Here is a 115,343-nt window from a genome sequence, read left to right as displayed (position 1 = left end):
GTTTCTGTTTCAGCAATTTTGTTTGCCATACGAACTACTCTGTTTATATGGTCCATTCCATGACCACTTTTATCTTTTGACGCTATGGATTGCGCATATGTCTTAATTGTTTCTATTTGTTGATTACTCATCTGATTCCTCCAAATTAGTTAAGAATGAACTAAAAAGGATCAGCTCTTAGAAATAATAAGAACTTTTTTAGGCTTTCCTTCTATATTCATCTTTCCTTTTGTTAACTATTCTTTATTACTAAGCCACCAATCACATCAACCACTGATTCACTGGCATTCAGCAATTCTTCCAATTGATCATAAACATTTTTCCATTTAATAACTTCGATTGGATTTTGTTCATTGGTGAATAACTCTTTAAGAGAATCACTATATAATTTATCTGCTTTGCCTTCGATCTCACTAACTTCATCGATCATTGCATGAAGGGTTTTTGAATTCTTAAATTTAGCAAACTCTTTCGTAGCAGTTAACACTCCCGCTGTGGCTTCTACTGCATACGTGATAAATACTAAAGCATTGTCCTTCAAATCCTCCACAACTAAACTGCTTAACAAATATGAGATACTATTGATCGTGTCTAATACATCATCTAAACGTTCAGTTATTTCAACAATGTCTTCCCGATCAATCGGTGTGATAAACGAAATATATAATTCACTTAAGATTTTTTTTACGATTTGATCGCCTTCACGTTCTAATACATGGATTTTCTCCGCTTCATTTTCTAATTTTTCCAATGAATAGTCAATTGCGATCATATCTAAAAGTTCTGCTGCTTGATGGGCATTTTTTGCTAAATGTTCCATTTCACCAAAATAATCAAATTGTTTTTTTCTAGCCATTTTATTCTCTCCTTAAAATAGTGCTATAAATATTTTTGCCATAATAAAGGCAATGATTCCACAGCCAGGAAACGTCAATATCCAAGCAATCATCATTTCCTTTACGATTCGCCAATCAACGCTAGAAACACGTTTTGAAGCACCGACACCCATGATTGCAGTGGTCTTTGTATGTGTTGTAGAAACTGGAATACCAAAAAGTGAGGCTAAAAATAAACAAAATGCCGTACTCAAATCAGCGGCAAAACCTTGATATCGTTCTAATTTTACCATGTCCATGCCGACAGATTTTATAATCCTCATACCTCCCACTGAAGTTCCCAAACCCATGGTTACAGAACAAAGAACCATGACCCAGATTGGAATGATAAATCCTGATCCAGATTTTTCAGCCAAATTATTATAGTAAAGCCCTAACATAAAAACACCCATAAATTTTTGACCATCTTGTGCGCCGTGTAAAAAAGCATTCGCAGCAGCACCAAATGCTTGTCCATAGGTGAAAACTTTATTCGCGGTTCTTCTAGCCACTCCTTTGAAAAGGATTACAATTAGCTTTGTAACAAGAAAGCCACCGCCAAATCCCATGACTGTGGAGACAACTAGACCAACTAGGACTTTGGCCCATTCAGCGCCATTAACTGCACCAAGTCCACCTAGAGCCATTGCAGAGCCGGTCAAACCAGCAATCAGAGCATGACTTTCACTTGTCGGAATACCAAAGTACCACGCAGCTACAGACCATACTACAATCGAAAATAACGCTGCTGCTAAGGCTACTTGAGAGGCGTTTCCTTGTGCATCAAAACTTACGATGTTACTGATTGTTTCAGCTACTTGAGCATTGAACAACGTCATAACTAATGCACCAAAAAAATTCATTATAACGGCCATCCAAATCGCGACATTTGGTTTTAACACGCGAGTCGAGACAGCGGTTGCAATTGCGTTCGGCGCATCTGTCCAACCATTAACAAAAACAACCCCCATTACCAGAGTAACAGTTACAATTAAAGCAATATTCACATTGACACCACCATTTCATTTTTCCCCTGTTATGATAGCATATTTTTTATAAAAAGTATTGATTTTTTCTATTAATCTCAAATACAAGCCGTTTTTTTACGTGATAAAATCACTAATTTTACTGTTAAGGAAAAAAACTTGTCATCTTTTATTGCAATGCCTGTTTGGATTAGGTATAATGATTAGTGTTGAATTACATATGGAATTTCCTGTGTAAGACCTTAATTTATCGGAGGTGAAAGAAATGCCAAATATTGAATCTGCAATTAAACGTGTACGTACTAACGCTAACAAGAATGCTCAAAATTCATCTCAAAAAAATGCTATGCGTACAGCTATCAAGAAATTTGAAGATGCTGTAGCTGCTGGTGCTGACAATGTGGATGCGTTATATACAGAAGCTGCTAAAGCTGTTGATATGGCTGAAACAAAAGGATTAATCCATAAAAACAAAGCAAGCCGTGACAAATCTCGTCTAAGCAAAAAATTAGCAAAATAATGATTTAATAGAAGCTGACTACGTGTTAGCTTCTTTTTTATTTCTCCAAAAAAATACGGGCTAAACATAAATGTTTAAACCCGCATCCAGTATTGCTTATAAAAATTTCAGTGCAACTCCATACCTAGGTCATCGATCAATTTGACTCTAAATAAGTTTGTATCATGCAACTTGTCCAGATAACTTTAAGATAAACAACTCAAAAAGCAGCTTTTTATCCATCTTACCTGTTTTCATTAGAAAATCATTCTCTACTAATTCATCATAGATAGCCTCTAAACGATCTAGTTCAAATCGACGAACTTGCTGTAGAGCAAGTTTTACACGATAAGGATGTATTTTCAACGTTTCAGCAATATTTGCTTGTTGATAGCCTAGTTTGGCTAAAATTTTTGTTTGTAAAAATAAACGAATTTGATTTAATAAAATCGCATTTAATTTGATAGTCTCTTCCCCTTGGAGCAATAAATCTTCATACAACTGAATTGCTTTTTCCCCATTACCTGACAAAACATCATTGGTTAAATCAAATACATTATGTTCTAAAGATTTAGGTACAAGCTCTTTGACACCACTTAATGTGATAATTTTGCTATCAGAAGCGAATAGAAATAGTTTCTGTAACTCGCCCATCACTTTCGATAGGTTCAAATCAGTCAATTGCAGTAGTAAATCAAAAGCTTCTGGACGAATCTCATATCCTTCACTTTGGATTGTCTGTTCAACGTATTGCCTTACTTCTCGTTCTCCCATTGGATTGACATCAATAATTTCTGCTTGTTTTTTTATCGCTTTTGTCACTTTTTTTCGTTCATCCAACTTTTCGACATTTGCAATAAATACTAAAATAGTTGTAGGTGAAGGTTGTTCTAAGTACTTTAGTAAACTATCAGTATCATGATCTAGTCCATTGGTTTTTCTCTCAGCTGTTAAAAAATACGGATTTTCAATAAAAACTAATCGATAATCACCAAAAAAAGGAATAGTCTCAGCTTCTTCCAACGCTATAGATAACGGTACTTCCTCCATATCAAAGGAAGAGTAATTGAATTGATCATCTTCAGTTTTGATCAATTGACTCATCAATTCTGTTTTAAATAATTCACTCAAATACCCTTCTGTTCCTTGAATTAAATAAACAGAAGCAAAATTCTGTTGTCTTACTTGTTTCAATGCCTCTTGTAGATTCATACTTCCCCTCATTTCTCATGTTCATCCTATCACGTCACTTCAAGAAATGCTAGTCTTCTTCTATTACAAATCTAGCCATCGTCATTTTTGAAAACGGCGTCCATTCATAATAGATCATTCCCCTTTTATCTGTTTGAAAAACAGAGACATTTTCTTGAACTAATGTTGCGAGTGTTTCATCATGAGGATGCTTGAACCTATTATTGCGTCCACATGAAATAACACCATCTATCGGTTTGATTCTTTGAATGAATAAAGGATCTGTCGACGTTTTACTACCGTGATGACCAATTTTTAATACATCCACTTTTAGTGAAGGAAATTTTTGTATTACTTGTTGTTCTCCTTCTTTTTCCAAATCACCCGTAAATAAGAAACGTTTTCCAGCAATTTTCGTATAAACTATCATCGAATCTTTATTTTCCCCTGTTCCTGAAACACTAGGTGCAAGCATTTTAAGCGGGAGTGATTGACTTATGGATGTCTCTGCCAAAATAGGATAACATTTAGTCCCCGCTTTTTTCAAGCGTTCAATCATGCGCCGAAAAACGGTTTTATTTTCTGTGCCAGCTGGATAATAAAGCTTGCGTATTGGAATTTTTTCATTGATCGTCAATAAATCCCCGCAATGGTCTATATCTCCGTGACTGATCAAAACTTTATCTAAGTATTTAACCCCTTTACTTTTTAAATATGGAATCACAGAGTAATCGGCATTTGATGCTTGTTTTTGTTTGACCGACCATTTTTCTTTTTCAAACTCAATTTTTCCACCAGTATCAATTAAAATATTTTCCCGATGAAAAGGAGCTTGAATAAAAATACTGTCTCCTTGCCCAACATCGATGAATGCAATCGTTCCATTCGGAGAAAAATACTTGTTATGCATTAATATAAAGAGACCTGCACCAATTAAATAAGCTTTTTTTGATTGCTTTTTCATCAGGTACAATAATAAAAAAAGCAATAACGTGATTAACAAAAAAAGTAATGGAGAAAAAACACCGGTAACTATTGTAAATGTACTATTCTGACTTAACCATTCAAAAACTAAATGCTGAAGCAAAAAATAACTTTCCAAACCTGTAAATAGCAACTGCCACTTGAAAAAAAATGAGCCTATTAAACTAATGGTCAACATTGGTAAAATAGCTCGTTCAAAAATCGGCAATAATAAGAATGTAAAAATACTACTAGTTAGCTGCCATTCAAAGAAGGATAATCCGATCAATGGAATCATTGTCACATTTAGTAAAAGAGAAAAACAATACATTTGTAAATAGCGATTTTTGATTCTTTGTGTAATTGGGTGAACATATAAAATAAAAAAAGATAACCCATAGCTTAACTGTCCGCCAGCGGAAAATAACAAATATGGTTGGAAAATCAAGCAAATAATTAATGATACGCTCCAGCAATCTAGTCCTGACAACTGCCATTTGAACTCGCGGCTACTCAAAGAGATCATACTTTGCATCAATGCTCGAACAACACTACTTGAAAAACCAGTTAGTCCTGCATAAATAATTGAAAACAGTAGCTGTAGCCAAAATAAACGCTCCACTGTGAGACCCAATCTTAAAAATAGATACCTAAAACTTCCAACAAAAAATGTTACATGCATACCTGACAAACTGAACAAATGCAGAATACCTAAACTAGCCAGCATTCCTTCCTTTTGTGAAAACTCACTTGATTTAAATCCAAAAAGCAACGTTTTTAAATGTAGTGCCGTTTCATTTGAAAATGTCTCGTCACAATAATCGATCGCTCTTTTTCTACAATTGCTCAACCAGCTAAAAAGTTCATAAAATTTTGGGCTTTCAGTTTTGATTTTATGTATATTACTGATTGTAAGAGTTTGATATATCCCGTTTTCTTTTAAATATCTTTGATAATCAAACCCATTAAGATTAGTTTGGGGCAAAGGTGTTTCAAATTCACCTGAAAGCTCCATTCTTAACCTAAGATTTAACTTTTGCCACTTCTTTTTTTCTTGCTCTGATGTAAAGCGATAAAAGGCAATTATTTTACTTTCTTCTTTTTTTGTAGTTGAAAATTTTCCTTCCAACTGAAGTCGATCGCCATCTATTTTAAGCTTATCTGGTAATGCAACTAATTGACCTGTCATTTCAGTTGACTCAGGAAATTTGGCTTGCTTTTCTTTGCTTAGTGTTTGCCAGCAAGAAATACTCAGAAGAACAATACAAAAAAAACTAACACCGATCACTGCTTTGTTTCTTGTTAAGAGCACTCGAATAATAAGATAAAACCAAACTATTCCTGCTAATAAGCTTGGTTTTAAAATAACAAGAACTGTTCCTATCATTAATAATACTGGAAAAATCCAGTAGTTATTGATCTGTTTGAGGTGCTTCTTCCACTGAAGCAATCTCATCTTCCCCTAATTGTAATTCAGCAAAATATTTTTTTGATAACGTTACTTGATCGACAGTTGCACCAACTTGCTCGATTAAAGCCATCGCATATTCATCATTGCGATAATCTTTTAAATAGTGAATCTTTTTGATCCCAGCCTGTAAAATCATTTTTGTGCATTGCAAACAAGGAAAATGTGTAACGTAAATTTCAGCGCCTTCTGTTGGTATTCCAAATTTTGCGCACTGTAAAATCGCATTCATCTCAGCATGGATTGTTCGAACACAGTGACCATCAACAACATAGCATCCGTCATCAATGCAATGAACATCTCCGCTGACAGAGCCGTTGTAGCCACCTGCAATAATTCGTTTATCTCTAACAACCGTTGCACCAACTTCTAAGCGTGTACAAGTACTTCTTAATGATAATAATACACTTTGCGCCATAAAATATTGATCCCAAGGTATTCGTTCTAGCGTCATATTCTACTCCTTTTTAGTAACTATTTATTTTTTTAACCTTCTTTTGCTGATTTTATAATATTAGTAGGATATACAAATAGTAAATTATAGAAAAAGTCTCGTCAAGAACCTGCACAAGATATTTGTAAAATCGTTGCTTTTCCTTTTTTTAATTCTAATAAAACGTTATGAAGTGATTGAATCTTTTAATTTCTCAAATGTTTTTTCACCAAATCCTGAAATGTTTTTTAAATCTTCAATTGATTTGAAGCCGCCATTTTCTTCCCGATAACGAATAATTTCTTGGGCTTTCTTTTGCCCAATGCCAGGTAAAGCCTGTAATTCTGTTTCATTTGCTTGGTTTAAATTGATTTTATTTGTCTCTTTGCTTTGACTTCCTTGAGAATCATTGTTTTTTTCAGTTGATTGGATTTCTTCACCGACTTTTGGTACATAGATCACCATTTGATCAATAATTCGCTCAGAAAAATTGACTTGCTTGGTATCAGCTTCCTCGCTTACCCCACCAGCAAGCATCACAGCGTCCCAGACACGCATATCTGCCGACCCTTCATACATTCCTGGTTTTTTCACAGCGCCCTTGATATCGACGTATATTTGCTTAGAGAGTGATTCAGTATCAGTTTGTACAGAAGAGCTGATAGAGGTTTGGATCAATTCTTCTTCCTCAACGCTTTGAGAATTTGATTTACTAAAAAAAAAGAAAATCATACTGCATATCACAACTATCACAATGCATCCACCCATTAAATAATGTTTATATGTCTGTAATACTTCACGATAATTCATCTTTTTCCTCCTTCAAAAGAAAGATACGCATTATTTTTATCTTTTCACGAGAAAAAATCAAACTCACCAGAAAAAGAGTACGGTAGTCGTCAAATTTTTTTCTGACGAATTCCGCACTCTTTTTTATTTTTCTTTTAATGTTTCCAGATAATCCAATGCATCTTGTACATTTTTTACAGGTACGATTTTCATTTTTGTACCGATTTTTTCAGCTGCCGCTTTGGCTTCTTCATAATTTGTTTTGATAGTTGGGTTCGCTTTTTTCATTTCTTTGGTAATTTCATCATCAGGAGCAAAAAAGATCTCTGTGTTATTTTCACTAGCCGTAACGACTTTTTTGTCGATTCCGCCGATCCGTCCCACGATTCCATCACTATTCATTGTTCCTGTACCTGCAATTTTGTGTCCTTTACGGATTCCCTTTTGAGTCAGCTGCTCATAGGTCTCCAGCGTAAACATCAAGCCTGCTGAAGGTCCGCCAATATCTCCTGCATCTATCTCAACTGCAATCGATGATTTTATCTCAGTATGATCTGTCAGCCCAATTCCAATACCAGCTTTTTTATCTGTTGGCAGTTCAATCAATTTACCTGTTGCTTCTTTCGATTTTCCATCTTGCAAATAGCTAACAGTGACTTCTTGACCAACTTTTTGTTTTTTAACATAATCGATAAATTCTTGACTACTTTTAAACGTCTTTCCATCAATACCTGTGACTGTATCGCCAACTGAAATTTTCCCACTAAAACTAGAATTGTCTTCAATAGCTAAAACATACACACCTTTAAATGTCATTTCATAAGGTACTTTAGCCAGTTTCAGTGCTTGCTCAATTGCTGCATTTTTCGAAGAATCCATATAGTATTGCTGAATCCGATTATACTCACTATCAGTGCTTGATCCCATTAAATCTTTTTTACTCACTAATTCTTGAAAATCAGAAAATTGGGCTTTCAAAGCAGACCCTAATGTCGCTTTACGTACACCGACAGTCGTCAGATAAAATGCTCCTGGCTCCGAATCTTTTTTGTTTTCTACAGTAACAAATTCTTTCAAATTTTCTGTAGTACCGGGACCTTCTATATAATATGGTATAGGAAAAATCAGAAGTACGATCAATAAAATAACCGCTGCAAAAGGCAGTATCGACTTGATCGATATTTTTTCTTCATGCTCATTATTCATTTGGCTTCATCTCACGATTCTTTTGATTTAGTACTTCATTAACAGCTTTAGGCAAATATTCAGAGACATCTCCGCCAAATTTTAGCACTTCTTTTAATAAACTTGAACTAATATGTGCATAGGTTTTGTCAGCCAATAAAAATACCGTCTCTACTTTCGGTGCTAAATGTTGGTTCATCATAGCGATATCTTTTTCGTATTCATAATCTTTCACGTTTCTTATACCGCGAATCAGAAAATCAGCGCCCAACTCTGCAGCACTTTCAACAGTCAGCTTGGTTTCTTGAGTGATCACTTCAACATTTTCTAGATGGTTTACAGCAGCTTTTATTGTGGAAAGTTTCTCTTCTAATGTAAAAAGAGCAGTTTTATTTGTATTTACGAAAACACCTACGATTACTTTATCAAAAATCTTTGTGCTACGTTCAATCAAATTTAAATGACCATTTGTCAAAGGATCAAAACTACCAGGAAAAAGAGCAATTTTAGTCATTTTTTCCCTCCTATTTATAAATTGTTATTTGAGTAATTCCATACGTTGTCTCACGAGTTTTCTCTAAGATCCCTATTGTTTCAGGGAGGTTGACCGATTTATCTGTCTCGCAAACAATCACTACATCTTCACTTAACAGATCATTGGTAAGCATTTTTTCGATTTGTTTTTCGATTTCTTGCTTAGCATAAGGAGGATCTAGTAAAACTAAATCAATTTTAGTTTTTTCCTCTTTTAAAAACTCCAACGCTTTATTAGCATCCATTTTTTTTATGAGAAACTTTTCCGGTTCTTTTGTTACTTCAATGTTTTCTTTAATGATTTTGATCGCAGAAAAATTTTTTTCAACACAAATTCCTTGATCCATTCCTCTAGATACAGCTTCAATCGCAAGACCTCCACTGCCAGCATACAGATCTAAAGCAGTCCCGCCATCAAAATATGGACCGATCATATTGAAAATCGACTCCTTGACCTTATCAGTTGTTGGACGTGTGTTATCACCATCTAGTGCTTTTAAACGTCGTCCTCCATATTCTCCAGAAATAACTCGCATCTTTTAACGCTCCTTCACGTAATCAAACAATTTACTTTTATAGTATAACAAATATACAGAAAAAAGATGAAAAATGTTTGATGTTCGTTCACATTTTTCATCTTAATTTTTACACATTTTCAGCTAAACGAATCTGCGTACTTAACTCTTCTACTTCAAATCCTTCTTCTTCCTCATATTGGTAAGCAGCTTTTGTACCAATTTTTTCAGCAAAATTCATTTCTACATCTGGACGATATGATCGTTCTACTTTACGAACAAAATGCAATCCATTGATTTTAACTTCTGAGCTTTCAATATCTTCTTCATTCATGTAAATAACGACATATTTCATCCGGCGAGAAACATAATGGATCAAGCCATATCGTTTCAATGTTTTTAGTTGTTTTAAGCTATATACCCAAACAACTAGGCACCGTCGCTTTTGTATTACAAATTCTTTGTCTTCATTAACTTGCATGACAATTACCTCCACAACCCGAATGTTTTCCTTTTTCAAAGAAAGGATTCCCGGCATCTACTTTAATATCGTCTGATATTGTTTTAGCTACCGCCATGCCAACTAAATCTAAAATTGTTTGAACGCCTGTTTCAGAAAAACGAAATTCAGCTACTTCTTCACTCATATCCAATGCTCGTTTGGCTTGACGAACCGCTCTTTGCTTTGTACGAAAATCTGGTGCATGGTTTCCATATGCTTCGATCCGTTCAAAAGAATCTTTTGCGTCTAAAAAAGCCTTCTGCTTATCTCGAACATCCTTAGATGCATACATCGATTGACGGTTTATTTTATAAGATTCAATGCTCTCACTAGTTAAAATGGCTTGCACAAGCTTTTCTGTCTGATCTTCTATTTCAAAAAGTTTTTCTGTCACTATCATACTTATTCACTTTCCTCTGTTTGAGATATTTCTTTTTCTGTTTCTTGTAATAAGACTAACATACTTTCTTTGGTGAAAGCAACGCCAATGTTTTCGTTTTCCTGATGGGCAAAACGGGAATGATATAATGAATCAGAAAACCATGAAAGTACTGTGAATGTTGGATCATAAACAGGCTCTGTATACATTCCTGTCGCTTTTTTCTTGTCCAATTGTCCAATTTTCAGTAATTTTTGGAACTCATCATTTGTTAAAGTGAAGACTGCGGTAGAAACCGCTTGTTCTTTACTAAACTGCCAAGTTTCTATTCTTTCTAAAGACAGAATATTCTTTTGATTTTTAGTCAACGTTTCAAAAAGTTTTTGAGCATTTTTTTGACTTTCAGTATTAACATGATAAGTCGGCAACTCTTCTTTAAGTTTTAATAGATTAATCGTCCGAATCGTCTGATTACTAATAACGGCATCAAAACCTGTTGTCTGTTCTAACGTTACAATTGGTATCGGTTCCCCTTCAATCAGCTGATAAGGCATTAATGTCAACAATGACTCTTTATCTAAATACGTGACAGCTGCTAACTTTCCATTTCCATGATTAAAGAACAAAATAGCGAATGTTTGATTATCAAATGCAATTAATGGACGATAATTCATGTCTTCTTCCATCAATTCAATATTATATTTGTTTTCTTTATATGTAAACTCAAAATTGGAATAAATAGTCATCAATTCTGAAACATCTGACAATTTCATATCAATGGAAAACGGCGCTACTTCTTTAGAATCATTAAAGGCTTTGATCATCGTAATCTTTTCATTTTGAACATTTACTTCTAGATAATCTGTATCTTTTTCACCATATATCCATAGTTCATAACCCATATAAGATTTCTGTTTTTCGAGGGGTTCACCAAACTCTGTTACAAAATCGGTTGTTTTCTTACCTATGTACGCAGCATAACCTGACGTTGGAATTTCTTCATAAGGTAAAGCAGTGTGGGAGACGCTTTGTCCCCCACTAATTGCTTCTTGCTGCATCTTTTCAGCAGGGAAAAAGACAGGTTGTAAATAGCCAACTATCAGGACTACAAAGAAAACGCCCAAAAATGCTAAAAATTTTCTCATCTTTTTCCCCACTTTTCGATTAATTTTCTTTTACTTCTATCAATAAATCACCAGAGCTGATGGTTTCACCTTCGAGTACATATAAGTGCTCGACGATACCATCAAAGCGTGCTTCAATCGTTGTTTCCATCTTCATTGCCTCTGTAACTAGTAGAGCATCACCTTTTTGAACTTTGTCTCCTTTGTTTACTAAAACTTGGAGAACAGAGCCAGACATCGTTGCGCCAATTTGCTCTTTGTTCGTTGGTTCAGCTTTACGTTTTGCTTGAATAGAAGATTTGATAGATGTATCTTTTATCACTACTTCACGACGCTGACCATTTAAATTGAAGAAAAGTACTCGATTTCCCTCAATATCCGGATCGCCAATTTCATCTAAGCGAATAATCAATGTCTTCCCTTTTTCAATTTGAACTTCTACAGATTCTCCTTGACGAATTCCTTGGAAAAATGTTGGTGTATCCAACAATGTAACATCTCCAAAATTTTGATAAGACGTGCGGTAATCTAAGAATACTTGTGGATACATCAAATAGCTCAGAATCTCTTCAAGTTTAGGCTCGTAACCAATTAATTCAGCCAATTCTGCTTTCACTTTATCAAAGTTTACAGGCGCTGCTAAGCTTCCTGGTCTTTCTGTAAATGCAGGACGGCCTTTCAAAATAATTCTTTGTAAGTCTTTAGGGAATCCACCTACTGGCTGACCTAAGTCCCCTTGGAAAAATGTCACTACTGATTCTGGGAAACTTAATTCTTCACCAGTTGCATAGATATCTGCTTCGGTTAAATTATTTTGAACCATAAATAACGCCATATCTCCTACAACTTTTGAAGAAGGAGTTACTTTAACAATATCACCAAACATCAAATTGACTGTATGATACATTTTTTTAATATCATCCCATTGATGACCTAAGCCAACTGCTTTGGCTTGCTGCTGCAAGTTTGAATATTGTCCACCAGGCATTTCATGCATATAAACTTCTGTCTGTGGCGCATTCAAGCCATTTTCAAACGGTTGATAATACATGCGGACATCTTCCCAATAATGATTGATTTTTTGCGTATTATCAATATTGACATCAGGCGTACGGTCACCATTGACCAAAGCATAATATAAACTGCTCATACTTGGTTGGCTCGTTGCTCCACTCATCGCACTTGTTGCGACATCCACAATATCAACACCCGCCTTAGTTGCAGCTGAATATGTGATAATACCATTTCCGCTTGTATCATGAGTGTGCAAATGAATTGGTAAATCTGTTGTATCTTTCAACTCGCTGATTAAACGATAGGCCGCTTGTGGTTTTAATAGACCAGCCATATCTTTGATTGCAATAATATGTGCACCCATTTTTTCGAGTTCTTTTGCCATATTTTTGTAATATTCAACATTATATTTGGCTCTTGTTGGATCATTGATATCTCCTGTATAACAAATGGCAGCTTCTGCAATTTTTCCTGTATCTCTAACTGCTTGAATACTTTTCTCCATTTGCGGCAACCAATTTAAACTATCAAAAATACGGAAAACATCGATCCCTTGTCGTGCAGACTCTTTTATAAATTCTTCAATAACATTATCTGAATAATTTTGGTAGCCAACCGCATTTGATCCTCTAAATAGCATTTGCAATAATGTGTTTGGCATTAGTTTACGGATTTTACGGAGTCTTTGCCATGGATCTTCATTCAAGAAACGATACGCAACATCAAACGTTGCACCGCCCCACATTTCACTAGAAAACAACTCAGGAAGTCCTTCTCCAGTTAAGCGAGCAATTTCTTTGAAATCTTGCGTTCTTACGCGCGTTGCTAATAGACTTTGATGGGCATCACGGAAAGTTGTATCTGTCAGTAAAACATTTTCTTGTTTTTTGACCCAATCAATCACACCCTGCGCGCCATCTTTATCTAAAATATTTTTGGCAGTCACATAATCACTGCGTAATTCTAAATCAGTTGGAATACGAGGAGCATCAAAATATTTTTTCGTTGACTTTTCAATTCCTGGAAAACCATTGACTGTTACTTCACCAATGTATTTCATTGTTTTATTGCCGCGGTCTCTTAATTTAGGAAATTCAAATAACTGCGGAGTATTGTCGATAAATGTTGTTTTGGCTTCACCAGATTGGAATTCAGGATGAGCAAGCACTTTGTGTAAAAACGGGATATTGGTTTTTACACCACGAATTCTAAATTCTCTTAGGCAACGTTCCATCTTTTGAATCGCTTTTTCAAAAGTTGAACCGTGCGTACAAACTTTTACTAAAAGTGAATCAAAATACGGTGTGACTACAGCTCCAGAATAGGCATTTCCAACATCAAGTCGTACACCAAAACCGCCTGGTGAACGATATGTATCGATTTTACCAGTATCCGGCATAAAATGATTCAATGGGTCTTCTGTTGTGATTCGGCATTGGATCGCTGCACCATTTAAGGTGATTTCTTCTTGGTGAGGAAGTTTCATATCTTTGTGCAAATCAAGACCTTGAGCGATTTGCAACTGAGAGACAACAATATCGATATCTGTAATCATTTCGGTAATCGTATGTTCTACTTGCACACGTGGATTTACTTCAATAAAGTAGAATTGATCCCCTTCAACCAAAAATTCAACCGTTCCAGCATTGATATACTTCACATGTTTCATTAATTGAACTGCTGCATCACAGATTTCTTTCCGTTTTGCTTCACTCATTGACACACAAGGCGCAACTTCTACCACTTTTTGATGGCGGCGTTGAACCGAACAGTCTCGTTCAAATAAATGGATCACATTTCCATGAGCATCCCCTAAAATTTGAACTTCAATGTGTTTGGGATTAGATATATATTTTTCCACGTATACTTCATCAGAACCAAAAGCCGCTTTCGCTTCGCTTTTTGCTCTTGTATAACCTTCTTTTGCCTCTTTTTCATCATGAGCTACCCGCATTCCGCGACCGCCGCCGCCAAGTGCTGCTTTAATCATGATCGGAAAGCCATGTGTTCTACCAAATTCCAACACACCTTCGACCGTATCGACAGGACCATCTGAACCAGGGATTGAAGAAATCCCCGCTGCAACAGCTGCTTCTTTTGCCTTTATTTTATCTCCGAAAATATCTAGATGATGTAATGACGGACCAACAAAAATAAGACCTTCTTCTCTACAACGACGAGCAAATTCTAAGTTTTCAGATAGAAAACCGTATCCTGGATGGATAGCATCGGCTCCAGATTTTTTAGCGATACGAATGATATCTTCCATATCAAGATATGCTTCGATCGGTTTTTTTCCTTTACCAACTAAATAAGCTTCATCTGCTTTAAAACGATGAACTGAATATTCATCTTCTGCTGCATAGATAGCCACTGTCCCAATGTGCATCTCTGTACAGGCTCTAAAAATTCGAATGGCGATTTCTCCACGATTTGCTACTAAAACTTTTTTCATTTTTTCACTCCTACCCGTTTTATTAAGGTTGATACAAGAATGGTTAATTCCAAACAAAAAGAGGAATTACTTTTATATCACCAGTTATTGACCTTCATTTATTTATTAATTACCAAGTACTTGGTATTCTTGGTCCATTTTTTGTTTTTTTTCATCTGCACTGATATTCAGTACAAACGCTACAGCGATTGATATAATCAGCACACTATTCCCTCCATGACTAAGGAACGGGAATGTTATCCCTGTTAATGGAATCACACCTGTAATTCCACCTAGGTTAATAAAAACCTGTAATAATAGCATAGATCCGATACCGACACACATCAATGAATTAAATGGTTTTTTAGATCTTACACCAACTAAGATGATGCGAGCAATCATAAACATTAAAAGTGCTAAAATCAATAATGATACTAATAATCCTAGTTCTTCGATCGTAATAGCAAAAATAAAATCTGAATGCGCTTCAGGTAAGAAACCTTTTTTCTGGATACTATTTCCTAATCCTTTTCCGAACCAGCCGCCATTGTTGATCGCATAATAAGAATTTGCTAACTGATGACCGGCATTACGTTCATCTGTAAATGGATTTAAGAAAATCGCAAAACGCTTATATACATATTGATACTTTTCAGGGATAAACGCGCCTTTGCTTAGAATCAATGCTTGAATCACAGCAATACTACCTAAGATTCCAACTCCACCAACGATATAAGTATACATATAATTAACACCGCAAGCTAAGATCATAACGATTGCAATCAATGTTAAAATCGCTGCATTTCCTAAGTCGGGTTGAATAGCCACTAGAAAAATTAAAAAACCAACTAAAAGCATTGGTCTAAACACAGCTTTTTTAAACTCTCTATCGATATATTTCTGTCTTCTTCCTAGAATATAAGCTAAATACCAAATAATCATGATTTTCAAATACTCCGCAGGCTGCATAGAAAATGAGCCAAGGTATAACCACCCTGAGGCACCATTAATTGTTTTACCCAAAGGAGTAAATTTAACAGCCAAAAGTAATACAGAAATTACTGTTATCGCAAGCATGATAAATCCTTTGTTTTGGAAAACTGCTGTTTTCATCTTATAAATAAAAAACATAGCGACCAAACTTAAAACCCAAAATTGCAATTGAGAAATGACCATACTTGCTGGTGGCAATCCTTTAGACACTTGCAAAGAGGAGGTCGAACTGTAAACCATAATCAATCCTACTGCACTAAGAACTAAGTAGGGAATCAAAATACTATAATCTAACAGATGCCTTTTTTTTATCTTTTTCGGCAAAGTTTAGACCTCCTTGCCAATCTCTTTTTTTTCTTGTGTTTCCTCATAAACGTCACTATATAATTGATTAAGTTCTTTTTCTAAATCACTTAGTAGTTGATGTCCTTGTGTTGAACTTAAAATACCTAGACGAATGGCATAAGTCACTTGTCGAGAAAAACCATACATTTGTGTATCTACGACTTCCTCAAACGCTTTACATTGGGAAATACATAGGCTATTTTTTTGATTGCGGATCAACATCATGATCCTTTGTGCATCATCGTTTAACAGCTGAACGGCAAAATCTTTTGAAATGGATTCCATTTGCACTTAACCTCCCATCTTAATTATGTAATTATAGCATAATTTACCTGATTATTAATAGAATTTTTCTGAAAACCCTCTGTTTAAAAATTTTTTTAATTTTTCACAAACTTGAATGAATGAAATCTCATTTTAATCGAGACTGCCACTAAAATAAAAAGCAAGAAATCCGAAGTTCCATTCTGATCTAGGTTTCCTTATACAAGTATGTTGATTTTTTTTACACTTGTTTTTCTTTTAATTCAATCCATAGATAATTACATAATAAATAACATAAAACCAGCTCAATGCTCCATGAAATATTGCCCAAACTACACTATGCCAATTTACATAAGAAATAACTAACGCTAACGCACAACCAAAGGAAATTCCTGCTTTTGCACTTTCTTTCATGATTCCACCTCCTTAGAAAATAGTATTTCAAAGTTTGGATTAAATACATTCTTTCATATATTGAATATTTCTTTATGCTTTATTGTAAATTCTATTCTTAATCTTAACAGAATCTAATTTAAGATGCTATCAAAGTCCCCAAAAGTATACAGAAAAACCAACCTTTTTACTTTAGATCGAGATTATAACAAAAAGACCCACAATCGTTAGAATTTTAGTCCTACCTTTTATGGGTCATTATTGTTCGATTAATTTATTTCATTTTAAGGAATTTATTTTTTTAAATCTACGACCATTCTACCTTTGATTTTTCCTTGTTCCATTTCTTCAAAGATATCATTAACTTCATGTAGACAACGTGTTTCTACAACTGGTACTACCTTGCCTTCTGCACCAAATTGGAATGCTTCTTCTAAATCTTTACGTGTCCCCACAAGAGAACCTACGATTTGAATACCATCAAGTACTGTTTTTACAATTTCTAAATCCATAGTTTCTGGAGGAAGTCCTACTGCTACAACTTTACCAGCCGCTCGAACTGAATTTACTGCTTGATTGAAGGCAACTTTTGAAACAGCTGTAACAACTGCTGCATGCGCTCCCCCAACGTGCTTTTGAATCCATTCTCCTGCATCACCATCTGTTAATGGATTACATACTAAATCAGCACCTAGTTCTTTAGCAAATGTCAACTTATCATCATTGATATCAATAGCGATTACTTTAGCATTGAAAACATTCTTAGCATATTGAATAGCTAAGTTACCTAGACCGCCGATACCATAAATAGCAACCCATTGTCCAGGTTTTACATCAGAAACTTTGATTGCTTTATAACAAGTCACACCTGCACATGAAATACTACTAGCCTGAGCTGGATCTAATCCTTCTGGAACCTTAACAGCGTAATCAGCCTTAACAATACATTGTTCTGCCATTGCGCCATCTACAGAAAAACCAGCATTTTTTACTTGGCGACAGAAAGTCTCACGTCCTGTGATACAATATTCACAAGTTCCGCATCCTTCAAAGAACCAAGCGATACTCACACGGTCGCCAACTTTTAAGCTTTCAACACCGGGAGCAACTTCTTTTACGATTCCAATACCTTCATGACCAATCACACGTCCTGGTACTTCACCAAAATCCCCGTGCGCCACATGTAAATCAGTATGACAAACACCGCAATATTCTACATCAACTAAAGCTTCACCAGCTTCAAGTGGTCTAAGATCTACTTCTTTGATTTCTACTTTTCCATTATTCTCTTTAGTTACAACAGCTGCTTTCATTCTATCACTCCTGTATTTAATATTATATGGTAACAATTACATTTTACCATGTATGAAATCGTTTTAAAACCCCTTTTGAGAAATTGTTCACAATATATGAAACTTTTGTTCGAAATACCTAAAAAAGAGTGGAAATGAATCATTGTGCACGATTCATTCCACTCTTTCAATTGCTATAATTAATGTTTTAAATTGCTGTTGTTGCACCACGGTATACAATACCACGACGAGGATCAACAGTGATTAATTCGTCATTAGCAATCAAGTTTGTTGCATCAGCTGCGCCAACGATTACTGGAATATCTTTTGCAATCGCAACGACTGCTGCATGAGAAGTTAAGCCACCTTCTTCAACAACTAAAGCAATTGCTTTATCGATTGCAGGCATGTAATCTTTGTCAGTTGTTTTAACAACTAAAACAGAACCTTCTGTTGCATTTGCTACTGCTTCTTCAGCTGTATTTGCAACAACTGCTTTAGCAATAACTGAAGCTTCGCCGATTCCTTGACCTTGAACTAATTTTGAACCGATCATTTGGATCTTCATTAGGTTTGTTGTTCCTCTTTCACCTACTGGTACACCAGCAGTGATGATGATCAAGTCACCTTCGCTTGCAAAACCTTCTTCTTGAGAAATATGTGTTGCTAAGTTGAACATTTCATCAGTGCTTGATGGTTTTTCAGCAACAGTTGCATAAACACCCCAAGATAATGACAAGCTACGTGCTTTTTGTTCTGAGAAAGTAATCGCAACGATATGTGATTTCGGACGGTATTTAGAGATCATACGAGCAGTGTGACCAGATTCTGTTGCAGCAACGATTGTTTGGATGCCCAAATTACGCGCAGTATGACCAACTGATTGCCCAATTGCTTCTGTCATATCTGTTTTGCTGTAAAGTTTTAACGCAAATGAATCTTGGTTGATCAACGCTTCTTCTGTACGGACCGCAATACGAGCCATTGTTTGAACCGCTTCTAATGGGTAATCCCCAGCAGCAGTTTCACCAGAAAGCATTACTGCATCTGTTCCATCGTAAATTGCATTAGCAACGTCATTTGCTTCTGCACGAGTTGGGCGTGGGTTACGTTGCATAGAATCAAGCATTTGTGTTGCAGTGATAACTGGTTTACCCAAAGCATTACATTTTTTGATCAATTCTTTTTGAACAACAGGAACATCTTCAGTTGGAATTTCAACACCCATGTCACCACGAGCAACCATTAAACCATCAGAAACTTTTAGGATTTCGTCAATATTGTCGATACCTTCTTGGTTTTCGATTTTAGGAATGATTTGGATATGTGTTGCATCTTGTTCTTCTAAAATTCTAGTAATTTCTAAAACGTCAGTTGCACGACGAACGAAACTTGCAGCGATAAAGTCAACGCCTTGTTCGATACCAAAACGGATATCAGCAGCATCTTTATCAGTGATTCCAGGAAGGTTTACAGAAACACCTGGTACGTTTACGCCTTTTTTATTTTTTAATACGCCTTCGTTTTTAACTTCAGTAACGATTTCGTTTGCAGCGCGGTCGATATCAGTTACTTCTAAGTCGATTAATCCATCATCTAAAAGAATATGAGAACCAACGTTTACATCGTTAATTAATTCTGGGTAAGTAATTGAGAATTTTTCGTTTGTTCCTAAAACTTCTGTCATAGAAAGACGTACTGAATCACCTGTTCTTAAAGTGATTGCGCCATTTTCCATTTCGTTCGTACGGATTTCTGGACCTTTTGTATCAAGCAAGATCGCTACGCGTTTTCCTGTGATTTTTACAGCTTCACGAATGTTTTTGATGCGGTTGCCGTGTTCTTCAAAATCACCATGTGAGAAGTTTAAGCGACAAACATTCATCCCTGCATTTATTAAGTTTACTAGCATATCAACTGATTCACTAGCTGGTCCGATCGTACATACGATTTTCGTTTTTTTCATTACCAAACGCTCCTATTCCATTTTTGTTTATACTTATGAAGATTATCTATTTTCCTCAAGCGATACTTCAGATAGCTCAGAACTTCGAGCCTTTTTTTAAAAAGAAATCTCTTGATTTAAATCATAAAGTGATAAGTCAGGTTTATGCTTATGGTTTTCCAACGTATCTACGATATCTGCTGAAACTACTTCGTTGTCAAGCATACCGATACATTGTCCACCTTTTCCGGCTTTCAATAATTCAACAGCGTATGAACCAAATTTGCTGGCTAATACACGGTCACGGGCACTTGGAGAACCGCCACGGACAACGTGTCCTAAAATAGATACACGTGTATGGAAATCGCCATGTTCAGAAAGTTTATCAGCAAATTCATTACCACCCATAACGCCTTCTGCCAAAATGATCAAGCAATGTTTCTTCCCGCGATCACGGCCTTCTCTAATACGTTTAGCAACATTATTCATATCAAAGTCATGCTCTGGAATAATGATTTCATCCGCACCACCTGCAACACCTGACCAAAGAGCGATGTCGCCTGCGCCACGTCCCATTACTTCGATTACAAACGTGCGTACATGTGAAGTTGCTGTATCACGAATACGGTCGATCGATTCTAATACTGTATTGATTGCTGTATCAAATCCAATGGTAAAATCTGTTCCTGGAATATCATTATCGATCGTTCCTGGAATACCTACAGCTGGAAATCCGCGTTTCGTCAAAGCCATTGCACCATGGTAAGAACCATCTCCACCAATTACAACTAAACCTTCGATGCCGAATTTTTTCAATTGTTCAATGCCTTTTAACTGTCCTTCTTCTGTTGCAAATTCAGGATAACGAGCAGAATATAAGAATGTTCCACCACGTTGGATTTTGTCACCAACATCAGCAATATCCAATCGACGAATATCACCTGCAACTAAGCCTGCAAAACCATAATTGATTCCATAAACTTCGATTCCGTCAAAAATCCCTTTACGTACCACTGCACGAATTGCAGCGTTCATTCCTGGGGCGTCTCCCCCGCTGGTTAAAATACCGATACGTTTCATTCGTTCTTTCACCTCATATAATATACTTTTAAGCTGTAACAAGTTTTGTCACAGTTATTCATTACTCAAAAATATTACGTCACTCATTTTACCATTAATAGTGCAAAATGTCTTGATTTAAGAAGAAATAATTGAAAAAAGATGAAAACAATTAGTATTTTTTACCGTAAATCATTTGAAAACAACATTTTGACTACCTAATATTGATTCTAATTGTTCTTTTACATTGAGCGTATCAGCGACCCAATTCTCTTCTCCTAGAACTAATTTCTTCCCGTTTTTTTCAAAATAAATAATTACAGGCGTGTTCCCTTTATGCTGTTGAATTACTTCATGAATACTTTGTAAAATGGCTGTTTCATCTTGGGATTCCACGATTTTTAAATAACAAGTCGTTGCACTAATACTGTTTTCGATTTCGCTTGCTTTTTCGATCTGATTCACCAATAGTTGGAGCTCTTGATTATAATTACTTTTTTCTATTTTGCCTTCTACGAAATAAACTTGATTTTTTTCAACATTTTGGCGAAGTGTTCTGAAAACAGTTGGAAAAAGTGTCAAAGATAACGAACCCGTTAAATCATCGCCTTCCACAAAAGCCATCTGTTCGCCTTTTTTCGTTCTGATGACTCGAATATCTTTTACATAAATCAATAAGCGGGCTGTTTGGTTTTCCAGCACATCACTGACTAACATGACTTGTTTTGCCAAACGTGTTTTTTTGAATTCTTCTGTTGGATGCCCAGATAAATAAACACCCAAGTATTGTTCTTCTTGCTCCAATTTTTCTTCTAAAGTATAATCAGGCACTTCGACTTCTTTGAGTTTTAGCGTTTCTCCCAAAAGGTCCATGCTTCCACCGCTGTATATGATATTTTGAATTTCACTATCTAAGCTGACAGCCAATTGGCGGCGATTAGCTTGTAATTCATCAAACGCACCAATAGCGATCAAAGGTTGAATATTTTCAGCCTTCAGCCACTTACGGTCGATACGCAATAGAAATTGGTCAAAAGATTTAAATGGCCCACGTTCTTTACGTTCATCTAAAATATTTTGGATAAAATCTCTTCGTATTCCTTTTAATGAACTAAAACCAAACATAATCTGATCGTCCTTGTTCAAATAAAAACTATATTGACTAGAATTGATTGCTGGTTGCAAAATCGCCATTTTATTTTTACGCGCTTCTCCGATATACTCTTTGATTTTATTAGGATTATGCCTCACAGAGTGAAGAATAGCCGCATAAAAAGCACCTGGAAAATGTACTTTTAAATAAGCCATTTGAAACCCAATAAACGAATAGGCAAATGCGTGAGATCGGTTAAATCCATAGTTAGCGAATCGCTCAATATAATCGTAAATCGTAGTTGCTACTTCTTCGCTGTGCCCTTGTTTCATCGCGCCTTCGACAAAGTGTTTTCGTTCTTCATCCAGCACATCTTTTTTCTTTTTACTGACTGCACGTCTTAAGATATCGGCTTGCCCTAAACTAAATCCTGCCATTGTAGAAGCGACTTGAATAATTTGCTCCTGATACACAATGATGCCATACGTATTTTTTAAAATCGGCTCTAAGATTGGATCTGGATAATCGATTGGTGTTTGGCCTTTCTTTCTGCTAACAAATAAATCGATGTTCTGCATTGGACCAGGACGATAGAGTGCGTTGACCGCAGCAATATCTTCAATACTTGTTGGACCTAACTTTCTTAAAACATTTCTGATGCCGGCTGATTCAAACTGAAAAACACCGCTCGTTTCTCCCCGTCTGAATAAGGATAACGTTTTTTCATCATCTAATGGAATTTGATTTAAAACTATTTCTTTTTTATAAACTCTTTTAATGGCTTTGAGGGTATCATCAATGATCGATAAATTTCTCAATCCTAAGAAATCCATTTTGAGCAAACCGATCTTTTCTACATCATTCATTGTAAACTGTGTGAGAAAAATATCATTGGAACCTGGCTGTAAAGGTACAAGCTCTAGAAGGTTTTGATCACTGATCACTACACCTGCTGCATGGGTTGAAACATGACGGGGAAGTCCTTCTAAGCGAACAGCCGTGTCATATAATAAACGATTTACATCTGATGAATTCACTAATTCTACTAGATTTTTCGAATCTGCATAGGCTGTTTTTAAGGTCATTTTAAGTGCAGTTGGTACAGCATTAGACCAGCGATTGGACTCACTTTGAGATAAACCGAAGACTCTTGCGACATCCCTTAAAACCATTTTTGCTGCCATCGTACCAAAAGTAGCAATTTGCGCCATATGATAGTGACCGTATTTTTCCCGAACATACTGCAGCACTTCTTCTCGGCGATTATCTGGAATGTCCAAATCTATATCAGGCATTGAATGTCTTTCAGGGTTTAAAAAACGTTCAAATAATAAATCATACTTGATTGGATCAACATCCGTTATCGACAAAACATACGAAACTAAAGATCCTGCAGCAGAACCTCGACCAGCTCCGGTAACTATATTTCTTTCGTGAGCAAACGCCATAACGTCCCAGACAATTAAAAAATAATCATCAAAGCCCATTGTGTGAATAATCCTTAACTCTTTAGCCAAACGTTCTTCATACTCAATAGTGACGTTTTCAATACGTTCAGGTAACTTTTGCAAACACAACTCTTTTAAAAAGTCCCCTGCTTCTTTTCCATCAGGTATTGAATAATGAGGCAGTAACCGTTGATGTAAAGGAATCTCTACTGAACATGACTCTGCAAGTTTCTCCGCATTTTGAATTGCTTGCTCATTGATTTTCACACGTAGTTGTTCTGCAGCGTCTGTTTGACTTCGTAGATAAAAAGGTCCTTCGATCTCAGTTTCTTCCGTATTCAAAGTCATCTGTTGCCCTTCATCGATATGAGCCAATACTTTTAGTGCAAAACCATCTGTTCGGTTCAAATAACGAGTTTCTTGTAAGGCAAGCAGCGGTTGTTGTTGTTGTTCGTAAAATAGGAAAAGTTCTGGATTCGTTTCTGGATTACTCGTAAATGAAGCGCCCGCAAAAAAAGAATCTGAATCAAAATATTGCACTAATTGAGCCAAACATGCTGTTGCTTCTTCTTCGCTCCTTTTTAGCGCAAAAGCAACTTCCCCTTTATCAGAAGGTATCACAGCGAATAAATGAGTTAAATGATCTTTGATTTCTTCTAAATAGAAAACTTTTTCACTATTCATCTTTGCAGTAGATATTCGCATCAAGTTTTGATAGCCCTTTATATCTTTTGCATACAGTAATAATTGTGCGGATTGCTCTGATTTTTGAGGTGTATATTCTAAAGTTAAACCGATAATCGGTTTGATTTCTTCTTTTTTACAAGCTTCAAAAAACTCGATCGTCCCATGCAACACGTTGATATCTGTGATTCCTAGGGCTGTATAACCTAATTTTTTAGCTTGCTGTACCAATTCTTGAATACGAATAGTACTGGAAAGTAATGAGTAAGCAGTAATTGTATATAATTGTGGAAAGGGCATAGGACATCTCCTTTTATGTAGGTTAGAAAAAAAGTGCTCAACTTCGGTAAAAAAGATCTCTTCAATTCTTCACGTTTAGCATTTAGAATTGGATAGATTGGTTTGAAGTTCAGCTTACTTGTGATTCCACCATTTATTATGATGATTTAAATTAAAAATGTAACTTTCAAATTCTTTACATTTATAGAAATTGTGCTAAACTAAAGCATGAAAAGAGGTGCAATCCATGCGTTACATTCTTGTATTGTTATGGTCCTTTTTACTAGGACAAGTGGTTGGATACATTGGCGGTGCCTTAAGTAGTGGTACTTATGATTTCATGTTGACAACGATTATATCATTGATTACCGGTGTGGTCATCTTATTGATCGGCCAATTTGCGTTGCCGAAAAAAGAAGCGACTAAACGTATTCAATAACTCAGAATTGCTTATAAAAAAACCAGTTACTACAAACATTGTAACTGGTTTTTTTATGTTTTCAACTGTTTATAGTCTTTTATTTAAAATTTTGCGAAAATTGAACAATGAAAGACAAATGTTTCCTAAGACAAAACAAGCGGTTGCTATAAATACCGAACTGTACCCAAAGCCATGAGCTACAGTTGAACCGATCATCGGACCTAACACTTGCCCAAAGTTACTAAACATCTGGTTATAGCTATAAATCCGACTTACTCCTTCTGAAGGTGTAATTTTGCTGATCAGCGTATTTATTGACGGCATTAAAGCACCCGTTGAAAAGCCTAAAAAGAAACGTAACAACCCTAGTTGAAATGGTGTTTTTACAAAGGCCATAGGAATATAGCAAATCATAGATAAAAACAAGCCTGCCAATAACACCTTATGATTTCCGATCTTATCCCCAAGCTTTCCTAAAATCGGTGAGGAAATTACAGCAGATACACCTGCGACTGAAACAATCAAGCCGCTGACAAATAAAATATTTCCCGTATTGTGGCTTAACGAACGAATATACAATGTTAACACGGGGCTAATACTAGTAACACCAATTTGTAGAATCAATGTTGTAATGAATAAACCAATCAAAATTGAAACATTGTCCATTTTCGAAAAAATCTCTTTTGTGCTTAATAAATCTTTTTTCTCAACAGGTTGGAAATCTTCTTTCACCATAAAAATAGTTAATAATGTAGTGATCAAAAGAACTACTCCAGTAATAATAAATACATTTTCCATTCCAAACCACTGAGCTAACGCACCACCAAAAGATGGTCCAATCAAATTTCCAGCAATTGCACCCGTAGATAGCGTACCTAAAGCCCATCCACTTTTTTCTTTAGGTGCTTGTGATGCAATCATCGCTGTTGCATTAGGAATATACCCTGAAAGAATGCCATTAAAAAAACGCATGATCAATAGCCAATAAACATTTGGGACAAAAGCTAGTGAACCCATCGTGATCGTCATTCCAGCAGCAGCACGAATCATCATCAGCTTCCGGCCTTTCCTATCAGCTAAATTTCCCCAAATAGGCGCTACGATCGCCGCTGCAAATGCCGTAACAGATATTGCAAGTCCTGAAAATAGTCCAACCTGGCTCTTTGGTGTTCCCAATTGTTCCACGTACAAAGGAATAAATGGCATCACCAAACTAATACTTGCACCAGTAAAAAAACAACCCAACCAAGCAACCATCAAATTCTTTTTCCAATCAATTTTCATCGTAATGCACACCTCACAAATTCTTCACTATTAACTATACTCCAAATTTCCTAATCACTCAAAAAATATTTCTGCAAACAAAATAAAAAGTGAGTGGGACATAACTCTTTGAGTCACATCCCACCCACTTAAAATCCTCATAAACGGAGGAAAAGAAGCAACTCCTTCTTATTTCTCGGAGTTAAACACTTCTATTTCAACCCCTTTATAGATAAAGAGTGTACTATAAAATTGCTAAAATAATAAAATTCAAAATAAACAGCGCGTTTACAACCCACAGAATCGGTGAAACTTCATTAAATTTACCTTTTGCGACTTTAACTACTGCGTAAAAAATGAAACCCGCTGCGATTCCGTAAGAAATACTATAACATAATCCCATAAAAATTGATGCAAAAAACGCTGGAACAGCTTCTTCTAAATTAGTCCATTCGATATCTTTAAATGAAGCCAACATCATAACACCCACTAAAATCAATGCTGGTGCCGTTGCTTGAGCTGGAACGATTGCAATTAGCGGAGAAAACAAGCTACTTAAAGCAAATAAAGCTGCCACAACAACCGACGTCAACCCAGTCCGTCCGCCAGCGCCGATTCCTGCTGCACTTTCAACATAAGTCGTTGTATTCGACGTGCCAAAAACAGCACCGATCGACGTAGCGATCGCATCAGCAAATAATGCCTTATCCATTTTTGTAGAAAACCCTTTGCTATCTTCTAAAGCCAATTCATCTTCTTTAGAAAAAATACCTGTTCGACGCCCTGTTCCAATAAATGTCCCGATCGTATCAAAAGTATCTGATAAGCTAAAGGCAATGACAGTCATCAAGACTTGAGGAATCTTTGATGCATCACTAAATAATGATTGCATTCCGTCAGCGCCAAACGCCGCACCAAAAGTCGTACCTAATTCACTAATCGAGTTTCCTAAAGAATTTGCTTGCCAATCAATTGTTGATAAATCTACTACCCCAAGTGGAATTGCAATAAGCGTTGTTGCTACAATTCCTATTAAAATTGCTCCACGAACATTTAAAACCACTAAAATTGTTGTAAGAACTAAACCAATAACTGCTAAAATAATTTCAGGATTATTGAAATTCCCTAACGCCGGAACAATGCTAGCTCCATTAACAACACCTTTAGTAGGTTCTGCTTGTACTGTGAAATCTAATAATTTTGCATTTTTGATTCCCACATAAGCAACAAAAATCCCAATTCCCCCACCAATTGCGTGTTGCATACTTTCTGGAATAGCTTTGATGATCAACTTACGAATTTTCGTTACAGTAATTAAAACATTGATCAATCCGCAGATGAAAACCATCGCTAGAGCTTGTTGCCAAGTATAACCTAAACCAAAAACTACTGTAAAAGTAAAGAACGCATTTAGCCCCATTCCTGGCGCTTGTGCGTAAGGAACATTTGCAAAAATACCCATGATCAATGTACCGATGATCGATGCAATAATCGTTGCTAGAAAGACTGCCTGAAATGGCATTCCTGTTTGAGATAAAATCGACGGATTGACGAATAAAATATAACTCATCGCAAAAAATGTCGTGACCCCTGCTATCATTTCTGTAGAGACTGTTGTTTTATTTTCCTTTAACTTGAAAAACTTTTCCATGAACGTGTTTCTCTCCTTCTTACTCAAAAATTATAAGTGCATATTTTTTCTTGATGAATACTTTTAAAGTATAAGGTAGTAGCTTCTCCATTTCAACGAAATATTAACTTTAATGAATGTTTTTATTTATAATGTTCGTGTTTTTGCGTTTTTATTTTCTTTTATTATAAATATAATAATTAGGCACCCTTAAAAAGCCCTACAGTTGGCTAATACTTCAGCAACTGCAAGGCTTCATTTTTTTATCTGATTAAGCGTTTCTTTTTACTAACACGATCAAGCTTGTATTTATTGTCATCAAACCTATTACGATCGATAAATTTGGTCTTTGTTCACCTGTTTTCGGCAATTCTTTTTTCGTGTTTGTTTCTGGAAGAACTTTTGTATTTGTAGTTGGCAAAATCGCTTCTTCTTTTGGTAAAATCTCTATCGGAAAAACGGCTTTATTTTTCTCTTCATCCAAAACTACAGCAGTCAATTTCTTCTGCCCTTGAAGTTTCATTGATGTAAGGTTGATTTTAATCAGCCCTTGTGAATCAGATTGTCCGACTAAATCTCCTTCAGGAAGTTCTGCCGTTCTTGCTTGGCTTTGAGGGAGCTCTCCAATATAAAGCATGATTGTTGCATTCGGTATAGTGACACCTCTCAATAATTCGTCCTCTTCATAGAAAGGATCAAAAATGGTTGCTTTTTTGATTCTATCTACAGCATCATTTTGCTCAGGTTCCTCGGGATCTATTGGTTCTGTTGCTTCAGCTAATTTTTTACGTCCTTCTACAGAAGCTGAAATTAATTCGCCCGCCGCTTCTTTACTTTCTATATAGCCAATAAAAGTCTCTGTATCTGGTTGAATTGCATTTACCAACTTCGCTCCAGTGAATCCAGAAAAACCATCGCCTCCACCAAATAAGAAATCGTTGATTACTACAAGATATGTTTGGTCCGCTTGAATTGGTGTGCCGTCTTTCTTAAACATCTCATGGACTTTGAACGGTTGCTTTTTATCCTCCGTTTTTATATACGTATATGTTAAACCGGAAATTTGTAAAAAGTAACGCTCTTCTTCATCATATTGCTCATTTAAAACTTGTTCCACTTGCGCCCCAGTCATTTCAACAACCTGTAAAATATTGCCAAATGGTTGCACCGCTTGAGCCGCGCCCCAAGTGATTTCATTATTCGCTTCAACGGCCAAATCACTCCGAATACCGCCATTGTTGGTCATTGCAAAGTCAACGTTAATTTTTTTAGCTTTTGCCATCGCCACTTGCCCGTCAGTGATTAAATTTCCAAGTGGTGATTCTTTTGACTCATTGACTTCTCGCGTGATTGCTCCGCTGTTTTTAGCCGTTCCAATTTTTTTGTTTGTTACTTTTTCTACTCGTGACTGGGCATCTTTTACCGTTGCTTCGACTTTTTCATCTAGTTTCGGCACATTTTTCCCAGCAGGATCAACTGGTAATACTTCTGCTTTAGGGATTTCTACAAAATCATTTGTCTTCGGATCAAGCGTACCTTGTAAATCGATATAGCCTTTTCCTTGCGCTGTCGACTGAACAACTCTGGTTTTATTGACTACGCCATTTGTGTACTGATGATTATGTGCTGCAAAAAATGCATCCACACTGTTATCAGGGTATATTTCGTTCACTTTATTAATAATCTCAGCTGCTTCACCATTAACCTTATCTGCTTTACTAGTCGCAGGGATATGGGCTAAAACAACGATCGCATTCACATCTTGTTTTTTTAATTCACTGGAATAATAAGCAATTGTTTCCGCCTCATCCAAAAAATCGTAAGCTTCATAATGTTCTTTTAGTACTAAATTAGGTATTTCCGCTGTAACAACACCAATAAATCCGACTTTTACTTTATTAGTCCCCGTTCCTACTTCTTTAATAGTATAAGGTTTCCAGTTAAATGGAATTTCCGGATTTTCTGAGGTTCCTTTTTTTACAACATTCCCAATCACAATTTCAGTTTTAGAAGCTACTCTAGGGTAATTTATCAAAATATTATATGGATCTAGTAATGGTTTTTCTCCCATCATAATTCGGTTAAATTCTTCAAGTCCTTCATCGAATTCGTGATTTCCCAAGGTTCCTACAGCAAAATCCATCTGATTCAACACTTTGATCGTTGGTTCATCTTGAAGTAATCCTGAGCTTGCTGGACTTGCCCCAACCATGTCTCCGGCTTGCACACGTAGCGTTTGAGCACCTGCATTCGCTGAAGCAAACCGTTCTTGCGCTTGATTTAGATAGCCTGCAAGTAATGGCGCTGTCCCAGCGTTGATTGTTTTATTGCCAGCATCATCGAAAAAAGAACCAGTTGTATTCAACGCACCATGAAAATCATTGATCCCCAAAATTTGAAATGGAATCACACCGTCATGTGATTGTTCTTTGCTTGTCTGTTGTTGGGCTGACTGATTTTCAGTATTTGATTGATTCCCTGTTTGCCCACTAGCGATATCATTTGCCCCAAACAAAGTACCGCTAATTCCCCCAATGGTTAATACAACAGTTAATAAAGAGCTTTGCCACTTTTTCATCTTTATAAAACTCCTCTTCTTTTATTTCCATAAACACTCATCATCAGAGTAACAATTTCTTCACAGACTGTCAACACAGCTTTTCTTCTTTATTCAGCATATCCGATTTTTTCACACAAATAATAGCTAGTAATAAAAGAAGTTGTAGCCCAGTAAATAACAAAATAAATAACACTTTATTCACTGACCAATTCAAAAAAATGATTGTGATGGTTTTCAAAGGTTTCGTAAATAAATGTATGCTATGTAAACGATCAAATCGTCCAACAAAAATAGCCAGACTTGATAATAAATTTACAATCAAAACAAAGAGCCCTCCTTGCCATTTCTTGTTAAAAATGCTCCTTCGATAACATTCATGAAGTGTAGAAAAAATTGTCGCCATCCCTACAAAACCATAAAAACAAATACCTACTGTCAATAAACTAAAAGAAAGCCAATCTGACAGTGACTGACCGAACAATTGATCCATCCCCTGATAAATAGTTAGAGTTTCTAAATGAAAAAAATCAGTAAATAAATAAGGCGCATTCGGATAAAACAACAACCAAAGTATTCCTAATAACAAAAACCAATTTTTAGTCACCTTCTGAAAATGAAAGCTGATTTCAATTGGCAAATATGCTAAAAATACATTCAGTGCCATAAAATGATAGCTATCAGCGAAAAATATCATATAAGTACAATAGAACAATGTTATTATCCGAATTGCCCAACAATACATTTGTTTCAAAAATCCCACCGCCTTTTTCATTTTAGTGTATCATAAAGTAAATTTTTTCAAAAATTTTCTTGAAAACTTGTCATTCTGTTATTTTATGCTAGACTAAGTTATAGAAAATACTGTGGGAGGAACGATTTTGAAAAAATTAATCGCAATTGATTTAGATGGTACAACATTGAATGCACAGTCACTGATTAGTGAGACCACTGAAAAAGCACTAAAAAAAGCAATGCAACAAGGTCACTATGTCAGCATCGTTACTGGTCGTCCTTATCGCATGAGTGATCAATTCTATCGTCAATTAGGACTATCAACCCCTATGGTCAACTTTAACGGCGCACTCGTTCATATGCCTGAAAAACAATGGGCAGATGAAAAAGAGACTGGGATTCAAAGAGATTTAGTTTTTGATATTTTAGCGCAAAAGAAAGCGTTGAATCTTGATTTTGTCGCTGCAGAAAATAAAGAAACCTTTTTCATTGATAGTTTAGACTTCTTTGACTCAACTTTCTTTGCATCAGAAGCAACCCCCAGCAACCTTTTAACGACTAAAAATTTAGTCACAGATCCGACTTCAATGATGGTGCGTACATCGAAAGATCAAGCCAAATTAGTTTCTGACTCACTAATGAAACAATATGGAGATTACGTTGATGTTCGAACATGGGGCGGACCCACACCTATCTTAGAAATCGTCTCAAAAGGGATTCAAAAAGCTAAAGGCGTGGAACAAGTCGCTAAATATCTGGATATAAAACGAACAGATATCATCGCTTTTGGAGATGAACATAATGATGAAGAAATGCTAGACTACGTTGGTTGGGGTGTTGCTATGAAGAATGCAACCGAGCAAATTAAAGCTGTTGCCAATGACATCACTGCTAAAACCAATGATGAAGATGGCCTTGCTGATTATCTGGAACGTTATTTAGAGTTAAATAAATAATGATTTTTACTTCTAACTTTTTTTGTTCCTTCTTCCTCATTTCAGAAAAAAGCATACTCAGATTAGAGGTTAATCTGAGTATGCTTTTTAGCAACTGTTTACACTATTTTAAGGTGAATCTTCTTAACAATTATTTTATCTGATAAATGTGATTGATTACTTTGTTCTCCAATAACTTCCGCAATAATGTTCGTTCGATCTTCTTTTTTCTGAAACTCGTATTCGATTTTGCCTGTCTCATTCAGCTCATTCATCATTTCGCTGTAATCATCCAACCCAATTTTTCTAGTAATAAATCCTAATAAAGCTAATTGATCATCTAAATTTTTAGTAGATATCAACGAGCCAAAAGCAATTTTTTGACGAATCGCTTGGTTTAATTGCGCAATTTTTATATCTTGACCATGTTCGGCCGACTTTTTATTTATTAAATCCTCATATTGTTCAACACTCAATATTACACCAGCTACTTTTTTTCTGTTGTAAATATAAACACCTGTGTTCTTTTTTTTAGCCGTTTCAAAAATCGTCATAGGAGACTGTTTCAAATCAGTAACTGAAAATGATACGTCTTGTTTTATCTTACCTTTCATTAGTCAACTCCCCTTCCTAAACGATTATATCATAGGTTTTGAAGGTGTGAAGGGCTTTTTAAAATTATAGTCGATTTTATTGCGTATTCCGTTAACTCACAAAAAAAGAAGAGCTTCAACGATTTTCTCGTTTCCATCTCTTCTGATAGCCTATTGTTCATAATTTATAGCAATCATTGCGCCACTGTTTATTTGATTCCTTTAAAGCCAATATCCTTGCGGTAGAACGTTCCTTCTGTATTCACTTTATTTAATACGTCATACACCGATTTTTGAGCATCCTTTAATGTGTCACCGCTAGCTTCAATAAGATAGACTCGACCACCGTTTGAAACAAGTTGATTCCCCTGCGCTTTCACCCCGGCATAATAGACATGCGCTGTATTCAAATCAGAAAAGTCAGGGATTTTATGTTCTTTTTCATAGTTATTAGGATAACCTTCAGCCGCAACCACAACACCAACGCTATAGCCTTCTTGCTTCCATTTTATATCTGGTTTTTTTCCATTAAGTAAGTCGTCAATAATTTGGGCAAAATCACTCTCTAAACGTTGTAACACAACTTGGGTTTCTGGATCACCAAAACGAGCATTGAATTCTATAACTTTAGGACCACTTTCTGTAGCAATCAAACCAGCATATAAAATCCCTGTAAACGCTCGACCTTCTTCCACCATTGCGTGTGCAGTCGGTTTTACGATCGTTTCAATTGCTTCTTTGACCATTTGATCAGGAATTTGTGGAACAGGAGAATAGGCGCCCATACCACCTGTATTGGGACCTTTATCCTGTTCATATGCACGTTTATGATCTTGGGCAATTACCATAGGATAGACTTCTTGATTACGCACAAAAGCTAATAAGGAAAATTCCTCACCACTGAGAAACTCTTCAATCACTACTTTAGCACCGCTTGAACCAAATTTATTATATTCGAGCATATCTTTTAACGCTTCAATTGCCACTTCAACCGTCTGTGCAACAACAACACCTTTGCCGGCAGCTAAACCATCAGCCTTAATAACAATTGGCGCTCCTTTTTCAATAACATATGCTTTTGCTTGTTCAAAATCAAAAAATGTTTGATGCTCTGCTGTTGGTATCTCATACTTATTCATGATTTTTTTTGCAAAGTCTTTTGAGCCTTCAATAAATGCCGCCGCCTTCACTGGACCAAAGGCAGGCAAGCCAGCTGCAGTAAAATCATCAACGATTCCATTTAATAAAGGGATTTCAGGCCCAACGAATACCCAATCAACCTGATTTTCCTTAGAAAATTTAATCAACCCAGAATGATCATCTTCTGCAATATCTACTAATTGAATTCCGTCTCTTGTCATTCCAGCATTTCCTTTAGCACAAAAGACCGTAGATACATTTGGACTTTGAATCAATTTTTGTGCGATAGCATGTTCTCGACCACCGCTTCCAATGACTAAAATCGTTAATCCCATCAAATTCTCCTTTTAATGTCTAAAGTGTCGAATATCTGTAAATACCATAGCAATACCATATTTGTCTGCCATATCGATCGATGCTTGATCTTTGATGCTTCCGCCAGGTTGAACGATTGCTTTGATGCCACGCTTGCCGGCATACTCTACACTATCACCCATCGGGAAAAAGGCATCGCTAGCCAACACTGCTTCGTTGACCTTCGCTCCTGCTTGGTTGATAGCGATTTGGACTGAGCCAACACGGTTCATTTGACCTGCACCAATCCCTAATGTTTGGTGACTATTTGATACAACGATTGCATTACTTTTGACATGTTTGACTGTTTTCCAAGCAAATTCCAGAGCTTTTAGTTCCTCTACCGTCGGCTGTCTTTTCGTTACTACTTGCCAATTCTCTGCTTTTTCATTAACAATATCTTGATTTTGAATCAACAATCCACCTAGAACAGAAACTTTTTCATCTTCTATTGCTTGTTCTTTTTTAGAAAAATCCAGTGTCATCAAACGAAGATTTTTTTTGCTGCTTAAACATTCAAATGCTTCTTCTGAAAAACTTGGAGCAATAATAATTTCAAGGAATAATTCATGCATTTTTTTTGCAGTCTGTACATCGACTTCCCGATTCAAAACAATGATTCCACCGAAAATAGATACTGGATCGGCTTCATAAGCATATTGATACGCCTCTTCAATCGTTTCTCCGATACCAATTCCGCATGGATTCATATGTTTGACCGCAACGACTGCTGGTTGCTCAAATTCTCTCGAAATTCGAATAGCCGCATCTGCATCTTTAATATTATTATAAGATAATTCTTTACCATGAAGCTGTTTAGCACTAGCGATCGAAAATGGTACGGGTAACGCATTTTGATAAAAAGCAGCTTCTTGATGACTATTTTCGCCATATCGCAATGTTTGTTTCAAATCATAGGTCAGAGTTAGAGATTCTGGTTCTTTTTCATGTACTAAATCCGTCAAATAGCCAGCAATCAAAGCATCGTATGCCGCGGTATGTCGGAAAACTTTAGCTGCTAATTTCTGTCTCGTTTCAAAGGTCGTTTCGCCTGTTTGTGAAAGCTCTGCTAAAACTTGTTCATAATCTTTAGGGTCAACAACAACAGTCACAGATTGATGATTCTTCGCAGCACTTCTCAGCATGCTCGGTCCGCCGATATCAATGTTTTCAATTGCTTGCGCTTGTGTTACATCTTCTTTCAAAATCGTTTCTTTAAACGGATAAAGATTTACACAAACAAAATCAATTGGTTGAATATCATAGGTTTCCATAGCCTCTATATGCGTACTCAAATCACGACGACCCAGCAACCCACCATGGATTTTGGGATGTAACGTTTTTACTCGTCCATCCATCATCTCTGGAAAATCGGTTACTTCTTCAATTGAAATAGTTGGTATGCCCGCTTGCTCAAGAGCAGTCTTAGTACCACCTGTGGAAATAATCTCTATCCCTTGATCGACCAAGCCCTTCGCAAAAGTGGCTACACCTGTTTTATCTGACACGCTGATCAATGCTCTTTTTCTTGTCATGAAAGACTCTCTCCCTGCTGATTTTTAATAAGTTTAGCTAAAATTTTTGGATACAATTTATGTTCTACATTATGGATTTTTTCCTCTAGCGAATCAAGTGTGTCAATTGCTTCGATCTGTACTTTCTCCTGAGCGATGATTGGTCCTGTATCTACACCGTCATCCACATAATGAATAGTTACGCCTGTTTCAGATACATTTGCATAAAATGCGTCCCTGATTCCATGTAGACCAGGAAAATGAGGCAATAGTGACGGATGTATATTGATCATTCGATTTGAAAAAACTTCTAATAGTGTTGATCCGATGATTCTCATATATCCTGCTAAAACCACTAAATCAATTTGCTCTTCTTCTAGCAGATGAAGAATTTCTGCTTCATACATTGCTTTTGATTCGAAATCCTTCGGAGAAAACGATATAACTGGAATCAGCATCGATCTTGCCCGTTTTACTACATACGCATCTTTATTATCGCAAAATAACAAAGTAATTTCTGCATCAATCATTCCCTCTGCTACAGCATCAGCAATCGCTTGGAAATTACTGCCGTTTCCTGAGGCAAACACTGCTAGTTTCATTCTTACACCTCTTTAAAAACAATGGCTTGCTTATTTTCCCCGACTACCTTACCAATAACATAACTTGGTTCGTTAAGCTCACTTAAAATCGTTCGAACATCATCGATTTTATCAGGTGAAACAGCTAAAACCATGCCGATTCCCATATTGAAAATCTCATACATTTCCATTGTTGAAATCTGTCCATACTTTTCCAATACTGTAAAAATCGGTAAGATTGGCCAACTTCCTAACTGAATTTCAGCGGTCAATTTCTCTGGCAGCATGCGCGGGATATTTTCTACAAAGCCTCCGCCAGTAATATGAGCAATACCGTTCACTAATTCCTGTTTTATTAGAGGTAGTATCGCTTGCACATAAATTTTTGTAGGAGTCAAAAGCTCCTCGCCAAGTTCTTTTTCATTTAATTCTGGAATGATACTTTTTCCTGTTAGTTGATGTGTTTCAAAAAATATCTTACGCACCAGAGAATAACCGTTTGAGTGGATTCCACTAGATGACAAGCCTAAAAGGACGTCTCCTTCTTTGATTTTATCACCTGTGACCATCTGATTTTTTTCTGCGATCCCAACAGCAAAGCCTGCTAAATCGTAGTCATCATCACTGTACATGCCTGGCATCTCCGCAGTTTCTCCACCAATCAGTGCAGCTCCTGCTTGTATACATCCTTGTGCTACACCAGCAACAACTTTTTCCAAGCGTTCTGGTCTATTTTTTCCTGTAGCAATATAATCTAGAAAATACAATGGCTCCGCTCCTTGTGCCACAATATCATTTACACACATTGCCACACAATCGATTCCAATTGTATCATGTTTATCCTCTTGAATCGCAACCATCAATTTCGTCCCTACCCCGTCTGTTCCAGAAATTAAAACAGGCTCCTTCACTTCCACCGCACTTAGATCAAAACAACCGCCAAAACCACCAAGTGCTCCCATCACACCTATGCGTTTTGTTCGATCAACATGCTTTTTGATTCTTTCTACTACTTCATAACCAGCTTCAACATCTACGCCAGCTTTTGCATAGGCATTTGCCATTAAGGTTCCTCCTAATTAATAATAAACGATCAACAACTTTTCCTTGTCGTACTTTATTTATGCAAAACTAATTTTCTCTTTCAAGGTCGCTTGATAATGCTGTTCATAATCATATAATGGCGTTGGATAATCCCCGTTGAAATAGGCCATGCATAGTCCAGAATAAGGCGCATCATATTTCAAGCCAATAGCATCGATCAAGCCTTGTTCACTTAAAAAACGCAATGAATCTGCCGCAATCAGCTGTTCGATTTCTGATACTGAATGATTGGCAGCAATCAATTCTTTTCTGGTTTGGATATCGATTCCATAAAAACAAGGAAACCTCAGCGGCGGTGATGCAATTCGTACATGTACTTCTTTTGCTCCAGCATCTTTTAGCAGTTGAACAATACGCCGACTTGTAGTTCCACGAACAATCGAATCATCTACCATGATCACTCGTTTTCCTTCAACAACACCACGTACTGCAGAAAGTTTCATTCTAACTCCTTGTTCTCTTAATTCTTGTGTGGGTTGAATAAATGTTCGTGCGATATATTGGCTTTTTACTAAACCCATCTCATAAGGAATACCACTAGCTTCAGCATATCCACTAGCAGCCGAAAGAGAAGAATTAGGTACACCAACTACCATATCAGCTTCGATTGGTGCTTCTTTTGCTAGTAGTTTTCCCATGTTTTTACGAGCTGTGTGTACATTTACTCCAGCAATATTCGAATCTGGTCTAGCAAAATAAATATATTCCATAGAACAAATCGCATATTGGGTGTCTTCTGTGTATTTTTCTACTTTGTAGCCCTTATCGTCAATGATAATCACTTCTCCTGGCCCTACATCGCGAACAAATGCAGCGCCAATAACTTCTAATGCACACGTTTCGCTAGCAATCACATAAGCCCCATTTTTCATCTGCCCAATCGATAATGGTCGAAAAGCATTGGGATCAAGAGCTGCGATCATCGCCGTTTCGGTAAGTAATACGTATGCAAAACCACCTTTTACCGTTCGTAAACTTTCTTTCAATTGTTCAATGAAAGTCGGTTGTTTACTTCTACGAATCAAATGCATCAAAATTTCTGTATCAGAATTTGAGTGAAAAATAGCTCCGTCTTGCTCCAATTTTTTCCGTAGACTTTTTGCATTGGTCAAATTGCCATTATGGGCTAAACCATACGCACCATCATAAAATTTGAACATAAACGGCTGGATATTATCCACACTGCCATTGCCTGCCGTGGCATAGCGGACATGACCAATGGCAGAGTTTCCACTCAACGAAGCTAAAGAACGCTCATCTTTAAATACCTCAGAAAGCAACCCTAGTCCTCGATAACCATTTAATTTACCATCATTATTAGAGACAATTCCCGCACCTTCTTGCCCTCTATGCTGTAGGCTGTGTAAACCAAAATAGGTCACACGAGCTGCATCCGGATGTCCCCAAATACCAAAAACGCCACATTCTTCATTTAGACTTTTCACTTCATAAGACATGGAATCGCTTCCTCCCACAACTCTTTGGCTGTTTGTGTCAAAACTTCTATTTTTTGATCATTCATTTGAATACTAACGAATCCATTATCTGTTACTTTGCCAATCAGATGAGCTTTTCCATTCATTCTCTTTTCGAATTCTGATTGATTTTCTGGTTTGACCGTTAAAACAAACCTTGATTGTGTCTCAGAAAATAGAAAACAAGTCGGCATATCTAATTCAACTTCTAAGCCAAAGTCGTGTTTAAACGAACACTCAGCTAATGCCACACCTAACCCACCTTCAGAACAATCATGAGCACTTTCGATCAAGCCTGATTGAATTGCAGTTAAAACTAGTTGTTGGATTTCTTTTTCAATAGCTAAGTCAAAATCCATTAATTTGCCTTCGATCAAACCTAATGTCATTTTTTGCAGTTCGCTACCATTAAAATCAGCTTTCGTTTCACCTAATACATAGATCAAATCGTCAACGTTCTTAAAATCTTGAGTTGTAACATGTGCTAAATCTGCTATCAACCCCACCATTCCAATAACTGGTGTTGGATAAATCGCCTTCCCATTGGTTTCGTTGTACAATGAAACATTGCCGGAAATCACTGGTGTTTCCAGTACTTCACATGCTTTAGCGATCCCATCTGCCGATGTCCAAAGCTCCCAAAATCCTTCTGGTTTATCTGGCGATCCATAGTTTAAACAATCTGTAATTGCTAAAGGTTGACCGCCACTAGCCACAATATTTCTTGCTGCTTCTGCTACTGCAATTTGACCGCCAATTTCTGGATTTAAATACAAATAGCGCGCATTGCAATCAGTAGTCATCGCTAACGCTTTTTTCGTTCCACGGACACGTAAAACTGCGGCATCACTGCCAGGTAAAACTACGGTATTCGTTTGCACCTGAGAATCATAAGTTTCATAGATCCGTTTTTTAGAAGCAATTGTCGGCTGCTGCAGTATCTGTAACAACGTTTGTGTGCCATCTGTTATTTCTGGTTGAAAATCTGGCATTTTTTTAAATTCTTTAATCCTTGTCGGTTCCTGACGATCTTTATTATAAACGGGAGCATCCTCTGCTAAGGCATCGACCGGCAAATTAGCTACCTCTATCCCTTGATGATTCAAACGATATAAACCATCATCGGTAACTTTCCCAATTGTTACAGCCTCTAATTCATATTTACGAAAAAGCTCGATTACTTCTGCTTCATGGCCCTTTTCAATACAGATCAGCATCCGCTCTTGTGATTCCGATAGCATCATTTCATAAGGCGTCATCCCTGTTTCCCGCTGAGGAACATCATCTAAATCCAAAATCAAACCAGAGCCCGCTTTAGAAGCCATTTCTGCACTAGAAGACACTAAACCAGCTGCTCCCATATCTTGAATTCCCACTAAAATTTCTGAGTGTTCTAAAATCAATTCCAGACAAGCCTCAAGTAATAATTTTTCCATGAATGGATCTCCGACTTGAACAGCTGACCGCTGCTGTTCTTCACCTTCCACAAATTCTTCCGAAGCAAATGTTGCACCATGAATACCGTCGCGTCCTGTTTTCGCTCCGACATACATGATTGCGTTACCTACGCCTTTGGCCTGACCTTTTTGAATATCTTTATGATCGATCAAACCAACACACATCGCATTTACCAAAGGATTCCCTTCATAACAAGGATCAAAAGCGACTTCCCCGCCAACGGTCGGAATTCCAATGCAATTACCATAACCACTGATACCAGAAACAACTTCTTCTAAGAGATATTTTGTCCGATCATTGGTTAGTTCTCCAAAGCGCAACGAATCTAATAGCGCAATCGGTCTGGCACCCATGCTAAATATATCTCGGATGATTCCACCGACACCAGTTGCTGCACCTTCATAAGGTTCAACTGCAGACGGATGATTATGGCTTTCCGCTTTAAAAACAACTGCTTGACCATCTCCAATATCAACGATTCCAGCACCTTCCCCTGGTCCTTGCAACACTCTTGGCCCCGTTGTAGGAAATTTTCTTAGCACTGGTTTTGAGTTTTTGTAGGAACAATGCTCACTCCACATTACAGAAAATAGTCCCGTTTCCGTATAATTTGGCAGGCGTTTTAAAATGTCTTCTTCGATCATTCGATATTCTTCATCGGTTAAGCCCCACTGAGAATAAATTCGTTGATTTTTGATTTCTTGAGGTGTTGGTTCTTTCAATTTCATCATCTCTTTATCCCAACCTTCCCATAGTTTTTAACGATCGATCGGAAAAAACGCAATCCATCATCAGACCCTAGCAAGTGTTCTACTCCGCGTTCTGGATGGGGCATCATTCCTAAAACATTGCCCTTTTCGTTGACGATTCCAGCAATATTTGCCAAACTACCATTCGGGTTTTCACCATTATAAGTAAACACAATTTGATTATTGTCTTTTAATTGCTCAAGTGTTTTTTCATCACAATAATAATTTCCTTCACCGTGAGCCACAGGCAGATGAATAATTTCATCTTTTTGATATTCCGAAGTAAAACTTGTTTGATTATTTTCCACCTTTAAACTGACTGTTTTACAGATAAAGTGCAACGATCTATTCCGAAGTAATACACCAGGTAAAAGCCCTGCTTCTGTAAGGATCTGAAATCCATTACATGTACCAAAAACAGGTTTTCCTTCATTAGCAAAACGGATGATTTCATTGATAATTTTTGAAAAACGGGCGATTGCACCACATCTAAGATAATCACCATAGGAAAAGCCTCCAGGAATCAGAACTCCGTCAAACCCCTCTAAATTTTCTACATCATGCCGTACATATTCAGCTTCTTCACCTAAAACATCTTTAACTGCCCATAATAGATCTCTATCGCAATTTGACCCTGGAAAAACGATCACTGCAAACTTCATCTCAGACTTCCTCCTTGATTTCGTAGCGATACGTCTCCATATTAACGTTGGCTAGCAGCTTATCACAAATGTCTTCAATTGTTGTCTCGATAGGTCGTTCTGCTTTTCTTACTTTGATTTCAAAATATTTTCCAATGCGAATCTCCTCAATTTCGTCAAAACCAAGACGATGAACCGCTCCTTTGACCGCTTCACCTTGAGGGTCTAAAACAGAATCTTTATAAGTAACGTATACTTTTACAACATACATAATTCGCAATTCTCCTTTATTTTTGGTTAAAATTTTTTTCAAGTCGATCCAGTACTTCTTGGTAAACAGGTACGATTTCTCCTAAGTTTTTACGGTACACATCTTTATCTAAATAGTCATTTGATTTTTCATCCCATAAACGGCAGGTATCAGGTGTCACTTCATCTGCTAACAAAATCGTTCCATCAGGTCGTCTGCCAAACTCTATTTTGAAGTCGATCAAACGAATCTCGATCTTGTTAAATAATTCGATCAAGGCTTCATTTACCTTGCGAGCTTCATCTTTTATCATTCTAATCTCTTGCTCCGTTGCGATTTTTAAAAGTTTAATATGATCTTCATTGATAATTGGATCATCCAGACGATCCTCTTTGTAATAAAATTCTAAAATTGGAAATTCAAGTTGTTGCCCTTCTGGTACGGCTAAGCGTTTCGCAAAACTTCCAGCTGAAACATTCCTAACTACCACTTCCAACGGGATAATCTCCAGTGCTTCTACCAATTGTTCGTGTTTTGATAATATTTCGATAAAATGATTTTGAATACCTTCTTGCTTCAACTGTTCGAAAACAATTGCTGTGATCTGATTATTCAACGATGCTTTCCCTTTTATCATATCTTTCCTAACACCATTTAACGCAGTTGCTTGATCCAAATACTCCACTCTTAACTTTCGAGGATCATCTGTTTTAAACAATCTTTTGGCTTTTCCTTCGTATAACAAGTTCTTCTCATTCACTACCCCTGCACATCCTTTACCGTACGATATTGTATAAAATATAATAAATAGTTCGTTTTATCCATCTATAGTTTAACAAGTCGGTTACTCACCGTCAAGAATATATTAACAATACGAGCTATAAATCTAATTAATGTTCGTGTTTAATCACGAGTCACATACCAACTATTAAAAAACACCTGTAAGCATTTACAACTATTAGGAAAAGTGGTATGCTAAATGAAAATAAATCTTTAGAAAATTCACTTTATTTTTTAATTAAGTAGTGATGATTTTTGGGAGGGAACATAAGGATGACTAGCGATTATGACCACTTGGCGCAAGCGTTTTTAGCAGGTTTAATTCCTGCAGAAAGAACAAAATTGTATAATGATTTACTAGCATTAGAAGAAGTCCATAAGCTAAATCAGCACAGTTCTTACTATACATTCAAAAATTTAAAACGAGCAGCACATCGTCACTCTGAACGAAGAAAACGAACGTTCCGTTATATGAATAATCACAATGAAGAATTAGTTATACACCAAATACATGAGCAACACTTTTTTAAAAACACCTATTGTCTTCACGTATATTTTAATTCCGAAGAATGTACTTATCTATTGATAGACCATTTACTTTCTATGTTGAAAGCTCCAGTCTCTTCACCGATTCGAACATTTCAAGAGATTAGTATTTAAATAAAAAAGCACTCCCACAACTGACTGTGAGAGTGCTTTTTTATTTAAATTAAGCCGACACGTTGGAAAATAATATCGACATTTTTCAAATGATAGTTATAATCAAACGCATCATCTAATTCTTCTTTAGATAAAATCGATGTGATTTTTTCATCTGCTTCCAGCAAAGGTCTAAATGCTGTTTGATGATCCCATGCATAAGCTGTTTTTGGTTGTACTAAATCATATGCAGCTTCTCTTGTCATACCATGATCGATCAATTTCAACAATACACGTTGACTATAAATCAAACCGTATGTTGCATCCATGTTTCGATTCATATTTTCTGGAAATACCGTTAGATTTTTTACAATGTTAGAAAAACGGTTTAACATATAATCTAATAAAATCGTTGTATCAGGAATAATGATTCGTTCAGCTGAAGAATGAGAAATATCTCGTTCATGCCATAAAGTTACGTTTTCGTAGGCCGTCACCATATGTCCACGAATCACACGAGCTAATCCAGTCATATTTTCAGAACCGATTGGATTCCGTTTATGAGGCATAGCAGAAGAACCTTTTTGACCTTTCGCAAAGAACTCTTCTACTTCTCGTGTTTCCGATTTTTGTAAACCACGAATTTCTGTCGCAAATTTTTCAATACTTGTCGCAATTAACGCCATTGCTGATAAATATTCCGCATGCAAATCACGAGGCAAGACTTGGGTAGAAATTTCTTGCGCTCGAATGCCTAAATGCTCACAGACATATTCTTCAACAAAGGGTGAGATATTTGCGAAAGTTCCTACCGCTCCACTGATTTTTCCGGCTTCCACACCTTTAGCCGCATGTTCAAAACGCTCTACGTTTCTCTTCATTTCTGAATACCACAAAGCTAACTTCAATCCAAAGGTCGTTGGTTCTGCATGAACACCATGTGTGCGTCCCATCATAACAGTATGTTGATGTTCCTTCGCTTTTTCACCAATGATTGCAGTAAATTTCTTCAAATCTTCCCGCAAAATATCATTCGCTTGTTTTAGCAAATAGCCGTAAGCTGTATCAACAACATCCGTACTTGTTAAACCGTAATGGACCCACTTGCGCTCTTCGCCCAACGTTTCAGATACTGCACGAGTAAAAGCAACCACATCATGTCTAGTTTCAGCTTCGATTTCTAAAATCCGCTCCACATCAAAAGATGCATTGTCACGAATTTTTTGCACATCCTCTTTAGGAATATCTCCTAATTCAGCCCACGCTTCATCAGCTAAAATTTCTACTTCTAACCATGCTTTATAACGGTTCTCATCTGTCCAAATAGCGCCCATTTCTGGTCGAGTATAGCGATCAATCATTCGTTTGTTTTCCCCTTTTTAATCCCAAATATTGGTTTGATATATATCTTCTAATGTTTCAAAGATGTCTTTTGTTAAAATCGTGATATGTCCCATTTTTCTATCTCTTTTCGCTTCTGCTTTACCATAATAATGAAAATTCCAGTCTGGTTTTTCAGAAATCACGTCCATTGTTTCATAGATTTCATTTCCTAAAATATTGACCATTACTGCGTCTGATAGTAGTTCAACTTCTGGTAAAGGCCAACCACAGATTCCACGAATGTGAGCATCAAATTGACTCATAGAACACGCTTCAATTGAATAATGTCCTGAATTATGCGGTCTTGGTGCTAGTTCATTTACATAAATACCGCCATTATTCGTTAAAAACATCTCTACTGCCAAGGTGCCTGCTAAATCAACTGACTGCGCAATAACACGAGCAATACGCTGAGCTTCTTCAACGACTTCTTCGGAAACTCTTGCTGGAGCAATTGTTTCATGCAAAATATTATTTCGATGAATGTTTTCAACCACAGGAAAAACTGTGATTTCACCTTGTCCATTTCCACTGACCAATACTGAAATTTCTTTCTCATACGGAATCCAAGCTTCTAACACACAAGTTCCTTCTCTAAGGATGTTCATTGAAGGCGCAAGATCAGATGCACTATATAAAACATATTGACCCTTTCCGTCGTAGCCGCCTCGTGTTGTTTTTAACACGCAAGGATAGCCGATTCCATCAATAGCGTCTTGAATATCTGTCGGGCTAACAATTGTAGCAAAAGGAGCAATAACAATATTATTTGCTTCTAAGAAAGACTTCTCTAGTAAACGATCTTGGGTAATGGCTAACAAATCTGTCCCTTGCGGAATGCTTACTAAGTCTTGAACCTGCATCAATGCTTCAACATCGACATTCTCAAATTCATAAGTTAAAACCTGCGATCGTTTTGCTAATTCTTCTAATGCTTCTATATCGTCATAATCAGCCAATAAGTGCCAATCTGCTACTTGGGCAGCAGGACAGTCCACGGTCGGATCTAAGACACCAACACGAAAGCCCATCTCCCGTGCACTAAGCGCCATCATTCTACCTAGTTGTCCGCCACCAATAATCCCGATCATTTGTCCTGGCAATAGAGGTTTATTCAAGTTCATCACTACTTTCCATCACAGTTTCTTCAAGAAATTTACGTCGTGCGTCTAATTTCCCTGCTAACTCTACATCATACATGGAAAGCATCTGAACTGCAAGTAGTCCGGCGTTGACAGCTCCTGCTTTTCCGATTGCAGTTGTTGCAACTGGAACACCGCCAGGCATCTGAACAATTGATAATAACGAATCTAATCCATTCAATGCTTTTGATTGAATTGGAACCCCAATCACCGGCAGAGTTGTTTTGGCTGCGATCATTCCTGGTAAATGAGCCGCACCGCCAGCTCCTGCTATAATAACTTTAATTCCACGATCACGTGCCTGTTCTGCATAATTGAACATATAATCAGGCGTTCGATGAGCCGATACCACTTTTTTTTCATATGATATATCAAACTCATCCAAGCAATCACACGCATGTTTCATTGTTGGCCAATCAGATGTACTTCCCATTACCACTGAAACTATGACAGACATAACATTCCCCTTTCCTTCTCTATTCTCTTATATTTTATCAATGGAATTCCTATGTGTCAAAATTAAATCGAATATTATAGTTTTTTTTAATCTTAATGTTCGTATTACACTCATAAAAAAAGAAAAACCGGAAAAACGTCCGGTTTTTTCTATATTAAAATACTTCTGTTTGATCCTCATCTTTGAGTCCATTGAATAATAAATTCAAAATGATTGCTGTTAAACTACTCATAACGATCCCATTTCCAGTAAACATTCTCACCGTTTCCGGCATTTGCTGGAATAATGTTGGAATCATATTAAATCCTAATCCGAAACCGATCGAAACTGCAATGATCAATAAGTTTTTATCATTGTTATAATCAACTTTCGATAGCATACGCATCCCTTGAACAGCTACCATACCAAACATCACAAGCATCCCACCACCTAATACTGGCTCTGGAATTATTTGAGCAACTGCGCCGACTTTTGGCAATAAACCTAAAGCAATTAGGAAAAATGCAGAATAATAAATAGGACGACGCGTCTTGATTCCAGACAACTGAACTAATCCAACATTTTGAGAAAAACCGGTATAAGGAAATGTATTAAAAATCCCACCTAAAATAACGGCTAACCCTTCTGCTCGATATCCTTTTTTCAATTCTTCTTCACCAACACGTTTGCCCGTGATATCACCCAGAGCAAAATAAACACCTGTTGATTCAACCATACTAACAATCGAAATAATGATCATCAATACAATCGAAGAAAGATCAAATGTCGGTGTACCGAAGTAAAATGGTTGCGGAAAATGGAACCATGTTGCTTCACCTACTGGCGCTAAATCAACTTGACCCAGCACAGCCGCTAAAACTGTTCCACCAATCAGACCAACTAATACAGCAATTGATTTTATAAACCCTCTACCCCAAACTTGAATAACAATAATCAAACCTATCGTCACAAAAGCCAGAAGTAAATTGGTTGTATTGCCAAAATCAGGAGCTGCTGCTAATCCGCCACCCATTTTTTCAACCGCTACAGGAATCAATGTCAAACCGATTACTGTAATTACAGTTCCAGTAACCAAAGGCGGAAATAGCTTTTTGATTTTTGAAAAAATACCTGAGACTAAAACAACAAATATTCCAGAAGCAATAATCGAACCATAGATTGCACCCACACCTTTATCGTTACCGATCATAATCAGTGGGGCTACTGCTTGAATCGCACATCCTAACACGACAGGCAAACCAATCCCAAAGAATTTATTAACTGTTAATTGTAATAACGTCGCAACGCCACACATAAATATGTCAATTGAAATCAAATAGGTCATTTGCTCTGAATTAAAGTTCAATCCCGTTCCAATCAATAGTGGAACCGCCACAGCTCCAGCATACATTGCTAATAAGTGCTGTAATCCTAAAACCGCTGCTTTGCCATTTTCAGCTTCCGCTTGATTGATTGATCCTTTTTGCTTTTCTTTGCTTTCCAAGTTTATGCATCCCCCTCAAGAAATTCGACTTCCCCATCTTTTAAAGAAGCAATACGAGCTAACGACACTACACGCATGCCCATTTCTTCTAAAAGCTCTCGTCCATCTTGGAAAGACTTTTCAATTACGATACCAATGCCATCTACTTGTGCTCCAGCTTGTTGGCACAATTCAATCAATCCTTTAGCCGCTTGGCCATTTGCTAGGAAATCATCAATAATCAACACTTTATCTTCACTTGAGAGAAATTTTCTTGAAATAGAGATTTGACATGTTACTTGTTTAGTAAAAGAATAAACAGAAGATGTTAATAGCTCTTCGTCCATCGTTAAACTTTTTGCTTTACGCGCAAAAATCATTGGTACATTTAATTTTTTTGCCGCAAAAAGTGCAGGAGCTATCCCTGAAGCTTCAATTGTAACAACTTTTGTGATACCAGATTTTGCAAATACTTCCGCAAAACGATACCCGATCGCTTCCATTAAATTAGGATCCACTTGATGGGTAACAAAACTATCCACTTTCAAGACACCCTCACCTAAAACACGACCATCTTCTTTGATTCGTTGTACTAATTCTTCCATTTTTCCGACTCCTCCATCACTTTTTTCTATGAAATGTTCCTTTAAAAAACAAAAAGACCTTTTCTGCATAAGCAAAAAAGGGTCTGAGACTCTTTTTCACTTATAGACCAACTTTTACGGTGTTGGGTAGAAACGGTCATCCATATTATGACCATATATAAGCTTGTTGTATTACTATACAATAGTACAAAACTCTGAAAATTTCAATGAAAAAATTATTTTCATTGAAAAATTTTCAGAGTCTCTAATTGAACCTACAGATTATTTTTTTCTTTTAACTGTTTTTAGTCCTAAATTACCATCTCAAAAATATCCTGCCTACTTTAACCATGTTCTGTATGTATTTTAACTATCATTCTCTTTTTCTAAATTCCGGTATTTATCCATTTTGTGGCTAAAAAGCTCACCATTACTTGGTGGCGTGTATGTTATCGCGTTTGCTCCAGCTTCAATTGTTTCTGTTATAGATTCATCAGTTGGTCCACCAGTTGCAATAATCGGCAATTCAGGATATTTATCTCGGAAAAATTTAACGGTCTTAGCGGTGTTTTTACCTGCACTAATATTGATCATTGTTATTCCTGCCGCTATTTTTTCATCAATCGGTGTATGAATAGATGTTACCGTGCTGACAACAGGAATATCCACCACCTCACAAACCATTTCAACCGTTTCAACTGGTGTTGGACCATTTAAAACAACACCAATCGAACCTTGCGCTTCTGCAAATAAACTCATATAAGCAGAACGCTGACCTTGCGTCAAACCGCCCCCAACACCTGAAAAAACAGGAATATCCGCTGCTTCAATAATGCTTTTAGTAATTGCGGGATGGGGAGTGAACGGATACACTGCAATGACCGCATTTGCATCAGTATTTCGAATAATAGCAATATCTGTCGTGAAAATAATTGACTTTATTTTTTTTCCAAAAATTCGGATTCCACTCGCCTGTGCAATAACCTTAGGCACTCGAACAATATCTTGTTTTAGCGGCGTATCAATTTCCGGCACCCATTTTTCATTCATTTAATCCACTCCCTTTTATATGTTACTCAATGATCATATTGATTAAGATCATAGCTTTCAATCACATGAATTACTTTATCCGCGTAAGTCGGATCAGTTGCATACCCAGCATCTTGTAAAGCTTGCGCTGCCTGTTTATAATTTTTTGCCAACAATACATGTTCGTATAAACGAGGATTCCATGTTACACCGTTAACAAATAAACGTGTGTGATCATCCATTGATTCTTCCCACGTGTTGTACACTCTAAAATCGCCTTGAATAACGATCCATTCTTCATTGATATATTCTCTGGTTTCAAGATTGATTTTTTTTTGTTCACCATATGCTTTGATTCCAAACAGATTATTATACTTAGAGGCTAATGTACTTTGCCCCCAGTTCGATTCTAAAATTCCCTGTCCGATAATTATACTTGGTAAAACACCATACGAAGCTTGTAATTCCTTTGCATGAGGGCTAATTCTGTCAATAAAATCTTCTTTTGATACCTGCTCTTTTTGTTGAACTGTCTCTTCTGTTTTTGAGCTGTCTGATAATACATTGATTGAAAAAATGAATGCTACCCCAACAATCAACAAACCAGCAAATAATGCTGGTAAATTGGTTTTTTTTGATTTTTTCTTTTTATACCTTTGACTATTCATACATTCCCTACTTTTTCTTGTATTCGTTCCTTCACTAAAAATATCTAGTTTTGGACAATAGTTGACTGATTATATCAGTTTTTTTTTATACAATCAATCAACAGCCGTTGTAGTCGTGGTCGTTGATGTTTCCGTTTGTATTTCAGACGTAGTTGTAGAAACAGCCAAGCTTGTTTCTTTTACAGATTCGCTTGTATTATTTGTCTTCTCTTTTGTTGACGCATGACCAAAAAAAACAAATATTACGGCACCTAAAACTATGATGACAGATAAAATTCCTAAAATCTGTTTCACAAAAAAACTCCCTTACTTACTTATTCACCAACGTAAGTACCCATCAAATTTTCATTTACCCAATCAAGCAACTCTACTTTTGACCCTTGTAATTGGCCCTGTAATGTAGCTGGTAATCGAAAAGTCACAATATCATCAAAGCCCCATTCTCCATATGAAACCGTTACTTTTAAATCAATAAAAGCTTGTTCTTCTTCATAACTTGCTTTTGAAGGAATCAACTCTGCAATTCCGGCTCCAGATTTCAGCCACTTCTTAGCTATTAGCGTTTTTAGTCGTTTGTATTCAGAAACTGAAATATTTCGTTTTTCTGGAAATAGAATTGTTTGGCGTAGAATCTTTTGAGTCAACATCCACTCATAATCAGAAAATAAGTTTTTGACTTTTTGCATTTCTTCATTTGTCAGGTTGATTCTGCCTTTTTTCCAGTTATCCCAATTTTCTTTTGAGGTTTGGAGATAGTCCGTATAAAATTTTTCTTCTGTTTCAAATTGCTCTATAATTGCATCAATAAGAATATCAATATACATTTGGTGCATGACTTTCGCCTCCTTTCCTTATTTTACTGAAAATATCATAAAATTGCATCTCTTTCAATCGCTTATTTCAGTATTTTTAAGAAACGTTCAGTCTTTTCACATAAATAATAAGACAATTCAACACTTCTGTCCAAAATAATCCACCATTTTAGACTTGTCATGTATAATAAGATCAAGGTTAAAACTGCTTCATCTTTTTTCTTATTAGTTTATTGAGACAAACTGAGCTTGCTGGACTTGTCTATTTTCTAGCTAGCCGTTCATTTTAAGGAGGAATTACCATGAAACAATACCAATGGGGCATCATCGGGCTTGGAGAAATTGCAACTAGTTTTGCTGAAAGTTTTCAACAAGAAAACAGTACTATAGCTGCGGTTGCATCACGAACATTAGAAAAAGCAGAACTATTTGCTAAAGAACATGATATTCCTGTAGCTTATGGCTCTTTTGAAGACTTGTTAGCTGATGAAAAAATAGACATTATCTATGTCTCTGTTCCTAATCGCCAACATATTTCACATATCTTAAAAGCATTGAACGCTGGAAAACATGTTCTTTGCGAAAAAGCTATTACGATGAATAGTGCAGAATTAGCTGAAGCAATGAAATTAGCTGAGGAAAAAGGATTGGTTTTAGCTGAGGCAATGACAATCTTTAATATGCCTTTATATCATGAGTTACGAAGCCAAATTGACTCAAAACGCTTTGGTAAATTAAAAATGATCCAAGCTCCTTTTGGTAGTTATAAAGAACCAGACCCTGAGAATCGTTTTTTCAATCCCGATTTAGCTGGCGGTGCCCTTTTAGATATCGGTACCTATGCTGTATCTTTTGCACGTTGGTTTCTTACTTCTCAGCCTAAAGTCACAGCGTCTGTCATGCAACCATTCTCGACGGGTGTCGATGAACAATCCGCAACCATCTTGCAAAATGAAGCCCAAGAAATGGCAACAGTCTCTTTAAGCTTCCAAGCGAAAATGCCAAAACAAGGGATCGTTGCTTTTGAAGAGGCTTATATTGTTATTAATGAGTACCCTCGGGCAGATGAAGCAAAAATATTTTTCAACGATGGCACCATTGAAACAATTGTTTCTGGCGATAGTAATCAAGCGTTGAATTACGAAATTACCAATATGATTGAAATGATCGAAGGAACTTTACCGAATCGTTCATTGTTTTTAACCAAAGATGTCATTGATCTTTTAGATCAAATGCAGCAAACTTGGAACAAATAAAAGACTACGAATAATCTTCGAACAATGTTGGTGCAAAAGTTTCAGTTTAGAAAAAATTCTAGACAATGAATGCTTTTGTACCATTTTTTTCGCTCCAATCGACTAGATTAGTGCACAAAACAAAAAAGTGACTTAAACAAAACTCATTAAGTTCTGTCTAAGTCACTAATAGTTGAAGCAGCTACTCCACTATCTTCTGATTCTTTTTACATTTCATTTGGCGCATGCAAACCTAGTAAACGTAAATCTTCTTTGATAATCGTTGCCATTGCATAAACTAAAGCTAAACGAGATTCTTTTTGCTCATCATCCGTTAAGATTTTAACATGAGCATAGTACTTATTAAACGCTTGAGCAACTTGAATCGCATGTTTCGCGATTACTGAAGGTTCATATTTTTCAGCTGCTAACATGACAACTTCTGGGAATTTTTGTAATAACTTAACTACTTCCCAACTGTCTTTATCATCTAAAGCATATTCTTTTGTTTCATCGATGGTGAAGTCAGCTTTTCTTAAAATACTCATTGCACGAGCATGAGTATATTGTGCATACGGACCTGTCTCACCTTCAAAACGAACAACTTCCTCTAGAACAAAATCGAAATTATTCATACGATCATTTTTCAAATCATGGAAAATAACTGAACCGATCCCAACTTGTTTCGCAACTTCTTCACGATCCGGTAAATCAGGATTTTTCTCCATAATTTGTTTGTTCGCTAATTCAACTGCTTCATTCAGCACTTCTTCTAGTAAAACGATTTTCCCTTTACGAGTTGATAGTTTTTTACCACCTTGTGTAATCAAACCAAAAGGTATGTGATGCATATCCGCTGACCAGTCAAAATCAAGTTCTTTCAAGACTGCTTTTAATTGTTTGAAGTGATTTGATTGTTCATTTCCTACTACGTAAATAGCTTTTGCAAAGTCATAAGTACGTTTACGGTAGACCGCCGCTGCTAAATCACGCGTGATATAAAGCGTTGCACCATCTGATTTTTTGATTAAAGCAGGATTTAAATCATAGGCAGATAGATCAACGATTTCCGCTCCTTCATTTTCTTGAAGCAGATGTTTTTCTTCCAACATCGTTACGATCTCATCCATTTTATCATTATAGAAAGCTTCTCCGTTGTATGAATCAAAAGAAACTTCAAGCATTGAATAAATCTTATCGAACTCTTTTAATGATTCTGTACGGAACCATTGCCATAATTCAGTTGCCTCAACGTCTCCTTCTTCTAATTTTTTAAACCAAGCACGCGCTTCTTCATCTAATTCAGGTTGTGTTTCTGCTTCTTCGTGAAACTGAACATAAAGTCGTAATAATTCGGTGATCGGAGCTGTTTTGACAGCTTCTTCTGATCCCCATTTTTTGTAAGCAACAATCAACTTACCAAATTGGGTACCCCAGTCACCTAAATGATTGATTCGAATCGGTGTAAAACCAATTTTTTCAAGAATAAACGCAATCGAATTTCCGATCACTGTTGAACGTAAATGTCCCATAGAAATTGGTTTGGCGATATTAGGCGAAGACATATCGATGGGCACATTTCCTTTTCCGCCAATTGAGCTATCTCCATAATGTCCTTTTTCTTTAGCGATTTGACCAATCACTGCTTGACTGACCATTTTTTTATTCATGAAAAAGTTTAGATATGGACCTACGACTTCAATTTTTTCAAAATCAGTTCCTTCAATTTTTTCAGCTAAATCAGCAGCTATTTGTTGAGGGGCTTTACGATAGATTTTAGCTAATGAGAACGCTGGAAAAGCAACATCCCCATGATCGACAGATTTGGGATTTTCTAATAACTGGGTAACATCTTCTAACGTCAAGTCTTCTTTTACCACTTCAAAAATGGCCTTTGCTACGATTTCTTTGTTATTCATTTATACATCCTCCTATTGGTTGATTTTTTACGCTCTTATCTAATGCTAATCATCAATGACTTTAAGTGATTGCTAGTAAAATTGTTGCTTTGTAAACTAGTTTCCATAAAAAAACAAAAAGCCTCTAGTGTTAAAAAACACCAGAGACGAGATTTTCCCGCGGTACCACTCTAATTGTCCACACTTTATAAAAGTCGGACCCACTTAATCTGTTAACGGCAGATAACCGTCTGCTTGTGCAGATTCTCCAAAGTGCGTTTCCTTCATTCGATTATTTTCGGCTTCCACCTTCCCGAAATCGCTTGATTAACCCAGAATAAAGTACTCTCTTTATCATTGAATCAGTATTAAACTCGATTTATTATAGCAAATATTTTCCTTGCTGCCTAGTCTTGACCATTTATTTTCATTTTTTAATAGTCATAAATGTCAAACTAGGATCTGCATTTAAGTTATAATCAGCAACATGTCCTTTTTCAGCTTCAACAAAAGCGGCAGCACCGATCATTGCAGCATTATCGCCACACAATCTAAATGGAGGAACAATGAAAGTCACATCAGGAAGCTCCTTAGCCACTTCTTGACTTAAGTGATCACGTAAGCCTTGATTTGCTGCAACACCACCTGCCATCACTAATTGTTTGACTGGGTATTCTTTACATGCACGAATTGTTTTATCTACCAGTACATCGACCACACTTGCTTGAAAACTTGCAGCTAAATCTTTGACTACTAGTTCTTCTTCTCGTTGTTGAGCGTTATGTACCGTGTTGATAAACGAACTTTTTAATCCACTAAAACTAAAATCATAATTATCTTCTTTCATCATTGCTCGAGGAAAATGGTACGTATCTTCTCCTTGGTGAGCTAGTTCATCGATTTCTTTACCACTAGGATAGGTTAGCCCTAAAACTCTACCAACTTTATCATAAGCTTCCCCAGCAGCATCATCTCTAGTCTCTCCAATGATTTCAAATGAACCCGTTTCTTTCATATAGACCAACTCTGTATGTCCACCACTTACCAATAATGCCATCAAAGGAAATTGCAAAGGTTCTTCAAAATGAGCTGCATAAATATGTCCTGCCATGTGATTAACTGGAATCAGCGGCAAATCATGCGCCCAAGCAAATGCTTTGGCTGCAGAAATACCAATCAATAAAGCCCCTACTAAACCAGGACCATATGTAACAGCTACTCCACTCAATTCACTTGGTTCTACATTAGCCTCAGCCAGTGCATCATCAATACATAAGGTAATTTCTTCTACATGATGCCGACTGGCAACTTCCGGCACAACACCACCAAAACGTTGGTGACTTTTCACTTGAGAAGCAACGATATTCGACAAAATTTTAGCGCCGTCTTCGATAATTGCAACGCTCGTTTCATCACAACTACTTTCAATTGCTAGTATTAATTTTCTTTCCTTATAAAAAAAAGTCATTGACTCACTTCCTTAACTTTTAAACACATAACAATTCCGTCTTCTTTCGGATGATTATAATAGTTTTTCCGACGATTGATTGTTTTGAATCCTTTTTTTTCATATAATTTTTGAGCAGCTGAATTGGACTGTCGAACTTCTAGAAATGCTTGACAGACTTTTTTATCATTAAACTCTTGGATAACTTGATCAAGTAGCAGACTACCATAACCTTGGTGCTGAAAATCTTTATGGATCGCAACATGAGTAAATTCAACTTCATCCAAAATTAAATGATAGCTAACAAAACCAACCCAACGATTTTCTTTGATCAACACAAGATATTCACTCGTTTCCTGAGCCAAATCAGCACTAAATTGCTTTATCGACCATGGTGATCCATGGCTATAAGACTGTTCAGACACATGCCATAGCTGTTCAGCAGCATCTGTTAGTGATTGTTTTTTTATATAATTCATTGATTCACTCTTCTTTTAAATATAAAATCATCTCCAACGCGTCTTCTTTATCTTCTGTATAATATTCGGGTTTGATTGTATTTGAGACAAAGCCAAGTTGCCGATACACACGTTGGGCATTTTTGTTACTTAATCGAACTTCTAAAGAAATCGTTTCACAATTATTCACTTTTGCAAACTGCTGAATTTCTCTAATTAAAAAACTGCCGATTCCATTTCCCTGATGCTTCGTTGAAACAGCAACATTTGTAATATGAGCATCTTTACCAAAAATACGACAGCCTATAAAGCCAATCGTCTGTCCGTCTTTTTGAATAAGCAAGTATAGATGAGGATCTGATGATTGAAGCTCTACCAAAAAAGCTGTTTTAGTCCATGGCAATTCTCCAGCGTAGACCTCCCTTTCAATCGAAAGCAAATCTTTGATGTCATCAAACACGATTGCACGAACAAAATACTCTTGCTCTGAGATTGCTACTATTTTTTCATCGTATGGACGATTCTTAAAAAAAATACCTAGAATGCTATGAAAAAGATTAAATTTTCTCAACATAATTTTCTACCTCAGGTGTATGATCTTTCAGCCAATTTTCTTCTGCCTCTACTCGTTTTAAATAATTAGGCAAAAAGTGATGGACGTCCGACTCTGCTTCTGCAAGCCTACCAAGCTCTGCAAGAGATGCTCCATTTGGAATTTGCCATTGCGGTATTTCATTGATTTTAGCAGTAGGTAATACAGACTCTATTTGTGAACGGAACTTTTCAACATCTTCTCCAACAAAGTAAACCTCTGTATATTTTTTTAACTGTTCTAACCACTCATCCATAGCAATGTGACGATCAGCCATTACAGTTGTCAAAGTACCTTCTGTGTATTCATAAATACCTGTGTAAACATTATTTCTTCTTGCATCAAATATAGGAATGATCGGTCCTTTAATCGTGACACAATTTGCTGCCAAAGCTTTTAGACTAGAAATACCAACTAATTCTTTTTTTAAAGTATAAGCAAGTGTTTTTGCTGTAGTTACTCCTATTCTTAAGCCTGTATAAGAACCTGGTCCTTGAGCTACCACAATTCGATCGATGTCTTTTGGAGCCAATCCAACATCTTTCACTAACTGAGTGATTGCCGGCATCAACGTCAGGCTATGGTTTCTTTTTACCGTGATTGTATATTGTCCTATTATCTTTTTCTCTTCGCAAACAGCAACTGTCAATGTCTGGTTAGAGGTATCTATCGCTAATATCCGCACAAAAAAATTCCTTTCTTTCTTCATGTAGTTGGTTTATTGTAGCATATTTTTATTCCCTCGTAAAAAAAGGGTTCGCTAAATACGGAGCAAAGAAGGACAAAAGCCACACACTGCACTTTTATCCCACTCTTTATTTACTTGATATTCGCCTCTAGATAATCAATCAATGGTTTACTGATATCTGTTGCGGCATCATTTTTTCGTGAATCTTCCACCATAATCATTGCGGAAAACTTATTATTACTTCGATCCATCGCTAAAAGGAAACTATTTTCTTTTCCAACCGTATCTTGTTTGTCTTTGATTTCAGCTGTACCTGTTTTTGCAGCTAACGAAAAGTCGGGATTATACATGTTATGGACATACCCAGTTTCATCTTCCACACTGCCAAGTAAATCTGTCACAATTGTATTTGCTGCATTTGAACTAATCACATTGTCTTTAGTTTTTATTTCTTTGTTTAGCTCAATTTTAGGATAAACAAGTTTACCTTCATTTTGGAATACAGTATACATTGTTGCTTGTTGAATCGGTGTTACTAATAACTGCCCTTGTCCGTAACCTGTATCCGCTAATAAAATTTCTGAATTAAATTTCTTTTCATTTGAAAGTTGTGCTGGATTCATTGGAATTGACAAGTCTAATTTTTCACCGAAAATAAATTTGTCTAAACCTTTTCTAAATGCCTCTTCACCCATACGTAAGGTTTGTTCTGCAAAATAAATATTGTCAGAATTTACTAGCGCCGTACGTAAATTGACTGGACTAGCTTCTTTTACACGAGTTACAAAATAATCTCCCCATGAGGCGTCTTTTTGCCACTTCAATCCATTGATAGCAATTTCTTCGTCAGGTTTCAATGTACCTGCATCTAAACCAATTCCCCCAGTAATCGTTTTAAACGTGGAACCAGGTGCATACCCCGTTGCAAATCTCGCTGTAAATGGTAAATTTTCGTTATTCGCATAGGCATCATAGTCCACTTGTGAAATACCATTTGCCATTTTATTTGGATCAAATGACGGTGAACTAGCTGCTGCTAATAAATCTCCTTGCTGAGGATTCATGATCACTGCACTACCTGGACGATTATTAAAAATATTGTAGGCTTGTGATTGTACATTTTTATCTACCGTTAACTGAATGGTTTCGCCATCTTTTTTATCTACTTTTTGAAGTAAACTTTTTGCGTTCCCCTGTTCATCTGTAATGGTGATATTCCCGCCATCTTGTCCTCGTAATTCTTTATCGTACGCTTGCTCCAAACCAACTTTTCCAATAACGCCGGAACTGCTCAAGGTTGGATCTTTTTCGATATCTTCAGCGGTAATCGTGCCGACATAACCGACTAATTGTGCAGCCGCTTCTTTTAATGGATAGTAACGAACGGTTTTATCTTGAGACGCCGCACCTTGAGGCAAGGTTGTAACTGGATCAAAAGAGACTTTCAATGGAACAAACGAGTCTGGTTTCACCCAAGTTTGTTTGAGCTTTTGTTCAATATCTTCTACGGAAACTTTGAATTGATCACTGAACGCTTTGATGTTATTTGTTTTATCTTGGCCTTCTCCAAGTTTTCCAGGAACGATCCCCACTTGATCAAATGCTTGATTGACCGCTAAGCCTTCATTATTACGATCTACAATTTGACCTCTGACAGCTGCATCTACACCAATCGAAACTTTATCTTGCCCTGACATTCCTGGGAAAATCAAGCTAGGATTCCAATCTATTCTGTAGTTTCCATCATCTTTTTTGATCGTTGTTTTATATGAGAGATCTTTTAAATTCCCCAATGGAGTAGTCATTTCGAGCTTGTATGAGAAGGTAAATGTATTGTTCTCTCCCTCAGTGACTTTCATCTCTTTGCTTTTGATTCCCTGTGCTTGAATACCGGAAAAAATTGTTTGATACTTTTCGACAACTTTTGGCTTGTCATAGCCGCTTTGCTTTATAGATGATTCACTTAGTAATTCAGGAAATTGTTCAAAATCTTGTTTTGAAAGATGCTCTAAAAAAACAGTTGCAGCTTTTTCGACCTTTTTTAACTCCTGATTTTTCTGCCATGAAGCATAGGTAAAATACCCTCCAATACCAGCAGCAATTACTACGATGCCGCTAACAGCTATAATCATTGGTTTTTTCGACTTTTTTCTATCTTTTCTTTCCACTTTCCAATCCCCCAACTCTATAATTCAATGTCTTTTCGTCTATTATACCCTATCCTTCGAAAACTACGTTAGAAAAATGTGGCTTTTATCAAAAATATAAATAATCAGCTTCATAGTAGATATTCCGCTCTTTGTATTTTCGTTTCATAATCAGTCTTTAGTAGTATTTTTCTCACAACTACCTATGGTATACTATTTTTACATACTACTTTTTGGGAGGAATTATAAATGGGAATTATAAAAGCGGCAACAAGTACAATTGGCGGCGGATTAGCTGATCAGTGGCTCGAAGTTATTGAGCCTAATAATATGGGTGACACGACAGTCATGACAAATGGTGTTTTTGTCCGAAAAAATGATAAACGCGGCTCTAATCGTAAAGGTACAGAAGATGTTTTGACAGACGGTTCTGTTATTCACGTTTATCCAAATATGATGATGATTTTAGTCGATGGTGGAAAAATAATTGACTATACTGCGGAAGAAGGCTATTACACAGTTGAAAATGATTCTGCCCCTTCTGCTTTTAATGGTTCACTAAAAGACGCCATTTCAGAAACATTCGACCGCTTTAAATTTGGCGGTGTAACCCCTCAAAAACAACAAGTTTTTTATATTAACTTACAAGAAATCAAAGGCATCAAATTCGGCACATCTTCGCCAATCAATTATTTTGATAATTTTTACAATGCAGAACTGTTTTTACGCGCTCACGGAAACTATTCAATCAAAATCACTGATCCTTTATTATTCTTTTCAAATGCTATTCCTAGGAACAAAACGCAAGTTGATATCAATGACATCAACGAACAATATTTAGCAGAATTCTTAACAGCATTGCAATCTGCAATCAATAAAATGTCAGCAGACGGTGAACGTATTTCTTATGTCCCATCTAAAAGTTTGGAATTAAGTAAATATATGGGCCAAGTGTTAGATAATGAATGGCGTGAGCTACGCGGTATGGAAATCGTTTCTGTAGCTGTAGCCAGCATTTCATATACAGATGACTCTACAAAATTGATCAATATGCGTAACCAAGGCGCTATGCTTAGCGATGCTAGTGTTCGTGAAGGCTATGTCCAAGGTGCAATGGCTCGTGGAATGGAAGCTGCCGGAAGTAATCAAGGTGGCGCTATGAACGGTTTTATGGGCGTTGGTATGGGCATGAATACTAGCGGTAACTATTTTGCTCAAGCCTCTCAGACCAATCAGCAACAGATGCAAGAAAAACAAAACCAACAAAATGCTCAAGGATCAACTGATACTTGGACTTGTCCACAATGCGGAACTGAAAATAACGGTAAATTCTGTTCTAATTGCGGGACACCTAAACCTACAGATGAAAAACCAAAATTAGAAATGAAGTGTAGCGAATGTAGCGAAGTCGTTGATTTATCAAACGGCATTCCAAAATTCTGTCCACATTGTGGTAAACCGTTCCAAGGAATTCCTTTATAAGCAAAGAGATTAGGGCTGGGCGACCGTGTCCTGCCCTTTTTCTATCTAATATCCTATCAATTTCTTAGAGCTAAAGCTTCAAGAATTGAAGACTTAAAACATGAGTCTAATTTTACCGAAGAAAGGAACAATCATGACAGATACATTTACACACAAATGCCCAAACTGCGGCGGTCCTTTATTATTTGATCCCAAAGATCAAAAGTTCCATTGTGAATACTGTTTAAGTGTCTATACAGAAGATGAAGTCACCGCTTATGAAAAAGGTCAAAGAGAAGCACACTTAGAAACTAATTCTACTCAAACACCTGAACCAGAACTGACTTTTACAGCTGAATCACAAGTTGACGAAATGACAAATGAGGAAAAAACTGCATTTAAAGAAGCAACTGGCACTGATGAAATGGCTGAAGATACTTTGGAAGGCGCAATGGAATTATTTAATTGTCCAAGTTGCGGCGCACAAATCGTCACTGAAGCGACTACTGCTGCTACGTATTGTTATTACTGTCACAATCCAGTTGTTTTATCTGGACGTCTAAGCGGCAACTTTCTGCCTGAAAAAGTCCTACCTTTTGCAATAGAAAAAGAAGAAGCGGTTGAAAAGTTTTTAGCTTGGACTAAGAAAAAATGGTTTATTCCAAAAGACTTTTTCAATAAAGAACAGATCGATAAAATGACAGGTGTCTACTTCCCCTATTGGGTTGTCGATGCTGAGGTTGACGGACAAATGAACGGAATGGGGACTGCGATCCGGATCTGGCGTGTCGGTGATGTTGAATATACTGAAACAAAGCAATTCGACATTGAACGTCAAGGAAAAATTTCATTTAAAGAATTGATCAAAAATGCTCTATCTAAAAATGTACAACAAAAAATGGTCGAAACAGTCCAGCCCTTTTTATTAGATAAAGCTGTTTCGTTTAAAAGTCAATATTTAGCAGGATTTCAAGCAGAAAAACGTGATATTGAATATGAAACGATCCAAAAAGCAATACAAGATGAGCTAAAAGATTATTCCGAATCTTTGCTAAGAGACACAGCTTCTGGCTACACTACTCTGACAAAATTACGAACAGATATTTCTTTTGATAGCGAAAAAAATCATTATATGCTACTACCGATTTGGGTAGTGACTTATCGTAGTAACGAGCAATCAAAAAAGGTTTATTACTATGCTATGAATGGACAAACAGGCAAAGTTAGCGGTATTTTACCTATAAGCTATAAACGATTAGGTTTATTCACATTTGGTGTTTTTGCTTCAATTTTAGCTATTTTCCTGATCGGAGGCTGGTTTATATGAGAAAAATCAGTTTTAGTTTGTTTGCCTTTATTTTTCTACTATTTGGCTTTTCTTTAAATGTACGCGCTGCAGAAGATTCAGTTGATGATCAGGCTGCCCTTTTCACCTCAGAGGAAATCTCTCAGCTGAAAAATTCAATCGCACCGATTGAAGCTAAGGCGAAAGCTCGTGTTTTTATCGTGACGAATAACGATAACAATATGGATTCCACTAGATTTGCGGATTATTACATGCTTGATCGTATTGGAAAAAACAACAACGGCATTACCTTTTATCTGGACATGAACCAAAGAAAGTTCATTATTTCCACATCTGGAAATATGATCGATTATCTGACTGATAAAAGAATTGATCAAACGTTAGATGCTATTGAACCTGATATGGTAGCAGGAAATTATTTCCTAGCTGCTCAAAGTTTCCTAGAAAAGACAAGTTATTATTTTGATCAAGGTGTTCCGGGCGGACATTACCGTGTAGATACTGAAACTGGAAAAATAACTCGTTATAAATCTTTAACTACAACAGAAATTATTATTGCTTTTATAGCGGCGAGCATTTTAAGTGGCATTTTCTTTGCTGTTAGTATTTCAAAATACCAGTTAAAATTTGGTACTTATAAGTACCCGTTTAGAGAAAAATCTAGCCTTAATTTAACTCGACGAAATGATATTTTAGTCAATTCGTTCGTTACTACTCGTCGCATCCCAAAAAATAATTCAAGCGGTGGTGGTGGCGGCGGAAGCAGCACTCACTCATCTGGCGGCGGATCATTTGGTGGCGGCGGTCGCAGTTTTTAAACTACACAATAAAATCTCCATTCAAAAGAGTAGCCAGACTCCTCTTTTGAATGGGGATTTTTTTAATTAACTAATGAAAATCTGTTCATGCGTTATACCTTAAGCTAGGATTTCATCATTCAATCGTTTAAATATTCCTAGTTTTTAACTACAGTGTTTTTTTATACCTACCAAAAATAAATAGTAAAATTATATCGAAAGCACTTTCAACCACAATTATTTTGTAAATTAGTCACATTTCAGTAAAAACCATCTTGTTATTTATTAATACACAAGGTAGTATATAATGAAATGCTCTACTAGGTTGAGTAGACCTTTTGTCATGAGATAAATTTATAAAGTGAGGAAATAAGAATGAAAAAAATTCTATGTTTGGGAGTAGCAACATTATGCAGTCTAACCTTGGTTGCTTGTGCGGGAAATAATGGCTCTAAAAAATCTGAAAATATTTCGGATTCTAAAAAAATTCAAGACAGTACCTATTTTAAAAAGGATACCTTAAAAATAAATATGGCTACACTTAAAATATTATCTACTGAGGTTTTACCCGCTGATGAAAATCTGTTTAGAAAAAAACCTCAACTTGCGATCACCTACGAAGTAACAAATAATAGTGATGAACCAATTTCTGCATCGACTATTTGGATCGCTTGTATGGGACTAACTCAGGACACTGAAAATACAACCAACAAATTAACAATTGGCATGACTCCTCAAGATGAAAAATTTATCCCCTACACTGAACATGAATTAGACGATATCAATCCTAAAGGTATAGCGAAAGCAATCATTTCTTATGACTTAGATGATACAGAAACACCTGTCCTTTTAAAAGCCACTCAAGGAATAGCTGGGAAAAAACTTGGAGAAAAAACAATCAACTTAAAATAAAATTTGAAGTTCATGCTTAAACATCTAGGCAGTCGCCATGAATCTGACGACCGCCTAGATGTTTTTATTTATAAAACTCAATTTGCTTGTCACTCACAATTATTTTTAACTTACACAAAATAAAAAAGGCTTCTCAGCCTTGATATAATCATATTTAATTCAGACACATGGCGGCACCTACTTAGTGCTGCTTCCTTCCGGATCTGACACGCTTCGTAAGCCCACCATTGTCCTAGCCTTTCGGCAAGATTTAGTATACCGCATTTTTTGATGCTTGGCTAGTCTTTCTGTTGATTTTTTAAAAGTTTCTTTTTTTCTCGTAGTTTTCTAAAGAAATTTGACAATAATTTCCCGCATTCTTCCTCTAAAATACCTGACTCTACATAAGCAACATGGTTGAATCGTTCATCTTCTAATAAATTCATCAAAGTACCCGCAGTTCCACCTTTTGGATCTTTTGCTCCATAATACACTTCATCGACTCTAGAGAGGATCATAGCTCCGCTACACATCGGACACGGTTCTAGCGTAACAAACATTTGCGCACGCTCTAAACGCCAATTGTCCACTACATCGCAGGCTTGTTTGATTGCAAACATTTCAGCATGAGCTGTAGCATCCTGACTTTCTTCTCTAAAATTATGCCCACGACCTATGATTTTGCCATCTAATACAACAATGGCTCCAATTGGTACTTCTTTCATGGACTCAGCTTTTTTAGCTTCTCTGATGGCCTCCATCATAAACTTTTCTTTTTCTTCTATTGTTAGACTGCTCGTCTTTTCGTTCAAGCAATTTCCGCCTCTCATTTATTGTAATCATTAAACGTTTACACCTCATTTATGGTACAATAAATCGGTGAGGTGTGTCTATGACTATTGAAGAATTAGTTGAATTATATCCTACTGGAAAAATCCAGCAAACAAAAGCAAAAAATAATGACCTTTCATTACTGATTGACGGAAAATACTTTATCCTTGACAGAGAATCATTACAGGAAACCGAAATTCGATTGCTTGAAAAATTATTCCCGTCAAAATCATACTTAGTTAATCAAAAAAAACATCCTTGGTTCGGCTACCTATTTGATCAAACTGCTATAGAAATAGATGGAACTTTTCGTGTAATGCAATTTAAAATCAAAAAACCAAAAGCTTTTTTACAACTCGAATGGGAAAATAGCATCAAAGAAATGTTCCCTAACCTTGCAGATTTCTTTTTTATCAGCGAAAATGATGGCGCTTTAATTGAACAGTATGGCAAAAACCATTATACCTTAGAGGAACTACAAAGCATATTTTTAACCTTAGATGCTGATTTCGACTCTTCGACTCTTGTCTATGTAGGTAATTTTTTTCCAGCTAATGAGCACTTGTCTACACTATTTCAAGAAGAGCAACAGATTTTTAAATTAGAAGCAGAAAATCTTCGTGGACAATCAACTTTTGCCTTAAGTGATGTTGCGTTACATTATTTCACAAAAGATGCGATGGCCAAAAGTTCGATTATTCAAACTTTTGAAAAACAGCTCATTTTAACAAACGAAATCCAACAAATCATTCTTGCTCTTTGGCGTAATCAAGGCAATATTAGTTCAACAGCCAAAGATTTATACATGCATCGTAATACCTTACATTATCGATTAGAAAAATTTTACGAGCAAACATCACTTTCGTTAAAACGGATGGATGATCTTGTTTTTTGTTATTTATTGATCACAAAATAAAAAACAAGAAAGTGTGGGACAAAACTAAAAAATCAGTCTTGTCCCACACTTACTCTAAATCTTATTTTTTACATCATCTCTTCGACAAAACTGACTAAACGATCTTTCAAGTTTTCTGTATTGTCTTTTAAAGATTCACCGTAAGAAGAGATTTTTTTTCTACCATCTTTGACTTTGCCTAAAACGTTCATCATAGAATCAAGCTCATCATCAGATAAATCATCTACAATTCCAAGCAATTTTTCATTGCCGCCAAATTTATCGTTCACAAATTTTTTCGCTTTAAAACGATTTGATACATGATACACTTTTTTGACGATTTTCTCAGATGCAATCACTGCAACCGATACACCGGCTACCGCAGCAATACTTAAACCAATACTGATTTTTGTTGATGTTTTCATTCTTGTCAGCTCCTTCTTACTATCTATACTTAATGATACCACACTCTTAAAAATTGAGGTAATAAAACAAAGTCATGCGTAGTTTTTAATCCCTACGATTGTTTCCACCAAATAAAATAACCAGACGAAGTAGCTGTAAAAATGTTGCCAGGGCTGCCGCCACATAGGTCAATGCCGCCGCAAATAAAACTTTTCTAGCCATTGGAACTTCTTCTTCAGTCAAAATATTTCCTTCTGACAAAATTTTCAACGCTCTTCTTGATGCGTTAAATTCCACTGGTAAAGTAACTAATTGGAAAAGTAATGCCAATGAAAAAGCTAAGATTCCAATATTAATCAACGTTTGATTCCAACTAAGCAATACACCAACCAAAATAATTGGAAATGACAATGCAGACCCGAAGTTCGCTACTGGAACAATTGCCGCACGAATTTTTAATGGGCTATATCCAGTATGATCTTGCACCGCATGCCCACATTCATGTGCCGCTACGCCAATTGCAGCAACAGATGTTGATTGAGCTGTGGCTTCAGATAAACTTAATATCTTAGTTCCTGAATTGTAATTATCAGTCAAATCGCCAGCAATTTGCTGAACACCAACATTATTTATTTGCTCTTTTTGCAAAATAAATTGAGCTGCTTTGGTACCTGTCACATTATTTCGACTTTGGATTTTATCGTATTTTTTAAACGTACTATTTACGTAAGCTGATGCAGCCATCGATATCAATAAACCTACAATGACTAATATATAAGTTGGATCAAATATACCATAAAAAGGCATCATTTTTTCATTCCCCCTATTCTTTTCTATATTGTATCATGAGTTTCTAAAAAAAGTGTAACTATACCTTGATTAATTTATGAACTCTATCGACGACTCACTAACAAAATTGTCACATTATTTTAAGTCATTTCAATGGTATCCTTACTAAAAAAAAGGCATACTACATCTAAGGAGTGAATTCATTGAAAAAAACACTATTTTTTATTCTACCATTCATACTATTAACTTTTGGTGTCTGGTTTGGTTATGATTACTACTACGGCGGAAAAGACTATTATACTCGTATTATCACACCAGGAAAAGTGGTAACGGGTAAATTCACAAACGGTGAAAAATACATAGAATATGACTATAAGCAAACTGCCTTTAATAAAGACGGCGAAAAAAATGTACAGACGCTAAGAGAAATCAGAAACAAACCATTACGTATCAATGCATACCTAAAATTAAAAGTGAATCCTCGAAAAGGTGTGATTAGTTGGGAAGAAGTCCCAGAAAAAAAAGTTCCAAAAAAAGCTCTAAAAAAATTGCTAGATCAATCCTAGAAAAATATGAAAAAATGAGCCAAAGACAAAACTAAAAATCAGTTTTTTCCTGGGCTCTAGATACGAATAAACGGTGAAGACAAAAGTCATTTCTTCGGAAATAGTACTTTTGTCTTCTCTTTTTTTACAGTTGGTTACTGATTTTTTCGATATTTTTCAAAACGATGGAAACAGTTCCATCTGGATTATTCACAAACTCGATCAAATCACCGTTTCGATAAACTTCGATTGGGACGATCAATTCTATTCCATTACTCATTTTCAACTTTTGTTTCCCGAATTTTTTTTCAGATATTTCTCTTGCTTCTCTAACAGGCGGCGTTTTATCTACAAATTTTGATTCGTTGACTTCTTCTTGATAAGCCATTCTCGCTGAAACATTTTCTTTAAAAACCAATTCAGCAACTTGTTCGTTATCGATCGTTCCAGTTTCTTCAATACTTTCATAAACCGCTTCTTTCACAGAAGCAATCAGCTCAAATTCATCTTCATTAAACTTTTTGCCGATTCGTTTCACTGCTTTTTTGATTTCTTTCATATTTTCTTCTATAGAAGGCGCAGGTTGTGATTCGATCACTTTCTCTGAAAAGTACCAAACTTTTTCTCCAGAAAATTCATAACGTTTTTCTAGTAGCTCATATGCTAACGTATCTAGATTTACTGTCATTCCTTCATCTGGTTTTTGTGATTTTGATGGCAAAATTGCTCGATTGATGATCAGCTTATTGTAGACCGCGTCATCTTCATAGTCCACGTAATGCGTATAACTTTCTTTGTAATTCAATTTGATCATCGCTAAATGCATCACTGTATCCAGTTCATACAAGACAAAAAGAACATCTGCGCTCGGCGCATCTTCACTACCAGAATAGACATCATACCAATGTTGAGCCAATTGTTGGCTTTTTTGTATAAAATCATTAGGAATTCCACGCATTTTATCTACAAACGAGCTTTCTTCTGCTAAAATTCCCGTTTTAGTTTGCGCGGTTGAAAGCTTTGTAATTTTGCTCGTTAAGTAAACCCGAATGTATTCTGTAGTTAAATCAAGTTCTTTCGCTGAAAATACTGGAGTCCCAGTTTCACGATCAATAATGTGTAAAATTGCACTTTTTAAATAAATATCCATCTGTCATTCTCCCTTTTCTTAAGCCCTATTTAGTCTACCCGAAAGAAACAAAAAAGCCAACTATTTTATTGACAAAAAAACGGAATACACTCGTTAAAACCTAGTAATTGTACACATCCAGATGGCTAAAGTTGAGTGGAAAATATTTACTTGGTTTCGCTTCCCATGCTATCTATAGAAAAAACATACTAAGTCCAGCGGGAAACTCATTCATCAATGACTTTCTCTGCTAAAGCTTAGCATGTTTTTAATACTTGAACATAATAGTCAAATTTTTCTTGTGATTAGTTTTCCTCTACAAACAATTTACCTGTGGCTTCATCTACAGGATCAAGTTTATTGAAAATACCTTTCACTCTAAAAATATAAGTCAAAACAAATGGTACGACAACTGCGATCAACATTGCTCCGAAAAATGCTAGATAATACTGAGGAACGATTGACAAGATTCCAGGCAGTCCTCCAACACCGATACTGATAGCTTTTACATCGAATAATGTAGAAAATAAGCCAGCACAAGCAGAGCCGATCATCCCTGCAACGAAAGGATAGATATACTTCAAATTGATCCCAAACATTGCTGGTTCCGTAACTCCTAAGTAACAAGAAATCATGGCTGGAATCGATACTTGTTCTTCATCTTTATTTCCTCTATGCATAAAGACAACGGCTAAGACGGCAGAGCCTTGAGCAATATTTGATAGAGCAATCATCGGCCACAAGTTCGTTGAGTGAAAATCAGCGATTAATTGTAGATCGATTGCATTTGTCATATGATGAAGTCCAGTAATAACTAATGGCGCATACATGAAACCAAAGACCGCACCGAACAACCAATTAAATGAAGAGGTTAGTCCAGCATTCACAATATCTGAAATCCAACTACCAATAGCCCAACCAATTGGCCCTAAGATCACATGAGCGGCTATAACAGTTGGCACTAAAGCGAATAATGGAACAAAAATCATAGAAACAGCTTGCGGTATAACTTTTCTGAAAAATATTTCTAAATAAGCAAGTAAAAATCCTGCTAGCATCGCTGGAATAACTTGGGCTTGGTAACCAATCATATTTACATGAGCAAACCCAAAGTCCCAAAATGGAATATCAGCTGCTGCTGTACTCGCTACAGAATAAGCATTTAATAATTGCGGTGACACTAATGTAATCCCTAAAACAATCCCTAATATTTGAGTCGTTCCCATTTTTTTAGTAATACTCCAAGTAATTCCTACTGGTAAGAATTGGAAAATAGCTTCACCGATCAACCATAAAAATGAGTTTACACCACTCCAAAATTGTGAGACTTCAACAATTTTCTGTCCATCCAAAAATCCAAATGGAATCCCTTCCAATACATTGCGGAATCCTAGAATCAATCCCCCAATAACTAATGCAGGAATCAATGGGGTAAAAATCTCAGCTAAAACTGAAATTGCTCGTTGAACTGGGTTAAGATTTTGCTTTGCAGCTGCTTTCCCTTGTTCTTTGGAAACGCCTTCAAGTCCTGAAATAGCAGAAAACTCATTATAAAATTGCGGTACCTCATTTCCTATAATGACTTGAAACTGTCCTGCATTGGTAAATGTTCCTTTTACAGAAGGAATCTTCTCAATTGCCGCAGTGTCCGCTTTAGCTGGATCATTAAGTACAAAACGCATTCGTGTTGCACAATGTGAGACCGCCGCAATATTTTCTTTCCCTCCTACGTTGTCTAACAGTTTTTTCGCATCTTCTTGAAACTTACCCATTTCCTTTGCTCCTCTCCGTTTAACTTGTATATACAATTATATTGTATTTGTATAATACTTTATTATTTGAATTTTTACAAGCGTTTTCTTTTTAAAAACAAAAAAATTTTTTCTCGCCTTCACTCCTCGAAAACTCTATTTCTCAAATTACTGGAATTTATTTCATAAAATGGTACACTTGGATTTATCAAATACAAATGAAAAATACTGTCTAATAACAGCATTTTTAACGGAGAAATGATGAAAAAAAATAAAGTTGCTCTCAAACTAAAAAAACGTTTATCTGCAGTACAAATTTTGGCATTTGGTTTTATCCTATTGATTTTTAGTGGCGGATCATTGTTGACCTTGCCGATTTTCTCACGTAGTGGTACAGCGACACCATTTATCGATGCGTTGTTTACAGCTGTTTCAGCTGTTTGCGTAACTGGTTTGACTACGTTAAATACAGCACTTCATTGGAATGCCTATGGGCAATTGGTCATTATGATTTTAATTGAAATCGGTGGTTTAGGTTTTATGACAATGCCTGTGCTTTTGTATTTTATTCTTCGTAAAAAGATTACACTTAGTACTCGAATTTTACTAAGAGAGGCACTTAATTTAGATGATATGTCTGGAGCATTTCGTTTAATGATGTATGTTGTTAAATTAGCTGCAATCATTCAGTTAGCTGGCGCTATTTTACTTTCCTTTGAGTTCGTTCCTGAATTCGGTTGGAAAAAAGGACTATTTTTCGGGCTGTTTCATTCGATATCCAGTTTTTGTAATGCCGGTTTTGATTTATTAGGCGATAGTTTAATGCACTATCAGTCAAAGCCTTATGTTTTATTGGTTGTTGGTTTTCTAATTATTTCTGGCGGTCTTGGTTTTATTGTTTGGCAAGATTTATTGCGTTTTAAAGAGAAACGGAAATTTTCTCTCCATACAAAAATTGCATTGATCACAACTATTTCGTTGTTGGTCGGCGGGTTTATCATTTTTTTCTTAACAGAGCACAATGCAAACAATTTAACGACTGGTACTAATTTTTTTGATCGATTAGCGAATACTTTTTTTATGTCGGTCACACCAAGAACAGCGGGTTACTATTCGATTGATTACATGCAGATGACTAACGCTGGACTAATCACAACTATATTTTTGATGTATGTTGGCGGAACATCTGGCTCTACTGCGGGTGGTTTAAAAACCACAACTTTTGCTGTATTAGTGATTCAAATCGTTTCGATCTTTAAAGGTCGGACACGAGCTGAATTCCAAGGCAGAACGATCCGAAATAGCACCGTTTTTCGCGCATTGACTTTATTCTTTATTACACTGACTTTATGCGTACTTTCAATCATGCTGTTGACGATCACTGAAAATATTCCAGAATCCTCTGGTATAGAGTATGTGGCGTTTGAAGTATTCTCTGCATTCGGCACAGTAGGTTTAACTATGGGACTAACACCAGAGCTGACAGGTATCGGAAAAGTAATCATCATGTTGTTAATGTATATTGGACGTGTTGGCATCTATACTGTTGGATTTTCACTATTGACGCAAGGTCAAAAGCAACAAGCAAAATTTAAATACCCAGATGAAAGTGTTATGATCGGATAAAATAAAAGAGGCTTGAATGTAGCTCTATGAGTTATATCCAAGTCTCTTTTATTTTATTTTTTTACTATAAAAATGAAAAAAAAATCAAAAAAATCCCACCTTCGTTAGAAGATGGGAAAAGGAGTTTTACTCTAAAGAGTAAAATGAAAAAATAAAAAGGGTTGTTGTTGGTATATACGTATATTACTATCTTTTTTTATTAATATCAAGTAATATCCCTCGATTATTCAATATTGTTTTAAAAAAATCGTTTAAAACGTTTGCAAAATAAACGAAAATAGAATTAAAGCATATAAAAACATTTGATTTAAAATTATTTTTTGATAAAAAAAAATCGTAATAAACAAAAATCCCACCTTCGTTAGAAGATGGGAAAAGGAGTTTTACTCTAATAAGAGTAAAATGAAAAAATAAAAAGGGTTGTTGTTGGTATATTTACATAATACTAGGCAAACAAAGATTTTGCAAATAATATACTCTATTTTATTTTTCTATCAATTTATTTCAATTTTTTTTAATATATCCCAAGATGACGTCTATACGAACAGTTAGTCAATTTTAACATAAAAAAAACGACTCGATAAAAATCGAATCGTTTTGAAAAGTCTAAATTAGTTTTTTACGATGTTTACTGCTTGTGGTCCACGTTGACCTTCTTCGATATCAAATGATACGTTTTGGCCTTCGTCTAAAGATTTGAATCCGTCACCTTGGATTGCTGAAAAGTGAGCGAATAAATCTGTTCCGTTATCTTGAGTAATAAAACCAAAACCTTTGTCTGCGTTAAACCATTTCACTGTACCTGTATTCATAAATGTGTTCCTCCTAGTGCTCTTAGCACGATTAATTTTTGCAATACCTTTGTGATAAAAAAAAGAGGAATTAAAACACCCTTACGAATGAAATGACCTATTAATTTAAATTACAATTATACTACATTTATTATTATACGATGTTATTTAATGAAAGTATACATTTATATCTAATTATGAGAAAATACTCATTTAACTCTTTTTGCCTTAAATGTTAAAATCCCACCTCGAATGAGATGGGATAAGGATAGTTATTTGTTAAGGTATTGATTTTTCAGACTTGTTCAGTTTACTATAGAATCCACGTTCATGCAATCAAATCTTATTATAAACACCAATTAACTCTGAATATTCATTTGAGATTTGCTTCATAGCATCAATCAATGATTCTTCCTCTCCTCCAAAGCTTACAGAGAATGCATTTGATGCACTTTTAAAATCTGATAATTTATCTAAAAGTCATCCATATAACTTGAAGTTAGTGAAGAAAAACCTTCTTTCTCTATAGCTATCAAATATTTAGGTACTTCTTTGAGTTCTTCTATTGCTTTAGACACTTTAGATTTATCCTAGTGTTTAAATCTAATAAGATCAAAAAAAACGCCAACCATTTATCTTCCCTTGATGCGGATAAATAGTTGACATTTTTCGTTCCTTCACTAACTTCTATAAAGCATTTCAATTTTCCTAACAAAGTTTTGGGCCACTTTATCTGAATGTGTGATGATAATGATTGTATCACTTCCTGCAATAGTTCCAGCTATTTCTTTATAGTTCACTTCATCTATATAATTAGTGATCACATCAGCCAGCCCATTTTCCGTATGAATCAAGACAATAAAGCCTACGGATTCTATTTTTTTCAAAGATTCTTGTAAAGATTCACGCAATTTTTTCTCACTATTTTTCTGCAAGTCTTGATCTATAATACTGTACTTAATTTTTCCATTTTCTTGGTAAGTCTTTACAATATATAATTCTCTAGCGTCTCTAGAAATCGTTGATTGCGTAGCTTTTACTCCATTTTTCCTTAGTAAATCTAATAATTCATCTTGTGTTTCAATTGTATTTTGTGTGATAAGTTTTCTAATGATTTTTTGACGTTCTTCTTTATTCATTTTCACACGTCCTAGTTTTATAGACTATAACATCAACATAGCGGCAATCAATACTAAAAGATTCATAATACTAATTACAATAATTGGTTTTACCATAAATTTAGTCCATGTTGAGTAATCGATTTTGGAGATCTCTAAGCCACCCATCACCACACCAGATGTTGGTGTAATTAAATTTATGATTCCGCACCCAGCTGTGAAAATCATCACCATAACGTCTGGACTTAAACCAATAGTGTGAGCAAGTCCGCCCATTACCGGAATAGAAACATATGCTAAACCAGAAGTTGAAGGAATCAAGAAAGAAAGTAACAGATATAAGATATAAGCCCCTATAACGAATAAAATGGGAGATAACCCTTGAAGAGCGGAAGCTGATTTATCTAATATAAATAAATCCAAATGAGTGGTTGCCATTAAAATAGATGCTCCTCTAGCGACAACAATAATCAATACCACAGACAAAATATCTTTTACACCATCAATAAAGGTTCGGATCGTTTGTTTTTCGGATAAACCATAGACAATCGCAATAATCAGACTCATCAAGAAAAACCACATAGCAAGATCCCCAAAATACCAATGACCAAAGCTATTTCCTGTAAGAGAGGACGTCCAGCCATTGAAAATATGAACGCCAAAAGACTCCCAAGGAATCAAGGAAATAACCATAATAAGAAAACCAAAAGAAAAAATGGTCAATATGATTTTATGCTTTTTCGTAAATGCTAACCCTTTATTCTCATCTTGAGCAAAATACGTCTGCATATCCTCTTGTTCCTGCAAAGATAGTAACGTTGATCCTTTATCTGCTTTCACTTTTTTTGCATATTTCATCATATAAAAAATCGAGAATGCAGTTGTGGTAACCCATAAAATCAAGCCTATAATTAAGATGATTCCTGTATTCGGTTTGATATCAATGCTTTTTAAAGCATCCATAGCGACACCTGTTGCAAATGGATTAACTGTTGAACCGATCACGCCAGAACCCGATCCTAACAAGACTGTTCCTACGGCCACTAGGGTATCAAAGCCTGCAGCAACCATCGTCGCTGTGATCAGTGCATAAAAAGGTAATGTTTCTTCTGCCATTCCATAAGTCGACCCGCCGATAGAAAATAAGACCATTAAAATAGGAATAATGATTAACTCGTTGCCCTTTAATTTCCTAACAACGTGCTGAATACCTGCCTCTAGTGCACCTGTTCGAGTGATAATATTTAGAAATCCACCTAAAACTAAAATAAATACACAAATTTCAATCGCATCTTTGAATCCGTTAAAAGGAGACATTATCAAATCCTGAAGTTTTGCTGCTACTACATGATCCACAGGTTTTGTTCCACCAGATGGAATTGTAGGTGTAAAGGATTGTCCAGCTAAAAACCAGGAAATGGTCGTTAAAGCAATAATGATAATAAATAAAATACTAAATGAAGATAAGGATTTTTTCCGTTTTTTCTGCTCTTTTTTTTCCATTATTTTTTCTGTATAAAAATCATACTTTTCCTTTCAAATTTTTTTTAATTTCAAATTAAGAGGAAAAATACAGGAAAATACTAATCATGATCCAAAGAAAAATATGCTGGATCAAAAAAGATCAATTCTTTATGCAGATACTGGATTTTCTTTTTTTTAACCAGTTTCTTTATCACAAGGCTGGCTGTTTCTCTTGTTGTACCGCTACTATGAGAAATATCATTCATTAAAATCGGATACGGTACGACCACCTGATTGAAATAGTTTCTTTCACCTAGTTCATGCATCAAAATTGCTAAGGTGTTTTTCACACGCTGAGAAGCACTTGATGTTATACAGCTTTCAATTTTAAGCACATGTTTTTTTAAGGTCAAAGACACTTGATTAAAATAAAACAGCAACTGCTGATTATTTCCCTGTATCACTTTTTCAAAAATTTTCGTTGAGAGATAACACACTTCAATATCTGTCATGGCGATAGCTGAAAAATGATAGTTTTCGTCAGTAAAAAGTCCAGTTAATGGAAACACCGCGCTGTCTTTAACAAAGTTCAAATAGAAAAGTGTGCCGGTTTGATCGATTTTTTCAAATTTCACAAGCCCCTTTTTTAAAATAAACATACGGTTTCTTTCATCACCAGCATCAAAAAGAACTTGGCCTTTTTTGTATGCTCTACAATATGAATTTTTCTGGATGACTGTCGATTCTTCTTCACTTAAATCTGAAAAATAAGGACATCCTTTTAATGAGTCATTCTCTTGCAATACTGTCATTTTCTTCAACTCCAACTTAGTCAATTTTCTTCGCTAACGTTTCAAAGAAGACGGTGTTTAATCAGTCAAAGACAACTTTCGTTCCCACTTCTTGCTCGCCAAAATCACTTAATTTTTCGAGAGAAGTGATAATCGCTTTATTAGTAGGTTTGGCTTTTACATATTGAATTGCAGCTTCTACTTTAGGAAGCATACTTCCAGGTTCAAAATGTCCTTGTCTTATATATTCTTCTAACTCTTTCACGTTGACTTGTTTCAACTGTTTTTCGTTTTCTTTACCATAATTGATGGCAACATTTTCAACACCAGTCAAAATAACAAATAGATCTGCATCCGTTAATTCGGCTATTTTTTCTGAAGAAAAATCTTTATCAATGACAGCTTCTACACCAGTTAAATCGCTGCCTGTGACAGGTATTCCTCCACCACCGCCACAAATCGTAATGATATCATTTTTGACCAAAGTCTTGATCACTTGGTGTTCTTGGATCGATAATGGTTTCGGACTTGGAACGACTTTACGCCAACCACGGCCAGCATCTTCTTTATATATCGTGTTTGTTTTATCCATAATGTCTTGAGCTTGTTCTTTAGTTAAAAATGGACCAATTGGTTTGGTTGGGTGATCAAATGCTGGATCATTTTCTGAAACAACTACTTGTGTGACAATTGTCGCGATTTGCTGTTTTATATCAGCGTTGTTCAGCTCTTTAGCCAATGCATTTTCTAACCAATAACCAATACTTCCTTGGGTCATAGCAACACAAGTGTCTAGCGGCATTGCTGGATTTTCTTTTGAGTCTGTGGCCTGTTGCTGGATCAGCAAGTTACCAACTTGAGGCCCGTTTCCATGAGAAATGACTAGTTGATACCCTTTTTCAATTAATTTAACTAACTTTTTCGCTGTATAAACCAAAGCTTTTTGTTGCGCCTGGGAGCTTGCATCTGTCGATAAAATGGCATTTCCACCTAAAGCGATCACAACTGTCGGCTTTTTCATAAAATCCCTTCTTCCTTTTTATTCATTCTAATCAGTTTTCTATTTAGACTTTCGGAATAAAAAGGTTCCCTAAGGTTGCTGCCATAATTGCTTTGATTGAGTGCATCCTATTTTCAGCTTCTTCGAATTGACGTCCATATTTACTTCTAAAGACTTCATCTGTAATTTCCATTTCACTAATACCAAATTTTTCTTTGACCATTTGCCCATATTCTGTTGTCGCATCATGAAAAGCCGGCAAGCAATGAAGGACGATCAATTTTCCATCTATGTTACCTGTTTTTTTGACCATGTCCATATTGATTTGGTAATCTTTCAATAACCTAACACGTTCTTCAAATTTATCTTCTTCACCCATTGAAACCCATACGTCTGTATAAAGAACATTGGCATTTTTGACTCCTTGTTCCACGTCATCTGTAATCATGATTTTGCTACCTGATTCTGCTGCGAATTTTTTTGCATAAGCTACTACAGATTCTTCTGGAAATAGAGATTCTGGCGCACAGATTCTGACATTTACCCCTAAAATTGCACCTGTTACTAACAAACTATTCGCCATGTTATTACGTCCATCACCAACGTAGACAAGAGTTACATCTTCAAGCGTACCGAAATTTTCTTTAATTGTCATATAATCGGCAATCATTTGAGTTGGATGCCATTCATCTGTTAAACCGTTCCATACAGGAACACCAGAGTATTTTGCCAAGTCTTCAACCACTTGTTGACTAAAACCTCTAAATTCAATGCCGTCAAACATACTTCCTAATACCTTAGCTGTGTCTTCAACCGATTCCTTTTTACCCAATTGAATATCATTTTTCCCGAGAAATTCCGGATGAGCACCCAAATCGATCGAAGCAGTTGTAAATGCCGAACGTGTCCGAGTTGATGTTTTTTCAAAAAGTAATGCGATATTTTTTCCTTCAAGATAGTGATGTGGGATACCTTGTTTTTTTAATTTTTTTAAATGGATAGAAAAATCAATCAAGTAATTTAATTCGTCTTTTGTAAAATCCTTTTCTGCTAATAAACTACGTCCTTGAAATACTGAATCTGTCATAATAAATTTCCTCCTAAATTCAAAAGTGTAACAAATCGATTAATCCCGTAGAAAATCAGGAAATTAACATTGAAGTGTTCTTTGTTTCACTGTTAATTTGACTATTTTCATAAGGATTGATTAGTGCAGCTAGATAATGTTAAAAGTGTAATTGGCTCGTTCAGACTCGACTGAAAAATACGATAATATGTTTGTGACGCTTTTGGTTACACGCAGATTTTATCTTTTTTCCGAGAGACTAGCCTGTGAAACTAGATGATAAAAGTGTAACTGGCTCGTTTAGGCTCGACTGAAAAATACGATAATATGTTTGTGACGCTTTTGGTCACACACAGATTTTATCTTTTTTCCGAGAGACTAGCCTGTGGAACTAGATAACAAAGTTCTTTTTAAATTTCTGCTCGATCAAACGGCATACTCATACAACGTGGACCACCTCGTCCACGAACAAGTTCACTGCCTGGGATATAATTTAATTTAACGCCGGCTTCTTCTAATTTTTGATTGGTAATTGTATTACGATCATAAACAACGACTTCACCTGGCGCAATCGCCAGTGTATTTGACCCATCATTCCATTGCTCACGGGCTGCTGCCGTTGGGTTGCCGCCACCACAACGAATCAATGACACATGATCTAATTCTAGATATTTACATAAAATATGCGCTAAAGTATCTGTTTCCTGTAAAATCTGCAAACCGTCTGTTCCTTGAGAGATCGAATAGATCGTTAAGTTTCCTTCAATTTCTGGATGAATTGTGAATTTGTCATAGTCTACCATTGTAAATACAGTATCAAGATGCATGAATTTACGTTGTTCCCCGATATCAAATGCTAAAACTCGTTCAAATCCTAACTCCTTCTCAAAAATATTTCTTGCTAATTTTTCAATCGAAGTAACATCTGTCCTTTGAGAAATTCCTACAGCAATCAATTTTTTCGAAAGAATCAACTCATCTCCACCTTCGATCCGAGTATTTTCATCTCGACTATAAACCATTGGCAACTGTGAATTTTTGAACATTGGATGATGAGCAAAAATGTATTTTCCGTACAACGTTTCCCGTCGTCTCGTCACAGAGTACATGCGATTCAATGAAACACCATGACCAATCGTTGCAAATGGGTCACGAGTAAAGTACAAATTAGGCATCGGATCGATAATGAATGGATAATGAGAATCAGCCAGATCTGACAAGCTTGTTCGTTCTAGTGACGACAGCTCTGACTTTTGAATCCCCGCCATGGTCTTATCGATCAATTCTCTGCCATCTGAAATGCTTAAAAGCCGTTCTTGTATAAACTGTTTAGTTCGTTCTTCTTTTATATCGGCTTCGCTTAGATATTCTCTAACAAACTGTTCTTTGATTGCTGCATCAGCTAGTGACTCTGCTGCTAAATCTTCTAAATAAAGAACATTCACTCCTTTTAACCTCAGTGTTTCTGCAAAAAAGTCATGTTCTTTTTGCGCTTGTTCCAAAAACGGAATATCATCAAAAAGAAGTGATTCCAGGTAATCGGGCATTAAATTCTCTAATTCCTTTCCTGGTCTGTGTAGCATTACGGTGTTCAGTTTTCCAATTTCAGAAAAAACGTTAATTGGATTCTTCATCAAAATACCTCCTTCTTTTGGTTCGTACTTAGAATAACAAAATGATAGCGTTCTCTTCTTAGTGTTTTTCGACTTTAAAATACAAAGATGACCACATTATGCAAAAAAGTTGTATATTTTTTCATACACCAAAATAAACTGATAAAAATGAGCTTAGGAAATTTATACTTATCCTTTTTTTTCAAGAATATACACACTTTTTATTTAAAAATAATTACTAGGTATCACTATTTGCAGTAACGGATAATTGATTGACTATTTTTTGAATAGATAGAACATGATTTTATTTTCTCATCTTAAGTAAAATTATCACACTAAAACGCAGTTATTCTATTTTAGCCTTACGTAAAAATAGAATAACTGCGTTTGATTTATGTATTTTTTGCTTCATTCGCGTTCACTTTCAACTAACGAATAGAGCTTGAGATACAATCTTTGCGCTTATCCCAAGCTCTTACTGCGTTTACAAAGCCCTTTGCTAATTTCAATTTTTTAAATTGATTTCGTAAATGAACTCTTTATTTTGCCAAGCATTGTTTTGTACTTTATAAATTTTCAAACTTTGGTCATCATATTCTGTAATTAAGAAACTTTTCTGTGTCGCTCCTCCAGATAAAAATACTGGGACATTGCCAAAATAGTCCGGTGAAGAATATTTCCCTACTTTGTCATGATAATGACCTGCAAAAACAGCTTTCACATTATATTTTTCAATTAGCTGAATAAATTGTGCGCTTGGGCCTCCCTTCCAATCATCTGGTTTATGGACCCCAATCAACACTTTCATTCCGTTGTTCTTCGCATAACCCAAGGCATTTTCGATAAAACCAAAATTAGGTTTTACACCCACGTTCAAAGGACCTGACCAAGATGTCGCTTGATAATCCATTGTTGGATAGTTATTCAATTGTAAAAGCATCACGTTCCCTGGTAGTTGGACTGAATACGCATAACTTCTAATACCACCAGCATCAGCTGATAAGACGTTATTTGTACTAATATGATAGGTTAATCTTTCTAAAGAGAGATCAAAACAGCTATCTTCAAAACATTTACCTTGATTGTTTTCGATATCATGATTTCCTAAACCAAAATAATACTTTTTATTTAAGATTGGCATTAACTCATTTTCCATTTTATCCCATTGCCAACTATGACCAAAAGCGGTAATATCGCCATTAATAACTACCTTAGCACTGCTTTTCGTATCATTATAGGCATTGACACTTGTATATTGTTCCCGAATTAAAGCGGCAGAGTTTGCTTCAGCATCAGGATCACTCTCACCTCGGTCCATTTTATCAGTCCATGGGTATTGAGGATCGGAGGTGAAAACGATGGCATGATTTTCTGATGTTGGCGGTGTTAAATCGTTAGAAAGTTTAAATGCACTAGCGCCTCCGAAAGACAAACCAACACCATCAGCGGCCACTGCCAAACCTGGATTTGGAGCGTGGGAATTACGAATACTATAGGTACCATCCGAATTTGCTTCTATCAGCCACTTACTCGTGGTTTGATTCTTCGTTAAAATCTGGCCAAATGATAATTTCCCTTTATCGTTTGGATTCCAAATATCTTTATCCCAGAATAGGTAGTGGTTTTTGTCTTCATGTGCCGGTTTTAATTGGTATTCCTCACCAGCCCACATCTTTTCTGAATGCCATATCTGAGACTTATCTCCTGACCATTTTCCCCACGACATTTTGCCATCTGCATATTGCAAAACTTCACCCGACCCGTCATTTTTTTCAATTTTAAGGTTTGTGTTTAAATCAACACTATATTCTGCTGCGCTTACGTTAGTAGGTAAAAATAGCAAGAATAAAGAAACGGCTGAAGCAATAAACAATAATGTGTTACGCAAAAAAACTTTTCGATTACAAAACTTCATTGTTATCCCTCCCTTTTAGGTTTAATTTTATTTTAAAAATGGAGGTTGGAATCATTTTATCTTATATGATACCAACCTCCATTAATTAAAATAAAGTGAGAATACTTTCTAACTTAAAATTTAACAAGTTCATGTTAAGCAGCTAAGTTTACTTTCAGGTAAAGTTAAAAATTTCGTTTTAACATACGCAAGTTAAACAACTTATACCGCTTGCAAAAACTTCATCTTCCCATTTTGCAACTTCTGTTGTTGCCTCTTGTAACGCAAGAATTTCTTTAGCCATAGAAACACACCTCCTTAATTAAAATAAAGTGAGAATACTTTCTAACTTAAAGTTTAACAAGTTCATGTTAAACAACTAAGTTTACTTTCAGGTAAAGTTAAAAATTTCGTTTTAACATACACAAGTTAAACAACTTATGCCGCTTGCAAAAACTTCATCTTCCCATTTTGCAACTTCTGTTGTTGCTTCTTGTAACGCAAGAATTTCTTTAGCCATGGAAACACACCTCCTTTCAAGTAATCTTAAAAATTTTGTTTTAGCAAACACAAGTTAAACAACTTATGCCGCTCGCAAAAACTTCATCTTCCCATTTTGCAACTTCTGTTGTTGCTTCTTGTAACGCAAGAATTTCTTTAGCCATTTGACTCAACTCCTTTCAAATGTTTATTTAGATTTTTGGATTGGGATCTATCTATAAACCCATATGGATTAGTTATTTTTTTAGCGCAGGTAAAATATCAAACGTTTGGTCCATTATGTTTGTAATCGTTAAAGCGACTCCAGCAAAACCAGAAAATATATCCATCGTTAGTTTGGTGCCGTGATCGCCTGCAATTGCAAGACCAGTACCAATTTGTATCAAATGTGGCTGCAAGCCTGCTACAAATGATTCACTTATCTGTTCAGCATCTCCTAGTTTTAGTTGTCTATTTATTAGCAACTGGCTTAATTTCAGACCACTATAACCATTAAATAGACCTGGAAAAACAGAAAAGTTTGTTTCTAAAGCGCGGTATAGCGGCAACTGTTTGGAAAGATTTGCTTGCGTTATGTGCTCACTATTTTTAGCTATCAACAGACCCAAACCAGCACTTCCAGTAGCTAAATAAGGAAGTGAACGATGTTGTTGCTTGCACTGCAAACTGTTTTCTTGACTAACTACATAACTAGCAAGCTCTTTTTCAATCGCCACATTTAAACAATCAATAAATAAGCTGTCGTTGGTTAATCGATAAGCTTCGGAAAATAACCAACCTAAACCTGCATGTCCATAAAATAATCCTATTGTCTGTTCAACAGGGTTATTCGTCAGACGTCCTTTTTGTTCTGAACGACAAAAATGGCTAGGTTGTGCTTGATAAGCATGTGCAAATTGTCTAAGTTTGGAAATTAGCAATTGAGCATTTTCCTCTGTTAGTTTTTGCTGACTAAAAAAATAACTACCCGTTAGTAAAATTCCTGCTAATCCATTATATAAATTAAAATTTTTGCATCCCTCGATCATCGGTTTAAAAAATTGGTTAACAAGCTTTGTCGCCTGCTCCGTTTCTCCAAGTTGATCAAGCAACCAACAAGTTCCTGCTAAGCCATCAAACAAACCGCCTTGTACTTGCTTCAGCATAGATATGTCATTTATAGATTCGGCAATGATTTTTTGTTTTGTTTCGGTTAATCTTCCTTGCTCTCCTAATAAATGTTCAAGTTTTGTATACGCCCAGATAATGCCTAAATCGGAAAAAGCAATCCCTAGTTTGCTTCTCGTTCCATAATAATGAACTGGAAAATGTCGAAAATCATAATCGCGTTGCCACATTTGCATCACTGAATAGGCACCATTTAAAAGTTGCTTGCCCCAGGTTTGTAAAGTCGAATCCGCACTTAACTGACTATTTCCTGATAAATAGGGCCTTAGAACTTTATTAGGACATATAACTTCAATTGTTTTAACTTTCTTTTTTAGTTCCGATAATAGCTTGACATACGCCGTGATTTCTTCAGACTTGTAACCTAAATTCCGAAAATATTTTTGTGCTGCACGCATGGTTTGTTCACCAAATTGATAGACTAGTTCTGCTTGTAAAATGAGTGGAAAGAATAGAAAATGCGCCACTTGAAGTACGCCATACCAATCAATTTGCTCTGGCGTCAACTCTTTCCCCCAAGCTCTAAAGCCCGGTGCTGCAACTTGATGAAAGGGTAACGGCTGATTAATAAACAACGCTTCTCCCCAATCAATCAACACCGCTTGTTCATCAACAGTGAGGATGATATTTCTTAAATGAATATCTTGATGATACACGCCACGGTTGTGTGACGCCTCGACAATTTCGATTAATTGGCGGACAATTTTTTGTATTTTTTGCAAATAATCAATTTGTTTGTTCATTGAAAAAGGATAATGTCCAGTCACCCAACGATTAAGCGCCACTCCTTCTACTTTTTCCATTGCTAAATATTGATGCTCCCAGACGGTTCCATACCAGCAATAATCGGGTACGCCACGTAGACTACTTAAAATCTCTAGAGCCTTTTTTTCTGATGCTAAACGGTCAGTTGCATAAACACCATAATGGTCGATTCCAGTATAAGGTCGTGCTTCTTTTAAAATAATCTCTTTTTCTGAGTCAGCTAATATTGCATGATAAATCCCTCCACAATTTGAAAATTGAATAGCTGAATTTATCATAAATGGCATAGTTTCTTCTGTACCTGCATCATGTAACCAACTTTCCAAAAACATTGGTACTTCAATTCCTTCTGGCAGATTAAACATTGCTTCCCGCTGATCAGCGACTTCACCATAACGTGTTTTAAGCATCTGACTATCTGTAGGCATATTTTCGTCTGGATAAGAATCTCGAAAAACACCATATCGCAAATAAATAGGGGCTTTTTGCCAACGCTTATCACTTAAAATATATGGACCAGAAAAACCAGCAAGTTTGTTTTCCAAAGCATCAAGAAACATTTCTAGTTGTGCTTGATCTGGGTAGCAAGTAATAAATTTCCCAGAAAAACCTCTGCTAACATGTTTACCATTACGGATTTTAAACACTTTCTCGGTTGCTAAATGTTTAAAACAAACATTGTTTTGAAAGCAAACTTCTGCAGTGTTTTTAAGTATCGCTTCAACATCAGCTAAACTTGCACTAACATGCACTTTCCAACCTTGCCTTTGGATTTTCTTTCGTAACGGAAATAATGTTGTCCATTCTTTGTCACTTTTGATTTCATGCCAGCCAGCAGGCAAAGGGAGCGAATACGTGGTTGACGTATCTTTTGATAAACTATTAGCTCTGAAAAATAATGGATCTTCTATATAAGCATTAAATGAAGTCATCGTTTAGGCTTCCTTTCCTTAACAGACATTTAACTCTCATGTTGCTTGATTGATAAAGTTTTCGATTTCTTTCTCACTTTTATCTCCCATTAGTGTTGCAGTTATTGTTTTATTTTTATAAATAACTAATAGCGGGATTTCCTCAACTTGAAATTTTTTCATTTCTTTTGGCAATAGACTGTCTTCGCGATGTGTGTCAATATTATAATAATAAAGAACTTTCCCTTGCTTTTTCATAACCTTATTTAGTTTCGGGAAAAACTTTTTACAGTGTGGACACGAGTCGCGACCAAAATATAAAATAGCTGTTCCTTGTTGAGGTAAAACATGCTCAATCAATTGCTCTTTCGGAATTTCAGTTAAACTTTCTTTTGGCGAGCAACCTACAAGAAATAATATTATTAAGATAATTAGACTTATTCTTTTCATATCCACTCCTATTTTTGCCCATTAATAATAGAACAAGAGGCATAAATACATGCATTGAGAAATTATGCCCCTTGATAAAGTTTAAATATCTTGAGATCTCACATTCACTAATTTAGGATTGTTAGGATCAGTAATGTCGTAATCTTTTGTAACAACGCGATGACCACCTATCCCTGTAAAGCTACCTTCACCTTTAAAGAAAGGCAATTTTTTCTCACCAGGTACTTTCGTATTCATGTACATACCTGAATTTTCCAATTTTTGTTTTTGATCGTTATTTAAATTGTCATAAAGAATCGTGAAGTCTTTATTAAATGTTCGGTCCTTATTGACACAAATAACCCCACCAGGTGTGCCTTTACAAACGCCGCCTTTTGCATCTATTGCTACATTAATGTCAGCATTACTAATTGCTTCAGCAGTAAAAGCTATGGATCCATCGTACTCAAGTGCATATAATTCTGTAATTACTTTAATCACTTGGTTCGGTTGTACCGTATAGGGTTGTGGTGATGTACTTGTCGTTTCTGATTCAGAATCAGAAATAGTTTCCGATTTATTAAAATCAAATGGTAAATTTACTCTACCAACACCAAGAATATCGGCAGCTACGATGACATTTCCGATTTTATGTGGCAAAACAAAGCCCTTATCAACTGTAGTAGACTTGGATTTTATTTTGGTAACGGCATGCACTGAGGTATATCTTGTTTCTGGCTTAGAACTTGTCTGATTCGTTAAGATATCTTCCCCAAGATGTTTGATCATAATTTCTTTTTGATAAATATCTTTCGTTTGCCCTTTCACATTCACTCTTAAGTTATGTGTGATATTATGCGGATCTGGATTATAGGTGCAAGTTGAAATTTTATCGTTACAGTCGTCTTTCGTACCGGCAATAAAATTTTTATAATAAAAAGTTCCAGCTTTTGTCATTAACTCATTAACATTAGTAGTCCCAACTTGCGGTTGAATCTCTTCTTGCGCATTTTCTGCATTTGCCGTACTAAATGGAGTAACTAATAAAATCCCCATAATAATACTGGTACTAAACGTATTCACTAATTTCATAACATCATACCTTCCTCTCTGTTTTCGTATTATTAAGTAACTGATTAATCTTGAAACATTCTTTAAAAATATCATGTCTTTTAAACTATCAGCCCCTCTCTTTAAAACTTTTGAAACGTCATTCACCTCCGATCCCCTTCTTGCTCATAACATAACGATTTTTTCGTTAGTTTACTATAAACGTTGCGGTCTATTTTTTTAACAGCAAATATTAAGCGTTTACATTCGTGCCGAATAATGAAAGTTTAGTATGGTTTAGTGAAGTTTAGATTATATATGCCCGCAAGAAATTGGATAACTAGATGGCTAATTTGTTGGACAAGGTTTTATACTATTTTTCAGACGTTTTGACCCATAATTTTTCCACTTTTTTATATTTACTTGTATAATAGTTCTATAAATAATTTAACAAAATGAGGTGACGTATGTTTTCTTTACATTATTTTGTATTTTTTCTGCTCTGCTATTTTGTTGTTGTCGTGTTGTCTGCCATACTTTTTTTTAAAGACAAAAACAAAATCCATCGAATATTATTTATCTATTTTTTGCTTTTCTTTTTGAGTGCTCTTTCGGATTATTTCAATATTCTATTTTCAGAAAAGTCTGCTTGTTCAATTTGCTCTTTCTTCCAGTTAATAAATGTTTCTATTTATGTCTTAAGCATTATCTTTTCATTTTTACTTTTCAAACAGCACATCCCAACATCCAAATTATGGAAACATGTTTTACTGTTGTCTTTAACTATTGCATTAATCATTTTACCGTTGCACATTGGGCAAACGTGGACAACCAGCATTTTAATTGCTTGTTTAGCAGATAATGCATTTTTAATTTACCTTGGCTGCTTAACAAGAAAAAAGCTATCAACGACAAATTCCGCTCTCAATCAATTTCTTTTTCAAAATAAAAATTTTGGATTAACTTTAATTTTTGGAGGTTTCGTCACAATAATTTTGAATTTATATGATTTTTTTTACTTTCCAGACGTCCAACATTATTTCTTTTTCATTCATGGTCATAATTTAAATAGTGATGGTATATCCATTTTGCTGTGCTTTTGGCTGATCAAATTTTTCATGCAAAGAATTCATATCAAACCTGTAACTGCTCTTTCCTTTGATTTGTTTGAAAACTTTTGTTCAGAGTTTCACTTAACGAAACGTGAAAAAGATATTTTAGCCGAACTATTAAATAACATGACTTACCAGGAAATTGCCGATAAATTATACATATCGATTGGAACAGTTAAAGCTCACTCCCATAATATTTTTTCGAAAACAGAAGTAAACAGAAAAGATGATTTAGTAAAACTCTATCAAGGCTTCATAAGTAAATAAATTTAAAATACGCAAAAAAATAACATAGTGACTTGGATTTACTATAATCGGATGAAATTCGTTGATGTTATGAGTATAATATTTTCTGAATAAAGAGGAGAAACGCTTATTCGAGCTTACCAATGATCGATAGAAAGGTTTGGGAAAATATTGAGGATTAACATAAAAATTGCCAACCCCTTGCCTTGTTGCTGGCAAATGGTTGGCAATTTTTATGAAAAATGCTGAGATTTTATTATTGTTCTCAAAAAATTGGTGTTATTTCTTCGGTTCATCCTCGTCCATTTTCAGAACAGCCATGAAGGCTTCTTGCGGAACTTCAACAGAACCAACTTGTTTCATACGTTTTTTACCATCTTTTTGTTTCTCTAACAACTTACGTTTACGTGAGATATCCCCACCATAACATTTGGCCAAAACGTTTTTACGTAAGGCTTTGATTGTTGAGCGTGCAGTAATTTTTTGACCGATTGCAGCTTGAATTGGCACTTCGAATTGTTGTCTCGGAATTAGTTTCTTCAGTTTCTCAACGATTACTTTGCCACGTTCAAAAGCAAAATCTTTATGCACGATAAAGCTTAGTGCATCGACTTTTTCTGAGTTTAACAAAATATCCATCTTAGATAGATTGCTCTTACGGTATCCAATCATTTCATAATCTAATGAAGCATAGCCCTTTGTTCCTGATTTTAAGCGGTCAAAGAAATCATAAACGATTTCTGACAGTGGCATATCATAAACGACATTCACGCGATATTCATCTAAATAATCCATCGTGACAAATTCTCCACGTTTCCGTTGTGAAATTTCCATCACTGCACCTACATATTCATTTGGTACCATGATTGTTGCTTTAACGTATGGTTCTTCTACAAAATCGACCGTACTTTGGTCCGGAAATTCTGCTGGGTTATCAACCACAATTTTCGTGCCATCTGTCTTGGTTACATGATAAATTACTGAAGGCGCAGTTGTAATTAAATCTAGATTAAATTCTCGCTCCAAACGTTCTTGGATAACATCCATATGAAGTAAACCTAAAAATCCACAACGATAACCAAAACCTAATGCTTGAGAAGATTCTGCTTCAAACTGTAATGCTGCATCATTTAATTGTAATTTTTCCAATGCTTCACGTAACTCAACATAACGTGAATTATCAATTGGATACAATCCACAATACACCATTGGATTCATTTTACGATAGCCTTCTAAAGCTTCCGCAGCGGGATTATTCGCTAAGGTGACTGTATCCCCTACTTGGGTATCACGAACTGTTTTGATCGCTGCTGTAATATAACCAACATCACCGACCATTAAGAAGTCACGACTGATTGGTTTTGGTGAGAAGATACCAACATCCGTTACTTCAAACGTTTTATTATTATTCATCATCATGATTTTATCCCCTGGTTTTACAACCCCGTCCATGATCCGGACATTTAAAATAACTCCACGATAACTGTCATAGATAGAATCAAAAATCAACGCTTTTAAAGGCGCTTCAAGATCACCTGTCGGAGCTGGAACTAAATCAACGATTTGTTCTAAAATGTCTTCGATACCAATACCTGCTTTGGCACTTGCTAAAACAGCGTCACTGGCATCAATCCCGATCACATCTTCAATCTCTGTACGAACTCGTTCTGGATCTGCTGCTGGCAAATCGATTTTATTGATCACTGGAATAATTTCCAAATCATTATCTAACGCTAAATAAACATTCGCTAATGTTTGAGCTTCGATACCTTGGGCCGCATCAACCACTAAGATCGCACCCTCACAGGCTGCTAAACTTCTTGATACTTCATAGGTAAAATCCACATGTCCTGGCGTGTCGATCAAATGAAAGATATACTCTTCGCCATCTTTTGCTGTATACGTTAGTTCAACAGCGTTTAGCTTAATTGTAATCCCACGTTCACGTTCTAAATCCATCGCATCAAGCAATTGATCTTGCATTTCACGATCAGAAACTGTTTCTGTTTTTTGTAAAATTCGGTCAGCAAGCGTAGATTTTCCGTGGTCAATATGAGCAATAATGGAAAAATTACGAATTTTTTCTTGTCTTTGCTTCATTTCATTTATATTCATTAATAGTCCTCATTTCTTTTATGAAAAGCCGAATGAGCTTGTGATTTCGTTGAATCAAATCATACTAGCTCATCGCTCCGATCATTTTCAATCAGCACTTTCCATTATAGCAAGATTTCTATCATATTTAAAGAACTTTCCTATGTTTGTATCTGGCTTTCACGGAATCTGTTTGGTTTATCAGAGAATCTCCTGATCATTGGTCACAAATTTACTTTGACCTTTTTTCAAGATAAAAATATTTGTGAAACATTCAAGGTAAATATTTCTCCCTCACTTATATCAATAAAGAACCACATAGTACTCCTCCTCACAGACCACGAGACACAATAATAATGTGTTTTTATTGGATTAATTAAATTTATTCAAACCAAGTTTCGGCGTCAGATATCCTTCTTCACCATTTCTTAGTAAGTAATACTCTATTTATTCTTACTTTTTTGATATACTGAGGGTAGAAAAAACAATTGGAGATGGAAAAATGGACCAAAAAGAGTTCAGAGAACATTTAGAATTAAAATCAGTGGATGAAAAATATGTGGATCAGTTCAATGAATTATTGAGCTATGTCTTCCAGTTTACAGAAGCAGATCTAGAAGAAAGCGGCTATGAAAGTAAAAAAGAGTTGATCAAATCAAAACAGCCGATTTTAGAGCAATCAAAAGTTTTTGGCTGGTTCCATGAGGATCAATTGATTTCCCAAATTGCGATTTATCCTTGTGAAGTAAATATTCACGGGACACTTTTCAAAATGGGTGGCGTTACCGGTGTTGGGACTTATCCTGAATACGCCAACCATGGCTTGATGCAGGACTTGATTCATCTTGCTCTTAAAAACATGCGGGCAGATAAACAATGGATTTCTTATCTTTACCCATATAGTATTCCCTATTACCGCAGAAAAGGTTGGGAAATCATGTCAGATAAGTTGTCTTTCAAAATTCGTGATACTCAATTGCCTAAGCAAATCAGCGTCCCTGGTATGGTAGAACGTGTAAGCGTAGATCATGAGGATGTTTTTACCGTTTATGCGAAATTTGCCCGTCAAAATCATGGCGCTTTGATTCGTAGTGAATTTAACTGGGAAGAATATTGGCGATTTGAAAATGAAGACGAACGTACTGCGGCCATTTATTATGGGGCAAATCAAGAGCCTTTAGGTGTGCTATTTTACTGGGTAGCTGAAGATGTGTTTCATATTAAAGAAATGTTTTATATCAATCAAGAAGCGCGTAATGCTTTATGGAACTTTATTTCTGCACATTTTTCAATGGTTGATTGGGCTGAAGGAGATATTTACAAAAATGAGCCGCTATCCTTCTTACTAGATGATAGCCAAATCAAAGAAACGATCGAACCTTATTATATGGCTAGAATCGTTGATGTAAAAGAAATGCTGCTGGCTTATCCTTATGCCAGCACAGCAAAACCATTCCATTTTGTAGTAAGTGATCCTGTTGCAGAATGGAATAATGGTGTATTTAGTTTGTTATGGGACGAAGATGACCAGGTTACTATAACGGATGAGCCGCTAGGTCAACCTGTGCGTATCGATATTCAAACCTTGTCTTGTTTATTGATGAATTACCGCCGCCCGACTTATCTACATCGAATCGAACGTTTAGACACAGATAAGGAAACATTGAATTCATTAGAACGGATTTTACCTGATCAAGAAGCGTACTTTAGCGATTATTTTTGATTATATTACGAATGATTACTTAATAAAGGATGATTTTATGAATGACTTTCTTGTTATCCCAACCTTGCTAGCTAAAAAAACAAACCTGCAATTATCATTTGCAGAAATAGAAGCAAACATGTCCCATAATCATATGTTGCCTGAACTAGCTAAAACTTATAGTGCTTGGTGGACAAAAAAAGAACATTCTTTTTCAAGTGCTTGGATTGCCTATGGTTATCAAGTGGATAAAGTTGATTTAGTTAATCAATGCGTCTTTTTCTCAAAAAAATAACAATACAAAACTAACTTAGAGGTGAAAAAATGAACATTTATTTTGCAGGACCGATGTTTGCCAAAGCAGACTTACTTTATAATGAATACTTAGTTAAGAAAATTCGTGATTTGGATGATTCTATCAACGTTTATTTACCACAAGAAAACGGTGCGATCAATGACAAAAGAGCATATGCAGATAGTAAAATGATTGCACTAGCTGATACTGAAAGAGTTCTTGAAAGTAATTTACTTGTCGCTGTTTTAGATGGCATTACGATCGATGCTGGTGTGGCTTCTGAAATTGGTGTGGCTTACGCTAAAAATATTCCGATGATCGGTCTATATACAGATACTCGCCAACAAGGAGCGGATAATCAAAAAAAATTAGCAGCGCTAGGTGATACTGCTGAAAATCAATTCCATTATCTAAACTTGTATACAGTTGGATTGGTGAAATTGAATGGGTCAGTTGTTAGTGATGAGCAAGCCTTTTTAGATTTAATTAAAGAAACATTAAACAAATAAGCATATCGGAGGCTTTTATATGAAGTTAGAATTTGAGGATAAACAAGAAAAAAGTGCTTTTTATTTTTTACTTGCGTTTGGTTTTATCACATTGATCGTCAATATTGTTAAAACATTTGTAGTTCAACCAACAGAACAATATGTGTTATTGACGTTTGAAATGATTGCAGGAATCGCTGTGATCTTCGTACCATTTATTTTTACAAAATTTACTGGCTTGGTTTTTCCAAAAATGGTCCGACTTTATTATTGGTTTTTTATTTGGATCGCAGTTTTTCTGGGAACGGGTTTACGTTTAATTATTATTGTGCCGTTTTGGGATAAAATTCTTCATGCCGTCAGTCCAATTTTATTAGTCGCTGTGGGTTATGCGATTATTGGGTATTGTTTACGCGAATCAGATTTTTCTAAAATCAGTCCTTGGTTATTTATCATTATGGGCTTTGCGTTTGCTGGATTGTGCGGTGTTTTCTGGGAGTTCTGGGAATTCCTTTGTGATTCGCTTGGAAATATGAATTTACAACGTTATATGACGGAAGCAGGTCAACCTTATGTCGGTCGTGAGGCCTTGATGGATACAATGGGTGATTTGTTTACAAATACGATTGGTGCATTGATTTTAACCGTTTATAGTTTTACACAACGACATAAACCAGAATATTTTAAAGCGTATGCGTTTAGAAAAGTGGATAAATAAAAAAAGGGCAACTTTAGAATTATCTAAAGTTGCCCTTTCTCTATACTATTCTACTTCCAACTCAACTGAAATATTTCCTCTTGTTGCTTTTGAATAAGGACATACTTCATGAGCTTCCTTCACTAATTCTTCTGCTGTTTCACGATCAACATCATCGATTTTTACAGATAAAACAACCCCAACTTGAAAACCAGATTGTTCGTCACTAAATAATGACACAGTTGCTTTTACTGTGCTTTTTGATGTGATTTTTTGTTTCGCCATCACAAGTTCTAATGCGCTGTTAAAACAAGAGCTGTATGCAGCCGCAAATAGTTGTTCTGGATTTGTTTTATTTTCTTGGTGCGGACCAGGAGAGGTTACTTGATAACTAAATGATTTATCTGGTGAAAAAACTTCTCCCTCTCTTCCGCCTGTGTTAATAATTGTTGTTGAATAGATTTTTTTCATGATTCATTCCTCCACTTCTTATTATCATAGCTATATCGTGCAATTAAATTGTACACAATATTTCTGAAAATGTACATTAGTATGCTTCATAGTATTAAAAAACTCCAAAAAGCTTAGGTACATAAGTCCCCTTCTTTTTGAAGTTTAATTGTTACGTATTTCAATGGTTAATTCCATTAATTTGTTTGCTTAAAGAGTTGATTTGCTCAATCAAAGAAAAATAGTCTGTTTCATTAAACTCTAGCTGTGTCAAACAAGCTTCTACTTGATCATAAATCTCTGTCTCCAGCTGAATCGCCTTTTCAGAAAGTGAAATAATCACAATACGTTCATCTTCTGGTAATCTATCTCGATTAACATAGCCATTTTTTTCCATTCTTTTTAACATAGGTGTCAATGTTCCAGTATCAAGCGCAAGCTTTTCTCCGATATCAGAAATCCGCTGATCTGAATACTCCCACAATACGAGTAAAACCAAATATTGTGGATAGGTTAAATGAAATGGTTTCAGCGCTTTAGCGTACATTCTATTGAATTGCTTTGAGGCAGTTTGTAAGGAAAAACACAATTGCTCTTCTAATCGTCTCTTTTTTTTATTCACTAGATCCCTCTTTTAACTTGTTACTATAATAGTTAGATTCTACACAATATCGATTTTAAAATCAATTTTTAACGCTTATAAAAAAATGAGATAGTCTCCTAAAAGACTACCCCAATATGATCTTATTCTTCTATCGGTTCATTTTCAAAGACTAATTGATCATTCAACAAACTGATGGTTACTTTTGTTTTTGGTAATACTCGTCCTGAAACAATTTCTTTTGCTAATGGTGTTTCTACTTCCTTTGTAATGAAACGTTTCAATGGACGTGCTCCGTAAGCTGGATCATAACCACTTTCTGCAATCCACGTTTTGGCCTCATCAGAAATTACTAATTCAATTTCTTGATGTTCTAAACGTTTCGCTAATTGAGCGGTCATTTTACCAATGATGCCTTTGACATTATCTAAGCTTAGTGGTGTGAACAAAATCGTATCATCAATTCTGTTTAAGAATTCTGGTTTGAAATTACCTCGTAAAATCGTCATTACTTGCTCTTCTACTTCTTCTGGAATCGTGCCTTCAGGCGTTACACCTTCAAGCAATAATTGAGAACCGATATTGCTTGTCATGATCAAGACAGTGTTTTTAAAATCGACTACTCGTCCTTTAGAGTCAGTCAAGCGGCCATCATCTAATACTTGGAGTAAAATGTTGAACACATCTGGATGTGCCTTTTCAATTTCATCTAATAAAACGATCGTATATGGGTTACGGCGAACCGCTTCTGTTAATTGACCACCTTCCTCATAACCAATGTAGCCTGGAGGTGCTCCAACTAAACGAGACACACTGTGTTTTTCCATATACTCACTCATATCAATCCGAACCATGTGATTTTCTGAATCAAAAAGATCTTCCGCTAACGCTTTAGCAAGTTCTGTCTTACCTACACCTGTTGGTCCTAAGAATAAGAAGGAACCTAATGGGCGGTTGGGATCCTGCAAACCAGCACGCGAACGAATCACGGCATCACTTACAGCATCTACCGCTTCATCTTGACCAATGACACGTTTATGAAGAGTTTCGTTCAATTTCATTAATTTTTCACGTTCGCCTTCAACTAGTTTCGTTACAGGAATACCAGTTAAACGGCCAACCACTTGCGCAATTTCGTTTTCAGTCACAGCCTCTTGGACCATGCGGACATTGTCTTTCGCATTTTTAGCTTCAAGTTCTTTTAATTCTTCTTCTAATTGTGGAATCGTACCATGACGAAGAACAGCTGCTCTTTCTAGATCATAATTGTTTTCAGCATCTTCTAATTCATGTTTTGCTTTGTCGATTTCTCCACGTTTATTGCTGACAGCATTGACTTCTTCTTTTTCCGTTTCCCATTGCATCTTCATGGCATTGGCTTCTTCGCGAAGATCTGCTAATTCTTCTTGTAATGCATTCAAGCGTTTTTTGCTCGCATCATCCGATTCTTTTTTCAATGCTGCTTCTTCGATCTCTAATTGCATCAAACGACGTGTTACTTGGTCAAGTTCTGTCGGCATTGAATTCATTTCAACACGAATCGTCGCACTCGCTTCGTCGACTAAATCGATGGCTTTATCCGGTAAGAAACGATCTGTGATGTAACGATCTGATAAAGTTGCAGCAGCGACTAACGCATTATCATGGATATTAACGCTGTGATGAATTTCAAAACGTTCTTTTAAACCACGTAATATACTGATCGTATCTTCAACAGTTGGTTCTTTTACTAAAACTTTTTGGAAGCGACGTTCTAATGCTTTATCCTTTTCCATATATTGGCGATATTCATCTAAGGTAGTAGCACCAATTAAGTGTAATTCACCACGAGCCAACATGGGTTTTAATAAGTTACCGGCATCCATACTGCCTTCGGTTTTCCCTGCACCAACGATATTGTGAATTTCATCAATAAATAGGATGATACGGCCTTCACTTTTCTTCACTTCTTTTAGAACTGCTTTTAGACGTTCTTCAAATTCACCACGGAATTTAGCTCCAGCGATCAATGCACCCATATCTAATGAAAAGATTGTTTTGTCTTTTAAGTTTTCAGGTACATCTTTACGAACGATTCGTTGTGCTAAACCTTCGACGATAGCAGTTTTACCCACACCTGGTTCACCGATTAGCACAGGATTATTTTTTGTTTTACGAGATAGAATTCGAACAACATCACGAATCTCCTCATCACGTCCAATGATTGGATCTTGATTACCACTTTTTACTTGTTGGACTAAGTCTACCCCATATTTTTCTAATGCTTTATATTGTTCTTCCTGATTTTGAGAAGTCACACGATCTCCCCCTCTCATGTCTTCAATGTTTTTACGTAGTTCTTTTTCGGTGATTCTCTGACTTGTTAAATATTTAGTTAATCGATAATTTTTCAATTTCATCAACGCTAAAATCACAATTTCAGTTGCTAGAAACTCATCTTGAAATGATTCTCTAAGCTTGTCTGCTTCACCTAATAAGTTAAACAGATTTTGGCTCATGCTTTGACCATATTGAATATTGCTTCCTTGAATACTTGGATATTCGTCGATTGCCTTATCGATTTCACGTTCAAAAGCTTCGACATCAACCCCTGCATCTGTATAAAAATTACGACCAAAATGATTCGGCTGCAAAAAAATCTTCCATAAATGAGCAATATCGATTTCCTGATGATGACGAGTAACGGCTACCTGTTGCGCCTCTGCAATTGACTCTTGTAATGTCGTTGTCATTTTCTCGATGTTCATAGAAATACCTCCTAAATTTAAAAGCGTAGTGGGCTCGTCAAGCTTCGACTGAAAAACAGGAAATATGAATGAGGTGCTTTTTGCCTCAGACATAATTTATCTTTTTTCCGAGAAGCTAGCCCGCTTAGCTAGATAATGTTAAAAGCGTAGTGGGCTCCAGCTTCGACTGAAAAATTCTAGCCCATAGCTCTCTACTATATAAATAGTATCGTTAATTTTTCAAAAAGACAGTAGGTCTTTTGTATTATTTTTTCAAGGACTAAAGTCTGATTAACTTTGACCTTATAAAGCAATTATACCCCGTTGGTCAGTAAAGGTCAAACAAAAACCACTTCTTTTTGACCAAGAAACTCTAACTATTTTCATGATACAACTTATATTTTTTTTCGCAAATATTATTAACGCTTTAACACTAAAAAACGGAGAGGAATATTCCTCTCCGTTTTTTATCCAGGTAATGAATCTACCTAGTTAGAACACCGAAATTTTTTATATTTTTTCAACTTTTATTACTGAATTTCCAGCTACTTGAGGTGGAATCGACATAGTCATTGCAGGTAATCCAACCAAAGTAAATTGAATTTTATCTCCTGTTTTCAAATCTGCCTCAGTGATTCCATCCGCCAATTGTTCATTTGAAACATTCAAAATAACACCATCATTTTTCATCATTCCAACTATTTCCTCAGGATCTTCAACAGCTTCAACTTGGTTCAAAACCAAACGAGTTGATTGATCAACTGTCTCATTTTTTTTAGCATCTTCAGCTAAAATTGCTGTAAAAATCGATGTTTCTTTTTGCTTATTTTCATTGTTTGAGGTCGTTTCATTGGTTTGATCTTTTTTGCTACTCATTGACGTTTCCGCACTTCCTTTTGATGACTCTTTTTTATTTTCTGTACAGGCTCCTAAAGAAATGACTGTAAAAATCGTTAATAGCGTTATCACAACTTTTTTCATAAATATGCCCTCCTCCAATTCTTACACTTTATTATAAGTTATATAAACAAACCTCGTCCAATTATACTATTGCAACGTTGATCGTATGGATAATTTAAAAAACTGCCTAGTATTTAGACAGCTTAACCATTTCTTCGATCATTTCCAGACATAGTGATTTCTTTTGCTAAATAGCGAATACGTTCCATAATTCGGCGAGCTTTTAGTGGTTCTTGTTCCCCTCGTTGAGTCACAGATAAATGCTTCTCTAACTCTTTCATGTCAAGATTTGATGAAAAGAACGTCACCAGTTGTTCTTGCATACGATATTGTAAAATCACACTTAACACATCATCACGAATCCATGAGGTCATCGACTCAGCACCTAAATCATCAATCATCAACACTGGCGATTTTTTAACAGCATCTAGCTTTTCACCAACTAAATCTTTAGCAATAGCCTGCTTCATTTCGACGGTGAAAGTCGGAAAATGAACAATTGTTGTCACAAATCCGCGTTCTGCTAAGTTATTAGCAATAGCTCCCAACAAGAAAGATTTACCAACGCCAAAGGTTCCTTTCAGATAAAGACCTTTATGGAATTCTTTCGGTTTTTGAGAGTATTCTTTAATAAATTTCATTGCACTAGCAAACGCCTCTTCACGTCCATCAGAGCTTAAGTCAAATTTATTTAAACGAGCTTCACGTACATCTTTTGGCATGTCCATTGCTTTAACACGTTTACGAATTTCATCCTCACGCTGTTTAGCGATCAAAGCTTCAGTCGGAACATAGGTGACATCAATATAATGGAAGTTTAAAGCTAATTTTGGTTCATAACCAGGTGCGATCATGTTTGGATCATTCAATTGATATTTTCTTTTTTCTTGAACAAATTCATATAATTTTGAATAGCTTTTTCGGATGTCTTCATCGGTTAATCGATCACGATTATCTTCAATAAATTTTTGAACATCTGTATCTTTCATAACAACTTCAACTAGTTCATTATATCGCTCGTTCATATCTCTTTTTTGAATGATTTTTGACATTTCTTTTCCTACATCTTCCATTATTAATCACCTTCTTCATTTAATAATTCCTGAAGTTCTCTTTCCAATTCAGCCTGTCTTTCTGGCGAAAGTTTCTTTTCTTCAATCGGATTATTCACCCAATCCGGCAACGTCTCTTGGCGAATCGGACGATTATTTTGACCGTAACGTTGTCTTGTTCGACTCTGTTCTTTACTTTTTTTGGCAATTTCTCGTACATGCTCAATTGCTTTTTCTGGCGAAAAAATGCCGTTTTGCGCCCATTCATTGGCTATTCGATTCACATAATCGGCCTTTAGCGTTGGTTGTTTTTGAATATTATACACATAATTAACCAAAACATTGATTACGCTGTTTGGCAATCCTGACTTACTGACTAAGTATTTAACTAAAGAACGCTCCTGCGGTGTCGTATAACCGCCTCGTTCATTTTTCAACGCTTCTAAATAATTTAACGGAAAATTTTTCTCACTATCCATAATCATTTGGATATCTTGGATCGAAAAACCATTCATTTTTAATGAATTATAGCGATAGGTTTGCTGATCCTCAGAAGATAGCTCCACTTCATTATTTTGTTGAACGTCACTTTGCTTTTGTTTTTTATTAGGATCGTAGGTTCTATAGACTGTCCGCTCAAAGTCTTTGACATCGATCTTGCTCGTATAATAATCAAAAGACTTTGAGCAAAAATCAATCATATCCAGCTCAGTAATTCCAAATAAATTATGAAAAACAAATACTTCTTCTTTAAATCCATCACTATTATCTGGAAGTTTGATTCCCAACTTCTCTATGCCTTGAACAAAGTACGACCAATCGAAACTTTCATTGACTGCACTTAATTTTTGCGCAGGTCTTGGTTCTTGGAAAGCTTGCTCCATTTGGCTTAACTGTTTACTTTGAGAAACAACTTGCTCTTCTTTGAATAAATAAGCATCTTTAAATCCAACTGAAACTTCTTCAAAACCTGTTAAATTCAAAATTTTTGGTTTAAAATGATCGAATAATTTATCTAGCTTCCTTTGACCGACACTATTCAGTAGTGTCAATGACAATACTTCATCTTTAAAAAAACGTTCAGCTGTTTCAGGATGATTCAATCGATATAAGAAATGCACACCTAGCTCAGAATCGTTTTTTGCAAAGGTAGATAATAAACCAATACCCTCTAATTTCTTTCGCGCTGCTTCAATTTGTTTCGTACTCATATCCATCATCGTAATCAAATCAGCGTGAAAAAGTGACTCACTAACGCCAGTTCCTTCAACTTCTGATAAAAGTGTTAAATACAGACTAAACGCTTGTGCACCAATAATTGGCTGATATAAAAGGGTCAAAATCGTTTGTTCTTGATCCGATAAGGGGTAAGCAATTGCTGCTTGAAAAATACTTTTAGGATGGACTTCTCTCCAATTGTCTTTCAAGAAAAGACCTCCTTATTCATTGGTTGTATCATTGTTTGGAGATTTTGCTTTATCTACGATTCCTTGAAGTTCTTTTAGGAACACACTCATATCTTTAAATTGACGATAGACACTAGCAAATCGAATATAAGCAATTTCATCCAAATTAACTAAATCTTCCATCACGTATTCTCCAACTAAGGTTGTCGAAACTTCATTTTCACCTAGACTACGGACACGATTTTCAACATTATCGACGATTTGTTCCATCTGTTCCATAGAAACTGGACGTTTCTCAGCAGAGCGGATCAATCCGCGTAAAACTTTCTCTCTATTAAATTCTTCTCGGTCACCATTTTTCTTGATAACAAGCAAAGGTGCCGCTTCGATCCGTTCAAAAGTAGTAAAACGGTAATTGCAATTTTCACATTCTCTCCGACGACGAATCGCGCGACCATCATCCGCTTGACGGCTATCGATTACCCGAGAATTATTATGATGACATCTTGGACAACGCATAGTGTTCACCTCGTTTTATCTTGTAATATCTATTTTTTTAGTTTACTACCTATTATTATAACATGAAATGCCTAAGAAACCATCCATCTGAGATGACTTCCTAAAGAATTTATTTAGCATTTAATTTGATAAACTAGACTAGTTAGAAACATATAAATAATAAAAAGAAGAAAGATACTAACGCACCTTCCCTCTTTTACTTTTAACGAGTTGACCACCCTGTTTTAAAGATCGTCAACAAGGAATAGAATCGAATTCCTAATAATAAAACCGAATAAACAAATGAATAGACAAATGTAATTAAATAATTTTTTAAACTTCTCTTCGTATAAAAAATGTTTGATAAATACCCTACTAAGATAAAATAGATCACCGCTACAGAAGTTACTTCAACACCTAGACCAAGCTTGTGTTGCCAAAGTAACGTGATAGTCACTATAAAATTATATAACCACAAATACGTTTCTAGTACTTGCCAAACCATGGAAAGCGGTCGGATAAAGCAGTATCTAAACGAAAATAAGGTCATGATCAATGCTGATTTTGTCCAACGTACTTGCTGTTTAAAAAACTTTCTTAGTGTATTCGGCACATCTGTATAACAAACGGCCGTTGATTGATACACCGTTTTATACCGTCGTTCTAAGGAAATGTCCGTTAATAAACGATCATCTCCTGCAGAACACGGAATTCCCAAAAAGGTTTCCTTTCTAAAGGTTCTCATATTTCGTTTTACAAAATTAGCGCGATGCATGCTTAAAGCTCCTGAGCAAACAATTACATTTCCTGTTTTAGATTGTGACGCGCGACCAATTTGAAATGAATTGGAATATATGATGTCTTGTAATCTAGTCCAAAAACTATCCGTTAAATTTCGAACTTCGATTTTCCCAACAACAGATCCAACTTTTGCATTGCTAAATGGTCGAATCATTTCCTCTAATGTATTTTCAGTAATCTCTCCATCTGAATCAACTAAAAGAAATAAATCACCTGTGGCTTGTATAAAACCAACTTCCTGTGCTTTCTTTTTCCCACTGTTTTTGTCTAAACGTAAGCTAGTCAATTTCACATTTTTATTGGCAAAATGAACACCATCCAGTTCATCTATTTTCAGATTTTTAACAGCTAAATAGGCTTCTTCACTATCGCTACCATCATCAATAAAGATAATTTCGTGAATTGGATATGTTTGTTTCAACAAGGTCATAACTGCCTTTACAACAGATTGTTCATCTTCATTAAAACTAGGAATAATAACTGAAACTTTAAAATTCTTCACCTGTCTTATACTAGGAGTATACATTAACGCTAAACTTAATTTTGTCACTAAATAAACAAAATTAACAGAATACAAAACCATTACTAACTGATAGTTACTGTTAGATGTGTTTATTCTCAGTAAATAAATTAAATAGAGGAAAAACAAAAACAACACGATGTAAATTAGCTTTTCTCCATAAATTTTTAATCTAATCATCTTTATACCAAAGTCAAATCGTAAAACAATTGACTATTTTCGACAAGTTCCGCCTTATTCTTCTCGTAAATATTATGCCCAACTGCATAAATGACTAAATCAAAATCTTTCAACTGACAATAATCCCCTTCTAAACTCATTACACTATTTTCGTTTAAAGTAACATTTGAGACAATTACATCATCAAAGGACACAATATTTGTATTCAATTCTTCTAATTTTTTTATCAAAGAAATAACTGAAGACATTCTAGTGTCTGCAACGTTTTTCTTATACGTTATCCCTAAAATCGCAATGTTCATTTCATCTAGGCTTTTATCACTCTTTTTTTCGGCATAAGCAATAATTTTATTTAAATAATAATCTAGCATTGAATCATTGATTTTACCTGCTGTTTGAATCAAAGGTGTCTCTATTCCTCGGGATTCCATCAGCCAGGTTAAGTAGTAAGGATCAACTGGAATGCAGTGACCACCAATACCAAGATTAGGCGTGAATTTCATAAAGCCAAAAGGTTTCGTATCGGCTGCTTTTAGCACTTCACTCACTTCAATAGATAGATTATCCGAAATTTTTTGCAGTTCATCCGCTAACGCAATATTGACTAAGCGAAATGTATTTTCGTATATTTTAGCTAATTCCGCCGTTTTCAAGTTAGATGCAGGATAGACATGAGAACCAAAAAATTCACAGGCTTTTATTAAACAATTCTCTGAAAATCCTCCAACGATTCTTGGAATTTTTGCACTGAAAGATTGCTCATTACCTGGATCAATCCTTTCTGGTGAATAAGCGATATATAAATCGCTCCCAACCTGATAACCTAGTTTTGAAAAGACCTCAACAAGATACTCCTCTGTCGTTCCAGGATAAGTAGTACTTTCCAGCACGACCAATGATCCTTTTTTTACTTTTTCTTTGATTAAATCAACAGCAGCTTTAATGTAACCTAAATTTGGCACTTTGTTTTTATCGATTGGCGTTGGCACATCGATAATGTATACATCTTTTCCTTTAATCATTTGCTCATCTGACGTAAATGAAACGCCATTTTTCAATAATTCTTCAATTGTTTTATCTTCCACAGTATCAATGTAACTAATTCCTTGATTTAATAGATTGATTTTCTTTTCATCAATATCAAATCCAACAACTTTGTGACCATTCTCCATATGATTAATCACACTTGGTAAGCCAACATAACCTAAACCAATTACAACAACATTTTTTCCCATTTCCATCGCCATCTTTCGTTATCCTTTGTGACCAAAAGATAACATAAAGACACGTCTCTGTCTATGTATCTATAAAAAATATTGTTATTTTAAAATAAATATATAAATAAAAAATGATATAAAAACAGAAAATTAAAACAGCCGAAATAAACAAAAAAGGCGAAGATATGTTCTACATCTCACCTTATATATACTATTAAATTTTAATCACTAAAATTATAACGAAACAAACATAAATAATCTTAGTTATTTATATAAAAAATATTTTCAAAAACCCATTTTTTCACTATTTTCTCTGTTTCTTGGAAGTTCCCCTGGTTATCAAACACAATGTCTGCTAATTTTTTCTTTTCCTCAATTGACATTTGACTTTCAATTCGATCCAAAGCTGCTTTTTCGTCCAGATTATCACGTTTCATTAAACGAAGTAACTGGACTTTTTCTGGAATATAAACAACTGCTACTTGATCAACGAATTTGTCATAACCACCTTCATAAAGTAACGGTATGTCCACTATCACTAAAGATGCCTTATCTTTTTTATCTTCAATTTCTTTTAAAATCGCTTTTTTTATAAATGGAGATAGTGTTTTATTGAGTAATTGTCTCTTCTCTTCGTTTGAGAAAATGAGTTGTCCTAATTGTTTTCTATTCAACGAACCATCCACATTTAAAATATCTGACCCAAAAGCTGAAATGAGTTCGGCCAAGCCTGGAGTGCCAGGTTCAACGACTTCTCTAGCAATGATATCTGCATCGACAATTGGAAATCCTAAACTTTTAAATACAGCGACAACAGTACTTTTCCCTGTAGCAATCCCTCCGGTTAAACCTAATACCATTCCCATGAATCAATTCCTCGCTTTCAAGGTTTGACACTTAGGACAAAAATGAGTACCACGCTGAGCCACCTTGATTTTCTTAATCGATGTAGCACATCTAGGACAAGGTTTTTCTGTTTGCCCATAGACATTTAGCGAAATTTGGAAAGTTCCCGCCTCTCCTAAAGCATTTAGATAACTACGAATCGTTGTTCCGCCTGCTTCAACGGCTCGTCCTAAGACGTCAATAATGGCATAATATAGTGCTTCGACTTCCTTAGGTTTTAAAGTATCAGCTGGCTGTTCTGGATGAATTTTCGCTTCCCATAACGCTTCATCTACATAAATATTACCTAGACCTGTTACTAAACGTTGATCTAATAACAACGGTTTGATCGCTTTATGATGCTTTTTTAGTCCGTTACGAAATTCAGGTAATTTAAATTCAGAAGGAAGTGGTTCTGGTCCTAATGCTAAAATCCCTTTATAATTTTGCCCTTGATCTTTTTCTACTAAAACCATCCGACCAAACTTACGAACATCTAGATAGCGCAGTTCACTCCCGTCAGTAAACGTAAAAATGACATGTGTATGTTTAGTTCTCTCATCTTCTGGATCATGTATTTCATACTTGCCTTCCATTCTTAAATGGGAAATCATATCATAATCAGTCAATTTAAAAATCAAAAATTTTCCACGTCGTTCCATTTTTTTTATGGTTTGACCAACTAACTGTAGAGCAAAAATTTCTGATTCTGGTGCTTCAATGATTCTAGGCCATAAGACCTCAACTTCTTCGATTGTTTTCCCGACAACTAATTTTTCTAAGCCTTTTCTGACTGTTTCTACTTCTGGTAATTCAGGCAACTTCCTCACTCCTTCGCTAAAAAAAGATTGCTTAAATGAGGTTGGGATATAACTCTACGAGTCACAGCCCAACCTCACTTTTTAAATCAGTCTCTTTCGAATATTTGTCTAACTATTTTGCTTCATACCAAGTTTTGCCCCAACTACTATCAGTAATCAATGGCACATGTAAAGCAACAGCATTTTCCATAACATCTTTAACTAACGCATTCAGTTTATCTAATTCCGATTCTGGCGCTTCAAAAACAAGCTCATCATGAACTTGAAGCAACATTGTCGCCTGCATATTCTCTTCTTTCAAGCGTTGAGCCATATTGATCATCGCAATTTTCAAAATATCTGCAGCACTTCCTTGAATCGGCGTATTAATCGCCGTCCGCTCTGCAAATGATCGTAAATTGAAATTGCGTGAATTGATATCTGGTAAGTAACGACGGCGATTATAAAGCGTTTCAACAAAGCCTTTGTCCTTCGCATCACGTACGATATCTTCCATATATTTTTTAACACCTGGATATTTTTCAAAGTAAGTATCAATATATTCTTGAGCCTGTTTTCTCGTGATTCCAAGGTTCTGAGACAAACCATAATCGCTGATTCCATAAACAATCCCAAAGTTTACAGCTTTTGCTTGACGACGCATATTAGGTGTAACATCTTCTGGTTTTTCAATACCAAATACACGCATGGCTGTACTTGAGTGAATATCCTGTCCTTCAATAAAAGCTTCTTTTAAATGCTGATCATCTGAAATGTGAGCAAGTACACGCAATTCAATTTGAGAATAATCTGATGAAAAAATTAGCCAATTCTTTTCTCTAGGAACAAATGCTTGTCGGATTTTCCGTCCTTCATCTAAGCGGATTGGAATATTTTGCAAGTTAGGATCAATAGAGCTTAACCGACCAGTTTGTGTTAACGTTTGAACATAGCGCGTATGGATTTTATCATCTGGCTGAATGACTTTTAATAAGCCTTCAACATAGGTTGATTGAATCTTGGCGATTTGACGGTACACTAAAATATCTTCCACAATCGGTGCTTGTTCTTTCAATTGCTCTAATACATCTACTGCCGTTGAGTAACCTGTCTTCGTTTTTTTAACGACAGGCAAGCCCATTTTCTCAAATAAAATCACACCTAATTGTTTTGGCGAATTTAAATTAAACTCTTCTCCAGCTTCCGCATAGATTTTTTGTTCAATGTCACGCAGACGATCTGAAAATTCGATGCGCATTTCTTTCAAGCGATTGGCATCTACACGAATTCCAGTAATTTCCATATCTCCTAAGATTTTAGAAAGAGGCAGTTCCATTTTATAAAATAGATCAGCTTGGTTCTTTTCAGCTAATTCTGTATCTAATTTTTCAGAAAGAAAATGAATTGCATTGATTTTCCGAGCCAAGTGACTGAAAAATGCTTCATCATCTTCTGGCAATCCTTTTTTGGCCCCTTTACCATAAACAGTCTCATCAGAGTGGATATCTGTGTAGCCATAATGTTGTGCTACGCCTTCAATATCTGCATTATTATCATTGGTATCTAATAAGTATGCTGCTAATAATACATCGAAAGTGATTCCTTGGGTTTTCCCAACATAACGATTAAGCGAGACGTAAGTACGTTTGGCGTCATAAACAGTTTTCTTATATTTATCTGACATCAACCAGTCAATAAAAGGTTGGCTTTCAAACAGTTCCAAACTATTGGTCGCATATATTTTTTTCTTTGTTCCCCATGCAACGCCTACAATCGGAGCTGTATGGTAATTGTCTTCCAACATTTCAACGTACAAGGCCATATCATCCGTAAACATTTCCTTCGTGAATGTATCTACTACATCAAAATGAACATCATCTAGCTTAACTGTCTCTTCTTCAACATTTAATTTGCTCAGCATTTGCTTGAATTCCATTTCTTTATAGAAAGGGATCAATTTTTCTAAGTCTTTTCCTTCATATTTTAGTTCATCGATATTGATTTCAACTGGAGAATCAACATTGATCGTTGCTAAACGCTTAGACATAAACGCTTGTTCTTTATCGTTGATCAGATTCTCTTTCATTTTGCTTTGCTTCATTTTGTCGATGTTTTCATAAACACCTTCAACAGAACCGTATTCTTTCAACAACTTAATGGCAGTCTTTTCGCCAATTTTAGTTACACCTGGAATATTATCTGACGTATCTCCAGCTAGACCTTTCATATCAATGATTTGATTTGGTGTTAATCCATCGTATTTTTCAGCGACATGTTCTGGGGTATATGATTCTAGATCACTAACACCTTTGATCGTAATATCGACTTTTACTGACTCAGTTGCTAATTGTGTTAAATCTCGGTCTCCAGACAACACAACAACATCAAATTGGTCTTTAGGAACTTTAGTCGCAAGTGTCCCGATAATATCATCCGCTTCATAATTATCTAATTCATAGTACTTTACACCTAAACCAGTTAACAATTCACGAATATAAGGCATCTGTTCTTTGAATTCGCCAGGCGTTTTTGAACGCCCCGCTTTGTATTCTGGGTAAAATTCAGTTCTAAAGGTGGTCTTGCCAGCATCAAAAGCCACTAAAACATGGGTTGGATTTTCCTTTGTCATGATATTTTCAAACATATTGTTAAATGCATAAACTGCATTCGTATGTAACCCATTTTTATTTTTAAAGCGCTCTAAAGAATTGTGTAAAGCAAAAAACGCTCGGAATGCCACACTGTTCCCATCAACTAATAATAACTTATTTTTTGTCATTCTTTTTTCCCCTCATCTTCCGCAAACTGGTTTCCTATCCATTTTAACAAAAATCCGCAAACTTTGCAGTAGGAAGGAACTAAAGTTCGCAAAAATACGTTTTTAGCAAAAGGAAAACCCGCTCTGCACACTCAGAGCGGGTTCATTAGGAGTTCACACAAATGAAATTAATAGATTGTAGCTTTGTCTTTTTTCTATGTCTTTATATTACAATGGAATTGTGAATATTTTATGAATGAAAAATTTCTAAAATGTAACTTTTTTTAATCAAACATATTTAAGTTTTCAATTAGCCAAATGCAATTCTAGTGCAATTGATTAGTAAATCAAGGTAATATATTACCTGCCGCACGATAAATTTCATACCATTCTTCTCTACTCAAAACAATATCAGCTGCTTTAGAGATTTCTTTGATTCGATTGATATTCATTGTCCCAGCAATTACTTGCATATTTGCTGGATGTCTTAAAATCCATGCAGTCGCTAATCCTGTTGACGTGCAATTATGGCTCTCAGCTATTCTATCCAGAGTTTCATTTAATTCAGGGAATTTTTCGTTACCGATAAACACACCTTCAAAAAAACCATATTGATAAGGTGACCATGCTTGGATCGTCATTTCGTTCAAGCGTGAATAATCTAAAATGCTGCCATCATGATCAATGCTTGGTTCATCTGTCATATTCACATGGATACCTTGGTCAATCATTCCAGTATGTTTGATACCAAATTGCAATTGATTTGCTACTAGTGGTTGTTTGATTGTTTTTTTCAACAACTCGATTTGCATTGGCTTTTGATTACTAACGCCAAAATATTTCACTTTTCCTTGTGATTCCAGTTGATCAAAAGCTGCCGCTACTTCTTCTGGTTCAACTAATGTATCTGGTCGATGAAGCAAGAGCGCATCTACATAATCCACACCTAATCGTTTTAAACTTCCTTCAACAGATGATACGATATGCTCTTTTGAAAAATCAAACATTCCTTTGCGAATCCCACATTTTGTCTGGATAATAATGTCTTCTCTTTTGATCGATGTTTCTTTTAACGCGTTACCGAAGATTGTTTCACACTCACCACCGCCATAAATGTCTGCATGATCAAAAAAATCAATTCCGTGATCATAAGCTGTTTCAATAACTTCTGCAGGATTCTCAGCTCCATTCATTCTCATACATCCAAGAATAACAGATGCTGCTTGTAAATCACTTGTTCCAAATTGAATCTTCTTCAATAAAAAAACCTCCTAAAATTGTATTCACTATTTTATTCTAACACATTTAAATGAAAGGGCTTCATTATCTGATTCTTTTTAATATTTTCTCAATCTTGAAGAATATTTTGTCAGAAAAATTGGGCTCAATAAGCAGAACTGGTTGGGTATACTTTTGATCTAACGCTTGATGAACAACTGTAGTAATAATTATATCCGCATATAAAATGGATTTTGTTGTTCGAGCATAAACAACTGCAAGATTAAACTTCTTGTCGAAAAACTTGGCTATCCTTTCACCAAGCTCTCTTTCTTTTTCAAGTGAAAAGTCTGTCATTAAACAAATAAAGATTTTTTTCTCATTATACGTTGGTGAAATAAGCGTGCTTAAAATCATAAAGTAGCGATATAAAATAGCATCTTTCGGTATTCGTTGATAGCTCGCTCTTTCTTTGCTTAATACAGCTATACAATCATCGAGTTTGCCCATAAAATTTGGAAAATTATCTTGCAGAATTGTAACAGCTTGGTTTCGCTCAAATGAAAAATTTGAAATCAATTCATAGTACAAATGAAATCCTAAAAATGCTACAACGGTTTCTTTTGAATGACTGATTTTCTTCTCCCAAAACTCTTGCCTTAATTTAGTTGTCGTCACCAAGGTGCTCGTATAGGAAGTCGTTTTCTTTATAAAATGCTCCTCGATAAGATAGGCTTGCATACTTGAACCAAAATATGGCAAAAAACGTGCCTGAACAATTAAATAGAGATAGGATAATTCCTCTAAATTTATAGAGTCTTCATAGATTACAACAGTCTCAATAAACTTAGAAAAAATGGCACTATTTTTGATATATTGCGTCCACTCCATCTTTATCCTCATTCTTCTACCTCTTCGATATCGCCAAATCGCTATTTGTACCATTCTAAAAATGGACTCTTTTTGTAATTCATTAATTTGCATTTGAAAATAAAGAATTAGTTGATCTGTAAGTTGTTGGCCCGTCTCCTTTTCTTGCAATAAAAAGTCATTTTCCGTTCCTTGATACACAAACCAATAAAAATGTAGGATTAATTCGCGAATCTGCTCTTCCTCACCATCCAATTGATATGTTCCACGTGTTAGAGAAATATCGAATTTTTTTAAATATTCGTTGATCCTTTTTAATCGTCGTCTTAAACTAGATTCACTAATTAACAAGTTATCAGCCAGTTGTTTTGTCTCAAGTTTTCCTTCTTCAATAATTTTTTTCAGAAAAATAACTTCAGGTAAATCTCGTAAATATCGAACTAGAAAAAGTTCCAAATATAAATCGTTGGTCCTTTTTAAATAGAATTGATTGCTTGGTCGACTGCAAATCATTATTCGATCAGCTAACTGATAATCTTCAAACCGTTTTTGCAATTTTTTCATATACCTTAAAATCGTTTTTGGATTGATTCCTAATTCACTTGAAAGTTTCTTTAATGACATATTGTTGTCAGCTGATTTCAACAATTTAAAAAGTTCAAGCAATCGACTTGATTCAAAATCAAAAAGTTCTTTGTATTCCATGGTAACCTCCACTTTAAAAAATGAACACTCATTATATCAGTCAATTTTTAGCTTGTTACTTAAAAATAGATATAAAAAAAAGTAATGACTATGCATAAAAAAGATACGCCATATTCATTACTTTTCGTTTTTTTAATTGTGGATGCGTAATGTCATAGCATTGGCTGCAACGATTACAGTACTCAAAGACATCAAAATTGCTCCAAAAGCTGGATTTAGTAAAATTCCCCAAGGAGCTAAAATACCTGCTGCAAGAGGGATGGCAATGATATTGTAGCCCGCTCCCCACCAAAGATTTTGAATCATTTTGCGTCGTGTTTGTTTAGATAAATCTAGGAATCGTAAAATATCTTTTGGATCGCTATCCGTTAGAACCACATCCGCTGAATCAATAGCAACGTCTGTGCCAGCACCAATCGCAACACCGATTGTTGCTCTGACTAAACTAGGTGCATCATTGATTCCATCGCCAACCATCATAACTTTTTTGCTTTCAGCGATATAGGATTGAACGATATTTTCTTTATCTTCAGGTAATAACTCTCCATGAAATTCATCAATTCCTAAATAATGTGCGACTGATTCTGCCGCTACTTTATTATCACCCGTCAACATTACAGGAATGATTCCTTGGTTTTTTAAATCAATAATAAATTGTTTCGCTTCTGGCTTCACTATATCACCTAAAGCAATCATAGCAACTAGCTCATTATTAACGATTAAGTAACTCAAAGTGTTCCCTTGTTCTTGATATCTTTCTTTTATCGATGGATCAAATGAAAATTTTAAACGCGTCACTTCTTTCTCGTTGACGATCTTAACCGTTTCTCTATTGACTTTCCCGATGAGCCCGATACCTGAAATACTTTGTAGATTTTCTACTTTATATGGAGAAATATGTTTCTCTTTTAAATAATTCATAATACCAATTGCTAAAGGATGATTGGCATTGTTTTCCAAGGCACCAATAACTTTTAATGCTTCGTCTATCGTTTTGTTGGAGGTAAGCATTTCAATTCCTGTTACTGTAAATTTCCCTTCAGTCAGTGTCCCTGTTTTGTCCAGCATAACAAATTGAATATCATTCCCTTCTTCCAAGGCATTACGATTTTTCAGTAATAAGCCATGCTTGGCCGCAATTGAAGTAGAACGAGCGACGACTAAAGGAATTGCCAAACCCAATGCATGAGGACAAGCAATAATAAAGACTGTGACCATTCGTTCAAATGCACTACTCAAGTCTTTTGTTATGATCAACCAAACAATAAAGGCTAATAGTCCTGCACCAAGCGCCACATAAAATAACCATTTCGCAACTCGATCAGACATTGATTCCAATGATGATTTTTCAGACTGCGCTTTTTTCACCATGTCCATGACTTTTGATAGATAGCCAGTTTCTCCCGTACCGGTCACTGTTATTTCAATCGTTCCGCTGCCATTGACCGAACCGCCAATCACTTTATCATTCTCATTTTTAGTAATCGCTTTTGATTCACCTGTAACCATCGATTCATCCACTGAAGTTGTCCCTTTAAGAATCACACCATCAGCAGGAATCTTATCTCCTGCACGAACGATTAAATGATCCTCTTTTTTCACTTGTTGTAAAGCTACCTCTTCTTCACTACCATCTTTGCTCAATCTTTTGACTTTATCGGGTAAAAGCTCAGCCATTTTTTGCAAAGCATCACTTGCATTCGAGATGGCATTCATTTCAATCCAATGTCCTAACAACATAATAACGATCAACGTTGCCAGCTCCCAGAAAAAATCCATCACATGATTTTCTGGCATCAATTTATTCATGATAAATGCATATAAACTGTAAAAAAATGAGACTGAAATACCCAACGCAATCAAGGTCATCATCGCTGGTTGTTTTTTAGCAAGCTCAGTCTTAGCTCCTTTTAAAAAAGGATCTCCACCATAAAAGAATAAAATAGAAGCTAAAATCAATACCAGCCAATCCGAGCCTGGAAAAGTAAATTGAAATGGCAAATCAACACCCATCATAGGTGAAAGAAAAATAATTGGTACCGCTAAAAAAAGAGAAAGCCAAAATTTTTGTTTAAAATTCCCCATATGCATGGAATGATCCATACCAGACATTTGTTTGTGATCATGACCAGCCATTTGATCATGATCATTATTACCTGCTTTGAGTGATGGATATTCTGGCTTATCTTCATCATTATTCATTCTAATTCCTTCTTTCTTTATTTAGTATTCTTTTGTCTACTAATTATTTTTGAACGATCCATACATAAGAAATGACTACCACATCAAAAGCATAGCACAACCTATCTTTAGGCAAAAATAAAATCTCTTTTTTCACATATACAAATAATTTATGCGTATCTTAATAACAAGAAGCTACTTCAATGCCATGTGTAACTTTTTAATACCCAAAACACATACGCTTTTTTTTCTTTGATTTTTTTATACCTTCTAATACAAGAGTCTTTCAAATATCTACGCATATTTTTCTCAGATTCTTGTTTTATTTCAACATACATTTGTTTAATTGCTTTACGGTTTGCTTTATATTTTTTTCGATTACCACCTGTAAATCCATAAAAAATGTCAATACCTTCGGACTTTTTAGTCACAGGTGAATGGAGAAACAATTCATTTTGAGCTTTTTTTAATTTTTTCAGCATGTCTTCCGTAATATCTTTATCAAAATTTTGTTTGATAATTATTTTACAAAGGCGTGTGTATTCAATTTTAGCAATATGATTATAGACGTGACTAGCATAATCCAACCCCTTATATAAGATATTTGCACTAAACGACATGTTTACTAATAATTTGTACTGCTGAACACAGCTCTCCTCATTTTTTTGTTTGTTTTCATGGTTAGGAATCTGTTTGTTCAACTTTTCTAAAAATTGATATAAAACCTGGTTTTTTTGCTCCTCAACTCTAGCTATTTTTTTCATCTGATGCACTCCTTTTTGATAATGGATATTTTTCGGTATTTTCTATTTACAACAACAACCACTAAGAAAACCAAATTATACTTAACTTATAAGTCAATATATATTAAAAATATAAAAGTGGAAATCAAACGCATGATTATTGTCCCAAAACAACCTGTATTCTTATTTCCAAAGAAAAAAACCAAACAATTGAATATATTTCGGTATAAAAACTATATCATTCAAAAGAAGATAATACAAGAATAAAATGAAAAAAAAACGGTACACGTTTTACTGGAAAAGTGATATAGTAGAAGAAAGAGTTTTTAGGAGGTAATATTTTGGAAATAGATTTAATCTCAGCTGGAAAAAGAATTAAAGAAATCCGGCAGCAGCACAAATATTCAATGGCACTTTTTTCAAAACTAGTTGGCAATTCCAGTGCCAGTACAGTAAATAATTGGGAAAAAGGAAATAATCTGCCCAAACCAGACCGCTTAGAAAAACTCGCTATTCTCGGCAATACAACTGCTGATTGGATTCGTTATGGAGAATTTGAAGAATATGTTGCACGCTTATTATCTGAGGCAAACTTAAGAAAAAACCTTACTGATGATCAGTTTCAACAATTACTTCAAGAGTTAAAAAAACGTAAATTCACTTACACTCAAGATTTAAACATCTTAACTACAGCAAACGAGTTATTTCCTGATTTATTTGAAACAAGTTATCAAATGGCACTATCTAGCGAAAATAACGTGCTTATTTCCGAAGACTCAACAACTTACAGAATCGAACAAAATGACCGTTACAGAACTGATTTTCTCCCTATGATCGAAGAATTATTATATGATTCCAATGAAAAGGAAACTCATGCTACTGTGTTATTTCAAACATTTGATTTACTAAAACGTACCGAAAAAAACAAACATTTTCCATCGCTTCCACCAATTTTTGCAATACTTTCAGAAATCGTAACGAACGATATTTCGTATAAAAATAGAGCCACTTCAAAAATAGTCGAATACACTGATTTGATTAAACAACCTAATAAAGGAAAACCGTTACCGGAAAAAGTTGTAAAGGAACAATATGCCCAAGCTAAAAATAACTTGGTTCGTTTACTAGATGACTTTTATTCAGAATATAATAAAGAGTAACAATTTTTTGGTATAAAAATTTTTCTAGTCATTATTACAAATATAGTTTCTTATTAATAGTAAGTGTCATTTATTACAATTAGATGAAGCCTTTATTGCCAGATTTTAAAATTCAGCGTTTTCTATTACTATTACGTTTATGACAGGATTATTCTTTGAGGACTATGGTATACTTTATCTTGTGTTATTAACAGGTATAAACGGTGATTTTCACCATAAATCATCGATCATTAAAAATGATTAATAAAAAGCGAGGAACATCACTTGAAGAAAAAACTACTAATCACACTTTCATTTATTTTATTGTTACATGCAGCACCCATCAGCGTATCTGCAGAAAATATCGATCAAAAAATAGACAATCAAACAAAGAAAATAGACGAAATCATAAAAAATGAAAAAGACGCCAAAGATTATCTGACAACTTTAGAAACTCAAATCACAACAATAGAAACAGAATACCAAACTGTACTTTCTGAAAAACA

At 35.6% G+C, this 115,343-nt stretch carries 102 protein-coding genes, 1 other RNA gene, 1 riboswitch and 1 other annotated feature (2 of these 105 only partly in view); of the genes, 19 read left to right on the top strand and 84 right to left on the bottom strand.

What is annotated here, in order from left to right; translation table 11 throughout:
* From JZO69_RS05360 to JZO69_RS05350, 3 genes are all read right to left on the bottom strand, one after another.
* Positions 1–131, bottom strand: partial view of an HD domain-containing protein gene (locus JZO69_RS05360; RefSeq protein ID WP_207111851.1) — the beginning only. 508 nt of this gene lie to the left of the window's left edge; only the first 131 of its 639 coding nucleotides appear in the window; it begins with the start codon at positions 129–131; its stop codon lies off the left edge, out of view.
* Positions 132–232: 101 nt separating this feature from the next.
* Positions 233–856 (bottom strand): DUF47 domain-containing protein, encoded by a 624-nt coding sequence (locus JZO69_RS05355; protein ID WP_207111850.1) that lies wholly within the window; start codon positions 854–856, stop codon positions 233–235.
* A gap of 12 nt (positions 857–868) precedes the next feature.
* A complete protein-coding gene (locus tag JZO69_RS05350; protein WP_207111863.1) occupies positions 869–1,846 on the bottom strand; it encodes an inorganic phosphate transporter in 978 nt (325 codons plus the stop codon).
* Positions 1,847–2,126: 280 nt separating this feature from the next.
* On the opposite strand from JZO69_RS05350, the gene rpsT reads away from it, so the two are divergent.
* Positions 2,127–2,381 (top strand): 30S ribosomal protein S20, encoded by a 255-nt coding sequence (gene rpsT, locus JZO69_RS05345; RefSeq protein ID WP_010772698.1) that lies wholly within the window; start codon positions 2,127–2,129, stop codon positions 2,379–2,381.
* Positions 2,382–2,543: 162 nt separating this feature from the next.
* Here rpsT and holA read toward each other — a convergent pair whose 3' ends face one another.
* From holA to dnaE, 18 genes are all read right to left on the bottom strand, one after another.
* Entirely contained in the window at positions 2,544–3,572 is a 1,029-nt protein-coding gene (holA, locus tag JZO69_RS05340) for a DNA polymerase III subunit delta (protein WP_207111849.1), read from the bottom strand.
* Positions 3,573–3,621: 49 nt separating this feature from the next.
* Positions 3,622–5,964, bottom strand: coding sequence for a DNA internalization-related competence protein ComEC/Rec2 (locus JZO69_RS05335; RefSeq protein ID WP_242586551.1), 2,343 nt, complete (start codon positions 5,962–5,964; stop codon positions 3,622–3,624).
* Positions 5,927–6,436, bottom strand: a complete 510-nt coding sequence (locus JZO69_RS05330) for a ComE operon protein 2 (protein ID WP_207111848.1) — start codon at positions 6,434–6,436, stop codon at positions 5,927–5,929. The genes JZO69_RS05335 and JZO69_RS05330 overlap by 38 nt, the downstream gene beginning before the upstream one ends.
* Positions 6,437–6,601: 165 nt before the next feature.
* A complete protein-coding gene (locus JZO69_RS05325) occupies positions 6,602–7,225 on the bottom strand; it encodes a helix-hairpin-helix domain-containing protein (protein WP_207111847.1) in 624 nt (207 codons plus the stop codon).
* A 123-nt stretch (positions 7,226–7,348) separates the two neighbouring features.
* The gene (locus tag JZO69_RS05320) at positions 7,349–8,410 is read right to left on the bottom strand and encodes a SepM family pheromone-processing serine protease (RefSeq protein WP_207111846.1); all 1,062 of its coding nucleotides are present in this window, start codon (positions 8,408–8,410) and stop codon (positions 7,349–7,351) included.
* Entirely contained in the window at positions 8,403–8,903 is a 501-nt protein-coding gene (coaD, locus tag JZO69_RS05315; RefSeq protein ID WP_207111845.1) for a pantetheine-phosphate adenylyltransferase, read from the bottom strand. The genes JZO69_RS05320 and coaD overlap by 8 nt, the downstream gene beginning before the upstream one ends.
* A 10-nt stretch (positions 8,904–8,913) precedes the next feature.
* Complete coding sequence (gene rsmD, locus JZO69_RS05310; RefSeq protein WP_207111844.1) at positions 8,914–9,459, bottom strand: 16S rRNA (guanine(966)-N(2))-methyltransferase RsmD; 546 nt, start codon at positions 9,457–9,459, stop codon at positions 8,914–8,916.
* Positions 9,460–9,568: 109 nt separating this feature from the next.
* On the bottom strand, positions 9,569–9,919 hold the full coding sequence (locus JZO69_RS05305; protein ID WP_207111843.1) for a YlbG family protein: 351 nt from the start codon (positions 9,917–9,919) through the stop codon (positions 9,569–9,571).
* On the bottom strand, positions 9,909–10,340 hold the full coding sequence (locus tag JZO69_RS05300) for a YlbF/YmcA family competence regulator (protein WP_207111842.1): 432 nt from the start codon (positions 10,338–10,340) through the stop codon (positions 9,909–9,911). The genes JZO69_RS05305 and JZO69_RS05300 overlap by 11 nt, the downstream gene beginning before the upstream one ends.
* A 2-nt stretch (positions 10,341–10,342) precedes the next feature.
* Entirely contained in the window at positions 10,343–11,464 is a 1,122-nt protein-coding gene (locus tag JZO69_RS05295) for a CAP-associated domain-containing protein (RefSeq protein ID WP_207111841.1), read from the bottom strand.
* A gap of 19 nt (positions 11,465–11,483) precedes the next feature.
* Positions 11,484–14,912 carry a pyruvate carboxylase gene (locus JZO69_RS05290; protein ID WP_207111840.1) on the bottom strand — a complete coding sequence of 1,143 codons (3,429 nt, stop codon included), beginning with the start codon at positions 14,910–14,912 and terminating at the stop codon, positions 11,484–11,486.
* 105 nt (positions 14,913–15,017) lie between these two features.
* Positions 15,018–16,208: an FtsW/RodA/SpoVE family cell cycle protein gene (locus JZO69_RS05285; RefSeq protein WP_207111839.1), complete on the bottom strand. Its 1,191-nt coding sequence runs from the start codon at positions 16,206–16,208 to the stop codon at positions 15,018–15,020.
* 3 nt (positions 16,209–16,211) lie between these two features.
* Entirely contained in the window at positions 16,212–16,514 is a 303-nt protein-coding gene (locus JZO69_RS05280) for an Fpa/YlaN family protein (RefSeq protein WP_207111838.1), read from the bottom strand.
* A gap of 237 nt (positions 16,515–16,751) precedes the next feature.
* A complete protein-coding gene (locus tag JZO69_RS05275) occupies positions 16,752–16,907 on the bottom strand; it encodes a hypothetical protein (protein WP_207111837.1) in 156 nt (51 codons plus the stop codon).
* Positions 16,908–17,179: 272 nt separating this feature from the next.
* Positions 17,180–18,199, bottom strand: a complete 1,020-nt coding sequence (adhP, locus tag JZO69_RS05270; protein ID WP_207111836.1) for an alcohol dehydrogenase AdhP — start codon at positions 18,197–18,199, stop codon at positions 17,180–17,182.
* Positions 18,200–18,386: 187 nt separating this feature from the next.
* Complete coding sequence (pyk, locus tag JZO69_RS05265; protein ID WP_207111835.1) at positions 18,387–20,144, bottom strand: pyruvate kinase; 1,758 nt, start codon at positions 20,142–20,144, stop codon at positions 18,387–18,389.
* 96 nt (positions 20,145–20,240) lie between these two features.
* The gene (gene pfkA / locus JZO69_RS05260) at positions 20,241–21,203 is read right to left on the bottom strand and encodes a 6-phosphofructokinase (RefSeq protein WP_207111834.1); all 963 of its coding nucleotides are present in this window, start codon (positions 21,201–21,203) and stop codon (positions 20,241–20,243) included.
* Between the two features lie 171 nt (positions 21,204–21,374).
* Complete coding sequence (gene dnaE, locus JZO69_RS05255) at positions 21,375–24,707, bottom strand: DNA polymerase III subunit alpha (protein WP_207111833.1); 3,333 nt, start codon at positions 24,705–24,707, stop codon at positions 21,375–21,377.
* 226 nt (positions 24,708–24,933) lie between these two features.
* On the opposite strand from dnaE, the gene JZO69_RS05250 reads away from it, so the two are divergent.
* Positions 24,934–25,125, top strand: a complete 192-nt coding sequence (locus JZO69_RS05250) for a YjzD family protein (protein WP_207111832.1) — start codon at positions 24,934–24,936, stop codon at positions 25,123–25,125.
* A 69-nt stretch (positions 25,126–25,194) separates the two neighbouring features.
* Here the strand turns inward: JZO69_RS05250 and JZO69_RS05245 are convergent, their stop codons facing one another.
* The 4 genes from JZO69_RS05245 to JZO69_RS05230 all read right to left on the bottom strand — a co-directional run bounded on the left by JZO69_RS05245 (position 25,195) and on the right by JZO69_RS05230 (position 31,254).
* A complete protein-coding gene (locus JZO69_RS05245; protein WP_207111831.1) occupies positions 25,195–26,391 on the bottom strand; it encodes a multidrug efflux MFS transporter in 1,197 nt (398 codons plus the stop codon).
* A 223-nt stretch (positions 26,392–26,614) separates the two neighbouring features.
* Positions 26,615–28,021, bottom strand: coding sequence for an NCS2 family permease (locus JZO69_RS05240; protein WP_207111830.1), 1,407 nt, complete (start codon positions 28,019–28,021; stop codon positions 26,615–26,617).
* Positions 28,022–28,271: 250 nt separating this feature from the next.
* A complete protein-coding gene (locus JZO69_RS05235; protein ID WP_207111829.1) occupies positions 28,272–30,578 on the bottom strand; it encodes a 5'-nucleotidase C-terminal domain-containing protein in 2,307 nt (768 codons plus the stop codon).
* Between the two features lie 70 nt (positions 30,579–30,648).
* Positions 30,649–31,254: a DUF1361 domain-containing protein gene (locus JZO69_RS05230; RefSeq protein ID WP_207111861.1), complete on the bottom strand. Its 606-nt coding sequence runs from the start codon at positions 31,252–31,254 to the stop codon at positions 30,649–30,651.
* 184 nt (positions 31,255–31,438) lie between these two features.
* Here JZO69_RS05230 and JZO69_RS05225 point away from each other — a divergent pair, with 184 nt between their 5' ends.
* Positions 31,439–32,248 carry a Cof-type HAD-IIB family hydrolase gene (locus tag JZO69_RS05225; protein ID WP_207111828.1) on the top strand — a complete coding sequence of 270 codons (810 nt, stop codon included), beginning with the start codon at positions 31,439–31,441 and terminating at the stop codon, positions 32,246–32,248.
* Positions 32,249–32,346: 98 nt separating this feature from the next.
* On the opposite strand, the gene JZO69_RS05220 is transcribed toward JZO69_RS05225, so the two are convergent.
* The 10 genes from JZO69_RS05220 to purC form a co-directional block, all read right to left on the bottom strand.
* Positions 32,347–32,841, bottom strand: a complete 495-nt coding sequence (locus JZO69_RS05220; protein WP_207111827.1) for a type II toxin-antitoxin system Phd/YefM family antitoxin — start codon at positions 32,839–32,841, stop codon at positions 32,347–32,349.
* A gap of 188 nt (positions 32,842–33,029) precedes the next feature.
* The gene (purD, locus tag JZO69_RS05215; RefSeq protein WP_207111826.1) at positions 33,030–34,295 is read right to left on the bottom strand and encodes a phosphoribosylamine--glycine ligase; all 1,266 of its coding nucleotides are present in this window, start codon (positions 34,293–34,295) and stop codon (positions 33,030–33,032) included.
* A gap of 12 nt (positions 34,296–34,307) precedes the next feature.
* Positions 34,308–35,849 carry a bifunctional phosphoribosylaminoimidazolecarboxamide formyltransferase/IMP cyclohydrolase gene (purH, locus tag JZO69_RS05210; protein ID WP_207111825.1) on the bottom strand — a complete coding sequence of 514 codons (1,542 nt, stop codon included), beginning with the start codon at positions 35,847–35,849 and terminating at the stop codon, positions 34,308–34,310.
* Positions 35,846–36,430, bottom strand: a complete 585-nt coding sequence (gene purN / locus JZO69_RS05205) for a phosphoribosylglycinamide formyltransferase (protein WP_207111824.1) — start codon at positions 36,428–36,430, stop codon at positions 35,846–35,848. The genes purH and purN overlap by 4 nt, the downstream gene beginning before the upstream one ends.
* A 2-nt stretch (positions 36,431–36,432) precedes the next feature.
* Positions 36,433–37,473, bottom strand: coding sequence for a phosphoribosylformylglycinamidine cyclo-ligase (gene purM, locus JZO69_RS05200; RefSeq protein ID WP_207111823.1), 1,041 nt, complete (start codon positions 37,471–37,473; stop codon positions 36,433–36,435).
* A 57-nt stretch (positions 37,474–37,530) separates the two neighbouring features.
* Positions 37,531–38,970, bottom strand: a complete 1,440-nt coding sequence (purF, locus tag JZO69_RS05195) for an amidophosphoribosyltransferase (RefSeq protein ID WP_207111822.1) — start codon at positions 38,968–38,970, stop codon at positions 37,531–37,533.
* Positions 38,955–41,177 (bottom strand): phosphoribosylformylglycinamidine synthase subunit PurL, encoded by a 2,223-nt coding sequence (purL, locus tag JZO69_RS05190; RefSeq protein ID WP_207111821.1) that lies wholly within the window; start codon positions 41,175–41,177, stop codon positions 38,955–38,957. Before purL ends, purF begins: the two co-directional genes overlap by 16 nt.
* On the bottom strand, positions 41,174–41,857 hold the full coding sequence (gene purQ, locus JZO69_RS05185; protein WP_207111820.1) for a phosphoribosylformylglycinamidine synthase subunit PurQ: 684 nt from the start codon (positions 41,855–41,857) through the stop codon (positions 41,174–41,176). The genes purL and purQ overlap by 4 nt, the downstream gene beginning before the upstream one ends.
* Position 41,858: 1 nt before the next feature.
* Entirely contained in the window at positions 41,859–42,107 is a 249-nt protein-coding gene (purS, locus tag JZO69_RS05180; protein ID WP_207111819.1) for a phosphoribosylformylglycinamidine synthase subunit PurS, read from the bottom strand.
* 16 nt (positions 42,108–42,123) lie between these two features.
* Complete coding sequence (purC, locus tag JZO69_RS05175; RefSeq protein WP_207111818.1) at positions 42,124–42,846, bottom strand: phosphoribosylaminoimidazolesuccinocarboxamide synthase; 723 nt, start codon at positions 42,844–42,846, stop codon at positions 42,124–42,126.
* Positions 42,847–43,139: 293 nt separating this feature from the next.
* Between purC and JZO69_RS05170 the strand changes: the two genes are divergently transcribed.
* Positions 43,140–43,526, top strand: a complete 387-nt coding sequence (locus JZO69_RS05170) for a hypothetical protein (protein ID WP_207111817.1) — start codon at positions 43,140–43,142, stop codon at positions 43,524–43,526.
* A gap of 44 nt (positions 43,527–43,570) precedes the next feature.
* Here JZO69_RS05170 and purB read toward each other — a convergent pair whose 3' ends face one another.
* From purB to JZO69_RS05125, 9 genes are all read right to left on the bottom strand, one after another.
* Positions 43,571–44,866, bottom strand: coding sequence for an adenylosuccinate lyase (gene purB, locus JZO69_RS05165; RefSeq protein WP_207111816.1), 1,296 nt, complete (start codon positions 44,864–44,866; stop codon positions 43,571–43,573).
* An 18-nt stretch (positions 44,867–44,884) separates the two neighbouring features.
* Entirely contained in the window at positions 44,885–46,006 is a 1,122-nt protein-coding gene (gene purK, locus JZO69_RS05160) for a 5-(carboxyamino)imidazole ribonucleotide synthase (RefSeq protein WP_207111860.1), read from the bottom strand.
* Positions 45,999–46,487: a 5-(carboxyamino)imidazole ribonucleotide mutase gene (purE, locus tag JZO69_RS05155; RefSeq protein ID WP_207111815.1), complete on the bottom strand. Its 489-nt coding sequence runs from the start codon at positions 46,485–46,487 to the stop codon at positions 45,999–46,001. The genes purK and purE overlap by 8 nt, the downstream gene beginning before the upstream one ends.
* Positions 46,488–46,641: 154 nt before the next feature.
* Positions 46,642–47,970, bottom strand: a complete 1,329-nt coding sequence (locus tag JZO69_RS05150; protein ID WP_207111814.1) for a nucleobase:cation symporter-2 family protein — start codon at positions 47,968–47,970, stop codon at positions 46,642–46,644.
* A gap of 2 nt (positions 47,971–47,972) precedes the next feature.
* Positions 47,973–48,554 (bottom strand): xanthine phosphoribosyltransferase, encoded by a 582-nt coding sequence (locus JZO69_RS05145; protein ID WP_207111813.1) that lies wholly within the window; start codon positions 48,552–48,554, stop codon positions 47,973–47,975.
* An 83-nt stretch (positions 48,555–48,637) separates the two neighbouring features.
* A riboswitch (purine riboswitch) is annotated at positions 48,638–48,735 on the bottom strand.
* 164 nt (positions 48,736–48,899) lie between these two features.
* The gene (locus JZO69_RS05140) at positions 48,900–49,583 is read right to left on the bottom strand and encodes a beta/alpha barrel domain-containing protein (RefSeq protein ID WP_207111812.1); all 684 of its coding nucleotides are present in this window, start codon (positions 49,581–49,583) and stop codon (positions 48,900–48,902) included.
* A 26-nt stretch (positions 49,584–49,609) separates the two neighbouring features.
* A complete protein-coding gene (locus JZO69_RS05135; RefSeq protein WP_207111811.1) occupies positions 49,610–50,230 on the bottom strand; it encodes a glycoside hydrolase family 73 protein in 621 nt (206 codons plus the stop codon).
* Between the two features lie 93 nt (positions 50,231–50,323).
* Positions 50,324–50,524 (bottom strand): hypothetical protein, encoded by a 201-nt coding sequence (locus JZO69_RS05130; RefSeq protein WP_207111810.1) that lies wholly within the window; start codon positions 50,522–50,524, stop codon positions 50,324–50,326.
* A 20-nt stretch (positions 50,525–50,544) separates the two neighbouring features.
* The gene (locus JZO69_RS05125; RefSeq protein WP_207111809.1) at positions 50,545–51,063 is read right to left on the bottom strand and encodes a hypothetical protein; all 519 of its coding nucleotides are present in this window, start codon (positions 51,061–51,063) and stop codon (positions 50,545–50,547) included.
* A gap of 281 nt (positions 51,064–51,344) precedes the next feature.
* Here JZO69_RS05125 and JZO69_RS05120 point away from each other — a divergent pair, with 281 nt between their 5' ends.
* Positions 51,345–52,298 carry a Gfo/Idh/MocA family protein gene (locus JZO69_RS05120; RefSeq protein WP_207111808.1) on the top strand — a complete coding sequence of 318 codons (954 nt, stop codon included), beginning with the start codon at positions 51,345–51,347 and terminating at the stop codon, positions 52,296–52,298.
* A gap of 206 nt (positions 52,299–52,504) precedes the next feature.
* Here the strand turns inward: JZO69_RS05120 and argS are convergent, their stop codons facing one another.
* The 6 genes from argS to pbp4 form a co-directional block, all read right to left on the bottom strand.
* Complete coding sequence (argS, locus tag JZO69_RS05115) at positions 52,505–54,196, bottom strand: arginine--tRNA ligase (RefSeq protein WP_207111807.1); 1,692 nt, start codon at positions 54,194–54,196, stop codon at positions 52,505–52,507.
* A 139-nt stretch (positions 54,197–54,335) separates the two neighbouring features.
* Positions 54,336–54,542: a binding site (T-box leader), on the bottom strand.
* A 60-nt stretch (positions 54,543–54,602) separates the two neighbouring features.
* The gene (tsaD, locus tag JZO69_RS05110) at positions 54,603–55,643 is read right to left on the bottom strand and encodes a tRNA (adenosine(37)-N6)-threonylcarbamoyltransferase complex transferase subunit TsaD (protein ID WP_207111806.1); all 1,041 of its coding nucleotides are present in this window, start codon (positions 55,641–55,643) and stop codon (positions 54,603–54,605) included.
* The gene (gene rimI, locus JZO69_RS05105; RefSeq protein ID WP_207111805.1) at positions 55,640–56,101 is read right to left on the bottom strand and encodes a ribosomal protein S18-alanine N-acetyltransferase; all 462 of its coding nucleotides are present in this window, start codon (positions 56,099–56,101) and stop codon (positions 55,640–55,642) included. The genes tsaD and rimI (JZO69_RS05105) overlap by 4 nt, the downstream gene beginning before the upstream one ends.
* Before the next feature lie 4 nt (positions 56,102–56,105).
* The gene (gene rimI / locus JZO69_RS05100) at positions 56,106–56,654 is read right to left on the bottom strand and encodes a ribosomal protein S18-alanine N-acetyltransferase (protein WP_207111804.1); all 549 of its coding nucleotides are present in this window, start codon (positions 56,652–56,654) and stop codon (positions 56,106–56,108) included.
* The gene (tsaB, locus tag JZO69_RS05095; RefSeq protein ID WP_207111803.1) at positions 56,638–57,357 is read right to left on the bottom strand and encodes a tRNA (adenosine(37)-N6)-threonylcarbamoyltransferase complex dimerization subunit type 1 TsaB; all 720 of its coding nucleotides are present in this window, start codon (positions 57,355–57,357) and stop codon (positions 56,638–56,640) included. The genes rimI (JZO69_RS05100) and tsaB overlap by 17 nt, the downstream gene beginning before the upstream one ends.
* Positions 57,358–57,491: 134 nt before the next feature.
* On the bottom strand, positions 57,492–59,528 hold the full coding sequence (gene pbp4, locus JZO69_RS05090) for a penicillin-binding protein PBP4(5) (protein ID WP_207111802.1): 2,037 nt from the start codon (positions 59,526–59,528) through the stop codon (positions 57,492–57,494).
* Between the two features lie 228 nt (positions 59,529–59,756).
* Between pbp4 and JZO69_RS05085 the strand changes: the two genes are divergently transcribed.
* The 4 genes from JZO69_RS05085 to JZO69_RS05070 all read left to right on the top strand — a co-directional run bounded on the left by JZO69_RS05085 (position 59,757) and on the right by JZO69_RS05070 (position 63,983).
* Positions 59,757–60,989 (top strand): SPFH domain-containing protein, encoded by a 1,233-nt coding sequence (locus JZO69_RS05085; protein WP_207111801.1) that lies wholly within the window; start codon positions 59,757–59,759, stop codon positions 60,987–60,989.
* A gap of 133 nt (positions 60,990–61,122) precedes the next feature.
* Positions 61,123–62,295 (top strand): TFIIB-type zinc ribbon-containing protein, encoded by a 1,173-nt coding sequence (locus JZO69_RS05080; protein ID WP_207111859.1) that lies wholly within the window; start codon positions 61,123–61,125, stop codon positions 62,293–62,295.
* Complete coding sequence (locus JZO69_RS05075) at positions 62,292–63,092, top strand: TPM domain-containing protein (protein ID WP_207111800.1); 801 nt, start codon at positions 62,292–62,294, stop codon at positions 63,090–63,092. The genes JZO69_RS05080 and JZO69_RS05075 overlap by 4 nt, the downstream gene beginning before the upstream one ends.
* A gap of 354 nt (positions 63,093–63,446) precedes the next feature.
* Positions 63,447–63,983: a DUF5067 domain-containing protein gene (locus JZO69_RS05070; RefSeq protein WP_207111799.1), complete on the top strand. Its 537-nt coding sequence runs from the start codon at positions 63,447–63,449 to the stop codon at positions 63,981–63,983.
* A gap of 152 nt (positions 63,984–64,135) precedes the next feature.
* On the opposite strand, the gene ffs is transcribed toward JZO69_RS05070, so the two are convergent.
* Both ffs and tadA read right to left on the bottom strand, forming a co-directional pair.
* An RNA gene (gene ffs, locus JZO69_RS05065) (signal recognition particle sRNA small type) lies at positions 64,136–64,222 on the bottom strand.
* Positions 64,223–64,261: 39 nt separating this feature from the next.
* The gene (gene tadA, locus JZO69_RS05060; protein ID WP_430733251.1) at positions 64,262–64,792 is read right to left on the bottom strand and encodes a tRNA adenosine(34) deaminase TadA; all 531 of its coding nucleotides are present in this window, start codon (positions 64,790–64,792) and stop codon (positions 64,262–64,264) included.
* 62 nt (positions 64,793–64,854) lie between these two features.
* Between tadA and JZO69_RS05055 the strand changes: the two genes are divergently transcribed.
* On the top strand, positions 64,855–65,709 hold the full coding sequence (locus tag JZO69_RS05055; RefSeq protein ID WP_207111797.1) for a helix-turn-helix domain-containing protein: 855 nt from the start codon (positions 64,855–64,857) through the stop codon (positions 65,707–65,709).
* A gap of 68 nt (positions 65,710–65,777) precedes the next feature.
* Here JZO69_RS05055 and JZO69_RS05050 read toward each other — a convergent pair whose 3' ends face one another.
* On the bottom strand, positions 65,778–66,113 hold the full coding sequence (locus JZO69_RS05050) for a hypothetical protein (RefSeq protein WP_010761101.1): 336 nt from the start codon (positions 66,111–66,113) through the stop codon (positions 65,778–65,780).
* A gap of 85 nt (positions 66,114–66,198) precedes the next feature.
* Positions 66,199–66,903 (bottom strand): zinc metallopeptidase, encoded by a 705-nt coding sequence (locus JZO69_RS05045; protein ID WP_207111796.1) that lies wholly within the window; start codon positions 66,901–66,903, stop codon positions 66,199–66,201.
* Positions 66,904–67,085: 182 nt separating this feature from the next.
* Between JZO69_RS05045 and JZO69_RS05040 the strand changes: the two genes are divergently transcribed.
* Complete coding sequence (locus JZO69_RS05040) at positions 67,086–67,448, top strand: YxeA family protein (RefSeq protein ID WP_207111795.1); 363 nt, start codon at positions 67,086–67,088, stop codon at positions 67,446–67,448.
* A 124-nt stretch (positions 67,449–67,572) separates the two neighbouring features.
* Here JZO69_RS05040 and JZO69_RS05035 read toward each other — a convergent pair whose 3' ends face one another.
* Complete coding sequence (locus JZO69_RS05035) at positions 67,573–68,577, bottom strand: nucleoid-associated protein (RefSeq protein ID WP_207111794.1); 1,005 nt, start codon at positions 68,575–68,577, stop codon at positions 67,573–67,575.
* A gap of 284 nt (positions 68,578–68,861) precedes the next feature.
* On the bottom strand, positions 68,862–70,328 hold the full coding sequence (gene treP, locus JZO69_RS05030; protein WP_207111793.1) for a PTS system trehalose-specific EIIBC component: 1,467 nt from the start codon (positions 70,326–70,328) through the stop codon (positions 68,862–68,864).
* A 237-nt stretch (positions 70,329–70,565) separates the two neighbouring features.
* Here treP and JZO69_RS05025 point away from each other — a divergent pair, with 237 nt between their 5' ends.
* Complete coding sequence (locus JZO69_RS05025) at positions 70,566–71,933, top strand: TrkH family potassium uptake protein (protein ID WP_207111792.1); 1,368 nt, start codon at positions 70,566–70,568, stop codon at positions 71,931–71,933.
* 611 nt (positions 71,934–72,544) lie between these two features.
* Here JZO69_RS05025 and JZO69_RS05020 read toward each other — a convergent pair.
* The 11 genes from JZO69_RS05020 to JZO69_RS04970 all read right to left on the bottom strand — a co-directional run bounded on the left by JZO69_RS05020 (position 72,545) and on the right by JZO69_RS04970 (position 86,535).
* Positions 72,545–72,745, bottom strand: a complete 201-nt coding sequence (locus tag JZO69_RS05020; protein ID WP_207111791.1) for a cold-shock protein — start codon at positions 72,743–72,745, stop codon at positions 72,545–72,547.
* Between the two features lie 659 nt (positions 72,746–73,404).
* A complete protein-coding gene (gene argR, locus JZO69_RS05015) occupies positions 73,405–73,863 on the bottom strand; it encodes an arginine repressor (protein WP_207111790.1) in 459 nt (152 codons plus the stop codon).
* A gap of 24 nt (positions 73,864–73,887) precedes the next feature.
* Entirely contained in the window at positions 73,888–75,348 is a 1,461-nt protein-coding gene (locus tag JZO69_RS05010) for an AbgT family transporter (RefSeq protein ID WP_207111858.1), read from the bottom strand.
* Positions 75,349–75,425: 77 nt separating this feature from the next.
* Entirely contained in the window at positions 75,426–76,118 is a 693-nt protein-coding gene (locus JZO69_RS05005; protein ID WP_207111789.1) for a Crp/Fnr family transcriptional regulator, read from the bottom strand.
* A 61-nt stretch (positions 76,119–76,179) separates the two neighbouring features.
* Positions 76,180–77,118, bottom strand: a complete 939-nt coding sequence (arcC, locus tag JZO69_RS05000; RefSeq protein WP_207111788.1) for a carbamate kinase — start codon at positions 77,116–77,118, stop codon at positions 76,180–76,182.
* Between the two features lie 43 nt (positions 77,119–77,161).
* Complete coding sequence (gene argF / locus JZO69_RS04995; RefSeq protein WP_207111787.1) at positions 77,162–78,184, bottom strand: ornithine carbamoyltransferase; 1,023 nt, start codon at positions 78,182–78,184, stop codon at positions 77,162–77,164.
* Between the two features lie 389 nt (positions 78,185–78,573).
* The gene (gene arcA / locus JZO69_RS04990; protein WP_207111786.1) at positions 78,574–79,797 is read right to left on the bottom strand and encodes an arginine deiminase; all 1,224 of its coding nucleotides are present in this window, start codon (positions 79,795–79,797) and stop codon (positions 78,574–78,576) included.
* A 484-nt stretch (positions 79,798–80,281) separates the two neighbouring features.
* The gene (locus tag JZO69_RS04985) at positions 80,282–81,691 is read right to left on the bottom strand and encodes a metallophosphoesterase (RefSeq protein ID WP_207111785.1); all 1,410 of its coding nucleotides are present in this window, start codon (positions 81,689–81,691) and stop codon (positions 80,282–80,284) included.
* Between the two features lie 716 nt (positions 81,692–82,407).
* Positions 82,408–85,035: a class III lanthionine synthetase LanKC gene (lanKC, locus tag JZO69_RS04980; protein ID WP_207111784.1), complete on the bottom strand. Its 2,628-nt coding sequence runs from the start codon at positions 85,033–85,035 to the stop codon at positions 82,408–82,410.
* 36 nt (positions 85,036–85,071) lie between these two features.
* Positions 85,072–85,464 carry a thioredoxin family protein gene (locus JZO69_RS04975; RefSeq protein WP_207111783.1) on the bottom strand — a complete coding sequence of 131 codons (393 nt, stop codon included), beginning with the start codon at positions 85,462–85,464 and terminating at the stop codon, positions 85,072–85,074.
* A gap of 81 nt (positions 85,465–85,545) precedes the next feature.
* Positions 85,546–86,535, bottom strand: coding sequence for an ETX/MTX2 family pore-forming toxin (locus tag JZO69_RS04970; RefSeq protein WP_207111782.1), 990 nt, complete (start codon positions 86,533–86,535; stop codon positions 85,546–85,548).
* Positions 86,536–86,960: 425 nt separating this feature from the next.
* On the opposite strand from JZO69_RS04970, the gene JZO69_RS04965 reads away from it, so the two are divergent.
* Positions 86,961–87,872 (top strand): helix-turn-helix transcriptional regulator, encoded by a 912-nt coding sequence (locus tag JZO69_RS04965; protein ID WP_207111781.1) that lies wholly within the window; start codon positions 86,961–86,963, stop codon positions 87,870–87,872.
* 258 nt (positions 87,873–88,130) lie between these two features.
* Here JZO69_RS04965 and lepA read toward each other — a convergent pair whose 3' ends face one another.
* Positions 88,131–89,966 (bottom strand): translation elongation factor 4, encoded by a 1,836-nt coding sequence (gene lepA, locus JZO69_RS04960; protein ID WP_207111780.1) that lies wholly within the window; start codon positions 89,964–89,966, stop codon positions 88,131–88,133.
* A gap of 481 nt (positions 89,967–90,447) precedes the next feature.
* On the opposite strand from lepA, the gene JZO69_RS04955 reads away from it, so the two are divergent.
* Genes JZO69_RS04955 through JZO69_RS04940 form a run of 4 tightly spaced genes read left to right on the top strand, consistent with a single transcriptional unit; the run spans position 90,448 to position 93,148 of the window.
* Entirely contained in the window at positions 90,448–91,668 is a 1,221-nt protein-coding gene (locus JZO69_RS04955; protein ID WP_207111779.1) for a GNAT family N-acetyltransferase, read from the top strand.
* A 37-nt stretch (positions 91,669–91,705) separates the two neighbouring features.
* Complete coding sequence (locus JZO69_RS04950; RefSeq protein ID WP_207111778.1) at positions 91,706–91,942, top strand: DUF7662 domain-containing protein; 237 nt, start codon at positions 91,706–91,708, stop codon at positions 91,940–91,942.
* Positions 91,943–91,971: 29 nt separating this feature from the next.
* Positions 91,972–92,451, top strand: a complete 480-nt coding sequence (locus JZO69_RS04945; protein ID WP_207111777.1) for a nucleoside 2-deoxyribosyltransferase — start codon at positions 91,972–91,974, stop codon at positions 92,449–92,451.
* A gap of 19 nt (positions 92,452–92,470) precedes the next feature.
* Positions 92,471–93,148 carry a DUF2238 domain-containing protein gene (locus JZO69_RS04940; protein WP_207111776.1) on the top strand — a complete coding sequence of 226 codons (678 nt, stop codon included), beginning with the start codon at positions 92,471–92,473 and terminating at the stop codon, positions 93,146–93,148.
* Positions 93,149–93,193: 45 nt separating this feature from the next.
* Here JZO69_RS04940 and JZO69_RS04935 read toward each other — a convergent pair whose 3' ends face one another.
* The 16 genes from JZO69_RS04935 to JZO69_RS04860 all read right to left on the bottom strand — a co-directional run bounded on the left by JZO69_RS04935 (position 93,194) and on the right by JZO69_RS04860 (position 113,719).
* Positions 93,194–93,598, bottom strand: coding sequence for an organic hydroperoxide resistance protein (locus JZO69_RS04935; RefSeq protein WP_207111775.1), 405 nt, complete (start codon positions 93,596–93,598; stop codon positions 93,194–93,196).
* Between the two features lie 160 nt (positions 93,599–93,758).
* On the bottom strand, positions 93,759–94,199 hold the full coding sequence (locus JZO69_RS04930; RefSeq protein ID WP_207111774.1) for a transcriptional regulator, SarA/Rot family: 441 nt from the start codon (positions 94,197–94,199) through the stop codon (positions 93,759–93,761).
* A gap of 122 nt (positions 94,200–94,321) precedes the next feature.
* The gene (gene clpB, locus JZO69_RS04925) at positions 94,322–96,925 is read right to left on the bottom strand and encodes an ATP-dependent chaperone ClpB (protein WP_207111773.1); all 2,604 of its coding nucleotides are present in this window, start codon (positions 96,923–96,925) and stop codon (positions 94,322–94,324) included.
* Positions 96,926–97,414: 489 nt separating this feature from the next.
* On the bottom strand, positions 97,415–97,885 hold the full coding sequence (locus JZO69_RS04920) for a hypothetical protein (protein WP_207111772.1): 471 nt from the start codon (positions 97,883–97,885) through the stop codon (positions 97,415–97,417).
* Between the two features lie 122 nt (positions 97,886–98,007).
* Entirely contained in the window at positions 98,008–98,937 is a 930-nt protein-coding gene (dnaI, locus tag JZO69_RS04915) for a primosomal protein DnaI (RefSeq protein WP_207111771.1), read from the bottom strand.
* 2 nt (positions 98,938–98,939) lie between these two features.
* The gene (locus JZO69_RS04910) at positions 98,940–100,343 is read right to left on the bottom strand and encodes a replication initiation and membrane attachment family protein (protein ID WP_207111770.1); all 1,404 of its coding nucleotides are present in this window, start codon (positions 100,341–100,343) and stop codon (positions 98,940–98,942) included.
* A 12-nt stretch (positions 100,344–100,355) separates the two neighbouring features.
* On the bottom strand, positions 100,356–100,841 hold the full coding sequence (gene nrdR / locus JZO69_RS04905) for a transcriptional regulator NrdR (protein ID WP_207111769.1): 486 nt from the start codon (positions 100,839–100,841) through the stop codon (positions 100,356–100,358).
* A 202-nt stretch (positions 100,842–101,043) separates the two neighbouring features.
* A complete protein-coding gene (locus JZO69_RS04900) occupies positions 101,044–102,204 on the bottom strand; it encodes a glycosyltransferase (RefSeq protein WP_207111857.1) in 1,161 nt (386 codons plus the stop codon).
* A gap of 119 nt (positions 102,205–102,323) precedes the next feature.
* Positions 102,324–103,568 carry a nucleotide sugar dehydrogenase gene (locus JZO69_RS04895; RefSeq protein WP_242586548.1) on the bottom strand — a complete coding sequence of 415 codons (1,245 nt, stop codon included), beginning with the start codon at positions 103,566–103,568 and terminating at the stop codon, positions 102,324–102,326.
* Positions 103,569–103,798: 230 nt separating this feature from the next.
* A complete protein-coding gene (gene coaE, locus JZO69_RS04890; RefSeq protein ID WP_207111768.1) occupies positions 103,799–104,404 on the bottom strand; it encodes a dephospho-CoA kinase in 606 nt (201 codons plus the stop codon).
* A gap of 3 nt (positions 104,405–104,407) precedes the next feature.
* Positions 104,408–105,244: a DNA-formamidopyrimidine glycosylase gene (mutM, locus tag JZO69_RS04885; RefSeq protein WP_207111767.1), complete on the bottom strand. Its 837-nt coding sequence runs from the start codon at positions 105,242–105,244 to the stop codon at positions 104,408–104,410.
* Positions 105,245–105,356: 112 nt separating this feature from the next.
* Positions 105,357–108,002, bottom strand: a complete 2,646-nt coding sequence (polA, locus tag JZO69_RS04880) for a DNA polymerase I (protein WP_207111766.1) — start codon at positions 108,000–108,002, stop codon at positions 105,357–105,359.
* Positions 108,003–108,328: 326 nt separating this feature from the next.
* Positions 108,329–109,240, bottom strand: coding sequence for an aldo/keto reductase (locus JZO69_RS04875; RefSeq protein ID WP_207111765.1), 912 nt, complete (start codon positions 109,238–109,240; stop codon positions 108,329–108,331).
* Positions 109,241–109,304: 64 nt separating this feature from the next.
* A complete protein-coding gene (locus JZO69_RS04870; RefSeq protein ID WP_207111764.1) occupies positions 109,305–110,774 on the bottom strand; it encodes an AcpB/EbpR/MafR family transcriptional regulator in 1,470 nt (489 codons plus the stop codon).
* 132 nt (positions 110,775–110,906) lie between these two features.
* Positions 110,907–112,976, bottom strand: a complete 2,070-nt coding sequence (locus JZO69_RS04865) for a heavy metal translocating P-type ATPase (RefSeq protein ID WP_207111763.1) — start codon at positions 112,974–112,976, stop codon at positions 110,907–110,909.
* A gap of 179 nt (positions 112,977–113,155) precedes the next feature.
* Positions 113,156–113,719 (bottom strand): hypothetical protein, encoded by a 564-nt coding sequence (locus tag JZO69_RS04860; RefSeq protein WP_207111762.1) that lies wholly within the window; start codon positions 113,717–113,719, stop codon positions 113,156–113,158.
* A 320-nt stretch (positions 113,720–114,039) separates the two neighbouring features.
* Between JZO69_RS04860 and JZO69_RS04855 the strand changes: the two genes are divergently transcribed.
* Both JZO69_RS04855 and JZO69_RS04850 read left to right on the top strand, forming a co-directional pair.
* Entirely contained in the window at positions 114,040–114,858 is an 819-nt protein-coding gene (locus JZO69_RS04855; protein WP_207111761.1) for a helix-turn-helix domain-containing protein, read from the top strand.
* Between the two features lie 264 nt (positions 114,859–115,122).
* Positions 115,123–115,343: the 5' portion of a murein hydrolase activator EnvC family protein gene (locus JZO69_RS04850; RefSeq protein WP_207111760.1), read on the top strand. The gene runs 1,066 nt beyond the window's last position; 221 of the gene's 1,287 nt are visible here — the first part of the coding sequence; its start codon is at positions 115,123–115,125; the stop codon falls past the right edge of the window.

This window comes from Candidatus Enterococcus ikei, assembly GCF_017316105.1.
Classification (GTDB): Bacteria; Bacillota; Bacilli; order Lactobacillales; family Enterococcaceae; genus Enterococcus_L; species Enterococcus_L ikei.
Note: the sequence above shows the minus strand (reverse complement) of the source record. Positions and strands in the feature narration are given on the sequence as shown.

Bases quoted from the DNA above. Each gene is read 5' to 3' on its own strand.
- adhP (WP_207111836.1), bottom strand. From the start codon at position 18,199: ATGAAAGCAGCTGTTGTAACTAAAGAGAATAATGGAAAAGTAGAAATC.
- dnaI (WP_207111771.1), bottom strand. From the start codon at position 98,937: ATGGAAGATGTAGGAAAAGAAATGTCAAAAATCATTCAAAAAAGAGAT.
- JZO69_RS05140 (WP_207111812.1), bottom strand. From the start codon at position 49,583: ATGAATGAAAAATGGGTGCCGGAAATTGATACGCCGCTAAAACAAGAT.
- tsaD (WP_207111806.1), bottom strand. From the start codon at position 55,643: ATGACTTTTTTTTATAAGGAAAGAAAATTAATACTAGCAATTGAAAGT.
- JZO69_RS04895 (WP_242586548.1), bottom strand. From the start codon at position 103,568: ATGGCGATGGAAATGGGAAAAAATGTTGTTGTAATTGGTTTAGGTTAT.
- holA (WP_207111849.1), bottom strand. From the start codon at position 3,572: ATGAATCTACAAGAGGCATTGAAACAAGTAAGACAACAGAATTTTGCT.
- JZO69_RS05085 (WP_207111801.1), top strand. From the start codon at position 59,757: ATGGGAATTATAAAAGCGGCAACAAGTACAATTGGCGGCGGATTAGCT.
- JZO69_RS05350 (WP_207111863.1), bottom strand. From the start codon at position 1,846: ATGGGGGTTGTTTTTGTTAATGGTTGGACAGATGCGCCGAACGCAATT.
- arcA (WP_207111786.1), bottom strand. From the start codon at position 79,797: ATGAAGAATCCAATTAACGTTTTTTCTGAAATTGGAAAACTGAACACC.
- JZO69_RS05005 (WP_207111789.1), bottom strand. From the start codon at position 76,118: ATGACAGTATTGCAAGAGAATGACTCATTAAAAGGATGTCCTTATTTT.
- pfkA (WP_207111834.1), bottom strand. From the start codon at position 21,203: ATGAAACGTATCGGTATTTTAACCAGCGGGGGAGACGCCCCAGGAATG.
- polA (WP_207111766.1), bottom strand. From the start codon at position 108,002: ATGACAAAAAATAAGTTATTATTAGTTGATGGGAACAGTGTGGCATTC.
- purD (WP_207111826.1), bottom strand. From the start codon at position 34,295: ATGGGATTAACGATTTTAGTCATTGGAAGCGGTGGTCGAGAACATGCT.
- JZO69_RS04935 (WP_207111775.1), bottom strand. From the start codon at position 93,598: ATGAAAAAAATCTATTCAACAACAATTATTAACACAGGCGGAAGAGAG.
- JZO69_RS04870 (WP_207111764.1), bottom strand. From the start codon at position 110,774: ATGGAATACAAAGAACTTTTTGATTTTGAATCAAGTCGATTGCTTGAA.
- JZO69_RS05020 (WP_207111791.1), bottom strand. From the start codon at position 72,745: ATGAATACAGGTACAGTGAAATGGTTTAACGCAGACAAAGGTTTTGGT.
- argF (WP_207111787.1), bottom strand. From the start codon at position 78,184: ATGACAGATTCAGTATTTCAAGGACGTAGTTTATTAGCAGAAAAGGAT.
- JZO69_RS05230 (WP_207111861.1), bottom strand. From the start codon at position 31,254: ATGATATTTTTCGCTGATAGCTATCATTTTATGGCACTGAATGTATTT.
- pyk (WP_207111835.1), bottom strand. From the start codon at position 20,144: ATGAAAAAAACGAAAATCGTATGTACGATCGGACCAGCTAGTGAATCA.
- JZO69_RS05135 (WP_207111811.1), bottom strand. From the start codon at position 50,230: ATGAATAGTCAAAGGTATAAAAAGAAAAAATCAAAAAAAACCAATTTA.
- JZO69_RS05170 (WP_207111817.1), top strand. From the start codon at position 43,140: ATGACTAGCGATTATGACCACTTGGCGCAAGCGTTTTTAGCAGGTTTA.
- JZO69_RS05295 (WP_207111841.1), bottom strand. From the start codon at position 11,464: ATGAGAAAATTTTTAGCATTTTTGGGCGTTTTCTTTGTAGTCCTGATA.
- JZO69_RS05320 (WP_207111846.1), bottom strand. From the start codon at position 8,410: ATGAATAATGAGCATGAAGAAAAAATATCGATCAAGTCGATACTGCCT.
- JZO69_RS05070 (WP_207111799.1), top strand. From the start codon at position 63,447: ATGAAAAAAATTCTATGTTTGGGAGTAGCAACATTATGCAGTCTAACC.
- lanKC (WP_207111784.1), bottom strand. From the start codon at position 85,035: ATGACTTCATTTAATGCTTATATAGAAGATCCATTATTTTTCAGAGCT.
- argR (WP_207111790.1), bottom strand. From the start codon at position 73,863: ATGAATAAAGAAGAACGTCAAAAAATCATTAGAAAACTTATCACACAA.
- JZO69_RS05035 (WP_207111794.1), bottom strand. From the start codon at position 68,577: ATGGATATTTATTTAAAAAGTGCAATTTTACACATTATTGATCGTGAA.
- JZO69_RS04955 (WP_207111779.1), top strand. From the start codon at position 90,448: ATGGACCAAAAAGAGTTCAGAGAACATTTAGAATTAAAATCAGTGGAT.
- JZO69_RS04975 (WP_207111783.1), bottom strand. From the start codon at position 85,464: ATGAAAAGAATAAGTCTAATTATCTTAATAATATTATTTCTTGTAGGT.
- JZO69_RS05120 (WP_207111808.1), top strand. From the start codon at position 51,345: ATGAAACAATACCAATGGGGCATCATCGGGCTTGGAGAAATTGCAACT.
- JZO69_RS05125 (WP_207111809.1), bottom strand. From the start codon at position 51,063: ATGCACCAAATGTATATTGATATTCTTATTGATGCAATTATAGAGCAA.
- tadA (WP_430733251.1), bottom strand. From the start codon at position 64,792: ATGAGAGGCGGAAATTGCTTGAACGAAAAGACGAGCAGTCTAACAATA.
- coaD (WP_207111845.1), bottom strand. From the start codon at position 8,903: ATGACTAAAATTGCTCTTTTTCCTGGTAGTTTTGATCCTTTGACAAAT.
- purH (WP_207111825.1), bottom strand. From the start codon at position 35,849: ATGACAAGAAAAAGAGCATTGATCAGCGTGTCAGATAAAACAGGTGTA.
- JZO69_RS04860 (WP_207111762.1), bottom strand. From the start codon at position 113,719: ATGAAAAAAATAGCTAGAGTTGAGGAGCAAAAAAACCAGGTTTTATAT.
- lepA (WP_207111780.1), bottom strand. From the start codon at position 89,966: ATGAATATAAATGAAATGAAGCAAAGACAAGAAAAAATTCGTAATTTT.
- JZO69_RS04970 (WP_207111782.1), bottom strand. From the start codon at position 86,535: ATGAAATTAGTGAATACGTTTAGTACCAGTATTATTATGGGGATTTTA.
- JZO69_RS04940 (WP_207111776.1), top strand. From the start codon at position 92,471: ATGAAGTTAGAATTTGAGGATAAACAAGAAAAAAGTGCTTTTTATTTT.
- coaE (WP_207111768.1), bottom strand. From the start codon at position 104,404: ATGGGAATGGTATTAGGTTTAACCGGAGGGATTGCTACAGGGAAAAGT.
- purQ (WP_207111820.1), bottom strand. From the start codon at position 41,857: ATGAAGTTTGCAGTGATCGTTTTTCCAGGGTCAAATTGCGATAGAGAT.
- JZO69_RS04985 (WP_207111785.1), bottom strand. From the start codon at position 81,691: ATGAAGTTTTGTAATCGAAAAGTTTTTTTGCGTAACACATTATTGTTT.
- JZO69_RS05240 (WP_207111830.1), bottom strand. From the start codon at position 28,021: ATGGAAAAGTTTTTCAAGTTAAAGGAAAATAAAACAACAGTCTCTACA.
- arcC (WP_207111788.1), bottom strand. From the start codon at position 77,118: ATGAAAAAGCCGACAGTTGTGATCGCTTTAGGTGGAAATGCCATTTTA.
- purN (WP_207111824.1), bottom strand. From the start codon at position 36,430: ATGAAACTAGCAGTGTTTGCCTCAGGAAACGGCAGTAATTTCCAAGCG.
- JZO69_RS05025 (WP_207111792.1), top strand. From the start codon at position 70,566: ATGATGAAAAAAAATAAAGTTGCTCTCAAACTAAAAAAACGTTTATCT.
- dnaE (WP_207111833.1), bottom strand. From the start codon at position 24,707: ATGCCCTTTCCACAATTATATACAATTACTGCTTACTCATTACTTTCC.
- purE (WP_207111815.1), bottom strand. From the start codon at position 46,487: ATGTCTGTCATAGTTTCAGTGGTAATGGGAAGTACATCTGATTGGCCA.
- rsmD (WP_207111844.1), bottom strand. From the start codon at position 9,459: ATGCGAGTTATTTCTGGAGAATATGGAGGACGACGTTTAAAAGCACTA.
- JZO69_RS04920 (WP_207111772.1), bottom strand. From the start codon at position 97,885: ATGAAAAAAGTTGTGATAACGCTATTAACGATTTTTACAGTCATTTCT.
- JZO69_RS04945 (WP_207111777.1), top strand. From the start codon at position 91,972: ATGAACATTTATTTTGCAGGACCGATGTTTGCCAAAGCAGACTTACTT.
- purF (WP_207111822.1), bottom strand. From the start codon at position 38,970: ATGTCTTATGAAGTGAAAAGTCTAAATGAAGAATGTGGCGTTTTTGGT.
- JZO69_RS05300 (WP_207111842.1), bottom strand. From the start codon at position 10,340: ATGATAGTGACAGAAAAACTTTTTGAAATAGAAGATCAGACAGAAAAG.
- JZO69_RS05145 (WP_207111813.1), bottom strand. From the start codon at position 48,554: ATGGAAGAATTAGTACAACGAATCAAAGAAGATGGTCGTGTTTTAGGT.
- JZO69_RS05075 (WP_207111800.1), top strand. From the start codon at position 62,292: ATGAGAAAAATCAGTTTTAGTTTGTTTGCCTTTATTTTTCTACTATTT.
- JZO69_RS05290 (WP_207111840.1), bottom strand. From the start codon at position 14,912: ATGAAAAAAGTTTTAGTAGCAAATCGTGGAGAAATCGCCATTCGAATT.
- JZO69_RS04865 (WP_207111763.1), bottom strand. From the start codon at position 112,976: ATGAATAATGATGAAGATAAGCCAGAATATCCATCACTCAAAGCAGGT.
- JZO69_RS05220 (WP_207111827.1), bottom strand. From the start codon at position 32,841: ATGAAAGGTAAGATAAAACAAGACGTATCATTTTCAGTTACTGATTTG.
- JZO69_RS05330 (WP_207111848.1), bottom strand. From the start codon at position 6,436: ATGACGCTAGAACGAATACCTTGGGATCAATATTTTATGGCGCAAAGT.
- JZO69_RS05080 (WP_207111859.1), top strand. From the start codon at position 61,123: ATGACAGATACATTTACACACAAATGCCCAAACTGCGGCGGTCCTTTA.
- argS (WP_207111807.1), bottom strand. From the start codon at position 54,196: ATGAATAACAAAGAAATCGTAGCAAAGGCCATTTTTGAAGTGGTAAAA.
- JZO69_RS05050 (WP_010761101.1), bottom strand. From the start codon at position 66,113: ATGAAAACATCAACAAAAATCAGTATTGGTTTAAGTATTGCTGCGGTA.
- JZO69_RS05235 (WP_207111829.1), bottom strand. From the start codon at position 30,578: ATGAAAAAGTGGCAAAGCTCTTTATTAACTGTTGTATTAACCATTGGG.
- JZO69_RS05045 (WP_207111796.1), bottom strand. From the start codon at position 66,903: ATGATGCCTTTTTATGGTATATTTGATCCAACTTATATATTAGTCATT.
- JZO69_RS05250 (WP_207111832.1), top strand. From the start codon at position 24,934: ATGCGTTACATTCTTGTATTGTTATGGTCCTTTTTACTAGGACAAGTG.
- JZO69_RS05305 (WP_207111843.1), bottom strand. From the start codon at position 9,919: ATGCAAGTTAATGAAGACAAAGAATTTGTAATACAAAAGCGACGGTGC.
- purS (WP_207111819.1), bottom strand. From the start codon at position 42,107: ATGTATGTTGTAAAAGTATACGTTACTTATAAAGATTCTGTTTTAGAC.
- clpB (WP_207111773.1), bottom strand. From the start codon at position 96,925: ATGAACATCGAGAAAATGACAACGACATTACAAGAGTCAATTGCAGAG.
- purL (WP_207111821.1), bottom strand. From the start codon at position 41,177: ATGATGAAATTGAAAGAACCAACACCTCAAGAAATCAAAAATCAACGA.
- JZO69_RS04900 (WP_207111857.1), bottom strand. From the start codon at position 102,204: ATGGTTTTGTATTCTGTTAATTTTGTTTATTTAGTGACAAAATTAAGT.
- rimI (WP_207111805.1), bottom strand. From the start codon at position 56,101: ATGAATTATATAAAAAAACAATCACTAACAGATGCTGCTGAACAGCTA.
- rpsT (WP_010772698.1), top strand. From the start codon at position 2,127: ATGCCAAATATTGAATCTGCAATTAAACGTGTACGTACTAACGCTAAC.
- JZO69_RS05245 (WP_207111831.1), bottom strand. From the start codon at position 26,391: ATGAAAATTGATTGGAAAAAGAATTTGATGGTTGCTTGGTTGGGTTGT.
- JZO69_RS05280 (WP_207111838.1), bottom strand. From the start codon at position 16,514: ATGGAATCCATTTCAAAAGATTTTGCCGTTCAGCTGTTAAACGATGAT.
- JZO69_RS04965 (WP_207111781.1), top strand. From the start codon at position 86,961: ATGTTTTCTTTACATTATTTTGTATTTTTTCTGCTCTGCTATTTTGTT.
- treP (WP_207111793.1), bottom strand. From the start codon at position 70,328: ATGGGTAAGTTTCAAGAAGATGCGAAAAAACTGTTAGACAACGTAGGA.
- nrdR (WP_207111769.1), bottom strand. From the start codon at position 100,841: ATGCGTTGTCCAAGATGTCATCATAATAATTCTCGGGTAATCGATAGC.
- rimI (WP_207111804.1), bottom strand. From the start codon at position 56,654: ATGTTGAGAAAATTTAATCTTTTTCATAGCATTCTAGGTATTTTTTTT.
- purB (WP_207111816.1), bottom strand. From the start codon at position 44,866: ATGATTGATCGCTATACTCGACCAGAAATGGGCGCTATTTGGACAGAT.
- JZO69_RS05055 (WP_207111797.1), top strand. From the start codon at position 64,855: ATGACTATTGAAGAATTAGTTGAATTATATCCTACTGGAAAAATCCAG.
- JZO69_RS05325 (WP_207111847.1), bottom strand. From the start codon at position 7,225: ATGAATTATCGTGAAGTATTACAGACATATAAACATTATTTAATGGGT.
- JZO69_RS05275 (WP_207111837.1), bottom strand. From the start codon at position 16,907: ATGAAAGAAAGTGCAAAAGCAGGAATTTCCTTTGGTTGTGCGTTAGCG.
- purM (WP_207111823.1), bottom strand. From the start codon at position 37,473: ATGGCAAATGCCTATGCAAAAGCTGGCGTAGATGTTGAAGCTGGTTAT.
- JZO69_RS05355 (WP_207111850.1), bottom strand. From the start codon at position 856: ATGGCTAGAAAAAAACAATTTGATTATTTTGGTGAAATGGAACATTTA.
- JZO69_RS04950 (WP_207111778.1), top strand. From the start codon at position 91,706: ATGAATGACTTTCTTGTTATCCCAACCTTGCTAGCTAAAAAAACAAAC.